General features: G+C 73.7%; 103 protein-coding genes and 2 tRNA genes (2 of these 105 running past the window's edge). 51 read left to right on the top strand and 54 right to left on the bottom strand.

Annotation, left to right across the window (positions count from 1 at the left end; genetic code table 11):
- The 3 genes from WCD41_RS10420 to WCD41_RS10410 all read right to left on the bottom strand — a co-directional run.
- Positions 1-1403: the 5' portion of a glycosyltransferase family 87 protein gene (locus WCD41_RS10420; protein WP_337713313.1), read on the bottom strand. The gene continues 229 nt to the left of window position 1, outside the view; only the first 1403 of its 1632 coding nucleotides appear in the window; it begins with the start codon at positions 1401-1403; the stop codon falls past the left edge of the window.
- Positions 1404-1439: 36 nt separating this feature from the next.
- Complete coding sequence (locus tag WCD41_RS10415; protein WP_337713312.1) at positions 1440-4070, bottom strand: transglycosylase domain-containing protein; 2631 nt, start codon at positions 4068-4070, stop codon at positions 1440-1442.
- Between the two features lie 352 nt (positions 4071-4422).
- The gene (locus tag WCD41_RS10410; protein ID WP_337713311.1) at positions 4423-4830 is read right to left on the bottom strand and encodes a DUF5318 family protein; all 408 of its coding nucleotides are present in this window, start codon (positions 4828-4830) and stop codon (positions 4423-4425) included.
- A gap of 199 nt (positions 4831-5029) precedes the next feature.
- Here WCD41_RS10410 and WCD41_RS10405 point away from each other — a divergent pair, with 199 nt between their 5' ends.
- Both WCD41_RS10405 and WCD41_RS10400 read left to right on the top strand, forming a co-directional pair.
- Positions 5030-5701: a PadR family transcriptional regulator gene (locus WCD41_RS10405; RefSeq protein WP_337713310.1), complete on the top strand. Its 672-nt coding sequence runs from the start codon at positions 5030-5032 to the stop codon at positions 5699-5701.
- A 58-nt stretch (positions 5702-5759) separates the two neighbouring features.
- A complete protein-coding gene (locus WCD41_RS10400) occupies positions 5760-6842 on the top strand; it encodes an inositol-3-phosphate synthase (RefSeq protein ID WP_337713309.1) in 1083 nt (360 codons plus the stop codon).
- Positions 6843-7003: 161 nt separating this feature from the next.
- On the opposite strand, the gene WCD41_RS10395 is transcribed toward WCD41_RS10400, so the two are convergent.
- Positions 7004-7948, bottom strand: a complete 945-nt coding sequence (locus WCD41_RS10395; protein WP_337713308.1) for a putative endonuclease domain-containing protein — start codon at positions 7946-7948, stop codon at positions 7004-7006.
- A gap of 268 nt (positions 7949-8216) precedes the next feature.
- Positions 8217-11132: a leucine--tRNA ligase gene (locus WCD41_RS10390; RefSeq protein ID WP_337713371.1), complete on the bottom strand. Its 2916-nt coding sequence runs from the start codon at positions 11130-11132 to the stop codon at positions 8217-8219.
- Positions 11133-11266: 134 nt separating this feature from the next.
- Between WCD41_RS10390 and WCD41_RS10385 the strand changes: the two genes are divergently transcribed.
- Entirely contained in the window at positions 11267-11743 is a 477-nt protein-coding gene (locus WCD41_RS10385; RefSeq protein WP_337713307.1) for an SdpI family protein, read from the top strand.
- Position 11744: 1 nt separating this feature from the next.
- Here the strand turns inward: WCD41_RS10385 and WCD41_RS10380 are convergent, their stop codons facing one another.
- Together WCD41_RS10380 and WCD41_RS10375 are read right to left on the bottom strand one after the other, a co-directional pair.
- Complete coding sequence (locus tag WCD41_RS10380; RefSeq protein WP_337713306.1) at positions 11745-12242, bottom strand: DUF427 domain-containing protein; 498 nt, start codon at positions 12240-12242, stop codon at positions 11745-11747.
- A 193-nt stretch (positions 12243-12435) separates the two neighbouring features.
- The gene (locus WCD41_RS10375) at positions 12436-13026 is read right to left on the bottom strand and encodes a YqgE/AlgH family protein (RefSeq protein WP_337713305.1); all 591 of its coding nucleotides are present in this window, start codon (positions 13024-13026) and stop codon (positions 12436-12438) included.
- 204 nt (positions 13027-13230) lie between these two features.
- On the opposite strand from WCD41_RS10375, the gene WCD41_RS10370 reads away from it, so the two are divergent.
- Positions 13231-14676 carry an MFS transporter gene (locus WCD41_RS10370; RefSeq protein ID WP_337713304.1) on the top strand — a complete coding sequence of 482 codons (1446 nt, stop codon included), beginning with the start codon at positions 13231-13233 and terminating at the stop codon, positions 14674-14676.
- A 525-nt stretch (positions 14677-15201) separates the two neighbouring features.
- Here the strand turns inward: WCD41_RS10370 and WCD41_RS10365 are convergent.
- Positions 15202-16701 (bottom strand): CCA tRNA nucleotidyltransferase, encoded by a 1500-nt coding sequence (locus WCD41_RS10365; protein ID WP_337713303.1) that lies wholly within the window; start codon positions 16699-16701, stop codon positions 15202-15204.
- 179 nt (positions 16702-16880) lie between these two features.
- Here WCD41_RS10365 and WCD41_RS10360 point away from each other — a divergent pair, with 179 nt between their 5' ends.
- The 9 genes from WCD41_RS10360 (at position 16881) to WCD41_RS10320 (ending at position 28522) form a co-directional block, all read left to right on the top strand.
- Positions 16881-17309, top strand: a complete 429-nt coding sequence (locus WCD41_RS10360; RefSeq protein WP_337713370.1) for an NUDIX hydrolase — start codon at positions 16881-16883, stop codon at positions 17307-17309.
- Complete coding sequence (locus WCD41_RS10355) at positions 17306-19684, top strand: DUF6049 family protein (protein WP_337713302.1); 2379 nt, start codon at positions 17306-17308, stop codon at positions 19682-19684. The genes WCD41_RS10360 and WCD41_RS10355 overlap by 4 nt, the downstream gene beginning before the upstream one ends.
- Before the next feature lie 494 nt (positions 19685-20178).
- Positions 20179-22143: a murein biosynthesis integral membrane protein MurJ gene (gene murJ, locus WCD41_RS10350; RefSeq protein WP_337713301.1), complete on the top strand. Its 1965-nt coding sequence runs from the start codon at positions 20179-20181 to the stop codon at positions 22141-22143.
- A gap of 124 nt (positions 22144-22267) precedes the next feature.
- The gene (locus WCD41_RS10345; protein ID WP_337713300.1) at positions 22268-24241 is read left to right on the top strand and encodes a protein kinase family protein; all 1974 of its coding nucleotides are present in this window, start codon (positions 22268-22270) and stop codon (positions 24239-24241) included.
- Between the two features lie 55 nt (positions 24242-24296).
- Positions 24297-24941, top strand: coding sequence for an RNA polymerase sigma factor SigM (gene sigM, locus WCD41_RS10340; protein ID WP_337713299.1), 645 nt, complete (start codon positions 24297-24299; stop codon positions 24939-24941).
- On the top strand, positions 24938-25591 hold the full coding sequence (locus WCD41_RS10335; protein WP_337713298.1) for an RsmA family anti-sigma factor: 654 nt from the start codon (positions 24938-24940) through the stop codon (positions 25589-25591). Before sigM ends, WCD41_RS10335 begins: the two co-directional genes overlap by 4 nt.
- 49 nt (positions 25592-25640) lie before the next feature.
- Entirely contained in the window at positions 25641-26747 is a 1107-nt protein-coding gene (gene trxB, locus WCD41_RS10330) for a thioredoxin-disulfide reductase (protein WP_337713297.1), read from the top strand.
- A 60-nt stretch (positions 26748-26807) separates the two neighbouring features.
- Complete coding sequence (gene trxA, locus WCD41_RS10325) at positions 26808-27134, top strand: thioredoxin (protein WP_274203755.1); 327 nt, start codon at positions 26808-26810, stop codon at positions 27132-27134.
- 230 nt (positions 27135-27364) lie between these two features.
- Positions 27365-28522 carry an N-acetylmuramoyl-L-alanine amidase gene (locus tag WCD41_RS10320; protein WP_337713296.1) on the top strand — a complete coding sequence of 386 codons (1158 nt, stop codon included), beginning with the start codon at positions 27365-27367 and terminating at the stop codon, positions 28520-28522.
- Positions 28523-28549: 27 nt separating this feature from the next.
- Here WCD41_RS10320 and WCD41_RS10315 read toward each other — a convergent pair whose 3' ends face one another.
- The 7 genes from WCD41_RS10315 to yidD form a co-directional block, all read right to left on the bottom strand.
- Positions 28550-29224 (bottom strand): GNAT family N-acetyltransferase, encoded by a 675-nt coding sequence (locus WCD41_RS10315; RefSeq protein ID WP_337713369.1) that lies wholly within the window; start codon positions 29222-29224, stop codon positions 28550-28552.
- Between the two features lie 245 nt (positions 29225-29469).
- Positions 29470-30582 (bottom strand): ParB/RepB/Spo0J family partition protein, encoded by a 1113-nt coding sequence (locus tag WCD41_RS10310; RefSeq protein ID WP_337713295.1) that lies wholly within the window; start codon positions 30580-30582, stop codon positions 29470-29472.
- Positions 30579-31490 carry a ParA family protein gene (locus WCD41_RS10305; protein WP_337713368.1) on the bottom strand — a complete coding sequence of 304 codons (912 nt, stop codon included), beginning with the start codon at positions 31488-31490 and terminating at the stop codon, positions 30579-30581. The genes WCD41_RS10310 and WCD41_RS10305 overlap by 4 nt, the downstream gene beginning before the upstream one ends.
- Positions 31491-31623: 133 nt before the next feature.
- Positions 31624-32319, bottom strand: a complete 696-nt coding sequence (rsmG, locus tag WCD41_RS10300) for a 16S rRNA (guanine(527)-N(7))-methyltransferase RsmG (protein ID WP_373695111.1) — start codon at positions 32317-32319, stop codon at positions 31624-31626.
- 112 nt (positions 32320-32431) lie between these two features.
- Positions 32432-32992 (bottom strand): Jag family protein, encoded by a 561-nt coding sequence (locus WCD41_RS10295; RefSeq protein WP_373695100.1) that lies wholly within the window; start codon positions 32990-32992, stop codon positions 32432-32434.
- Between the two features lie 179 nt (positions 32993-33171).
- Entirely contained in the window at positions 33172-34512 is a 1341-nt protein-coding gene (gene yidC, locus WCD41_RS10290) for a membrane protein insertase YidC (protein WP_337713294.1), read from the bottom strand.
- The gene (gene yidD / locus WCD41_RS10285) at positions 34506-34892 is read right to left on the bottom strand and encodes a membrane protein insertion efficiency factor YidD (protein ID WP_337713293.1); all 387 of its coding nucleotides are present in this window, start codon (positions 34890-34892) and stop codon (positions 34506-34508) included. The genes yidC and yidD overlap by 7 nt, the downstream gene beginning before the upstream one ends.
- Positions 34893-35060: 168 nt before the next feature.
- On the opposite strand from yidD, the gene WCD41_RS10280 reads away from it, so the two are divergent.
- The gene (locus tag WCD41_RS10280) at positions 35061-35846 is read left to right on the top strand and encodes an FkbM family methyltransferase (protein ID WP_337713292.1); all 786 of its coding nucleotides are present in this window, start codon (positions 35061-35063) and stop codon (positions 35844-35846) included.
- On the opposite strand, the gene rnpA is transcribed toward WCD41_RS10280, so the two are convergent.
- Together rnpA and rpmH are read right to left on the bottom strand one after the other, a co-directional pair.
- Entirely contained in the window at positions 35836-36192 is a 357-nt protein-coding gene (rnpA, locus tag WCD41_RS10275; RefSeq protein ID WP_337713365.1) for a ribonuclease P protein component, read from the bottom strand. The two genes, WCD41_RS10280 and rnpA, sit on opposite strands and share 11 nt — an antisense overlap.
- 122 nt (positions 36193-36314) lie before the next feature.
- Positions 36315-36458, bottom strand: coding sequence for a 50S ribosomal protein L34 (gene rpmH, locus WCD41_RS10270; protein WP_274283187.1), 144 nt, complete (start codon positions 36456-36458; stop codon positions 36315-36317).
- Positions 36459-36855: 397 nt separating this feature from the next.
- On the opposite strand from rpmH, the gene dnaA reads away from it, so the two are divergent.
- The 9 genes from dnaA (at position 36856) to WCD41_RS10225 (ending at position 51253) form a co-directional block, all read left to right on the top strand.
- Positions 36856-38538 (top strand): chromosomal replication initiator protein DnaA, encoded by a 1683-nt coding sequence (gene dnaA, locus WCD41_RS10265; protein WP_337713290.1) that lies wholly within the window; start codon positions 36856-36858, stop codon positions 38536-38538.
- 1013 nt (positions 38539-39551) lie between these two features.
- Positions 39552-40784, top strand: coding sequence for a DNA polymerase III subunit beta (gene dnaN, locus WCD41_RS10260; RefSeq protein WP_337713289.1), 1233 nt, complete (start codon positions 39552-39554; stop codon positions 40782-40784).
- Between the two features lie 110 nt (positions 40785-40894).
- Positions 40895-41806: a phosphogluconate dehydrogenase (NAD(+)-dependent, decarboxylating) gene (gnd, locus tag WCD41_RS10255; RefSeq protein ID WP_337713288.1), complete on the top strand. Its 912-nt coding sequence runs from the start codon at positions 40895-40897 to the stop codon at positions 41804-41806.
- A gap of 41 nt (positions 41807-41847) precedes the next feature.
- Positions 41848-43026 (top strand): DNA replication/repair protein RecF, encoded by a 1179-nt coding sequence (gene recF, locus WCD41_RS10250; protein ID WP_337713287.1) that lies wholly within the window; start codon positions 41848-41850, stop codon positions 43024-43026.
- Positions 43027-43054: 28 nt separating this feature from the next.
- Positions 43055-43750, top strand: a complete 696-nt coding sequence (locus tag WCD41_RS10245) for a DciA family protein (RefSeq protein WP_373695099.1) — start codon at positions 43055-43057, stop codon at positions 43748-43750.
- Positions 43751-43967: 217 nt separating this feature from the next.
- On the top strand, positions 43968-45992 hold the full coding sequence (gyrB, locus tag WCD41_RS10240; RefSeq protein WP_337713286.1) for a DNA topoisomerase (ATP-hydrolyzing) subunit B: 2025 nt from the start codon (positions 43968-43970) through the stop codon (positions 45990-45992).
- Between the two features lie 201 nt (positions 45993-46193).
- Complete coding sequence (gene gyrA, locus WCD41_RS10235) at positions 46194-49973, top strand: intein-containing DNA gyrase subunit A (RefSeq protein WP_337713285.1); 3780 nt, start codon at positions 46194-46196, stop codon at positions 49971-49973.
- A 54-nt stretch (positions 49974-50027) separates the two neighbouring features.
- Entirely contained in the window at positions 50028-51125 is a 1098-nt protein-coding gene (locus WCD41_RS31115) for a DUF3566 domain-containing protein (RefSeq protein ID WP_373695098.1), read from the top strand.
- Between the two features lie 54 nt (positions 51126-51179).
- Positions 51180-51253, top strand: a tRNA-Ile gene (locus WCD41_RS10225).
- A gap of 78 nt (positions 51254-51331) precedes the next feature.
- Here WCD41_RS10225 and WCD41_RS10220 read toward each other — a convergent pair.
- The 4 genes from WCD41_RS10220 to WCD41_RS10205 all read right to left on the bottom strand — a co-directional run bounded on the left by WCD41_RS10220 (position 51332) and on the right by WCD41_RS10205 (position 54361).
- A complete protein-coding gene (locus WCD41_RS10220) occupies positions 51332-51739 on the bottom strand; it encodes a histone-like nucleoid-structuring protein Lsr2 (protein ID WP_337713284.1) in 408 nt (135 codons plus the stop codon).
- 120 nt (positions 51740-51859) lie between these two features.
- A complete protein-coding gene (locus WCD41_RS10215) occupies positions 51860-52306 on the bottom strand; it encodes an SRPBCC family protein (protein ID WP_337713283.1) in 447 nt (148 codons plus the stop codon).
- A 25-nt stretch (positions 52307-52331) separates the two neighbouring features.
- Positions 52332-53171 carry a phosphoenolpyruvate hydrolase family protein gene (locus WCD41_RS10210; RefSeq protein ID WP_337713282.1) on the bottom strand — a complete coding sequence of 280 codons (840 nt, stop codon included), beginning with the start codon at positions 53169-53171 and terminating at the stop codon, positions 52332-52334.
- Positions 53168-54361 carry a Tm-1-like ATP-binding domain-containing protein gene (locus WCD41_RS10205; RefSeq protein WP_337713281.1) on the bottom strand — a complete coding sequence of 398 codons (1194 nt, stop codon included), beginning with the start codon at positions 54359-54361 and terminating at the stop codon, positions 53168-53170. Before WCD41_RS10205 ends, WCD41_RS10210 begins: the two co-directional genes overlap by 4 nt.
- Positions 54362-54645: 284 nt before the next feature.
- On the opposite strand from WCD41_RS10205, the gene WCD41_RS10200 reads away from it, so the two are divergent.
- Both WCD41_RS10200 and WCD41_RS10195 read left to right on the top strand, forming a co-directional pair.
- The gene (locus WCD41_RS10200; RefSeq protein ID WP_337713280.1) at positions 54646-54759 is read left to right on the top strand and encodes a DLW-39 family protein; all 114 of its coding nucleotides are present in this window, start codon (positions 54646-54648) and stop codon (positions 54757-54759) included.
- A gap of 4 nt (positions 54760-54763) precedes the next feature.
- Positions 54764-54836, top strand: a tRNA-Ala gene (locus WCD41_RS10195).
- Positions 54837-55041: 205 nt separating this feature from the next.
- Here WCD41_RS10195 and WCD41_RS10190 read toward each other — a convergent pair.
- Entirely contained in the window at positions 55042-55740 is a 699-nt protein-coding gene (locus WCD41_RS10190; RefSeq protein WP_337713363.1) for a FadR/GntR family transcriptional regulator, read from the bottom strand.
- A 127-nt stretch (positions 55741-55867) separates the two neighbouring features.
- On the opposite strand from WCD41_RS10190, the gene WCD41_RS10185 reads away from it, so the two are divergent.
- The 9 genes from WCD41_RS10185 (at position 55868) to WCD41_RS10145 (ending at position 68226) form a co-directional block, all read left to right on the top strand.
- Positions 55868-57673 carry an FAD-dependent monooxygenase gene (locus WCD41_RS10185; protein ID WP_337713279.1) on the top strand — a complete coding sequence of 602 codons (1806 nt, stop codon included), beginning with the start codon at positions 55868-55870 and terminating at the stop codon, positions 57671-57673.
- Between the two features lie 12 nt (positions 57674-57685).
- Positions 57686-58534, top strand: coding sequence for a fumarylacetoacetate hydrolase family protein (locus WCD41_RS10180; RefSeq protein ID WP_337713278.1), 849 nt, complete (start codon positions 57686-57688; stop codon positions 58532-58534).
- Positions 58535-58548: 14 nt separating this feature from the next.
- On the top strand, positions 58549-59520 hold the full coding sequence (locus WCD41_RS10175) for a VOC family protein (RefSeq protein WP_337713277.1): 972 nt from the start codon (positions 58549-58551) through the stop codon (positions 59518-59520).
- Positions 59513-61480, top strand: a complete 1968-nt coding sequence (locus WCD41_RS10170; protein ID WP_337713276.1) for an acetoacetate--CoA ligase — start codon at positions 59513-59515, stop codon at positions 61478-61480. The genes WCD41_RS10175 and WCD41_RS10170 overlap by 8 nt, the downstream gene beginning before the upstream one ends.
- A gap of 57 nt (positions 61481-61537) precedes the next feature.
- Complete coding sequence (locus tag WCD41_RS10165) at positions 61538-62500, top strand: amidohydrolase family protein (RefSeq protein WP_337713274.1); 963 nt, start codon at positions 61538-61540, stop codon at positions 62498-62500.
- Between the two features lie 591 nt (positions 62501-63091).
- The gene (locus tag WCD41_RS10160; protein WP_337713273.1) at positions 63092-63508 is read left to right on the top strand and encodes a PEP-utilizing enzyme; all 417 of its coding nucleotides are present in this window, start codon (positions 63092-63094) and stop codon (positions 63506-63508) included.
- Positions 63509-63581: 73 nt separating this feature from the next.
- A complete protein-coding gene (locus WCD41_RS10155; protein ID WP_337713272.1) occupies positions 63582-65015 on the top strand; it encodes a hypothetical protein in 1434 nt (477 codons plus the stop codon).
- A gap of 65 nt (positions 65016-65080) precedes the next feature.
- Positions 65081-65701: a hypothetical protein gene (locus tag WCD41_RS10150; protein ID WP_337713271.1), complete on the top strand. Its 621-nt coding sequence runs from the start codon at positions 65081-65083 to the stop codon at positions 65699-65701.
- Complete coding sequence (locus WCD41_RS10145) at positions 65698-68226, top strand: pyruvate, phosphate dikinase (RefSeq protein ID WP_337713270.1); 2529 nt, start codon at positions 65698-65700, stop codon at positions 68224-68226. The genes WCD41_RS10150 and WCD41_RS10145 overlap by 4 nt, the downstream gene beginning before the upstream one ends.
- Positions 68227-68245: 19 nt before the next feature.
- Here the strand turns inward: WCD41_RS10145 and WCD41_RS10140 are convergent, their stop codons facing one another.
- The 3 genes from WCD41_RS10140 to WCD41_RS10130 are packed head-to-tail and all read right to left on the bottom strand — an operon-like array spanning position 68246 to position 70903.
- The gene (locus WCD41_RS10140; protein WP_337713269.1) at positions 68246-68968 is read right to left on the bottom strand and encodes a tyrosine-protein phosphatase; all 723 of its coding nucleotides are present in this window, start codon (positions 68966-68968) and stop codon (positions 68246-68248) included.
- A complete protein-coding gene (locus WCD41_RS10135; RefSeq protein WP_337713268.1) occupies positions 68961-69914 on the bottom strand; it encodes an HAD family hydrolase in 954 nt (317 codons plus the stop codon). Before WCD41_RS10135 ends, WCD41_RS10140 begins: the two co-directional genes overlap by 8 nt.
- On the bottom strand, positions 69911-70903 hold the full coding sequence (locus tag WCD41_RS10130) for a DUF7064 domain-containing protein (protein WP_337713267.1): 993 nt from the start codon (positions 70901-70903) through the stop codon (positions 69911-69913). The genes WCD41_RS10135 and WCD41_RS10130 overlap by 4 nt, the downstream gene beginning before the upstream one ends.
- A 217-nt stretch (positions 70904-71120) precedes the next feature.
- On the opposite strand from WCD41_RS10130, the gene WCD41_RS10125 reads away from it, so the two are divergent.
- From WCD41_RS10125 to WCD41_RS10090, 8 genes are all read left to right on the top strand, one after another.
- Complete coding sequence (locus WCD41_RS10125) at positions 71121-71405, top strand: EutN/CcmL family microcompartment protein (RefSeq protein WP_337713266.1); 285 nt, start codon at positions 71121-71123, stop codon at positions 71403-71405.
- Positions 71406-71496: 91 nt separating this feature from the next.
- A complete protein-coding gene (locus WCD41_RS10120; RefSeq protein WP_337713362.1) occupies positions 71497-71784 on the top strand; it encodes a BMC domain-containing protein in 288 nt (95 codons plus the stop codon).
- Positions 71785-71815: 31 nt separating this feature from the next.
- Positions 71816-73204, top strand: coding sequence for an aldehyde dehydrogenase family protein (locus WCD41_RS10115; protein ID WP_337713265.1), 1389 nt, complete (start codon positions 71816-71818; stop codon positions 73202-73204).
- Between the two features lie 5 nt (positions 73205-73209).
- Complete coding sequence (gene eutJ, locus WCD41_RS10110) at positions 73210-74031, top strand: ethanolamine utilization protein EutJ (protein WP_337713264.1); 822 nt, start codon at positions 73210-73212, stop codon at positions 74029-74031.
- Positions 74028-74660, top strand: a complete 633-nt coding sequence (locus WCD41_RS10105; protein WP_337713263.1) for a BMC domain-containing protein — start codon at positions 74028-74030, stop codon at positions 74658-74660. Before eutJ ends, WCD41_RS10105 begins: the two co-directional genes overlap by 4 nt.
- Entirely contained in the window at positions 74657-76009 is a 1353-nt protein-coding gene (locus WCD41_RS10100; protein ID WP_337713262.1) for a malate dehydrogenase, read from the top strand. The genes WCD41_RS10105 and WCD41_RS10100 overlap by 4 nt, the downstream gene beginning before the upstream one ends.
- Positions 76006-77037, top strand: a complete 1032-nt coding sequence (locus WCD41_RS10095; protein WP_337713261.1) for an alcohol dehydrogenase catalytic domain-containing protein — start codon at positions 76006-76008, stop codon at positions 77035-77037. Before WCD41_RS10100 ends, WCD41_RS10095 begins: the two co-directional genes overlap by 4 nt.
- Before the next feature lie 24 nt (positions 77038-77061).
- Positions 77062-79155 (top strand): helix-turn-helix domain-containing protein, encoded by a 2094-nt coding sequence (locus tag WCD41_RS10090; protein WP_337713260.1) that lies wholly within the window; start codon positions 77062-77064, stop codon positions 79153-79155.
- A gap of 6 nt (positions 79156-79161) precedes the next feature.
- On the opposite strand, the gene WCD41_RS10085 is transcribed toward WCD41_RS10090, so the two are convergent.
- The 4 genes from WCD41_RS10085 to WCD41_RS10070 form a co-directional block, all read right to left on the bottom strand.
- Positions 79162-79464: a BMC domain-containing protein gene (locus tag WCD41_RS10085; RefSeq protein WP_337713259.1), complete on the bottom strand. Its 303-nt coding sequence runs from the start codon at positions 79462-79464 to the stop codon at positions 79162-79164.
- A gap of 114 nt (positions 79465-79578) precedes the next feature.
- A complete protein-coding gene (locus WCD41_RS10080; RefSeq protein ID WP_337713258.1) occupies positions 79579-80511 on the bottom strand; it encodes a 3-hydroxyacyl-CoA dehydrogenase NAD-binding domain-containing protein in 933 nt (310 codons plus the stop codon).
- The gene (locus tag WCD41_RS10075) at positions 80508-81392 is read right to left on the bottom strand and encodes a beta-keto acid cleavage family enzyme (protein WP_337713361.1); all 885 of its coding nucleotides are present in this window, start codon (positions 81390-81392) and stop codon (positions 80508-80510) included. The genes WCD41_RS10080 and WCD41_RS10075 overlap by 4 nt, the downstream gene beginning before the upstream one ends.
- The gene (locus WCD41_RS10070) at positions 81389-82264 is read right to left on the bottom strand and encodes a TetR/AcrR family transcriptional regulator (protein WP_337713257.1); all 876 of its coding nucleotides are present in this window, start codon (positions 82262-82264) and stop codon (positions 81389-81391) included. The genes WCD41_RS10075 and WCD41_RS10070 overlap by 4 nt, the downstream gene beginning before the upstream one ends.
- 209 nt (positions 82265-82473) lie before the next feature.
- On the opposite strand from WCD41_RS10070, the gene lysX reads away from it, so the two are divergent.
- Entirely contained in the window at positions 82474-85878 is a 3405-nt protein-coding gene (lysX, locus tag WCD41_RS10065) for a bifunctional lysylphosphatidylglycerol synthetase/lysine--tRNA ligase LysX (protein ID WP_337713256.1), read from the top strand.
- Between the two features lie 57 nt (positions 85879-85935).
- Here lysX and WCD41_RS10060 read toward each other — a convergent pair whose 3' ends face one another.
- From WCD41_RS10060 to WCD41_RS10050, 3 genes are all read right to left on the bottom strand, one after another.
- Positions 85936-86340: a nuclear transport factor 2 family protein gene (locus tag WCD41_RS10060; protein ID WP_337713255.1), complete on the bottom strand. Its 405-nt coding sequence runs from the start codon at positions 86338-86340 to the stop codon at positions 85936-85938.
- Positions 86341-86394: 54 nt separating this feature from the next.
- The gene (locus WCD41_RS10055; protein ID WP_337713254.1) at positions 86395-88605 is read right to left on the bottom strand and encodes a LuxR C-terminal-related transcriptional regulator; all 2211 of its coding nucleotides are present in this window, start codon (positions 88603-88605) and stop codon (positions 86395-86397) included.
- Positions 88606-88681: 76 nt separating this feature from the next.
- Positions 88682-89116 (bottom strand): MarR family winged helix-turn-helix transcriptional regulator, encoded by a 435-nt coding sequence (locus WCD41_RS10050; protein WP_337713253.1) that lies wholly within the window; start codon positions 89114-89116, stop codon positions 88682-88684.
- Between the two features lie 68 nt (positions 89117-89184).
- Between WCD41_RS10050 and WCD41_RS10045 the strand changes: the two genes are divergently transcribed.
- Positions 89185-89820 carry a maleylpyruvate isomerase family mycothiol-dependent enzyme gene (locus WCD41_RS10045; protein ID WP_337713252.1) on the top strand — a complete coding sequence of 212 codons (636 nt, stop codon included), beginning with the start codon at positions 89185-89187 and terminating at the stop codon, positions 89818-89820.
- A gap of 37 nt (positions 89821-89857) precedes the next feature.
- Here WCD41_RS10045 and serA read toward each other — a convergent pair whose 3' ends face one another.
- The 5 genes from serA to WCD41_RS10020 all read right to left on the bottom strand — a co-directional run bounded on the left by serA (position 89858) and on the right by WCD41_RS10020 (position 92971).
- Positions 89858-91057, bottom strand: a complete 1200-nt coding sequence (gene serA / locus WCD41_RS10040; RefSeq protein WP_337713251.1) for a phosphoglycerate dehydrogenase — start codon at positions 91055-91057, stop codon at positions 89858-89860.
- Positions 91058-91085: 28 nt separating this feature from the next.
- Positions 91086-91415, bottom strand: a complete 330-nt coding sequence (locus tag WCD41_RS10035) for a putative quinol monooxygenase (protein ID WP_337713250.1) — start codon at positions 91413-91415, stop codon at positions 91086-91088.
- Between the two features lie 56 nt (positions 91416-91471).
- Positions 91472-92113: a winged helix-turn-helix transcriptional regulator gene (locus WCD41_RS10030; protein WP_337713249.1), complete on the bottom strand. Its 642-nt coding sequence runs from the start codon at positions 92111-92113 to the stop codon at positions 91472-91474.
- Positions 92114-92118: 5 nt separating this feature from the next.
- Positions 92119-92553: a VOC family protein gene (locus WCD41_RS10025; RefSeq protein WP_337713248.1), complete on the bottom strand. Its 435-nt coding sequence runs from the start codon at positions 92551-92553 to the stop codon at positions 92119-92121.
- Between the two features lie 97 nt (positions 92554-92650).
- Positions 92651-92971 (bottom strand): hypothetical protein, encoded by a 321-nt coding sequence (locus tag WCD41_RS10020; protein ID WP_337713247.1) that lies wholly within the window; start codon positions 92969-92971, stop codon positions 92651-92653.
- A gap of 378 nt (positions 92972-93349) precedes the next feature.
- Between WCD41_RS10020 and WCD41_RS10015 the strand changes: the two genes are divergently transcribed.
- Complete coding sequence (locus WCD41_RS10015; protein ID WP_337713246.1) at positions 93350-93865, top strand: amphi-Trp domain-containing protein; 516 nt, start codon at positions 93350-93352, stop codon at positions 93863-93865.
- Positions 93866-93873: 8 nt separating this feature from the next.
- Here WCD41_RS10015 and WCD41_RS10010 read toward each other — a convergent pair whose 3' ends face one another.
- Positions 93874-94281, bottom strand: coding sequence for a VOC family protein (locus WCD41_RS10010; RefSeq protein ID WP_337713245.1), 408 nt, complete (start codon positions 94279-94281; stop codon positions 93874-93876).
- Positions 94282-94378: 97 nt separating this feature from the next.
- Entirely contained in the window at positions 94379-94837 is a 459-nt protein-coding gene (locus WCD41_RS10005) for a MarR family winged helix-turn-helix transcriptional regulator (protein WP_337713244.1), read from the bottom strand.
- 73 nt (positions 94838-94910) lie between these two features.
- Here WCD41_RS10005 and WCD41_RS10000 point away from each other — a divergent pair, with 73 nt between their 5' ends.
- The gene (locus WCD41_RS10000) at positions 94911-95288 is read left to right on the top strand and encodes a cupin domain-containing protein (RefSeq protein ID WP_337713243.1); all 378 of its coding nucleotides are present in this window, start codon (positions 94911-94913) and stop codon (positions 95286-95288) included.
- Positions 95289-95291: 3 nt separating this feature from the next.
- Here WCD41_RS10000 and WCD41_RS09995 read toward each other — a convergent pair whose 3' ends face one another.
- From WCD41_RS09995 to WCD41_RS09985, 3 genes are read right to left on the bottom strand one after another with little or no spacing between them, the layout of a single operon-like run.
- Complete coding sequence (locus tag WCD41_RS09995) at positions 95292-95480, bottom strand: hypothetical protein (protein ID WP_337713241.1); 189 nt, start codon at positions 95478-95480, stop codon at positions 95292-95294.
- Positions 95481-95484: 4 nt separating this feature from the next.
- Positions 95485-95874: a VOC family protein gene (locus WCD41_RS09990; protein ID WP_337713240.1), complete on the bottom strand. Its 390-nt coding sequence runs from the start codon at positions 95872-95874 to the stop codon at positions 95485-95487.
- Entirely contained in the window at positions 95871-96731 is an 861-nt protein-coding gene (locus WCD41_RS09985) for a helix-turn-helix domain-containing protein (RefSeq protein ID WP_337713239.1), read from the bottom strand. The genes WCD41_RS09990 and WCD41_RS09985 overlap by 4 nt, the downstream gene beginning before the upstream one ends.
- Before the next feature lie 46 nt (positions 96732-96777).
- On the opposite strand from WCD41_RS09985, the gene WCD41_RS09980 reads away from it, so the two are divergent.
- The gene (locus tag WCD41_RS09980) at positions 96778-98265 is read left to right on the top strand and encodes a flavin-containing monooxygenase (RefSeq protein ID WP_337713238.1); all 1488 of its coding nucleotides are present in this window, start codon (positions 96778-96780) and stop codon (positions 98263-98265) included.
- A gap of 85 nt (positions 98266-98350) precedes the next feature.
- A complete protein-coding gene (gene map / locus WCD41_RS09975) occupies positions 98351-99136 on the top strand; it encodes a type I methionyl aminopeptidase (RefSeq protein WP_337713237.1) in 786 nt (261 codons plus the stop codon).
- 21 nt (positions 99137-99157) lie between these two features.
- On the opposite strand, the gene WCD41_RS09970 is transcribed toward map, so the two are convergent.
- A complete protein-coding gene (locus WCD41_RS09970) occupies positions 99158-99796 on the bottom strand; it encodes a hypothetical protein (RefSeq protein WP_337713236.1) in 639 nt (212 codons plus the stop codon).
- Between the two features lie 83 nt (positions 99797-99879).
- Here WCD41_RS09970 and WCD41_RS09965 point away from each other — a divergent pair, with 83 nt between their 5' ends.
- Positions 99880-100389, top strand: a complete 510-nt coding sequence (locus WCD41_RS09965) for an ester cyclase (RefSeq protein WP_337713235.1) — start codon at positions 99880-99882, stop codon at positions 100387-100389.
- Here the strand turns inward: WCD41_RS09965 and WCD41_RS09960 are convergent.
- The 3 genes from WCD41_RS09960 to WCD41_RS09950 all read right to left on the bottom strand — a co-directional run bounded on the left by WCD41_RS09960 (position 100386) and on the right by WCD41_RS09950 (position 102311).
- Positions 100386-100628, bottom strand: coding sequence for a helix-turn-helix domain-containing protein (locus WCD41_RS09960; RefSeq protein ID WP_337713234.1), 243 nt, complete (start codon positions 100626-100628; stop codon positions 100386-100388). The genes WCD41_RS09965 and WCD41_RS09960 overlap by 4 nt on opposite strands.
- 151 nt (positions 100629-100779) lie before the next feature.
- Entirely contained in the window at positions 100780-101469 is a 690-nt protein-coding gene (locus tag WCD41_RS09955; RefSeq protein ID WP_337713233.1) for an MT-A70 family methyltransferase, read from the bottom strand.
- A gap of 92 nt (positions 101470-101561) precedes the next feature.
- The gene (locus WCD41_RS09950; RefSeq protein ID WP_337713232.1) at positions 101562-102311 is read right to left on the bottom strand and encodes a BglII/BstYI family type II restriction endonuclease; all 750 of its coding nucleotides are present in this window, start codon (positions 102309-102311) and stop codon (positions 101562-101564) included.
- Between the two features lie 177 nt (positions 102312-102488).
- Here WCD41_RS09950 and WCD41_RS09945 point away from each other — a divergent pair, with 177 nt between their 5' ends.
- Together WCD41_RS09945 and WCD41_RS09940 are read left to right on the top strand one after the other, a co-directional pair.
- On the top strand, positions 102489-104030 hold the full coding sequence (locus WCD41_RS09945) for a glycosyltransferase family 39 protein (protein ID WP_337713231.1): 1542 nt from the start codon (positions 102489-102491) through the stop codon (positions 104028-104030).
- Between the two features lie 15 nt (positions 104031-104045).
- Positions 104046-105509 carry an alpha/beta fold hydrolase gene (locus tag WCD41_RS09940; RefSeq protein ID WP_337713230.1) on the top strand — a complete coding sequence of 488 codons (1464 nt, stop codon included), beginning with the start codon at positions 104046-104048 and terminating at the stop codon, positions 105507-105509.
- A 70-nt stretch (positions 105510-105579) separates the two neighbouring features.
- Here the strand turns inward: WCD41_RS09940 and WCD41_RS09935 are convergent, their stop codons facing one another.
- From WCD41_RS09935 to WCD41_RS09900, 8 genes are all read right to left on the bottom strand, one after another.
- Positions 105580-105897 (bottom strand): DUF5313 family protein, encoded by a 318-nt coding sequence (locus WCD41_RS09935; protein ID WP_337713229.1) that lies wholly within the window; start codon positions 105895-105897, stop codon positions 105580-105582.
- Positions 105894-108833: an FAD-binding and (Fe-S)-binding domain-containing protein gene (locus WCD41_RS09930; protein WP_337713228.1), complete on the bottom strand. Its 2940-nt coding sequence runs from the start codon at positions 108831-108833 to the stop codon at positions 105894-105896. Before WCD41_RS09930 ends, WCD41_RS09935 begins: the two co-directional genes overlap by 4 nt.
- An 85-nt stretch (positions 108834-108918) precedes the next feature.
- Entirely contained in the window at positions 108919-110127 is a 1209-nt protein-coding gene (locus WCD41_RS09925) for an amidohydrolase family protein (RefSeq protein ID WP_337713227.1), read from the bottom strand.
- Positions 110100-110834, bottom strand: coding sequence for a dipeptidase PepE (gene pepE, locus WCD41_RS09920; protein WP_337713226.1), 735 nt, complete (start codon positions 110832-110834; stop codon positions 110100-110102). The genes WCD41_RS09925 and pepE overlap by 28 nt, the downstream gene beginning before the upstream one ends.
- Before the next feature lie 413 nt (positions 110835-111247).
- Complete coding sequence (locus WCD41_RS09915; RefSeq protein WP_337713225.1) at positions 111248-112960, bottom strand: GMC oxidoreductase; 1713 nt, start codon at positions 112958-112960, stop codon at positions 111248-111250.
- A gap of 48 nt (positions 112961-113008) precedes the next feature.
- Positions 113009-113989 carry an NADPH:quinone reductase gene (locus tag WCD41_RS09910; RefSeq protein WP_337713224.1) on the bottom strand — a complete coding sequence of 327 codons (981 nt, stop codon included), beginning with the start codon at positions 113987-113989 and terminating at the stop codon, positions 113009-113011.
- 29 nt (positions 113990-114018) lie between these two features.
- Entirely contained in the window at positions 114019-114567 is a 549-nt protein-coding gene (gene mug, locus WCD41_RS09905) for a G/U mismatch-specific DNA glycosylase (protein ID WP_337713223.1), read from the bottom strand.
- Positions 114568-114591: 24 nt separating this feature from the next.
- Positions 114592-115343, bottom strand: the 3' portion of a protein-coding gene (locus tag WCD41_RS09900) for an SMP-30/gluconolactonase/LRE family protein (protein ID WP_337713222.1). 103 nt of this gene lie beyond the right edge of the window; only the last 752 of its 855 coding nucleotides appear in the window; its start codon lies beyond the right edge, outside the window — the gene reads right to left on this strand; its stop codon occupies positions 114592-114594.

Raw genomic sequence — 115343 nt, 5'->3', positions numbered from 1 at the left:
ACGTCGCGGACCACGACCGCCCCGTAGAACCAGGGCGCGGGCAGGCCCTTGGCGTCGGTGCCCAGGTAGTAGTACATCCGCGGTGCCCACAGCAGCGCGTCGACCAGCATCCACGCGAGCAGCGGGCGCCAGCGCGGGTAGGCGAGGACGGCCAGCGGCACGAGCCACAGCGAGTACTGCGGGCTCCAGACCTTGTTGGTCAGCAGGAACGCGACGATGACGAGGAACGCGATCGCCGCGAAGCGGGGCCGGCGTGGCGCCCGCACCACGAGGACGCCGATGGCCAGGCAGCACACCACGAACAGCACGGCGCTCACCGCGTTGAGCACCGACGGCGGCTGGCCGGGGGCGAGCGGGCCGTCGAACCCGCTCCAGCCGGTGAAGCCGGCGACGACGTTGTAGAGCGAGTCCGGGTCGGCGCCGCGCTGGCCGTTGAGCCGGAAGAACTCCCACCACCCCGCGGGCGCCAGCAGCGCCACCGGGAGGTTGATCGCCGACCAGGTGAGCACCCCGGCCGCCGTCGCCTGCGCCCAGGGCCGCAGCCGCCCCGCCCGCAGGCACAGCAGCAGCAGCGGGAAGAGCAGGAACAGCGGGTAGAGCTTGGCGGCGGCGCCGACGCCGAGGACCACCCCGGCGAGCACCGGTCGTCGGCGCGCCCAGGCGAGCATCCCGAGCGTCGCCGCGGCCACGGCGAGGGTGTCGAAGTTGGTGAACGCGTGCACCGCGACCAGCGGCGACACGGCGGCGAGGGCGGCGTCCCAGGGACGCCCGGGTCGCAGGCGCACCAGCGCCCACACCGTGACGATCCACGCGAGCGCGAGCCAGAGCACCGACAGGTCGAAGTAGACGACCACCGCCAGCCCGCCCGGCAGCAGCCCCGCGTCCGCGCCGGCGAGCCACGCGTCGGCGAGGCGCGCGTTGGCCCACTGGAAGAACCCCGTGAGCACCGGGTACTCCATGTAGCGGACCTGCTCGCTGCCGTCGTCGCGGCGGTCCACCCACGACGTCACGTAGGGCACGCCGCCGACGTCGAGCCGTTCTGCGGTGTAGAGCGGAACCGTGTCGGAGTAGCACATCGCCACGTACTGGCGGCCGTCACGCCAGTCGAGCTCGAGCCCGTTCTCCCCCGGGTACTGCTGCAGGCACGGGGCCTTGGCGAACCACGCGAGCGAGAGCACGACGACCGCGAGGAGCAGCACGACCCGCAACGGCGTGAGGAACCGCGCGCGTCCGGCGACGGCGTGCTCGCCGAGCGGCCCGCCGACCACCGTCGACAGCGACGCGACGAACGGGTCCTCCTGGGTGGGACGCACCCGCTGGTCGGGCCCGAGCGACGACGGGTCGTGGGTGCGGGCCCGTCCGGACGACCCGGTGGAGTCCGTCCGGGTGGGCGCGCCGGTCACGCCGTCCCCCCGGCGTCGCGGCCGTCAGCCGGCCGGTCAACCACCGAAGAGACCGCCCCCACCGCCACCGCCGCCGTCTCCACCACCGCCGCCGTCTCCACCGCCGCCGCCACCGTCGCCGCCGCCACCACCGCCGTCTCCGCCGCCGCCCTGGTCGCCGCCGCCCTGGTCGCCACCGCCGCCGCCTTGGCCCTGGTCACCGCCACCCTGGCCCTGGTCGCCGCCACCGCCGCCGTACTGGCCCTGGTCGCCGCCGTACTGGCCCTGGTCGCCGCCGTACTGCCCTTGGTCGCCGCCCTGCTGCGGGTTCTCCGGCGGGCAGGGCTGCCCCTCGACGCAGTTCTGCGGGGCGTTCGGGGGCGCGGTCGGGGTGGTCTGGGGCGGGGTGCCGATCGGACGGAAGTCCGAGAACTGCTCGACGGGGTCGCCGCGCAGGGCGTCGTTCATGTAGCCCTGCCAGATCTGGCCGGGCACACCGCGGCCGTAGATCGGCCGGCCCTCGCGGTTCTTGATCGGCGTGTTGTCGTCGGTGCCCACCCAGACCGCCGTCGACATCGACGGGGTGAACCCGACCGTCCAGGCGTCGTTGTTCTGGCCCTCGACCGAGGACTGGACGGTGCCGGTCTTGGCCCCGACCGGGCGCCCGCCGGAGAGCGGGATGCCGGAGTGGTCGGCCACCTGCAGCATCGACTCGGTGACGTTGCGGGCCAGCTGCTGGGTCATCCGCGTCTCGCCGGCCGGTGCGCCCGCGTCGAACAGGACGCGCCCGTCGGCGGTGGTGACGCGGCTGACGAGGTGCGGCCGGTGGTAGACGCCGTCGGCCGCGAACGTCGCGTACGCCGCGGCCATGTCGCCGGGGCGGACCTCGCGGTCACCGAGCGAGATGCCGCCGCTGGGGTTCGGCAGGTCGGCCGAGATGCCCGCCTGGTGGGCGGCGTCGGCCACGCGCTGCGGACCGACCTGCACGCCGAGCTGGTAGAAGACGGTGTTGATCGACTGCGTCATCGCGGTGCGCAGGTCGCAGTTGGCGCAGTTCTCGCCCTCGTTGTTGGCCACCTCGGTGCCCGCGATGGTCTGCGGGCTGGAGCCGTCGAACGTCGTCCCGAGGCCGATCGGCGAGGGGTTGCGCTGCAGCCCCGCGAGGAGCACGAACGGCTTGAACGACGACCCGGGCTGGCGCTGGGCCTGGGCGTAGTCGAACCCGGAGCCGTCCTCGCCGCCGTAGTAGGCGAGGACCGAGCCGGTGCGGGGGTCGACCGACACCAGCGCGGTGCGCAGGTTCTGCGGCTGCCCCCGGAGCTGGCGTTCCACCGACTCGACCGCCTGGTCCTGCAGGTCCGGGTCGATCGTCGTGGTGACCTGGAGCCCCTCCTGGTTCACCTGTTGCTCGGTGATGCCGTACGAGTTCAGCTCGTTGCGGACCGCCGAGACGATGTGCCCGCGGTCGTTGTCCGGGATGCCGCTGCGCCGCGGCTGGGGCGGGATCGCGTTCGGGAACGCCTGCCCGGCGCGTTCGGCGGCGGGCAGCCAGTTCTGGCTCACCATGCCGTCGAGCACGAAGTTCCAGCGCTGCTCGGACATCCCGCGGTCGACCGCGGGGTCCCAGCGCGACGGCGACTGGATCAGCCCGGCGAGCATCGCGCCCTCGGAGACCGAGAGCTGCGAGACGTCCTTGCCGAAGTACGCCTGGGACGCGGCCTGGATGCCGTAGGCGCCGCGGCCGAAGTAGATGGTGTTGAGGTAGTTGCCGAGGATCTCCTCCTTGCTCTGCTCCTGGGAGATCTTCGCCGCGATCACCACCTCGCGGTACTTGCGCCAGATCGAGTACTCGTCGCCGACCAGCGTGTTCTTGACGTACTGCTGGGTGATCGTCGACCCGCCGCCGCTGCCGCCGGTGGCCTGGAGCCACACGGCCCGCAGGATGCCGACGGGGTCGAAACCGAGGTTGGAGTAGAAGGAGCGGTCCTCGGCCGAGAGCACGGACTGCTGGACGTGCAGCGGCACCTGGGTGATCGGCACCTTGATCCGGTTGCCCTGCTCGGGCACGAGCGAGGCCAGCGAGGAGCCGTTGGCGTAGGAGATGGTCGCGAGCTGGTTGTTCGTCGCGTCGTCGGGCGTCGGGACCCGGAAGAAGATCCAGCCGACGGCGAACGCGAGCACCGGGCCGAGGATCAGCACGCCGAGCAGGACGTAGACGATGCGCCGGACGCGGCGCCCGCGGCGCTTGCCCGGGTCCGGCCCGGGCCGCTTGGGGCCACGCCCGCGCGGCGGCTCGCCGCCGCCGCCGTCGTCCCCACGGCCGGGACGCGTGCGCGCCGGCGCGACGGCGGTGCCGGAGAGCCCGCCCGCCGCCATGGCCGAGCGGGAGGTGGCCGAGGTGGCCGAGGAGGCCGAGGTGGCCCCCATCGCCCGCGTCCCGGTGCGTCCCTCGCCGTCGACACGGGTCGGCCGGCCGCTGTCGTGGGTCAGCAGGCGGGGCTCGCGCGTCGTCTCCCGCCCCTCGGGCGGGGTGACGGTGCCGACGGCGCTGCGTCGTGCGGCGGGCGCGCCGACAGCGGCGCCGTTGGAGACGGTGGGCGCGTCGGCGGGACCCCGGTCGGGGCGGTGGTCGGCGTGGTGGTCCGGGTGGTGGTCCGGGTGGTGGGTCGGGTTCTGCGACGGCGGCACGGGCCGCCAGCCGGGCGGGAGGCCGCCGTGCGGGCCGGGTCCGCCGGGCGGGGGGCCCTGCGGCGGACGTCCCTGCGGGTGGGGAGGCGGGGGACCCTGGGGTGGGCGGCCCTGCGGCGGGGCACCGGGCCCCGGCGGCCGACCGTTCGGACCGGGGGGCGGGCCCCCGTTGCGGTCGCCGCGCGGGCCGGACCGGGCCGGCGGTGCGGGCGGGGTGCCGCGATCGGGCGCGGAGGGTCGTGCGCCTCCGCGCTCCGTGCGCCGCTCGTCGTCCACCGATCGCCTCCCGATGCCGGGTGGTTCCCTCTTCAGGCCCGTGGGCGTTCCCGTTCGGTACCGGGTCCGACCGGCGTCAGGGGGAGGCGGTCCGGCGTCGCCGGCGTCCCCCTCCCGACGCATCGTCGGTTCCCAAGACGTATGACTGTACGAGGTGGTTCCACCGGCACGATCGGCAGACCTCCACGACGTGCACGGTGAACTCGCTGATCGCATCCGCCAGACGGCTGATCTCGTCGGCGGAACGAGCGGATCCGGCCGCGGCGCCGAGCCGTTCCCCGAAGATCCACATGACCTCGACGAGCGGGTCGCGGTGGCACAGCGGGCAGGTCCGGGTGGTGGGCCGACCGTGGTACGAGGCGGCCTGGAGCAGGTAGGTGCCGGCGTCACAGGCGTCGGCGGTGGCCACACGGCCCGCCGCGACGTCCGCCAGCGCCGCGCGGCGCTGGAGCGCGTAGTCGACCACCTGACGGACACCCGGCACGGACTCCAGCCTAGCCAAGCCCGCCCTCGGCGTCCCCCGCTCGCGGCGGGTCCCGGGGGCCGTCGCGGTGTGACGTGATCGCGGACGGCCGACGCCTGATGTATCGGTCCGATATGGTCGGGCACAAGGTCGTCGTGATCGCCACGACGGGCCGGTGATCGGGACGGGCGGTCCGGACGACACAGCGGGGGAGGTGGCCGTGCTCGAGCTCGCGGTGCTCGGCCTGCTCCACGAGGCGCCGATGCACGGCTACCAGCTGCGCAAGCAGCTGCATGCCCGCCTCGGCACCTTCCGGGCCTTCTCCTGGGGGTCGCTCTACCCGACGTTGCGCAGGCTGCAGCGCGCCGGCCTCATCGCCGAGACCACCGACACCACGGCGGGCGAGGCCGACGACGAGGGCGCCGAGACCGCTGCGTCCTCCCGGTCGCGGTCGGCGTCGCGGAGCTCCTGGGGCTCGAAGTCCAAGACGCGGCGCGGGCGGCGGGTGTTCGAGCTAACGGCCGAGGGCAAGGACCGGTTCGACGAGCTCCTCGGCGAGGTCGGGCCCCAGGCCTGGGACGACGAGAGCTTCGGCATCCACCTGGCCTTCTTCTCGCGGACCCCGGTCGAGGTGCGGATGCGCATCCTCGAGGGACGACGCCGGCAGGTCGAGGAACGCCGCGAGGGCCTCCGATCGACGGTCTCCCGGGCGGGCGAGCAGATCGACCACTACACGCGCGAGCTGCACCGGATCGGTCTCGAGTCCACCGAGCGCGAGGTCCGCTGGCTCAACGAGCTGATCGCGGCCGAGCGCGGCGAGAGCCCCACCCCGTCCACCTCCCCCGACGACGAGCCGGGCGCCGACGCCCGCCCGTCCCCGCACGGCGCCTGAGCCCCAGGTCCGTCCGTCACCCGTCACCCCCGAGAAAGAGACAAAGAGGAGAACAGCCATGGGTTCGGTCCGAGTGGCGATCGTGGGCGTGGGCAACTGCGCCGCGTCGCTCGTGCAGGGCGTGCACTACTACGCCGACGCCGACCCCGCCCAGCGGGTGCCGGGTCTGATGCACGTCGACTTCGGCGGCTACCACGTCCGTGACCTCGAGTTCGTGGCCGCGTTCGACGTCGACGCCAAGAAGGTCGGCCAGGATCTCGCCGACGCCATCTCTGCGTCGGAGAACAACACGATCAAGTTCGCGGACGTCCCGCCGACCGGGGTGACCGTCCAGCGCGGCCACACCCTCGACGGCCTCGGCCGCTACTACCGCGAGATCATCACCGAGGCCGACAGCGAGCCGGTCGACATCGTCGCGGCGCTGCGCGAGGCCCGCGCCGACGTGCTCGTCTCCTACCTGCCGGTGGGCAGCGAGGACGCCGACAAGTTCTACGCGCAGTGCGCCATCGACGCCGGCGTGGCGTTCGTGAACGCGCTGCCGGTCTTCATCGCCTCCGACCCGGAGTGGGCGCAGAAGTTCACCGACGCGGGCGTCCCGATCGTCGGCGACGACATCAAGTCCCAGGTGGGCGCCACGATCACCCACCGCGTCCTCGCGAAGCTCTTCGAGGACCGCGGCGTCCACCTGGACCGCACGATGCAGCTCAACGTCGGCGGCAACATGGACTTCCAGAACATGCTCGAGCGCGAGCGCCTGGAGTCGAAGAAGACGTCGAAGACCAACTCGGTGACGTCGCAGATCGACCGCGACATGGGCAAGGGCAACGTCCACATCGGCCCGTCGGACCACGTCCCGTGGCTCGACGACCGGAAGTGGGCGTACGTGCGCCTCGAGGGCCGCGCGTTCGGCGACGTGCCCCTCTCGCTCGAGTACAAGCTCGAGGTGTGGGACTCCCCGAACTCCGCGGGGATCATCATCGACGCCGTCCGCGCCGCGAAGATCGCCGCCGACCGCGGCATCGGCGGCCCGCTGCTCGCGCCGTCGTCGTACTTCATGAAGTCGCCGCCGGAGCAGTACCGCGACTCCGTGGCCTACGACCGCGTCGAGGAGTTCATCCGCGGCGAGCGCGGCCCGGCCTGACGGTTCCGGGTTTCTGAGCGAAGGGCACCTTCGATCGGATAGACCGGCGAGGGGCGCCCTTCGCCGAAAACCTCGGTGCGAGCCGGTTGTGAGCGAAGGGCCCCTTCGGTCGGATAGATCGACCGAAGGGGCCCTTCGCTCATCACGGGGTCGGTGAGCGGTCACGCCGCGCGGGCGGTCAGGGCCCGGGCCTCCTCGAGGGCGGCCCGCAGCTTGCGCCGGACGCCGTCCGGGTCCTCCCGCAGCTCCCTCGGGGTGACGGGGACGACGATGTACCCGGCCGCACCGAGCTCGCCCTGTCGCCGCATGGTCGCGTCGAAGGTGTCGAGGTCGGCGTGGTGCTCGAACGAGTGGAGCTCGATCACCAGCGGGACGCCCTCGACCAGTCCGTCGACGCGGGCGAGCAGGGAGCCGTCCGGGCGGCGGAGATCGGCGTTCCAGCGGACGACGGGGAAGTCGTCCATACCGTTGACCAGGTCGCGCAGCCACGCCTCGGCCGCGGAGCGGATGCCGTCCTCGAGCTCGACGATGACGGTGCGCACCAGGGCGGCTCCACGGCACGAGCCCGCCTCGATCTCCTCGCGGAGGGCGGCGACGGTCACCATGTGCCGCTGCACCGCCTCGCACAGGAGGGCGCGCACCTCGTCGATCCGCATGAGACGGCGGGCGCCGTCGAGCAGGGCCCGGGGTAGCGCCGCGCAGCGGACGTCGTCGAGCACGCGGGACGTCGGCATCCGCTTCGTGCGTTCGGCGAGCAGGAAGTTCTCGGATCGGTGACGAACCTTGTGGCCGATCAGGACGTGGACGACCTCGTGGTCGGGCACGTTCCGCAGTCCGTGCAGCCGGCACGCGGCGAGCCCGGTGACGAGCGCGCTCTCCCCGGTGACGAGCAGGGCGGCGACGAGGCGCTGGTGGACGGTGAGCGTTCCCCTGGCCAGGGCCACGAGCCCGAGGAGCGGGCGCCACCAGGAGCCACCGACCTTGCGGCACCGGAAGGCGATCGTGCTCGACGGGACGCCGAGCGCGCGGAGATCACGGACAAGGATGAGGCCGTCGGGAGCGGCAGCGTTGACCGCGTCCCAGTCGACCCGTGCACGACGAGGCATACCGGGTTCGACGCAGCGGCGGCCCCGCCGGATCCCTTTCTGAACGAAGGGGCCTCTCGCTCAGAACCACGCTCGGCGCCGATGCGGGTCGGCGCTGGGCCGGCGTTCTGGCGAGGGGCGCCCCTCGCTCATCTATCCGATCGGAGGTGCCCTTCGCTCAGAACCGCGCTCGGTTCAGCCGCGGCCCGCGTTCCGGCGAGGGGCGCCCCTCGCCCATCTATTCGACCGAAGGTGCCCTTCGCTCAACGGGCCGCGCGCGCTCCCGGGCTCAGCGAACGATGTTCACCAGGCGCCCGGGCACCACGATGACCTTGCGCGGCTCGGCGCCCGCGAGGAGCTCGGCCACCTTGGCGTCGGCCAGGGCGGCGGCGCGGACGTCGGCCTCGACGGCGGCCGCGGGCACCGTGATCCGCGAGCGGACCTTTCCGTTGACCTGGATGGGGTACTCCACCGAGTCCTCGACCAGCAGCGCCGGGTCGGCCTCGGGGAACGGCTCGTAGGCCAGCGACCCCGGGTGGCCCAGACGCGACCACAGCTCCTCGCCCAGGTGCGGGCACAGCGGCGCGAGCAGCAGCACCAGCGGCTCGACCACCGACCGCGGCGTGCCGCCGTTCGGATAGGTCTTCGTCAGGTGGTTCGCCAGCTCGATGAGCTTGGCGACCGCCGTGTTGTAGTGCATCGCCGGGAGGTCGGTGCGCACGCCGTCGATCGCCCGGTGCAGGGCGGTCAGGGTCTCGCGGTCCGGCTCGGCGTCGGAGACCCGCAGCTCGCCGGTCTGCTCGTCGATCACCAGCCGCCACACGCGCTGCAGGAAGCGGTGCGAGCCGACGACGTCGCGCGTGGACCAGGGCCGCGAGGCCTCCATCGGGCCGGTCGACATCTCGTAGAGCCGGAAGGTGTCGGCGCCGTAGGCGTCGCACATCTCGTCGGGCGTCACCACGTTGCGCAGCGACTTGCCCATCTTCCCGTACTCCTGGCGGACCGGCTCACCGTTCCACGTGAATCCGGTGGCCGAGGAGGAGTCCTCGACGACCTCCTCCGCCGGCACGTAGACCCCACGCGCGTCGGTGTAGGCCCAGGCCTGCACGTAGCCCTGGTTGAACAGCTTGCGGAACGGCTCCGACGACGTCACGTGGCCGAGGTCGAAGAGGACCTTGTGCCAGAACCGCGAGTACAGCAGGTGCAGCACGGCGTGCTCGACGCCGCCGACGTACAGGTCGACGCCGCCCGGGTCGCCCGGCGAGCGCGGCCCGAGCCAGTAGCGCTCGACGTCGGGGTCGACGAAGCGCTGCGCGTTGTGCGGGTCGAGGTAGCGCAGGTAGTACCAGCACGAGCCGGCCCACTGGGGCATCGTGTTGGTCTCGCGCAGGTACTCGGCGAACGCCCGCTCCGGGTCCGAGGGCAGGTCCTCGTCGAAGTGGACCCACTCCGTGGCCCGCGCGAGGGGCGACTCCGGCGAGGAGTCGCGGTCGTCGGGCGCGAACGACTTCGGCGAGTAGTCCTCGACGTCGGGCAGCAGTACCGGCAGGTCCGCGTCCGGCAGCGCGCGCGGGATCGACGGGCCGCCGTCGGTCTCGCCGTCGGCCGCGTACGCCACCGGGAACGGCTCGCCCCAGTAGCGCTGACGGGAGAACAGCCAGTCGCGCAGCTTGTACTGCACCACCGACTCGCCGGCGCCCTTGCCGGCCAGCCAGGTGACGATCGCGGCCTTGGCCGGGTCGACCTCGAGGCCGTCGAGGCTGATCTCGTCGTTGGCGGAGTTGATCGCCGGGCCCGCGCCGACGTACGCCTCACCGGCGAAGTCGTCCGGCGGCTGGACCGTCCGGCGGATGGGCAGCCCGAACACCGTCGCGAAGTCCCAGTCGCGCTGGTCCTGGCCGGGCACCGCCATGATCGCGCCGGTGCCGTAGCCCATGAGGACGTAGTCGGCCACGAAGACCGGCAGCGGCTCGCCGTTGACGGGGTTGGTGGCCCAGGCGCCGGTGAAGACACCGGTCTTGTCGCGGGCCTCCTGGCGCTCGAGGTCCGAGCGCGAGGCGACGACGCGGCGGTAGCCCTCGATCGCCTCCGCAGGCGTCGTGGCGCCGCCGGTCCAGCGGCCGTCCAGCTCCTCGCCCGTCAGCGGTGACGGCCAGGCGTCGGGCGTGAGCGCGTCGACCAGCGGGTGCTCGGGCGCCAGCACCAGGTACGTCGCGCCGAACAGGGTGTCGGGACGGGTGGTGAACACCTCGATCGGGCCCGCGGCGGAGTCGAACCGGACCTGGGCGCCCTGCGAGCGTCCGATCCAGTTGCGCTGCATCGTCTTGACCGACTCGGGCCAGTCGACGCCGTCGAGGTCGTCGGCCAGGCGGTCCGCATACGCGGTGATCCGCATCATCCACTGGCGCAGGTTGCGCCGGAACACCGGGAAGTTGCCGCGCTCGGAACGCCCGTCGGCGGTGACCTCCTCGTTGGAGAGCACCGTGCCCAGCGCCGGGCACCAGTTCACCGGGGCATCGGCCAGGTAGGCCAGCCGGTGGGAGTCGAGGACGCGGTCCTGGTCGGGCCGCGAGAGCGTCGTCCAGTCCCGGCCGTCGGGCAGCGCGCGGATGCCGGCGGTGAGCTCGTCGGAGAGCTCACTGATCGGCCGGGCGCGGCCGGCCTCGGTGTCGTACCAGGAACCGTGGATCTGCAGGAAGATCCACTGCGTCCACCGGTAGAAGTCGGTGTCCGTGGTGGACACCGAGCGGTGCTGGTCGTGGGCCAGGCCGAGCTGACGGATCTGGGCGCGGTAGCGCGCGATGTTCGCCTCGGTCGTGGTCCGCGGGTGCGTCCCGGTCTGCACCGCGTACTGCTCGGCGGGCAGACCGAACGCGTCGAAGCCCATGGTGTGCAGCACGGTGCGCCCGCTCATGCGCAGGAAGCGCCCCAGGACGTCGGTGCCGATGAACCCCAGCGGGTGCCCGACGTGCAGCCCGGCGCCGGACGGGTAGGGGAACATGTCCATCAGGTAGAACTTCTCGCCCTCGGGCGGCGGGCCGTCCGGGGACGGGTTCGCCACCGCGAAGGTGTCCGCGGACTCCCAGTGGTCCTGCCAGCGCCGTTCGATCTCGTTCGCGAGCGCGGCGGTGTAGCGGTACGGCGGTGCGCCGTGGCCGCTGTTGCCGCTGCCGGCGCTCTCGACGCTGTCGGCGCGGCTCGCCACCTCGGGCTCGGCGGTCACGACTTCCTCCTGGGGCTCGACCTGGGGTCCTCCCGCGGGATCCCGCGGCGGGTCCGGCGCCGCACGACGGGGCACCGCGGATCCCTGCGAGGACGCATCGAGCCTACTCTGGGGGTGTGATCGTCCCGGCCCTGGTCCTGGCGGTGGCGGCCCTGGTGGTGGGCGGCGCCGGCGTCCTCGCGATGTTCCACCGCCTGCCCCGCAACCGCGTGCTCGGCGTGCGCACCGTGTGGACCATGGGCAGCGTCGACGCCTTCCGTCGCGCCAACCGCGCCGCCGCGCCGGCGTTCGTCGGCGCCGGCCTCGCCGGGCTCGTCGGGGCGGTCGCCGCGCCCCTGGCCGCCACCACCGCGGCCGCCGTGACGATGCTCGTGCTCGGGGCGCTCGCCCTGGTCGGCCTGCTCGGCGCCGGGGGCGTCATCGGCTCGCGGTTCGCCGACGCGGAGCACGCCGAGAACGACGCGCTCATGGCGCTGCCCGCGACGCCGTGCACGGCCGTCACCCCCGAGGAGAGGCCCGCCGACTGCGCGCCCGCCACCGGGATCTGCGGCGGGTCGTGCTCGATCTGCCCCCGCGCGCAGGCCGTGACCTGAGTCACCAGCCCCAGGTGCCCGGCGCGCCCTTGAACGGGCCGACGACGTCCGCGGTGATCCAGCCGCCGTAGAACCCGCCCGGCTGCGGCTCGACCCGCTCGCCGTCGAGGGTGATCTCGTCGAACGGGGCGGGGTAGAGCGCGACGCGGTCGGCGAGCTGGGGGTAGACGGCGCTCACGTCGTCCTCCGGGTACCACCAGCCGATGTCCTCCAGCGGCGCCGCGCCGGGGACCACGACGTCGACGTAGCGCGCGGTGCCCTTCCACTCGCAGACCGTGCGGCGCTGCGCCGGGCGCAGGACGCCGTCGGCGAACGCCGTGCGCGGCAGGTACCACGTCGGCGGGTGGCTCGTCTCGAGCACGCGGACGAGGTCGTCGGTGTCGACGACGACCGTGCCTGCGTGGGTCACCACCGCACGCCGGCGTACGGCCTCGGCCCGCGGGGGGCGGGGGTAGTCCCACACCGATTCCTGCCCGGGTCCGGGTTCGACGCGTCGCACGGAGCTGACGCTAGGTGGTTCGGCGGCGTGAGGCCCGGCGAGCGAACGGGGACTTCGGACGCATAGAAGCAGCGAACAGCGCGTTCGCTGCAACACCCGTGCGCGGACCTGCGACGGCGTGCGTCGCGAACGGGGACTTCGGACGCAGAGAAGCAGCGAACAGCGCGTTCGCTGCGGAAGGGGGCGGCGCGGCTCAGTTGCGGCGCGGCTCGCTGACGTGGGTCGCGAGGAGGGCGAGGGGGACGCCCTGGCGGCGCAGCACGCCGCCCCAGAGGTCGTAGCCGGCGGGCGCGAGGACGTCGTCGGGCAGCGCCGGCACGACGTACCAGTCGCCGCGGCCGATCTCGCCGTGGAGCTGGCCGCGGTCCCAGCCGGAGTAGCCGGCGAACACGCGCAGGCCGCGGACGCGGGGGGCGAGGTCGTCGGGGTCGCCGTCGAGGTCGACCAGCGCCACCGGCCCCCGCACGCCGACGACGCCGCCGGTGCTGGCCGGGTCCTCGCCGGTGCGCAGGGCCGCGAGGCACAGGGCGGTGCGCTGCTCGACCGGTCCGCCGACGAAGACCGCGTCCGGGCTGGTGGTGTGCGGTCCCCACGACGGCAGGACGTCGGCGACGGAGACCTCGCTGGGCCGGTTGAGCACGACGCCGAGGGTGCCGGCGGGGCGGTGGTCGATGATGAACACGACCGACCTCGCGAAGTTCGGGTCGGTCAGGGTCGGGGCGGCCACGAGGAGCGTCCCCGCCTCGACCTCGGCCTGCTGATGCTCACCCACACCACTGGCCACGCATCCATCGTCGCACCGGCACATCACGTCGCGGCAGGCACGTCGGCATGGTCACGCGGTGGTCACGAACGGCGCCGGGGTCGGTGGGCCGGGTGCCGGGGAGCGGGCGGTGGGACGGGGCACCGGGGTCCCCCGAACAGGTGCCGATATCGGACATCGGCTCCCGGGACCGCTCCCGCCCCCGACCGCGTAGCGTGGACGCCCGTGTCCGTCGCACCTGGCCCGACCGCTCCGGCGGCCGAGGGCGCGACCCTGTCCCGCGGGCCGGTCCGGCGGCTCCGTGAGCTCCTGTTGCACCCCGGTTTCGGCAAGCTGCTGACGGTGCGGCTGGCCGCCCAGTGGGGCGACGGCGTGTTCCAGGCGGCCCTCGGCGGCCTGGTGCTGTTCAGCCCGGAGCGCGAGGCCGACCCCGTCATGGTCGCGCTCGGTCTGGCCACCGTCCTGCTGCCGTATTCACTGATCGGCCCGTTCGCCGGCGCGCTGCTCGACCGGTGGGACCGGCGCCGGGTGATGGTCGTCGCGGGCGCCGTGCGCGGGGTGCTGACGCTGCTCACGGCGGGCGTGGTGCTCGCGGGGGTCACGGGCCCGGCGCTCTACCTGGGCGCGCTGGCCACCATCGGCGTGAGCCGCTTCATCCAGGCCGGCCTGTCCGCGGCGTTGCCGCACGTGGTCGCCCCCGAACACCTCATCGGCGCGAACTCGCTGGTCACGACGTCGGGCGCGGTCGCCGCCGCGATCGGCGCCGGCTGCGCGATCGGGGTCCGCGGGATCATCGGCCCCGAGGACGCCGACGCTGCGTGGACGACGTCCGTCGCCGCGGTCGGTTCGCTCGTGATCGTGCTCGTCGCCGCGACGATCGTCCGGGGCTCCCTCGGGCCCGACGAGCGCACCGAGGCCGCGCAGGCGCTGCGGGCCGTGGCGCATGGCCTCGCCGACGGGGCGCGGGCCGCCCGTGACGCCCCCGGGGTGCTGGCCGCGTTCGGTGCGGTCGCCGCCCACCGGCTGGCGTTCGGCGTCACGACGCTCGTGGTGATGCTGCTGATGCGCAACTCGCTGACCGACGTCGGCCCGTTCAAGGCCGGGATCGCCGGGCTGGGCGAGGTGGTGGCCGCCGTCGCCGCGGGTCTCGGGGTCGCCGCGGTGGTGACGCCGTGGCTCACCGGCAAGGTCGGGCGCGCCGGCACCGTGCGCGTGATGCTCGTGCTCGCTGCCGTCGCCCTGCTCGGGCTCGGGCTCCCGATGACGCTGCCGACGATCCTCGCGGGCTCGTTCGTGCTCGGGCTCGTGGGCCAGGCGATCAAGCTCTGCTCGGACGCCGCCGTGCAGCGCGAGGTGGGCGACGACGTCCGCGGGCGGGTGTTCTCGCTGTCGGACACCACCTTCAACGTCACCTACGTCGTCGCCGTCGCCGGTGCGGCCTTCCTCGCGCCGCCGAGCGGGCGCTCGCCGCTGCTCCTCGTGCTGGCCGCCGCGATCTACCTGCTCGGCCTGGTGGTGCACGAGCTCGCCCTGCGCTGGCAGCAGGACCGTCAGGGCGGCACCCAGCCGGCCGCACCCTCGGCGACCAGCGCGTCCACGGCACCGTCGCCGTCGGTGTCGACGAGCAGCACGTCCCAGCGCGCCGACGGCCCCGGCCCGGACGACAGGTAGGCGAGCTCCGCGCGCCCGTCGCCGTCCGCGTCGACGAGCAGCTGCTCGGCGCGCCCGTCGCCGTCGAGGTCGGACACCACCTCCGTGCCCGGCTCGTGGTCGGCGTCCACCGCGACGCCGTCGAGCACCCCGTCGCCGTCGGTGTCGAGCGCCGCCACCCCCTGTGCCGAGCGCCCGCGCACGTCGGACCAGGTCAGCGACGCACCCACCGCCGGCCCCGTGGTCGATCCCGCGTCGAACGCCGCCCGCGCATCCCACAGCCCCCGCCCGGACGGGTCGGTGTAGGCGTGGTCCGGACGGCCGTCGTCGTCGAGGTCGAGCACCGAGTGGTCGGCGACGCCGTCGCCGTCGGCGTCCCACAGCGCGTCGTCGACCCGCCCGTCGCCGTCGAAGTCGAGCGCCACCGCATCGGCGTCGCCGGCCGGGCCGAGGTCGAGGTCGGCGGCGGAGACGTGCCGGTGCACCGGACCCTCCCCGGTGCCGAACACGTAGGCCAGAGATGTCACACCCGGTTCGACGCAGGCGTCAGGCGTCCGGTTCCGTCCCGGTCTCGATCCCGGTCTCGATCCCGGTGCCGATCCCCTGGTCGGCGGCCCAGCGCAGCAGCTCCTCGCGGGCCTCGTCGTGGTCCAGCGGCCCGCGCTCGAGGCGGACGTCCTTGAGGTGGCGCCACGCCCTCCCCACCAGCGGTCCCGGCGGGATCCCCAGCAGCTCCATGATCGCGTTGCCGTCGAGGTCGGGGCGCACCCGCGCGAGGTCCTCCTCCTCGGCGATCCGGGTGATCCGCTCCTCGAGGTCGTCGTAGGAGCGCTGCAGGGCCGCGGCCCGCCGCTTGTTGCGGGTCGTCGAGTCCGAGCGCACCAGCTTGTGCAGGCGCTCGAGCAGGGGCCCGGCGTCGGTGACGTAACGGCGGACGGCCGAGTCGGTCCACTCGCCCTTGCCGTAACCGTGGAAGCGCAGGTGCAGGAACACGAGCTGCGCGACGTCCTCGATGACGTGCTTCGGGTACCGCAGCTCCCGCAGCCGCTTGCGGGTCATCTTCGCGCCCACGACCTCGTGGTGGTGGAAGCTCACGCGCCGACCCGGCTCGACCTTGCGCGTCGCGGGCTTGCCGATGTCGTGCAGCAGCGCGGCCAGGCGCAGCACGAGGTCGGGCCCGCCGTCGTCCGGGCTCTCCCGTCCGATCGCCTGCTCCAGCACCGTCAGCGAGTGCTCGTAGACGTCCTTGTGCTGGGCGTGCTCGTCGATCTCCAGGCGCATCGCCGGCACCTCGGGCAGCACGACGTCGGCCAGTCCCGTGTCGACCATCAGCTCGATGCCGCGGCGCGGGTAGGTGCCGAGCAGCAGCTTCGAGACCTCGGTCTGCACCCGCTCGGCGGTGATCCGGGCAAGCTGCGGGGCCATCGCCGTCATCGCCTCCCGCACCCGCGGCGCGACCTCGAAGCCGAGCTGCGAGACGAACCGCGCGGCGCGCAGCAGGCGCAGCGGGTCGTCGGTGAAGGAGGTGGTCGGGTCGGTCGGGGTGTCCAGCACGCCGCGGGCCAGGGCCGCGAGCCCGCCGTACGGGTCGACGAACGTCCGGTCGGGCAGCGAGAGCGCCATTGCGTTGGCGGTGAAGTCCCGCCGCACGAGGTCACCCTCGACGGTGTCGCCGAACGCGACGACCGGGTTGCGGGTCACGCCGTCGTAGGCGTCGGCACGGAAGGTGGTGATCTCGCAGGTCACGCCGTGACGGACCGCGCCGACCGTGCCGAAGGCGATGCCCGTGTCCCACACCGCGTCCGCCCACCCCGACACGAGCCGCTGGATCGCGTCGGGCCGCGCGTCGGTGGTGAAGTCCAGGTCGCTCGACGACCGACCGAGCAGCGCGTCACGCACGCTGCCGCCGACGAGGTAGAGGCGGTGGCCGGCGTCGGCGAACCGCCGGGCGAGCTCGTCGGCCACGGGGGCGTAGCTCAACATCTCGACCACCGCCGCATGATCGGCGCCGGTCGTGGACGAGGGGGCTGGCGCGGGTCCGGGCACGACGGGACAGCGTACCGCGAGCAGGAGGAGTCGCCGGGAAGGGCGGATCCCCGAGAACGACACCCGCGCGTCGACCGGCCGACAGATCCCCGTCACCGCAGGGGCGCCGTACGATCGCGGGCGTGTCCAGCCCGTCACGCCGGTCCGGCGACCGGCGACGACGGGGCTCCCGGCGGCGGATGCGCACGGTCGACGAGACCTCGGCGGGGGGCCTCGTCGTCGACGCCACGGGGGCCAGTGCCGCCCTCATCGGGCGCCTCGACCGCCGTGGACGCCTGCTGTGGTCCCTCCCGAAGGGGCACCTCGAGGAGGGCGAGACCGCCGAGCAGGCCGCCGTGCGCGAGGTCGAGGAGGAGACCGGCATCATCGCGTCCGTGCGGGCGTTCCTCGGCAGCATCGACTACTGGTTCGTGGCCGAGGACCGCCGGATCCACAAGACCGTGCACCACTACCTGCTCCGCGCCCACGGCGGGGAGCTCTCCGACGAGGACGTCGAGGTCACCGAGGTGGCGTGGGTCCCGCTCGGCGAGCTCGACTCGCGCCTGGCCTACGCCGACGAGCGCCGCCTGGTGCGCCGCGCCGCCCAGATCCTGGAGGAGTCGGCGTGAGCCCTCCCCGCCGCCCGCGGGGAGTTCGTCGTCTCCGTCCGCCGCGGACGACCCGGACGACCCGGACGACCCGGACCTCGGGGGCCGGCGTCGTGCTCGCCCTGGTGGTGGGACTCGTGGGGCTGCTGCTCCTGCTCGCCTCCCCGCTCGCGGTCGCCGCACCGGCCGCGCCGGCCGCGCCCCGGGCGGACCCGCCCCGGCCCGTCGAGGTCGTGCTCGACACGATGGCGCCGCGGGTGGTCACCGCGGACGGGCCCGGCGAGCTCGTCGTCAGCGGGCGGGTCGTGAACCGGTCGGCGGTCACCGCGCGCGACGTCGGTGTCCGCCTCGAGCGCGGCGCCGCCGTCTCCGGCGAGCGGGCGGCCCTCGCCGCGCTCGAGGGGCAGGGCTCCGGCGCGACGGTGCGCACGCCGACGGTCGAGGTGGCGCCCGAGATCGCCCCCGGCACCGAGGCACCGTTCGTGGTGCGGGTGCCGATGGGCGGGTCCGGGTCGGGATCGCTGGGGCTCGCCGCGCCCGGCGTCCACCCGCTGGTGGTGACCGTCGACGGCGCGCTCGGCAGCTCCGCCGCCGGCCGTCTCGGCGCCGTCCGCCTCCTCCTGCCGGTGGTGGGCGTTCCGGGCGCGGGGCCGCCCGCCGCGCCGCCGGTCGGACGCGCCGCGGCGGTCTCGCTGCTCTACCCCCTCGCCGACCGCCCACGGCGCGTCCCCGTGGTCCCCGGCGCCCCGACCCTGCTCACCGACGACGAGCTGGCCGCCTCCTTCGCGCCCGGGGGCCGGCTCGCGGGACTGGTCGACGCCCTCGGCCGGTCGGCACCGCTCGGCTCGGCGCCGGCCCGGTCGGTGTGCCTCGCGGTCGACGCCGACCTGCTCGAGACCGCGCAGGCCATGGCCGAGGGCTACCAGGTACGCACCCCCGGCGGCACCGTCCTCGGAGTCGGCGCCGTGGCCGCGGGCCGGTGGCTCGACGCGGTGCGCACCCAGGCCCGGGGACGGTGCGTGACCGCGCTGCCCTACGCCGGCACCGACCTGGTGGCGACGACCCGCGGCAACCGTCCCGACCTCACCGCCGCCGCGATCACCACGGCGACCCGCCGGGTGGGCGACATCCTCGGCGTCGAACCCGTGCCCGACACCGTGTGGCCCGCCGGTGGCCTCGCCGACGCGCGCAGCGTCGCCGACCTCGCCTCCGGCGGCACCCGGACTCTGCTCCTCGACGGCGACGTGCTCGCCGGCACCCCTCCGCCCGGGGCGCTCGCCCGGCTCGCGGAGCCGGCCGGCGAGGGTCCGACGGTCGTCGCCCTCGACCCGGTCGGGGCCGAGGCGCTCGGCCCGCGCGCCGGGGACGACGACGCGGGGGACTCCACCAGCCCCGCCGGGACCTCCGGCCCCCTCGCGGCCCAGGACGCCCTCGGGATCCTCGGGCTCCGCGCGCTGGACACCCCGGACGGGGACGCCCCCGCCGTCGACGTGCTCGCCCCGCCCGCCGACTGGGCCGCGGACGAGACCGAGGCGGGTGCGCTGCTCACCGGCATCGCCGACCTCGCCCGCCTCGGTCTCGCCCGCCCGGTCGACCTCGGCGCCCTGGTCGGCCCGGTCGTCGCCACGACGCCGCTGCCGCGGGCGACGACCGGGTCCCGCGAGGTCGCCGCGCTGCCCGAACCCCTGGTCGCCCGGGCCGGCGCGGTGGTCGACCGTCAGCGCGAGCTGCTGGCGGCCACCGAGCGCGACGGCGTCGGCGCCCCCTCCCCGTCGGATTTCGTCGAGCCGCTCACCGACGGGGTGCTGCGCAGCCTCTCCGCGTCCTGGCGCGGTGACCCGGCCGCCCAGGACACCCAGCTCGGCGCCGTCGAGCGCCAGGTCGACGAACTGCGCTCGCTGGTGCGGGTCGTCCAGCCGTCGGGCTCGTACTCGCTGGGCACCAACGACGCCCCGCTGCTGCTCACGGTGGAGAACCGGCTCCCGGTCGCCGTGCGCGTCCAGGTCGTGCTCGAGCCCACGAACGGTCTGCGGACCGCGCCACTGCCGGTCGTCACCGTCCCCGCGTTCGGGAGCCGGCAGGTGCAGGTCGAGGTCGAGGTGACCCGCGCCGGACAGTTCGCGGTGGACGCCCGGGCGCAGACACCGGGGGGTGAACCTCTCGGTCCCACGGCTCGTCTGCTGCTGCGATCGACGGCCTACGGCACGATCACGGTGTGGTTGACCGCGTCCGCAGCCGTCGTGCTGGTGATCCTGGCGAGCGTGCGGATCGCTCGCCGGGTGCTGGCGGCCCGACGCGACCGGAGGTCCCGCCGCAGACACCGCCGGGGCGACCCGCCGACCGGTGGGGGCACGGAGGGGACGGACCTCCCGACACGCGAGCTGCAGAAACGGTGACCGCCCGCGACCCGGGCCGCCGGCCGGACGACGCGCCCGCCGACGAGACCGGGCGCCGGCCCGACCCCGAGGCGGCTCCCGACGTCGTCCCGCCGCCGCCCCCCGGCGACGTCCCGCCCGAGCGCGCGGACGGCCTGGGGCGTGGACGGGCACCGGACGGACCCGACGCCCCGGGCGGACCGGACGCCCCGGGCACGCGACCCGCGTCACCTCCGGCCCCGCCGGGCCCGCCGGCCCCGCCTCCCGGGGCACCGCAGGCCGGCCCGCGCCACCCCGGGCCGCCGCCCCCGCCCGCGCCCCCACGTCCCCCGCCTGGCGCGCCCGCGGGCGCAGCACCGGGCCGCCCGCAGGGCCCCGGACGCCCACCCCACCCGTCGTCCGGCCGCCCGGGCCCACCGCCGGGACGGCCGCCGTCCGGCGGACCACCCCCCGGCGGTCCTCCACCCCGCGGCGGCCCGCCCCGCAGCGGCCCGCCCCACGGCGGCCCACCTCCCGTGCCTCCGCGCCCGCCGGGCTCGCCCCCGGGCGTCGCCGCCGGCGAGCCGTCCACCACCGGCCTCACCGCCCCCACCGCGGCGGTCGAGGCCGTCGACGTCACGGGCACCGCCGACCCGGCCGACGCGGGGGACCTGGACGCCACCGTGCCCGGTCGTCCGGCGGTCGACCCGCACCGCACCGAGGCCCTGCCCCGGGCCCCCCGCGACGAGCGGACCGTCCGCACGGCGCGCCCGGCCCCGCTCGCGTCCTGGAGCGTCGCCGGGTCGCTCGAGGAGACCGTGCTGCTCCCGCGGGCCCCGCTGGAGCAGGACGCCCCGGCCGTCCCCGCGCCGCGCTCGCCCGCCGACGAGGCCGGGCGCGACGACAAGGCGCTCGTGAAGGCCTCCGGCGGCATGGCCGTCGCGACCCTCGTGAGCCGTCTCACGGGCTTCCTGCGCACGCTCGGGCTGACGGCGATCGTGGGCCTGAACCTGGTCGGCAGCTCGTTCAACGTCGCGAACACCCTGCCGAACATCGTCTTCGAGCTCCTGCTCGGCGGCGTGCTGACCAGCGTCGTCATCCCGGTGCTCGTGCAGGCCGCGAAGGAGGACGGCGACCGCGGCGACGCGTTCGCCCAGAAGCTGCTCTCCGGCGCGAGCGTCGGCCTGCTGGTCGCCACCGCCCTGGCGACGGTGGCCGCGCCGCTGCTCATCCGCCCCTACCTCGATCCGAGCGTCGACGTCGAGCTCGCGGTGGACTTCGCGTACCTGCTCCTGCCGCAGATCTTCTTCTACGGCATGGGCGCCCTGTTCGGCGCGATCCTCAACTCGCGGGCCAACTTCGGGCCCGCCGCGTGGGCCCCGGTGCTCAACAACGTGGTCGCGCTCGTGTCGCTCGGGATCTACGCGGTGCTGCCCTCGCCGCCCGTGGGCATCTCGACCACCCAGCTGCTGGTCCTCGGCCTCGGCAGCACGCTGGGGATCGTCGTCCAGGCGGCCGTGATGGTGCCGGCGATGCGCCGCGTCGGCTTCCGGTGGAAGTGGCGGTTCGGGTGGGACCGCCGGCTCTCCGCGTTCGGGGGCCTCGCCGCCTGGGTCGTCGGGTACGTGCTGGTCAGCCAGGTCGGCCTCTCCGCGATCATGCGGGTCGCGTCCGGGGCGGACGACGGCGGACCGGCCATCTACAGCTACGCCTGGCTGCTGATCCAGGTGCCCTACGGGGTGCTCGGCGTCTCGCTGCTGACCGCCCTGATGCCCCGGATGAGCGCGGCCGCGGCGAACGGGCGCACCGACCAGGTCGTCGCCGACCTGTCCCTCGGCACACGGCTCTCGACGGTGACGCTGCTGCCGATGAGCGCGCTGCTCACGGTGTTCGGGTCCCAGCTCGGCGTGGCACTGTTCAGCGTCGGGCGCTCCGGTCCCGACGGTGCCGCGGCCCTCGGCGGCGCCATGGCGGCGTCGGCGTTCGGTCTGCTCCCGATGGCCGTCGTCATGCTCCAGATGCGCGTCTTCTACGCGATGAACGACGCCCGCACGCCGACCCTGATCATGGTCATCATCACCGCGATCAAGGTGCCGATGGCCTACCTCTGCCCGGTGCTGCTGCCCCCCGAGCAGGTCGTGCTCGGCCTGGCCGGGGTCAACGCGTTCGGCTTCGTCGTGGGTCTCGTCGTCGGCAACATCTGGCTGCGGGTGCGCCTGGGCCACCTGCACACCCGCCGGGTGCTGCGCACGTTCGTGCTCTCGCTGCTGGCCTCGATCGTCGCGGTGCTCGTCGCCGTGCTCTGCGTGACCCTGCTCGAGCGGGTGCTCGGGGGCAGCGGCTCGCTCGTGCTGCGGTCGTGGATCGTGCTCGTCACCGGCTCGACGATCTTCCTCGTCGTCGTCGCCGTCGCGATGCGGCTGCTGCGCGTCCCGGAGCTCGACCCGGTGGTCTCGCGGCTGCGCCGGCTCGTCGGGCGCGGGAAGGCACCCGCGAGCTGACCGGCGCGCCGATCGTGACGTGTCGACGCCCCCGGCCGGGCAACCTGCACGACGGGCCCGGCGTCCCCCGAGGCGGACCGTCGGTCCCGTAAGCTCGCACGGCGTCGAGGGGGAGGTGAGAGCGGTGGCCGGCGAACCGTCGGGGGAGCGCTCGCCCGCGAGCCCCTCGTCCGAGGACACCGAGGCCGCGGGCCGGGAGTCGACGGGGCGCGACACGCCCCCGCCGCAGGGTCCGCCCCGGCGTACCGGCGTCGGCATCGACGGGCCGACCATGCACGTCTCGCGCACCGAGGCCGCGTCGTCGAGCTCCTCGTCCGGCCCCTCGTCCGGGACGGCCACCGCGGACACCCCCGATCCGGCCGGCAACGGCGGCACCAACGGGTCCGGCGCCGGACGGTCCCCCCGCGGACCCGCCGCCCAGGGCCCCGGTCCCGCCGGGCCTCCCGGTCCGCCGTCGGGTCCCTTCCCGGCGCCACCCCGCCGGCCGGGGCGCGGCCAGGCCGGTCCCGCCGGGGCCCCGCGACGCCCCGGTCCTCCGTCCGGGCCCTTCCCCGCGGCCGGACAGCTCATGCCGGGCACCCTGCTCGCCGACCGCTACCGGCTGGTGGCGGAGGTGGGCCGCGACCGCAGCGCCGACGCGGCCCTGTGGAAGGCCCGCGACGTCATGCTCGAGCGCGACGTCGCCATCACGCTGCTCGTCGGCTCCTGGCAGGGCGACGCGCGGGCGTCCGCGGCGCTGTCCCGTGCCACCCGCTCGGCCCACTTCGAGCACCCGCACTCCGCCCGCATCCTGGACGTGGTGCGCCCGGGCGGCAGCCCGCTCCCGCCCGGCGTGCTCGGCGCCGCGGTCGCCGAGTGGACGCCGGGCCGCGACCTCGCCGAGCTCGTCGCCGACGGCCCCCTGCGCCCCAGCGCGGCGCTGCGCGTCATCGAGCCCCTCGCCGACGCGGTGGCCGCCGCGCACCGCAGCGGGCTCGTCCTCGGCCTCGACCACCCGCAGCGCGTGCGGGTCAGCGCCCGGGCGGCCACCCGCCTCGCGTTCCCCATGCCCCGCGGCGACGCCTCGAACGCCGACGACGTCCACGGCCTCGGCGCCCTGCTCTACCTGCTCCTCACCGCCCGCTGGCCCGGTGCCGAGGGCGCCCGCACCCCGGCGGGCCTGCGGCCCGCGCCGCACGGCCCGGACGGCGCCCCGGTCTCCGCCCGCCAGCTGCGGCCCGACATGCCGACGGAGCTCGCCGCGCTCGTCGACCGCACCCTCGACGAGGACGGCGGCATCCGCACCGCCGCCGCCGTGCACCGTCTCGTCACCCAGATGCGGGAGGGCCTCGAGGACGACGGCGTGCTGCTGCCGGTGCTCGAGAACGGCCAGACCATCGACGCCGACGACCCCACCGAGGTCTGGCACGACGACGCGGTCCCCGAGCCGGGGCCCGACCCGTCCCGCCGGCGCAAGCTCCGCCTCGGCGTCACGGCCCTCGTGCTGGCCACGCTCGCGATCCTCGGGTTCGTCACCTACCAGGTCGTCTCGGTCGTGGCCGGCGGCGGCTCGTCGGCGCCGCCGGTCGTGGTGATCCCGCCCGAGACCCCGGCGCCCGCCGCGGCCCCCGCCTCGCCCGGGGCTCCGGCGCCGGCCCCCGCGCCCGCCCCGGCCGGACCGGTACAGCTCTCCAGCGTCGCCGTCTACAGCCCGGCGGGCAGCCCGGACAACCCGACCCGCATCAACCGCGCGGCCGACAACAACCCGTCGACCACGTGGTCGACCTCGGAGTACCGCCAGCAGCTCCCGGCGCTCAAGCCCGGGATCGGCATGATGACCACCTTCACGGCCCCGTCCGCGGTGTCGGCGGTGACGGTGCGCTCGCCCAGCCCCGGCACCCGCATCGAGATCCGGTCGGCGCCCGCGGCGGACGTGCCCATCGCCGGGACCCAGCTCCTCGGCGCGGGCACCGTCGAGGGCGACGAGCTGCGGATCCCGCTGCAGGCCGCACCGCCCACCGGCAACCTGCTCGTCTGGATCACGGCGCTGGGGCAGGACGACGACGACCGCTACGTCACCGAGCTCGCCGACGTGACGATCGAGCGCGCCCAGCCCTGACCACCTTTCCCGAACGGCCACGGCCGCGGGCCGCCCGCGGCTAGCGTCCTGCTCCGTGCCCGACCGGTCCGACCCGCGCAGCGACCGCGAGCTGCTCGCGGCGCACGTGGCGGGCCAGGCAGGGGCGTTCGACGAGATCGTGCGCCGCTACGCCGAGCGGCTGTGGCTGCTCGCCTTCCGCACCCTCGACCACCGCGAGGACGCCGCCGACGCGGTGCAGGAGACGTTCGTGTCCGCCCTGCGCAGCGCACACCGCTACCGCGGCGAGTCGGAGGTCTCCACCTGGCTGCACCGGATCGCGGTCAACGCCTGCCTCGACCGCATCCGGCGCCGCCGCACCCGGGCCGTCGACCCCCTCGCGGGCCACGACCTCCCGACGCCCCGCGACGGCATCGACGACCACCTGACCCGGCTGACCGTCGCCGACGCCCTCGCCGCGCTGCCCGACGGTCAGCGGCTCGCCGTCGTGCTCGTCGACGTCCACGGCTTCTCCATCACCGAGACCGCCGAGATCCTCGGGGTGCGGGAGGGCACCATCAAGAGCCGGTGCGCCCGCGCACGCGGCCGTCTGGCCGGGCTGCTCGGCCATCTGCGCCCGCGGGACGCGACCGTGGTCCCGCTCGGGAACGCCGAGGGCGCCGGCGACGTCCAATCCACGAGTGGCCCGGGCGGACGGGACCGGAGAGGAGGGGCATCGTGAACGACGACCGAGACGAGGAGCCCGCCGACGACCGCCTCCCCGACGGTCCCGGCCCGGCCGACCCCGAGGTCGCGGCGGCGCTTGCCCGGACCCGGGCCGACCTCGCCGCGCACGGGGCGCGCACCCCCGCGATGCCGACGGGTCTCCTCGACGACATCGACCGGGCCCTGGCGGCCGAGCGCGCCGATCCCGGAGGGACCCGGACCGACGTCCCCGGCCCCGCGCGACCCCGCCGGCGGCTGCTCGCCGGGGTGGCGGTGGCGGTCGCCGCGGCCGCCGCGGTGGTGGCGGTGGTCGTCGCCTCCGCGGCTACGCCGTCGACCGACGCCCCGGCACCGACGGCGGCGCCGGTCCCCGGAACACCCCGGCTGAGCAGCGGCGACGGGGTGTCGGCGCTGCGTGCCGGCCTCGGTCGCGCGGACTACGGGCCGCTCGCCGCCCCGGCCCGTCTCGACGGCTGTCTCGCCGCGCACGGGGTGGCGGCCGGCACCCGGCCCGCCGGGGCCCGGCAGGTGGTCGTGGACGGCCGGCCCGGCGTGCTGCTCGTCCTGCCCACCGGCGTGGCCGCGCGCTTCCGCATCCTCGTCGTGGAGCCGGGATGCGGGCCCGGGACACCGCTCACCGTCTCCGACACGCTCGTCGGCCGGTGAGCGGGCCCGCGCGGGGAATCCTGAGGGGTCCCGGGACGTTGACGCCCACGTGAGCGACCAGACCATCCACGACGTAATCATCGTGGGCTCGGGACCGGCCGGGTACACGGCGGCGGTCTACGCCTCGCGGGCCCAGCTCGACGTGGTGGTGTTCGAGGGCAGCCAGTTCGGTGGCGCCCTCATGACCACCACCGGTGTCGAGAACTACCCCGGCTTCGCCGAGGAGATCCAGGGCCCCGAGCTGATGGACCAGATGCGCCGGCAGGCCGAGCGCTTCGGCGCGGTGCTGCGCCCCGAGGACGTCGACGCGCTCGACCTCACCGGGGACGTCAAGTCGGTGCGCGCGCACGGCACCGAGTACCAGGCCCGCGCCGTCATCCTCGCGATGGGCGCCCAGGCCCGCTACCTCGGCGTCCCCGGCGAGGAGAAGCTGCTGGGCCGCGGCGTCAGCGCCTGTGCCACCTGTGACGGCTTCTTCTTCCGCGACCACGACATCGTGGTGGTCGGCGGCGGCGACTCCGCGATGGAGGAGGCCACCTTCCTCACGCGGTTCGCCCGGTCGGTGGCGATCCTGCACCGGCGCAGCGAGTTCCGGGCATCCGGGATCATGCTGGACCGCGCCCGCAAGGACCCGAAGATCACCATCCGGACGGACACGGTGGTCGAGGAGGTCCTCGGCGACACCACCGTCGAGGGCGTGCGCGTCCGCAACACCGTGAGCGGCGAGGAGGAGACGCTGGAGGTCAGCGGCTTCTTCGTCGCCGTCGGCCACGACCCGCGCTCGGCGCTCGTGCGCGACGTCGTCGAGACCGACGACGAGGGCTACGTCCGCGTGGCCCTGCCCGGCACCGGCACCAACATCCCCGGCGTCTTCGCCTGCGGCGACCTCGTGGACCACACCTACCGCCAGGCGATCACCGCCGCCGGCAGCGGGTGCCAGGCCTCCATCGACGCCGAGCGCTGGCTCGCCGAGCAGCCGAGCAACACCCGCGACACCGCGCCGCCGCCCACCCCGGGGGTGGACGGGGCCGAGGTCGACGAGCTCGACTCGATCCACGCCCGCGACGGTGGACCGACGGCGCGTCGGGGCACCCACGGGTCGGTGGACGAGGGATCGTCCGAGCCCGCGGGCGACGCCGTGCCCGCCCCGTCCTGACCCGCCCCTGACCGCCCTGACCAGTACCGTCATCCGTCCCCTGGGAGAGGAAAGCCGCCGATGAGCGCGCCCGTGAACGTCACCGATGCCACCTTCGCCGACGAGGTCCTGGGCAGCGACAAGCCCGTCGTCGTCGACTTCTGGGCGACCTGGTGCGGCCCCTGCAAGATGGTCGCGCCGGTCCTCGAGGAGATCGCCGCCGAGCACGGCGACAAGCTGACCGTGGCCAAGCTCGACATCGACCAGAACCCGGCCACGGCGCGGGACTACCAGGTCATGTCGATCCCGACCCTGCTGGTCTTCCAGGGGGGCAAGCCGGTCAAGCAGATCGTCGGCGCCAAGCCGAAGTCCGTGCTGCTCGACGACCTCTCCGACGTGCTGGCCTGACTCCTGCCTGATCGACCGCTCGTCGCCCCGGCGCCGGGTGACCGTCCCCACGACGGCCGCCCGGCGCCGTCGCGTGTGCGCCCGCCGCGCCCGAACCGTGACCCGCGACCCCGGATCGACCGTGCCCCGCTGCACGGTGTGACGCCACGGACAGGGCACAATGAGACGCCAGTGAAGCGCGACCACACGTGGAGTCCGGAAGCGGACGAGGACGATCGGGAGCGAAGTGCATGCAGCTGCTGAGCCGCGGTGACGCCGGCCCGCCGGTCGCCGAGGTCCGCGCAGCACTCGAGGAGATGGGCATCCTCGAGCCCGCCGGGCCCGGTCCGGCCCTGTTCGACGATCTGCTCGAGCAGGCGGTGCGCATCTTCCAGCAGCACCGTGGGCTGATCACCGACGGCATCGTCGGCCCGGCGACCTACCGGGCGCTGCGCGACGCCCGCTGGGCGCTCGGCGACCGCATGCTGCTGCTCAACACCCAGCAACCGCTCACCGGCGACGACGTCTTCTCGCTGCAGGAACGCCTCCTCGAGCTCGGGTACGACTCCGGCCGCGCGGACGGCGTCTTCGGACGCCAGACCGAGCAGGCGCTGCGCAGCTTCCAGCGCGACTACGGCATGAGCCCCGACGGGATGTGCGGGCCGCGCACGCTGCGCCACCTCGGCTACCTCGGACGCAAGGTCACGGGCGGACGCCCCGGCCTGCTGCGCGAGCAGGAGCGGCTGCACAAGGCCGGCCCCCGCCTGTCGGGGAAGCGGATCGTCATCGATCCCGGGCACGGGGGCGCCGATCGCGGCGTGTCGGTCGGCCAGGGCGCCGACGCGGTCACCGAGGCCGGCCTCGTCGCCGACATCGCGCGGCGCCTCGAGGGCCGCATGGCGGCCGCCGGCATGGAGGCCCTGCTCTCCCACGGCCCGCAGGACTGCCCCACCGACGCCGAGCGCGCCGGGTTCGCCAACTCCGCGGGTGCCGACGTCGTGCTCTCGCTGCACGTCGACGCCAACGCCAGCCCGGCCGCCAACGGCCTCGCCGCGTTCCACTTCGGCACCGGCACGGGCGCCACCTCCACGGTCGGCGAGGCCCTCGCGGGCTTCATCCACCGCGAGCTGCTGGCGCGCACGCGCATGCTCGACTGCGGGGTGCACCCGCGCCCGTGGGAGCTGCTGCGGCTGACGCGGATGCCCGCGGTGCGCGTCGAGATCGGCTACCTCACCAACGACCGTGACCGCGCCGCCCTGCTCGACCCGGGGTTCCGCGACGTCGTCGCCGAGGGCATCCTCGTCGCGGTCAAGCGGCTCTACCTGCTCGGGCAGGACGACAAGCCCACGGGCACGTTCACCTGGGCCGAGGTCCTCCAGCGCGAGAGCAACCGGCCCGCCGGCGTCTGACTCACCGGCGGGCCGCGCGGGGCCGGGTCAGCCGCTCGCCCGTGCGGGCGCGGCGGCGGCCGGGGCCGTCGAGATCGTCACGGTGCCCAGCAGCTGGGCGATGGCGGCCTCGACGTCCTCCTTCCAGTTGAAGCCGGTGCGCAGCTCGTAGCGCATCCGCGGCCACCGGGGGTGCGGCGCGACGGTCTTGAACCCGACGGCTCGCAGGAACGCCGCCGGCAGGATGCACGTCGGTGTCCCCTGGTCGGTGCGCCCGTGGCCCTCGGAGCGCGGACGCTCACCGTCGTCGGCGAACGCCTCGACCGCCTTGACGCCGCGGCGCGTCAGGTCGCGCACCACGTCCTGCACGAGCAGGCGGCCGAGACCCTCGCCGGCGAAGTCCGGCAGGACGTGCACGCCGCACAGCAGCACGGCGTCGGGGGACACGGGCGCCGTCGGGAACGCGGCCGCCCGGGGCACGACCGTCGGCGGGGCGTAGAAGGCGAAGCCGGCCGGGACGCCGTCGACGTGGGCGATCCGCCCGCAGGAGCCCCACTCGAGCAGGACACCGGAGACCCAGGCCTCCTTCTCGAGCTCGAGCGTGCCGAACTCCTCGGCCTGATCGCTGAGGTGCGGGGGGATCTCCCAGTAGACACAGCGACGGCTCTGCTTCGGCAGCTCCTCGATGTTGTCGAGGGTGACCCCGACACAGGTCCGCGACACGCGTCCCGCCTTCCCCGACTCGATCTGCATCTGAGGCTCGTGCCGGGGGCGACTGTGCCTCGCGGCGACCTCCGACCGGATGTCCGACGCGAGGATACGGTCACGGCTCCCGGCTCCGCCCCGCCCGGGTCCCCCGGGTGGAGGAATGGCCGTTCCGATGTCACCCGGTGCGGTCGTCGACGCCGCCGGCCGTGGCTCTCCGTCGATCTCAGGCGCCCTGAGATCGACGCTGAGAGCCTCGACGATCAGTCCTGGGATGGTGGGCCCGAGGAGGGGTCTCGTCCCATCAGACGAGCGATGCGCTCCAGATCGTCCACCGAGCCGAACTCGACGACGATCCGGCCCTTCCGCTGACCCAGCTCGACCTTGACCCGGGTGTCGAAGGTGTCCGACAGCCGTTCGGCGAGGTCCTGCAGCCCCGGAGCGTGCATCGGCTTGCGGGCCGGTGCGCGCCTGGTCGCCGCCGGCCGGTCACCCCGGGCGAGCGTGACCGCCTCCTCGGCGGCGCGGACCGACAGGCCCTCGGCCACGATGCGGGCCGCGAGCTCCTCCTGGGTGGCCGCGTCGTCCAGGCCCAGGAGGGCGCGGGCGTGCCCGGCCGAGAGCACTCCGGCGGCGACCCGGCGCTGTACCGCGACCGGCAGGCGGAGCAGGCGGATCGTGTTGGTGATCGCCGGACGGCTCCGGCCGATGCGGTCGGCGAGCTGCTCGTGCGTCACGTCGAACTCGGTCAGCAGCTGCTGGTAGGCGGCCGCCTCCTCCAGCGGGTTGAGCTGGACGCGGTGGATGTTCTCGAGCAGCGCGTCGCGCAGCAGGGTGTCGTCCGGCGTCCGGCGGACGATGGCCGGGATGTGCTCGAGGCCGACCTTCTGGGCCGCCCGCCAGCGCCGCTCGCCCATGACGAGCTCGTGGGTCAGCGACGGCCCGCCGTCGAGCCCCGGCTCCGGCTCGGCCAGCTCGCGGACGACGATCGGCTGCAGCAGCCCGAACTCGCGGATGGAGTGCTCGAGCTCGGCGAGCGCCTCCTCGTCGAACACCGACCGGGGCTGGCGCGGGTTGGGGCGGATCCCGTCGAGACGCACCTCGCGGTAGACCGCGCCGGCGACCTCGCCGGAGGGCTCCGCCCCGGCGGTGGGCGCGGCGGTGGAGTCGTCCGCGGGGGTCGTGGTGACGCCGTTGGTGCGGCGCGCACCGAACACGACGTCGGCCGCCTGGTTGCCCAGCCCGTGCCGCGGCGGCGCGGCGTGCCCGGCGTTTCCCGCCGTCCCGTCCGTCTCCGGGGGGCCGGTGGGGATGAGGGCGGCGAGCCCGCGCCCCAGCCCGCCCCGCCGCTCGACCCTGTCCGTCCGCTCCGTCACCGTGCCCCCTCGCCCTCGGGCTGGCGTCGCACGAGCGTGCGCGCCGCGAACTCCCGGGCGGCGTCGAGGTAGCTCATCGCTCCCCGGGAACCCGGGTCGTAGGTGAGCACCGTCTGCCCGAACCCGGGTGCCTCGGACACCTTGACGCTGCGGGGGATCACCGTGCGGAGCACGACCTCGCCGAAGTGGTTGCGCACCTCGGAGGTCACCTGGTCGGCGAGCTTGGTGCGGCCGTCGTACATCGTCAGCAGGATCGTCGAGACGTGCAGCCCGGGGTTGAGGTGCGACTGCACGAGCGCGATGTTGTTGAGGAGCTGGCTCAGGCCCTCGAGCGCGTAGTACTCGCACTGGATCGGGATGAGCACCTCGGGCGCCGCGACCATCGCGTTCAGCGTGAGCAGGCCCAGCGAGGGCGGGCAGTCGATGAGCACGTAGTCCACGTCGAGCCGGTCGAGGGCGTCGGGCGTGAGGGCGTTCTTGAGCCGCGACTCGCGGTTGAGCATCGACACGAGCTCGATCTCCGAGCCGGCGAGGTCGATCGTCGCCGGCACGCACAGGAGGTCCGACGAGCGCTCGCACACGGCCGCAGCCTCGTCGATCGTCATCTCACCGAGGAGGACCTCGTAGATCGACGGCGTCCCGCTGCGGTGGTCGACCCCGAGCGCGGTGCTCGCGTTGCCCTGGGGGTCGAGGTCGATGACGAGCACCCGCGCCCCGTGCAGCGAGAGCGCCGCGGCGAGGTTGACCGCGCTGGTCGTCTTGCCGACGCCGCCCTTCTGGTTGGCGACGGTGATGATGCGGCGCTCGGACGGGCGGGGGAGCCGGTGGTCCTCGGGGTGCAGCACCCGCGCCGCGCGGGCCGCCTCCTCCGCGATCGGGGTGAGGCCCTCGTCCTGCGGGTAGAGCACCTCGCCGGCGCCGACCACGCCCGCGCCGACACTCGCCGCCGCGTCGCTGACGGCCTCGCGCACCTTCTCGGCAGAGGGTCGGTCGCCGCGCGTTTCACGTGGAACGGTGCGGCCGGACGGAGAGGTCGGTCGCTCAGTCACGGGCTCGATCCTTCCTGCCGCGGGCGCGGCCTCCGGAACCGGGGGAGGGGCGGCCGCGTCGCTCGCTCCGGCTTACCAGCACGACGGTGGTCGCCGCGTCTCCCACGCCGCAGTGCACCACCCGGGGGTCGTCACCACCCGCCGCGCGAATCTCCTTCAGGTCGCGCTCGATCTCGCTCGCCGCGCTCGCACCCTTCATCGCCGCCAGGATCCCACCCGGTCGCACGAGCGGGAGCGTCCAGGTCGCCAACCGCCCGATCGGCGCGACGGCCCGGCCGGTGACGACGTCGCTCTCGCCGCACCGGCGTCGCGTCTCGCGCTCCTCCGCGCGTCCGCGCACGACGGTGACCGAGAGCCCGAGCTCCCCGACCACCCGCTCCAGCCAGGTGACCCGACGGGCCATGGGCTCGAGGAGCGTGATGACGAGGTCGGGTCGCGCCAGGGCCAGCGGGATGCCGGGGAGACCGGCGCCGGACCCGACGTCCACGACGGTCGCGTCCGCCGGCAGGACCTCGCCGACGGCAGCACTGTTGAGGACGTGGCGGTCCCACAGCCGCGGGAGCTCCCGGGGCCCGATCACGCCCTGCTCGTGCCCCGGCCCGGCGAGCAGCGTGACATACCGTTCGGCCGCCGGGAGCCGCTCACCGAAGACGGCCGCAGCGACGTCCGGGGTCTCCGGCACGGCCACCGCCGCCGAGGGTGCGGACCCGTCGGTCTCCCCGCCGTGGGTCGTGCTCACCGTCGTGTTCCACGTGGAACACGACGCCCACGGAGCAGGGCTCGATCCGTCGCCACCTCGCTCAGCCCGCCGGGTGGACCACGACGCGACGGCGGGGCTCCTCGCCCTCGCTCTCGCTGCGCACCCCGCCGACCGCCGCGACCGCGTCGTGCACGATCTTGCGCTCGAACGGCGTCATCGGACGCAGGCGCTGCGCGCGGTTGGTGTCCTTGGCCTCCTGCGCCGCGGTGCGCCCGAGGTCGCTGAGCTCCGAGCGACGCTGCGAGCGCCAGCCGGCGACGTCGAGCATGAGGCGATTGCGGGAGCCGGTGGACTGCTGGACCGCGAGCCGCGTGAGCTCCTGCAGCGCCTCGAGGACGTCACCCCGCGCGCCGACGAGCTTCTCGAGGTCCTTGCCGCCGTCGACGCTCACCACCGCACGGCCGGCCTCGACGTCGAGGTCGATGTCCCCGTCGAAGTCGAGGATGTCGAGCAGCCGCTCGAGGTAGTCGCCCGCGATGTCGCCCTCGCGGACGAGCTGGTCCTCCGAGCTGCGCTCGGCGCGGGGGGCGTCGTCCCCGGGCTCCGTGGTCGCGGTCCCGGTCGACTCGTCCTGGTCCTGCGGCGTCACCGTCTCCGACACGCCGTCTCCTTCCGCCGGGCCCCGGAGGGCCTCTCCTGGCACGCGCCGCGTTGCTCTCGCGCGCGTGCGGGTCTGTGGTCCGGCTCGCGCGGTCCGCCGGAGCGGTGCCCGTGCGCGGTGGCCGGAGGACTTCGCGTCGGCGAGGGAGACGGCCGGGGCCGTCGCCGCTCGCCGCCGGGCTACTTCTTCTTCTTGCCGCGCTTGGAGCCCTGGTTGCCCGGGCCCGACGACGCGAGCTGCCCGCCCTTGCCGCCGCCCTTGCCCGACCCGTTCCCGGAGCCGGTGCCCGAGCCGTTGGAGCCCTTGGAGCCGTTCGAGCCGTTGGAGCCGTTCGAGCCGTTGGCCGCGCCGTTCGACCCGCCGGCACCGGCGGACCCGTTGGCGCGGGCGACCTTGCCGGGGGTCGCGTTGCCGGACCCCTGACGCGCACCGCCGCCGTCACGGGCCGGGCCGACCTTGCCGGGTGCGCGCCGCCCGGAGGACTTGCCGGCGTTCTTGCCGCCGTTCTTCCCGGCGCCGCCGTTGCCGCCGGCACGGGCGCCGCCGTTCTTGCCGCCCACGGTCGGCGTGGTCGCGGCCGGCGCGGCGTCCTCGCCGGCCGGGGCGTCGTCGTCCGTCACGGTGTCGAGGTCGGCGTCGGCGATCGACGCGGCGGGGCGCTGGCGCTGCGGCTTCTGGCCCGGCTTCGGAGCGAGGGCGTCGCGCTGCTCGCGCGCCTGCTCCTTCTTCTCCTCCTCCTCGCGGGCGATCTTGCGGTAGATGAGGAACTGCTGGCCCAGCGTCCAGGTGTTCTGGCTCAGGAAGTAGATGAGGATCGCGATCGGGAAGAAGGCACCGAAGACGAGCAGACCGGCCGGGAACAGCCACATCGTGATCTTGCCCATGATCGCGGCCTGGGGGTTCGCCGCGGCCGCCGGGCTCTGGTGCTGCTGGGAGACGCGCGCGGTGAAGTGGGTGGCGACCGCGGCGAGGATCATCAGCGGGAGGGCCACCGGCAGGACGTGCGCCTGGAACTCGCCGAAGTTGAAGCTGAAGGTGCCCAGCGACTGCATCCCGCCCGCGATCGCCTCGTTCAGCCTGACGCCGAAGATGTCGGCGTTGGTGAACGACTCGATGTCGGCGCGGTCGAAGACGTAGTTGTACGGGTAGTTCGGCTGGAAGCCGCGCAGCACGTGGAACAGGCCGATGAACACCGGCAGCTGGACCAGCAGGGGGAGACAGCCGCCGAGGGGGTTGACCCCGTGCTCCTTCTGGAGCTTCTGCATCTCCTCGGCGAGCTTCTGCCGGTCGTTCTTGTACTTCTCCTGCAGCTTCTTGATCTGCGGCTGGAACTCCTGCATCTTCCGCATCGAGCGGACCTGGCTGATGAACGGCTTGATCAGCAGCGCGCGCAGGGTGAAGACCAGGAAGATGACCGACAGCGCCCACGCGAAGCCGTTGGCGGGTCCGAGGACGAAGCCGAACACCTCGTGCCAGAACCACATGATCCCGGACACGGGGTAGTAGATGAAGTTCAGCACTGCTCTCGCTCCTCGGTGTTGGGGGTGTCCGCCCCCGTCTCGGCGGCGCGGCGGGGCCACCCGCACCACGTCCGGTGCTCGCGCGGTGGCACCGGGTCCAGGCCTCCAGGGTGCCAGGGTGCGCACTTGGCCACCCTGACCAGGGTCAAGCCCGTGCCGATCACGACCCCGTGGGTGCGCAGCGCGCCGATCGCGTAGGCGCTGCAGCTGGGGTGGAAGCGGCACGAGGGCGGGAACATCGGCGAGATCCACCGCTGGTAGAAGCCGAGGACGGCCACCAGGGCGCGGACCGCGGCCGACGGACGGCGCGCCTCCGCGTCGGGAGTCCCGGGGACGCCGGGGGCGCCGGGGACATCGGGGGCTCCGGCCGCCTCACCCACCGATGCCGTCCTCCTCGTCGGGACCCGAGCGCGGGTCGCATGCCGCGGACGTGCGGCGCGGTGCCCTGCCGTGCCCGGCGCCGGTCGTCCGTTCCATGGTGCCCGTCCGCGGGCCGGGAAGCGACCGCCCGGGCAGGGTCGACCACGCGCCGTGGGAGCATCCGCGCCGTGTCGATCGCCGGAGGCGCGCCCGCCGAACGCCCCACCGCACGTCGCCGAGCCGGAGGGACGCGCCGGTCGCGCGCGGTGCGCGGGGTGCTCTCGGCCGCCGCACGTCGCGGCGCCGTGGTCGAGAAGGAGATCCTCGGGCTGGCCGAGCTGGTGGGGCCCGGGGACGTCTGCCTCGACGTCGGCGCCGAGTTCGGGCTCTACACCCACGTGCTCGCCGACCTCGTCGGACCGCACGGCGCCGTCCACGCCTTCGAGCCTCAGCACGGGGCCCACCGGGCGCTGCGGCTCGGCGTCCGCGCCGCCGGGCTGTCCTGGGTGCACCTGCACCGGCTGGCCCTCGGCGCCGCGCCGACCACCGCCGAGCTCTCCGTCCCGCGCCGGCGCGGCCTGCCCGTCCACGGCCGGGCCTACGTGACCGCGGGGGCGCAGGACGCCGGCCCGAACCGGGAGTTCGCCGGGCACCGCCTGGAGTCGGTGGCCGTCGAGACACTCGACGCGGTCGTCGCCGACCTCGCCCCCGACGGGGTGTCCCTCGTCAAGGCCGATGTCGAGGGCGCCGAGGGCGCGCTGCTCGACGGCGCCGCCACGACGCTCACCGCTCACCGGCCCCACCTGCTGCTCGAGATCGAGGACCGGCACACGCAGAAGTACGGCGTCCGCGCCGCGGACCTCTTCGACCGGCTCACCGGTGAGCTGGGGTACCGGGCACACCTCTGGTCCGCGGGCTGGCGGCCCATCGCGGGGATCGTCGACACCGAGCGCAACTACCTCTTCAGTCCCTGAGCCGCAGCTTCGCGATCGCGGCGTCCAGGTCCTCGCCGAGCTCGGCCGAGGTGGCGTCGGCGGCGGCCGGCTGCGCGCGGATCACCAGGTCGGTGCCGGCGGGCAGGGCCTCGAGCCGCGCGCGCAGGAGGTGACGCAGCCGGCGGCTGACGCGGTGCCGGACGACCGCCGGTCCGACCCCGCGGCCGACGACCAGCCCGGCGCGCGCCGGCCGGTCAGGGGTCGGCGGTACGGCCGAGGGCGCGAGGGCGTGCACGACGAGGCGTCGGCGCCCGGCCCGCCGTCCCCGGCGCAGCACGAGGCGGAAGTCCTGGGGCCGGGTGATCCGGAGGGGGCGCGGCAGCACGGCGGGCGGGTCGTCGTGAGCGGCGTGCGGGACGGGGCCCGGCACACGACGACGGGACCGCGTCCAGGAAGGAGCGGTCCCGTCGTCGGAGGTCGTGCCGGCGGGCCGGGCCCGCGCGCCGATCAGGCGCTGAGGGTGTCGCGGCCCTTGCGGCGACGGGCGGCCAGCACCGCACGGCCGGCGCGCGTCCGCATGCGCAGCCGGAAGCCGTGCGTCTTCGACCGCCGACGGTTGTTCGGCTGGAACGTGCGCTTGCCCTTGGCCACTTTCGCGATCTCCCGCATCCAACGCGCCGCGTGGGCGCGACGCCACAATGGGTGCCGAGCGCCCCGTCGGGCGTCGGCTCCGGTCTCGTCCAGCGTAGCCGGTGGTCCCCGCGTGGGCGGCACCCCGGGTCCGCACGGCCGTCCGGGGGAGGTTGTGGGGGCCGCAGGAGGCTTGTTAGCGTCCACCACTCGCCGAGGATGCAGGTCTCGGCCGGGCTCGGCACACGTGCCGCCCGAGCGGGGGAGTGCAGGAACCGGGCGCTGGGGGGTGCCCGTCGCACCCGCTCGCCGCGCTCGACGAGCCGTCGTGCACAGTTGTGGACAAGGCTGTGGACGCGCACGCCCACGGGCTGGTTCGGCACGGTGCTCACGGCGGGTCAGGGGACGGAGGGGTGCGGTGTCGGACCAGCTCTTCGACCTCGACGAGACCTGGGGCCAGGTCGTCGCCGAACTCACCGCGGGCTCCGGCGGCGGCGCGATGCTCTCCCCGCAGCAGCGGGCCTGGGTGCGCGTGACGCGCCCGCTCGGGCTGCTCGACGACACCGCTCTGCTGGCCGCGCCGAGCGAGTTCGCCAAGGAGGCCATCGAGCGGGCCCTGCGCGACCCGATCGTCGCCGCGCTCTCCCGGCACATCGGCCGTCCCGTGTCGCTCGCCGTGCGCGTCGACCACAGCGCCCGGCCCGCCCCCGAGGTCGGACCCAGCACCTCCCCGCTCCCACGGGTGACGCTCCCGGCGTCCGGGAACGGCGCCCCCTCGACCGACGGCCACCACGCGAACGACACCGGCCCCGACACCGGCTACCTCGCGGCGACCTCCTCGCCGTCGGAGCCCACCTCGTCCCACCGGGCCGAGGCGATCGCCGCGGCCGCCGGCGTGGGTCGGGTCACCCACAACCCGGACCGCGCGCATCCCGAGGAAGAGGTCGACGAGGTCCGCGACGGGCTCGCCGCCGTCCACGAGATCTGGCCGCCCCGGGGTGTGGGCGAGCACGCGACCGAGCTCCGCGACACCGGCCCGGACCCTGCGCGCGGCGCCCCGCGCTCGCAGACGCGGCTCAACGAGAAGTACACGTTCGACACGTTCGTCATCGGGGCCTCGAACCGCTTCGCGCACGCCGCGGCCGTCGCCGTCTCCGAGGCGCCGGCCCGCGCGTACAACCCGCTGTTCGTCTGGGGCGACTCCGGGCTCGGCAAGACCCACCTGCTCCACGCCGTCGGCCACTACGCCCAGCGGCTGTTCTCCGGCATGCGGGTGCGGTACGTGTCGACCGAGGAGTTCACGAACGACTTCATCAACAGCCTCCGCGACGACCGCAAGATCGCCTTCCAGCGGCGGTACCGGGACGTGGACGTGCTGCTGGTGGACGACATCCAGTTCCTGGAGGGCAAGGAAGGGACCCAGGAGGAGTTCTTCCACACCTTCAACACCCTCCACAACGCGAACAAGCAGATCGTCGTGTCCTCGGACCGCCCGCCCAAGCGGCTGGAGACGCTCGAGGACCGCCTGCGCACGCGGTTCGAGTGGGGCCTGATCACCGACATCCAGCCCCCCGAGCTCGAGACCCGGATCGCGATCCTGCGCAAGAAGGCCGCCGGCGAGCGGATGGCCGCCCCGCCCGAGGTGCTCGAGTTCATCGCCGACCGCATCGAGCGCAACATCCGCGAGCTCGAGGGCGCCCTGATCCGCGTGACGGCGTTCGCGTCGCTCAACCGCCAGCCGATCGACCTGCAGCTCGCCGAGATCGTGCTGCGCGACCTCATCCCCGACTCCCGGCAGTCGGAGATCACGGCCCCGACGATCATGGCGGTGACCGCCGAGTTCTACGGCGTGTCCATCGACGACCTCTGCGGGCCGGGCAAGACCAAGGCCCTCGCCCTCGCCCGGCAGATCGCGATGTACCTCTGCCGCGAGCTCACCGACCTCTCCCTGCCCCGCATCGGGCAGACGTTCGGCAACCGTGACCACACGACGGTCATGCACGCGGACAAGAAGATCCGCAAGGAGATGGCCGAGCGGCGCCGGACCTACGAGCAGGTCCAGGAGCTCACCGCGCGCATCAAGCAGCGCGCCCGCGGCTGAGCGTTGTTCTTGCCCTCCTGAAGCAGCGAACGCGCTGTTCGCTGCTTCTATGCGTCCGAACTCCCCGTTCGTGCCCGCCGCCCCGGACTCGCGTCGACGATCACGAGCGCCTCACGCACCCGGCATGGCGCGACGAGGTGCGTAACGCGCCCCTGATCTCCCGCCGACGCCGCCCGCGCGCCCGCGGGAGGGAAGCGCCGGCGCCGGGCGCGCGAGCGCCCAGGGGAGCGAGGGACGCCCCGGACCCGTCCAAGGCACGAGGGACGCCCCCGACGCCTCGGAGGCAGCGAGGGCGTCCCTCGCGGTCGGCACGCCCGATGCGCCGGACCCCGGACATCACACGAACGCGCCGTTCGCTGCTACCCGGCCGCGCACCGCGCCTCCGCTTCACTGGGCGGGCACCCCAGCTCCCGGCGACGGCCCGATCCGCTCCACGCGGCCGAAATCTCACGCTCCGTCGACGTTCTGCGCCATGACGAGCGACCCAGCGTGACCACCGGAGGCATCGGCCGGCGCCGAGCCGACGGTCCGCGGCGCCGAACACCCACCCCGGTAGCACACCGCGATCGTTCGACTCCCGATTGACCCACAGCTGGGGACAACTCTGTGGACATCTGCCCCGGGCCGGTGGAAACGGGCGGGACGGGGAGGGACGGCCGCCGTCCGTCCACCGGACACGCCGTTCCGTCCCCGGATCCGGGCACCGACCGACCCGAGGTGTCCACACCGGATCCGGCCGCCCCACCAGCGCCGACGTCCTCGATCCACACCACGCACAGGACCTACTGGTACTGCTGTTCTTCTCTTCTCGGAGAACTGCAGAAGAACAGGTGGTGTGGACGCGTGGACGGAGCGGCACAAGGTCCTCGGGCGGGCTACCCGATCGGCTCGAATCGAGACCAGGCCCGGAGTGTCGGACCCCTCCTGCACGCTCTACCGTGATGCACCCGCGCCGGGGTGCTTCCCGCGTCCAGGGATCACCGCAGCAGGGCCGAGCAGGGGGAGGACCCGCGATGAAGTTCCGCGTCGAACGAGACGCCCTCGCCGACGCCGTCGCCTTCGTCGCCCGCAGCCTGCCGAGCCGCGCGCCGGTCCCGGTCCTCGGCGGCGTCCTGCTCGACACCGAGGGCGACGGCACGCTGACGGTCTCGGGGTTCGACTACGAGGTCTCGGCGCGTGTCGAGGTCCCGGCGATGATCGGCGACGCCGGTCGGGCGCTGGTCTCCGGACGCCTGCTCGCCGACATCACCCGCGCCCTCCCGCCGCACCCGGTCGACGTCACGGTCGACGGCCCCCGCGCAGCCATCGCCTGCGGCAACGCCCGGTTCAGCCTCCCGACGATGTCCGCCGAGGACTACCCGCAGCTGCCGGACATGCCCCCGGTCGCCGGCGCGCTCGCGCCCGAGGTGTTCGCCCAGGCGGTCTCGCAGGTCGCCGTGGCGGCCGGTCGTGACGACACGCTGCCGATGCTCACCGGCATCCGGGTCGAGATCGACGGCTCCACGCTGACGCTCGCGGCCACCGACCGGTTCCGCCTGGCCGTGCGCGAGTTCTCGTGGGAGCCCGGCGAGAGCGCCGGTGGCGGCGAGTCGGGCGAGGTCGCGCTGCTCGCGCCCGCCAAGACGCTCGCCGAGGCGGCCAAGACGCTGACGTCGTCGGGCTCGCGCGTCGAGCTCGCGCTGGCCCGCGGCGACGGTCTGCTGGGTCTGGCCGGCGGCGGCCGGCGGTCCACCACGCGGCTGCTCGACGCCGAGTTCCCCCGCTACCGCCAGCTGCTGCCCAAGGAGCACACGTCGGCGGCGGTCATCGAGATCGCGCCGCTCGTGGAGGCCATCAAGCGCGTCTCGCTGGTGGCCGAGCGCGGCACGCAGGTCCGGCTGGAGTTCGCCGACGACTCGCTGCGGCTCACCGCGGGCGGCGACGACGAGGGCAGCGCCGAGGAGGAGCTGGCCTGCCGGTTCGTGGGCGAGCCGCTGACCATCGCGTTCAACCCCGGCTACCTGCTCGACGGCCTGGGCGCGCTCGGCGCCGACCACGCGCACCTGTCGTTCACCACGCCGAGCCGTCCCGCCCTCCTGCGGCCCGCGAGCGCCCCCGGTGACGCCGGCGAGGGAGCGGGCGACGCCGAGCCGGCCGAGGGCGGCGCCACGGCCCCCGAGCCCGGACCGGGCGACCACGCGGACGATCTCCCGGATCCCCGCCCCGGGTACCTCTATCTTCTGATGCCGGTGCGGCTGCCGGGCTGAGTCCCGAGCCGGTCCCGGACCGACGGCCGAGCACCACGCGCACTCCATCAACCCGACCCGAGCGCAAGGACTCGCCCCGCGGTGGGGCGGGCGACGAGAGGAACTCAGACGTGCAGCTGGGGATGGTCGGACTCGGACGCATGGGCGGCAACATGGCCGAACGGCTGCGGGCCGCCGGCCACGAGGTCGTCGGGTACGCCAACGACGGGTCCGGCGACGCGGCGTCGCTGGACGAGCTCGTCAAGGCCCTCGCGGCGCCCCGCACGGTGTGGCTGATGGTCCCGGCGGGCGAGGCCACCAGTTCGACGGTCAACCGCCTCGCGGAGCTCCTCGAGGCGGGCGACCTGGTGGTCGACGGCGGCAACAGCAAGTTCACCGACGACACCGTGCACGCCGAGCTCCTCGACAGGACCGGCGTGCGCTACGTCGACTGCGGCGTCTCCGGTGGCGTGTGGGGCCGCACCGAGGGCTACGGCCTCATGGCGGGTGGCGACGCCGGCGACATCGAGCGCCTGCTGCCGGTGTTCGACGCGCTGCGCCCCGAGGGCCCGCGCGAGGAGGGCTTCGTCCACGCCGGCCCGGTCGGGGCGGGGCACTACGCGAAGATGGTCCACAACGGCGTCGAGTACGGCCTCATGCAGGCCTACGCCGAGGGCTACGAGCTGCTGAGCGCCGGCGGACCGGTCGACAACGTCGGCGCGGTGATGAAGGCGTGGAGCCGCGGCACCGTCGTGCGCAGCTGGCTGCTCGACCTCATGGTCCGGGCCCTCGAGGCCGACCCGCACCTCGACCGGATCACCGGCTACGCCGAGGACTCCGGTGAGGGCCGGTGGACCGTCGACGAGGCGATCGTGCACGCGGTGCCGGCGCCGGTGATCTCGGCCGCGCTCTTCGCGCGCTTCGCCTCCCGTCAGGTCGACTCCCCGGCGATGAAGGCGGTCGCGGCGCTGCGCGCGCAGTTCGGCGGCCACGCCACCCACAAGGCGGGCGACGCCGCCAACGAGCCGCCGACGGGGGGCTGAGCACCGGCGCCGGGTCGAGCGGGGAGTGACGGGAGGACTGCGTGTACGTCCGCGCGCTCTCGGTCACCGACTTCCGTTCCTGGGAGCAGGCCGACCTCACGTTCGAGCCCGGGGTCTCGGTGCTCGTCGGCGCGAACGGCCAGGGCAAGACCAACCTCGTCGAGGCCGTCGGCTACCTCGCGACCCTGTCCTCGCACCGGGTCGCCGGGGACGCCCCGCTCATCCGCCGGGGCGCGACCTCGGCCACGGTGCGGGCGGTCGCGGTCAACGAGGGCCGGGAGCTCACGGTCCAGGTCGAGATCGCGAGCGGCCGGGCGAACCGTGCGCGGGTCAACCGGTCGCCGGTCCGCAGCCCCCGCGAGGTGCTCGGGATCGTCCGCACGGTCGTGTTCGCCCCCGAGGACCTCGCCCTGGTGCGCGGGGACCCGGGCGAGCGCCGCGGCTTCCTCGACGAGCTGCTGGTGTCCCGGGCGCCGCGGTGGGCGGGTGTGCGCGCCGACTACGACAAGGTGCTGCGGCAGCGCTCGGCGCTGCTCAAGACCGCCCGTCACGCCCGGGGCGACACGAGCACGCTCGACGTGTGGGACGCCCACCTCGCGCGGGCCGGCGCCGCGCTCGTCACGGGCCGTCTCGAGCTCACGGCGGCGCTCGCGCCCCACGTGAGCGCCGCCTACGCGGAGGTGGCCCCCGAGTCGGAGCCGGTCGGGGCGCGCTACCGGTCCCGCGTGGAGACCGTCGACGCCCTCGGTGCCCCCGAGGCCGCCCTCCCGGCCACCGAGGACGTCGAGGCGATGCTGCTGGAGGAGATGGCGCGGCGGCGGCACCAGGAGATCGAGCGCGGTGTGTGCCTCGTCGGTCCCCACCGTGACGACCTCGAGCTCACCCTCGGCGCGGGGCCGGCCAAGGGGTACGCGAGCCACGGCGAGTCGTGGTCGCTCGCGCTGGCGTTGCGGCTGGGCGCCTTCGAGCTGCTGCGCGGGGAGGGCTCGGAGCCGGTCCTGGTGCTCGACGACGTCTTCGCCGAGCTCGACGTGCGCCGACGGCGGGCGCTCGCGCGCACCGCGGCCCGCGCGGAGCAGGTGCTCGTGACGGCGGCCGTGGACGACGATGTGCCGGACGACCTGCGGGGCGCACGCTACGTGGTCGATGCGGGCACGGTGAGTGAGATGACCGCGGTCAGTCGGACGACAGGGGGTGGATCTGGTGGCCCGGACGCGTGACATCGGTGGAGGTCCTGGGGACAGACCTGTGGATGCTGTGGACAACTCGAGCGACAGATCCGCGCCAGGGGGTGGTCCGGGGCCGGATCCGGGGCGGGAGCAGGGCGGCTCCGCCGAAGGCCCTGTCCACACCCCTGATCGTGACGAACCGGGCACGTCCGACGCGGCGTCGGCGAGCGGTGCGGGGACCCCGAAACGGGGCGCCGACCTGGCCCGCGACGCCCTCGCAGCCGCCCGCGCCGCGGCGGCCGAGCGCCGTGCTGCGACGGGCGGCGGCAAGGGCGCGGCCGGGATCCGCAAGCCCGTCCGGCGCTCCGGCGGTCTCGGACGCCCGCGGGGCCGGGGCTGGTCGGCGGCCCGTGCCGACGAGCGCGACCCCCAGACGTTCGGTCGTCTGGCCTCGCGTCTCTCGGGTGACCGGGGCTGGGCGCCGCGCCTGGCGTCCGGGTCGGTGTTCGGTCGCTGGGCGGAGCTGGTGGGCGAGGAGGTCGCCGAGCACGCCCGCCCCGAGTCGTTGCGCGACGGGGTGCTCACCGTGCAGGCCGACTCGACGGCGTGGGCGACCCAGCTGCGCCTGCTCCAGCGCCAACTGATCGCTCGTCTCGCGGCGGGCCTGGGCGACGGTGTCGTGACGAGCATGCGCATCCACGGACCGGCGGCCCCGAGCTGGCGTCGCGGTCCGCGCCACGTCTCGGGCCGGGGGCCACGCGACACGTACGGCTGAGCGCTCGCAGCGCGTCTCACGGCTTCCGGAGACGCGCGCGGAGGGCGTCGGGGGTGCCTCGCGGGCGGTCGGACCCTCCGACGCGTCTCCCAGGCTTGCTACGACGCGCTGAGGCGCCTGCTCGGGGCTTCTCTGCGGCCCGGGTAGAATGGGTACATACGTACCCCCCGCGCGAGACGTGCGGGAGCGTGTCCACGCGAGGGAGACACCAGAGCCCGTGGCAGCCGCACCGAACTCGGCCCAGAAGAAGAACAACGGGGACTACAGCGCCTCGTCCATCACCGTCCTCGAGGGCCTCGAGGCCGTTCGCAAGCGGCCCGGCATGTACATCGGCTCCACCGGTGAGCGCGGGCTCCACCACCTCATCTGGGAAGCCGTCGACAACTCGGTCGACGAGGCGATGGCGGGCTACGCGTCGTACGTCCACGTCACGCTGCTCGCCGACGGCGGCATCTCGGTGGTCGACGACGGTCGCGGCATCCCGGTCGACACGCACCCGGTCGAGAAGAAGCCGGCCGTCGAGATGGTGCTGACGATGCTCCACGCCGGCGGCAAGTTCGACGACAAGTCGTATGCGGTGTCGGGCGGTCTGCACGGCGTCGGCATCAGCGTCGTCAACGCGCTCTCCACCGCCCTCGACGTCGAGATCCACCGCGACGGGCAGGTGTGGACCCAGCACTACGACCGCTCGGTGCCCGGTGAGCTCGTCGCCGCCGGGAAGACGAAGAAGACCGGCACGTCGATCACGTTCTGGGCCGACCCGAGCATCTTCGAGACCACGACCTACAACCTGGAGACCGTCTCGCGACGCCTCCAGGAGATGGCGTTCCTGAACAAGGGCCTCACCATCACGGTGCGCGACGAGCGCAAGCCCGAGAGCGCCGCCGACGGCGAAGGCGGCGAGCTCGACGAGGCCCCGGACGCCGAGGGCTACGTGTCGAAGGTCAAGGAGCGGACCTTCCACTACCCCGGCGGCCTCGAGGACTTCGTCGCCCACATCAACCACGCCAAGGACCCGATCCACCGCAAGCCGGTCGGGTTCGAGGCGGAGGGCACCGGCCACCAGGTCGAGGTCGCGATGCAGTGGAACTCGGGCTACTCCGAGTCCGTCTACACGTTCTGCAACACGATCAACACCACCGAGGGCGGCACCCACGAGGAGGGCTTCCGCTCGGCGCTGACGGCCACGGTCAACCGCTACGCGCGCGACAAGAAGCTCATCAAGGACAAGGACCCGGCGCTCACCGGCGACGACATCCGCGAGGGCCTCGCCGCGATCGTCGCGGTGAAGGTGGCCGAGCCCCAGTTCGAGGGCCAGACGAAGACCAAGCTGGGCAACACCGAGGTCCGCTCGTTCGTCCAGAAGGTCTGCAACGAGTACCTCGCCGACTGGTTCGAGGCCAACCCGGCCGAGGCGAAGACCATCATCAACAAGGCGGTGGGCTCGGCGCAGGCCCGCCTCGCCGCGCGCAAGGCCCGTGAGCTGGTCCGCCGCAAGACCGCCGGCGACCTGGGCGGCCTGCCCGGCAAGCTCGCCGACTGCCGCAGCAACGACCCGGAGCGCAGCGAGGTCTACATCGTCGAGGGCGACTCGGCGGGCGGCTCGGCGAAGTCCGGTCGCGACTCGATGTTCCAGGCGATCCTCCCGATCCGCGGGAAGATCATCAACGTCGAGAAGGCCCGCATCGACCGCGTCCTCAAGAACAACGAGGTCCAGTCGATCATCACGGCGCTCGGCACCGGTATCCACGACGAGTTCGACCTGACCAAGCTCCGCTATCACAAGATCGTGCTGATGGCCGACGCCGACGTCGACGGGCAGCACATCCGCACGCTGCTGCTGACGCTGCTCTTCCGGTTCATGCGCCCGCTGGTCGAGAACGGTCACGTGTTCCTGGCGATGCCCCCGCTCTACAAGATCAAGTGGAGCGGCCGCGGAGCGGAGCCCGAGTTCGCCTACTCCGACCGCGAGCGCGACGGCCTGCTCGAGGCCGGCCGCGCGGCCGGCAAGAAGATCAACAAGGACGAGGGCATCCAGCGCTACAAGGGCCTCGGCGAGATGAACGCCAAGGAGCTCTGGGAGACCACGATGGACCCCGACACGCGCCAGATGATGCAGGTGACGCTGGACGACGCCGCCACCGCGGACGAGCTCTTCAGCGTGCTGATGGGCGAGGACGTCGAGTCCCGTCGATCGTTCATCACCCGCAACGCCAAGGACGTGCGGTTCCTCGACGTGTAGTCGAGGTCGAGGGACGGCACGCCGCGTTTCCCGTGGAACCAACGGGGACCCGGTGTTCCGTCCCGACCCGGACAGGCCCGTTGACCGGCGACAACACGCCGCGGCGGGTTCTCCGGGGGAGCCCGGGGAGCCACCCCGGCCCCGATAGGATCGACAGTGTCCGGCGCCTCGTGTGTGGGTCGCCAGGAGGGTGAGCACCGCGTGACCGAGACGACACTGCCTCCCGGTGGTGGTTCCGGCGACCGCATCGAGCCGGTCGACATCCAGCAGGAGATGCAGCGCTCCTACATCGACTACGCGATGTCGGTCATCGTGGGTCGCGCGCTGCCCCTCGTGGAGGACGGGCTCAAGCCGGTCCACCGCCGCGTCCTGTACTCGATGTACGACTCGGGCTTCCGGCCCGACCGCAGCTACGTCAAGTGCGCTCGCGTCGTCGGCGACGTCATGGGCAACTACCACCCCCACGGCGACTCGGCGATCTACGACGCGCTCGTGCGCCTGGCCCAGCCGTGGTCGATGCGCTACCCGCTGATCGACGGTCAGGGCAACTTCGGCTCGCCGGGCAACGACCCCGCCGCCGCGATGCGGTACTGCCTCGTCGCCGAGACCCGCGTCCGCCGCGCCGAGGGTGGCAGCCCGCGCATCGCCGACCTCGCGCCCGGCGCCGCGCCGCACTCCGACACCGCGATCGACGAGAAGCTCCTCGACCGCAACGGCGATCCGGTGCGCGCGGAGATGTTCTTCCACTCCGGGCAGCACCCGACCCTGACGATCACGACCCGCGAGGGCTACGAGCTCACCGGGACGCACAACCACCCCGTGCTCTGCCTCGTCGACGTCGTCGGTGTGCCGACGCTGCTGTGGAAGCTCGCCGAGGAGATCCGCCCCGGAGACCGCGTCGCGATCGCGCGCACCCCCGCGGACGACCCCGGCGCCCCGGAGTGGGGCGAGGCCGCCGCGGCGATCGCCCTCGGAGCCTTCGTCTCGGAGGGCTTCGTCTCGGCCGGCCGCGCCGGCGTCAACAACGTCGACGCCGACTTCTTCGGACTCGTGCTGCAGGCCTACGACACGGCCGTCGGCGGTCCGCGCTACGTCTCGTCGCGCACCATCGCCTCGGGCTCGACGCTGCACGAGCTCGACGTCCACGACCTCACCGCCCTGCGTCGCAGCGTGCTCGGCGAGCTCGCCGGGAAGCGCAGCGACGCCAAGGTCGTGCCGGAGTTCATCTGGTCCGGCGGCGCCGCCCGCAAGCGCTTCTTCCTGCAGGCGCTCTTCACCGGGGACGGCTCCTGCTCGTCGCTGCCGCGCACCACCGTGCAGGTGTCGTACTCGACGCGCAGCGAGCAGCTCGCCAAGGACGTCCAGAACCTGCTGCTCGAGTTCGGCATCGTCAGCAAGCGCTACTTCCACGCCGTCGGTGAGTGGAAGGTCGTGCTCACCAACCGTCGTGACGCGCGCCTGTTCGCGACGCGCATCGGCTTCGTCGGCGCCAAGCAGGAGAAGCTCGCCGGCAACCTGGGCCCCGAGGCGAGGGCCACCCGGGCGCTGGGGACCGACCACGTCCCCGGGCTCGGCGCGTTCCTCCGTGCCCACGGCACCACCGACGACCGCAAGCGCCAGTGGCTCGCGCGGCACAACGTCGATCGCATCGAGCGCTGGGAGCTCGGCGGCGAGGAGATCCTCGCCCACGTCGACGAGCCGGACGCGCGGACGATCGCCGAGGAGCTGACCGACGGGCGCTTCTACTACGCCGAGGTCGCCGACGTCGCGGACGCGGGGGTGCGGGACGTCTTCAGCGTCCGCGTCGACTCCACCGACCACGCCTTCCTCTCCGACGGCTTCGTCAGCCACAACACGGAGTGCCGGCTGACCCCCCTCGCGATGTCGATGCTCGCCGACATCGACGAGGAGACCGTCGACTTCGTCGACAACTACGACGGCCGCACCCAGGAGCCGGCCGTGCTCCCCAGCCGGGTGCCCAACCTGCTGATCAACGGCTCGTCCGGGATCGCGGTCGGCATGGCCACGAACATCCCGCCGCACAACCTGCGCGAGGTGGCCGACGGCGCGATGTGGGCGCTGGACAACCCCGAGGCCTCCGAGGAGGAGACCCTCGAGGCGCTCATGGCGCGCATCAAGGGGCCCGACTTCCCCACCGCCGGCCTGGTGGTCGGCACCGACGGCATCGAGTCGGCCTACCGCACGGGCCGCGGCTCGGTGCGCATGCGCGCGGTGGTGGAGGCCGAGGAGGACGCCAAGGGGCGCACGATCCTCGTCGTCACCGAGCTGCCCTACCAGGTCAACCCGGACTCGCTGATCGAGTCGATCGCGACGCTGGTGCGCGACGGGCGCATCCAGGGCATCTCCGAGATCAACGACGAGTCGTCGGACCGCGTGGGCCGCCGCATCGTCATCACGCTGCGCCGCGACGCCGTCGCGAAGGTCGTGCTGAACAACCTCTACAAGCACACGCAGCTGCAGTACAGCTTCGGCGTCAACATGCTCTCGATCGTCGACGGCGTGCCGCGCACCCTGCGGCTCGACCAGATGATCCGGCACTGGATCCGCCACCAGATCGACGTCATCGTGCGGCGCACGCGCTACCGCCTGCGCAAGGCCGAGGAGCGGGCCCACATCCTGCGCGGCCTGGTCAAGGCGCTGGACGCCCTCGACGAGGTCATCGCCCTGATCCGCTCGTCGGAGACCGTCGACGTCGCCCGCGCCGGCCTGATCGACCTCCTCGACATCGACGAGATCCAGGCCCAGGCGATCCTGGACATGCAGCTGCGGCGCCTCGCCGCCCTCGAGCGTCAGAAGATCATCGACGAGCTCGCCGAGATCGAGGAGACGATCCGCGACCTCGAGGACATCCTCGCCCGCCCGGACCGGCAGCGGCAGATCGTCCGCGACGAGCTCGGCGAGATCGTGGAGAAGCACGGCGACGACCGCCTGACGCGGCTGGTCGGCTACGACGGCGAGGTCGCCGACGCCGACCTGATCGCCGTCGAGGACGTCGTCGTCACGATCACGCGGACCGGCTACGCGAAGCGCACCAAGACCGACCTCTACCGCGCGCAGAAGCGTGGCGGCCGGGGCGTGCAGGGCGCGACGCTCAAGCAGGACGACCTCGTGGCGCACTTCTTCGTCTGCTCCACGCACGACTGGCTGCTGTTCTTCACCAACAAGGGCCGCGTGTACCGGGCGAAGGCCTACGAGCTGCCCGAGGCCAACCGCAACGCGCGCGGCCAGCACGTGGCGAACCTCCTCGCGTTCCAGCCCGAGGAGCAGATCGCCCAGGTCATGCACATCAAGGACTACGACGCGGCGCCGTACCTGGTGCTCGCGACGAAGGCCGGGCTGGTCAAGAAGTCGCGCCTGACCGACTTCGACTCCAACCGCTCCGGTGGCCTTATCGGCATCAACCTGCGCGAGAACGACGAGCTGGTCGGCGCGGTGCTGTGCTCCGGCGAGGACGACCTCCTGCTCGTGTCGGCCGAGGGCCAGTCGATCCGGTTCACGGCCACCGACGACGCGCTGCGCCCGATGGGGCGGGCGACGTCGGGCGTCACCGGCATGCGGTTCAACTCCGGCGACGAGCTGCTCTCGCTCGGCGTGGTCCGTGAGGGGACGTTCCTGCTGGTCGCGACCGGTGGCGGCTACGCGAAGCGCACGCCGATCGACGAGTACCCGGTGCAGGGTCGGGGCGGCAAGGGTGTCCTGACGCTGCAGTACGACCGTCGCCGCGGGACCCTCGTCGGCGCGCTCATCGTCGAGCTGGACGACGAGCTCTACGCGATCACGACGAGTGGCGGGGTGATCCGGACGACGGCCAAGGAGGTCCGCAAGGCGGGTCGCCAGACGAAGGGCGTGCGCCTGATGAACCTCGGGGAGAACGGCACCCTGCTCGCGATCGCGCGCAACGCCGAGGAGGCGGCCGACCCCGACGCCGGCGGCTCGGCGTCCTCCCAGCCCCAGCCCTGATCGACGCGTGATCCCTCCAGACCGCCGTCACCGACCGACGAGACGAGTCCTTCCGTGAGCACACCGAGCAAGCCGGACGACCCGGACCCCGCGACGTCGTCGGAGTCGTCGGCGACGTCCGGCGGGGGCGGGACGCGGACGAGCACGCAGGAGTCCGCTCCCGGCGCGGACGTCGAGCGGAACGGGGAGGCGGAGTCGACCACCCGCGTCGACGCCGTCGACGAGGGCTCCGGCGCCGAGCCCGCCGGGAACGGTGAGTCCGGTTCCGGGTCCGGGTCGGGCGCGTCCGCCGACGCCGGCGACACGGCGTCGGGCGGTGGGCCGGCCGGCCCACCGCCGCCGTGGCAGCGCGGTGGCGCGGCGACCGGCCCGCCCTCGGGCCCGATCCCGACGGGGCGGCCTCCCGGGCCGCCCACCCCCGCGGCGGGCCAGCCGCGTCCCGGCCCCGGTGGTCCCGGTGGTCAGCACCCGCCGTCCGGACCGTTCCCGCGGGCCGGCAGTCCGGGGGGTCCGGGCGCCCCCGGAGGTCCGGGACCCCAGGGCGGCCCCGGCTACGGCCGCCCGCCCGGGGACGGCACCGGCACGCCGTCGGGCGGCATCCCGATCGCGGCGCGCACGGCGCCCGCGGGGGGCACGTCCCGCCCGGGGGGCACGAACGCGTCCGGGATCGACGCGCCGACCAACCAGCTCTCCCCGGAGCAGCTGGGCCTGCGCAACCGTGAGGACGACGAGCCCCGTCGCGAGCCCGACGACGTCGCCGAGCTCTCGGCCGGCCGGCCCCGCAGCGGGAAGGCGCCGCGGCGGGCGAGCCTGCAGGTCCGCCGGTTCGACCCGTGGTCGGTGCTGAAGCTCGCGCTCGTGCTGGGCGTCGCGCTGTTCTTCGTGTGGATGTTCGCGGTCGGCGTGCTCTACGCGGTGCTCGACGGCATGGGTGTCTGGGCGCAGCTCAACGGCACCTACCAGGACCTCACCTCCGACTCCGGCGGCGGCGGCGAGCTGATCTCCGCGGGCGGGGTGTTCGGCGTCGCGGCGGTCATCGGGGTCGTGAACATCATCCTGTTCACGGCGCTCGCGAGCGTCTCGGCGTTCATCTACAACATCTCCGCCGACGTCGCCGGCGGCATCGAGGTCACGCTCTCCGAGCGCGACTAGCCCGGTGCGGGACGCACGGTGACCGTCGGGTACCGTGGCGTCCGCACCTCGCTAGGGCCCATAGCTCAGTTGGTTAGAGCGCGTCGCTGATAACGACGAGGTCGCTGGTTCAAATCCAGCTGGGCCCACCCTCACGGTGCACCCCCACCGACACGAACGGCCCCGGAGCTCCGCGCTCCGGGGCCGTCGTCGTCCGGGTGCTCGTCTCAGCCCGAGAAGGTCGCCGCGTGGTCGGCGCCCTTGCGCTGGGCCTCCCACGCCTCGACGACGTTGTTGGGCACGCGCCCACGGTCGGACACCTCGAAGCCCTGGGCCTTGGCCCATTCGCGGATCTGCTTGGAGGTCTCTCGGTCGTAGCCGCCGGGGGACGTCGCCCGCGGGGTGCCCGTGCCGGCGCCGGATCGACGCCGGCCGCCCCCGCTCGCGCGGCGACCGCCGGTGCGGCGCGCGGCCGAGACGTACTCGGCGAGTGCGTCGCGCAGTCGCGCGCTGTTCTTGTCGTCGAGGTCGATCTCGTAGGTCACGCCGTCGAGTGCGAACTCAACGGTCGTGATGTCCTCGGCCTCCTCGCCGGTCAGGTCGTCGACAAGGGTGACGATGGTCTTCTGTGCCATGGCTGGCGTGACTCCTCACTACTTCATCGAACCGATGAGGTGCCCCCTATTCGGTGTGCCCGCGAGATTAGCAAAGAAAGGACGGGACGTTCACACGGGAGGAGTTCCGTGCAGCGGACGTCACGCGTCGGTGGATGACAAATGGGAGACCAGACCGCTCAGTCCGGTTCCGAAGACATCCCGTGCGAAGAACGCGCTGAGCCGTTCGGCCTCATCGAGGTCGGAGTCGAAGAGGACCGTCCAGACGACGAAGGATTCGTCCGTCGAGGTCACCGGCTGGACGTGGATCGTCGATCGGTAGTCCCGGACCGGGAAGGGGCATTCGAGGATCGCGTAGGTCAGGCGGCGTTCGCGGTCGTCGAGAGCGACGAGGCTTTCGCGCACGGTCGAGCCGTCGCCGAGCGTGAGGCGGCGGATCGCGCCGGCCTGATCGGCGATCGCCCCGCCCTCGAGCTCGCTCGTCGTGATCGCAGGGTGCCAGGTGGGGAGTCCGTCGAAATCGCGGATCACGCGCCACACGGTGTCCGCGTCGGCCGGGACGACGGTGCTGCTGATGGCGTGGGGCATGTCGGTCCTCCTGGACGGCTGGTGGTCAGGGCCGGTCGGTGGTGCCGGGGCGCAGGTCGACGAACGCGCGCGTCGTGGCGGTCAGGGCCTGCTCGGTGGGGAGTCGTTCCATGCTGCTGGCGCCGTAGAAGCCGTGGCAGGCGCGCGTCCGGGACAGCACGTACGCGGCGTCGTCGGGTGAGGAGACCGGCCCGCCGTGCACGAGGACGAGGACGTCGTCGCGGACCGATCGCGCGGCGTCGGCCCATTCGTCGACGAGGGCGACGCAGTCGTCCAGCGATTTCGCCGTCTGTGCACCGATCGTCCCGCCGGTGGTCAGTCCCATGTGGCACACGACGATGTCGGCGCCGGCCGCGGTCATCGCGCGGGCGTCGTCGGTGGAGAACACGTACGGGGTGGTGAGCAGATCGGCGTCGTGCGCTGCGGCGATGAGTTCGACCTCGCGGTCGAAGCCCATCCCCGTCTCCTCCAGATTCACCCGGAAGGTGCCGTCGATGAGGCCGACGGTCGGAAAGTTCTGGACGCCGGCGAACCCGAGCTCGCGGAGCTCGCGCAGGAAGCGGGGGCGGATGAGGAACGGATCGGTGCCGTTCACGCCGGCGAGGACCGGTGTGTGGTGCACCACCGGGATGACCTCGCGCGCCATCTCGACCACGATGTCGTTGGCGTTGCCGTAGGCGAGCAATCCTGCCAGTGAACCGCGCCCGGCCATGCGGTATCGGCCGGAATTGTAGATGACGATGAGGTCGATCCCGCCCTCCTCCTCGCAGCGCGCGGACAGGCCGGTGCCGGCGCCGCCGCCGACGATCGGCTCGCCGCGATCGACCTTGGCGCGCAGTCGCTCCAGGATCTCGGCGCGGGTCACGGGCGTCCTCCGGTGATCTCCTCGAGCGCGGCGACGAGCGTCGCGGCGAACTCGGGGTCGTTGACGTGGTGCGGGCTCTCGATGATCCGGTGGGTGTCGTCGGTGCGGACGTGCTCGCGCAGGGTGTCGAACAGCGCGGCGTCGGCGTCGGGGTCGGCGAAGGGCAGGCCGGGCGCGTCGAGCGCCGAGACCCCGCCGGTGGGCAGCACGAGGCGCACCGGACCGGGGCAGGCGTTGAGCCGGTCGGCGAGGAACTCCCCGGCCGCGCGGTTCTCCTCGGCCGTGGTGCGCATGAGCGTGACCTGGGCGTTGTGCTCGTAGAGCGTGCGGCCCCGGAACCGCTCGGGGACGGTGTCCGGCGCGCCGAAGTTGACCATGTCCAGCGCGCCCACCGAGCCGACCCACGGCACGCCGGTGCGCGCGATCGCGCCGAGGCGGTCCTCGGTGGCGGCCATGATCCCGCCGACGACCAGGTCGGCGATCTCGGTCGTGCTCACGTCGACCACGGCCTCGACGAGCCGGTCGTCGACGAGCTTCTCCATGGCGCGCCCGCCGGTGCCGGTGGCGTGGAAGACGAGGCAGTCCCAGCGGTCGTCGAGCGCCTCGGTCACGGCGGTGACGCAGGGCGTCGTGACCCCGAACATCGTCAGCCCGAGGGCCGGCTTGTCCTGTGCCGCCGGCGGCTCCGCGGCGATCATCCCGCCGAGCGCGTGCGCGGCGTTGCCCAGCACGCGCCGGCTGATCCGGTTGAGCCCGGCGACGTCGGTGACCGAGTACATGAGCGTCAGGTCGACCGCGCCGACGTAGGGCGCGACGTTGCCCGACGCCACCGTCGACACCACGATCTTGGGGACGCCGACCGGCAGCCGCTGCAGCGCGGGGGTCACGAGCGCGGTGCCGCCCGACCCGCCGAGGGCGAGCACCCCGGCGAGGTCGTCGCGCCCCGGCAGCCAGCGCTCGAGCGCGGCGCTCATCGCCGACACCGAGCTACCGCGGTCGCCGGTGAACGCCTCGGCGCCGGCGATGTCCCGGGGCCCGACGTCGGCCGTGCTCGCGTCGGGGTCGGTGGTGCCGACGTCCACCGTCGTCACCGCGTGTCCCGCGTCCCGCAGGAGCCCCGCGACGTACCGCAGCTCCTCGCCCTTCGTGTCGAACGTGCCCACCACGTAGGCCCGACCCGTCCCGGCCATGCGCGCTCCCGTCCACGACGCCCTCGTCCGGGGTGAGTCCTACCGCTCGGAGCAGGCGCGGCGCGAGGGCGCGGGACGATCACCGCCGGTTCTGACCGAAGGGCACCTTCGCTCGCATAGACGGGCGGTGGGCGCCCTTCGCCGGAATCGGTCGCCGGGCGAGCGGCACGTCCGGCAGGTCTGCGGGCCTCTCGATCATGCGCAAGGTGCCGCTCGCGTGCGGCGGACGGGCTCGACGAGGTGCTGCGGTACCGTGGACCGGGTCGTCATGGGGAAGGGGTGCGATGAAGGCGCTCGTGACTCTCGCCCTGGCCGCCGGGGCCGTGGTGCTCCTGCGCCGTCAGCGCGAGCAGCGACCCACGAAGGACGTCTGGCGCGAGGCGACCGCCTCGGCCTGACCCGGGGGACGTAGCTCAATTGGCAGAGCACCGCCTTTGCAAGGCGGGGGTTGAGGGTTCGATTCCCTTCGTCTCCACCGCTGTGACCTGCGATAACGCCAACTCGGGCGATCTTCCTGTCCGGACGTGACACGAGATCGAGGCGGTGCTCGGCGTCGACTCCAGTCGACTCCAGCCTCATCATGCGACGGCGGTATCGAGCACTTCGTCCGCTCTCCCCGCGGGCTTAGCGGGGAGGACGGACGTCACTCGCCATACAGCCGCGTTTCCGGGCTCCGGCGGTCAGTCGTGCTTGACGCTGTGCTGGCGGATCAGGTCGTCGAGAAGCTCGTTGTCGCGGTCCGCGATGGCGTCGACGAGCCCCGCGTGGATGCGGTAGCGATCAGACATGACCTCGGTGATCGGTTGGTCGTCGGCCGGTAGGACAGCGACCGTGTGGCCTTTGATCATCTCGATGAGGCCCATGTAGATCGGTCGCAGCACCGTGCTCGGGTTGACCTCGGCGAACAGCTCGTGGAGTCGCCAGTTGGCCCGCATGAAGGCGTCCGGGTCGACGGCGTCGACCGCTTCGGACATGGCGGCGATCTGCTTGCGGTAGCCGGCGATGTCGGCCGGCGAGGAGTGCCACGCGGCGTCGGCGATGAGCAGCGGATCGAGGGCATCGCGGATGCGGACGGCCTCGGCCACCGACGAGGCGTCGGCGTCGATGGCCAGCACGGAGTTGCCGAGCCGGACCATCGGGGACTGCTCGGCGGCGAACAACCCGCCACCGGGGCCGGGCCGGACCACGACGAGCCCGCGCGCCTGGACGACTCGCAGGGCCTCGTTGAAGGTGCCGACCGAGACCCCGCAGAGCTCGCGTAGCTCGCCCTTCGTGCCCAGCCGGGCGCCCGGCTCCCTGTCATGGACCAGCTCGGCGATGCGCTGAGCTGCCCGTTCGGTCCGCGACGTCGCCCCATCGCTCATCAGATCGCTGGCCATGCCCACCTCCCTCTCTAAAAACCATGATGATTATGCCGCATGCCTTGACAGATCGCGAGCATCGTTCCGATACTCACTAACCATATTCATCATGCTGGATTGAGGTCGGGCCGTCGAGGAGGACGTGATGCGTGAGACCTACACCCCTGTGTTGATCGTCGGTGGCGGCGGAGGTGGTCTGACCGCCTCGATGCTGCTGTCGCATCTCGGGGTTCCGTCGCTGCTGATTTCCCGCCACGCGGGGACCTCGATCCTGCCCAAGGCGCACGTGCTCAACCAGCGCACGATGGAGATCTTCACCGAGCTCGGGGTGGCTCCCGAGATCTTCCGGCGGAGCACGCCCGCGGAGAACATGAAGGCCACCGGCTGGTACGCCGGCGTCAGCGGCTCCCACGACGGGTACGGGCGCCGGCTCGGTGGGCTCGAGGTCTGGGGTGGGGGATACACCGACCCGGACTTCATCGCCGCGAGCCCGTGCCGCACGGCGAACCTGCCTCAGATCCGTCTCGAGCCGATCCTCAAGGCGCACGCCGAGTCGTACGCGGCCGCCAGCATCTGCTTCCACCACGAGCTGCTCGAGCTGACCGAGGACGCCGACGGCGTCACCGCGGTCGTGCTCGACCGCGACAGCGACGAGCGATACACCGTGCGCAGCCAATACGTGATCGGCGCCGACGGCGGACGGACCGTCGGCGAACTGATCGGTGTGGGCATGAGCGGTCAGACCAACCTCATGCGGATGGTGTCGACCCACCTCTCGGCCGACCTCTCCGCGCACCTGTCCGACCCCGATGTGCTGATCCGCTGGCTGGTCAACCCCGACTTCGGTGGCTCGTGGGCCTCGGGAATCCTCGTGGCGATGGGCCCGGACCACTGGGGCACCGAGTCCGAGGAGTGGGTCTTCCACCTTTCGTTCGCCGTCGACGACCCGGACGCCGACGACCCGGCCAAGATTCTTGAGCGCATTCGCGCGGCGCTGGGCATCCCCGACTTCGACCCGACCATCCACCACATCAGCCCCTGGATCATGGAAGGTGTCCTCGCGGACTCCTTCCGGCGCGACCGGGTGTTCCTGCTCGGCGACGCCGCGCACCGTCACCCGCCGACGGGCGGGCTGGGACTCAACAGCGCGGTCCACGACGCCTACAACCTGACCTGGAAGCTCGCCGCCGTCCTGAACGGACAGGCAGGAGAAGCCCTGCTCGACACCTACGAGGCGGAGCGGCGCCCGGTCGACGGGGCCAACGTCGAGGCCGCGGTCAAGGCCGCGATGAACCACTTCACCATCGACGCGGCGCTCGAGCTCTCACCGGAGAAGACCCCCGAACAGAACTGGGACGAGGTCCGGCCGCTGTGGGAGGACCTGCCCCGCTCGCAGGAGAAACGCCACGCCCTCAACTGCGCGATCGGGTCGCAGACCATCGAGTTCCGCCACCACAACGTGGAGTTCGGCTACACCTACGACGCGGCGGCCTCCACCGCCGTCGTCGACGACGGCTCCGCCCCGTACGTCCCGCTCGACCCGGTGCGGCTCTACGAGCCCTCCACCAAGCCCGGGCACCCGCTCCCGCACGCCTGGGTCGAACGCGGCGGTGAGCGACTCGCGCTCGGCACGCTGGTCGACGGCGGTCACTTCGTGCTGCTGGCCGGGGAGAACGGCCAGGCCTGGGTCGAGGCGGCCGACAAGCTCGCCGCCGAGTCCGGCCTGGCCCTGCGGGCCGGCCGGGTCGGGATGCTCGACGCCGAGCACCCCGACATCGACTTCGTGGACGTGCGCTGCGCGTGGCTGAAGAACCGCGGCATCGCCGCCGACGGCGCGGTCCTGGTGCGCCCGGACCGCTACGTCGGGTTCCGATCCGCCGGGTCCGTCGACGACCCGCTCGGCGTCCTGACCGCGGCCGTGACCCAGATTCTTTCCACCTCCACCGCCTGAGGAGACGACACCATGCGCATCGCCAATCTGAACGAACGTCTCGTCCTGGTCGTCGACGACAACGCCGGCACGGCCCTCGACGTGGAGTCGGCCAGCAACGGCCTGTTCTCCGCCGACCCCCAGGCGATCTACCCCCGGTGGCAGGAGTTCCTCGCCTGGGCGCCCTCGGCGGACACGAGCCAGGCGCGGGCCTTCGACCCCCGCGAGCTCGGCGCCCCGGCGCCCCGCCCCGCCCAGGTCTTCGCGATCGGCCTCAACTACCGCGACCACGCCGCCGAGGCGGGACTCGCGCTCCCGGACACCCCCACCGTGTTCACCAAGTTCGTCGGCAGCTTCACCGGCCCCTACGACGACGTCGTCCTCGCCGGCCCGACCGTCGACTGGGAGGTCGAGCTCGTCGCGGTCATCGGCACGCGGGCTCGGCGGGTGCCGGCCGAGCGCGGCTGGGACCACGTCGCCGGGCTCACCGCCGGACAGGACCTCTCCGAGCGCACCGTCCAGGGCGCCGGACCCGCACCACAGTTCAGCCTCGGCAAGTCCTTCCCCGGCTTCGGCCCGACCGGGCCGTGGCTGGTCACCCCCGACGAGCTCGGCGATCGCGACGACATCGCCCTGGGATGCGCGGTCAACGGCGAATCCGTCCAGAAGGGCCGCACCAGCGACCTCGTGTTCACCGTGCCGCAGCTCATCGCAGAGCTCTCGGCCGTGCTCGAACTCCAGCCCGGTGACGTCATCTTCACCGGCACCCCCGCCGGGGTCGGCGCAGGCCGCACCCCGAAGCGTTTCCTCGCCGCCGGCGACGAACTCGTCACCAGCATCGAGGGCATCGGCACCATGCGTCATCAGCTCGTGAGCGCTTGAGAGGACCAGCGACGATGAGCTTGCACCGCCTCACCGACATCGTCATCGGCGTCCCGAACGTCGCCGAGACCGCCGGCTACTACACCGAGTTCGGACTCGTCCCCGAGCACGTCGCCTCCGTCTACGGCGAGACGACCCCGACCCCCGACCCGGACGCCGTCCACCGCTTCGCCACCGTCGACGGCGGCCGGCAACTCGAAGTGCGCCACAGCTCACGGCGGCGCCTGATGTCGCTGGGTGTCGGGGTCGATGACCCGGACGACCTGGACCGCATCGCGGCGTCACTGGCCCGCCTCGAGATCACCGCACACCGCGAGGGCGACAGCGTGCGCGCGGTCGACCCGGCCACCGGACTGCAGGTGGTCGTCTCGGTCGCGCCCCGCATCCAGCAGGCCACCACTCCGACCCCGCCCTACAACGCCCCGGGCGATGCCCAGCGCCCCGGCGTGCGCGCCCCGGGCATCCTGCGGCCCGACCCGGTCCGCCCCCGCAAGCTGGGGCACGTCGTGTTCGGGTCGGTCGACCAGAACGCCACCCAGCGCTTCTTCACCCAGGGACTGGGTTTCAAGGTCAGCGACGAAGCCCCCGGCCTGGCCTCGTTCATGCGGTGCTCCACCGATCACCACAACGTGCTGGTCCAGCAGGCCCCGGTCAGCTTCCTGCACCACAGCTCATGGGAGGTCGACGACGTCGACGAGGTCGGACGCGGCGCCACGACGATGCTGGAGAACCACCCCGAACGACACACCTGGGGGCTGGGTCGCCACTACATCGGCTCGAACTTCTTCTGGTACCTGCGCGACCCGGCCGGGAACTTCTCCGAGTACTACTCCGACATCGACTGCATCCCCGACGACCAGATCTGGGAGCCCGGTGTCGTGGCCGGCGAGAAGAGCCTCTACTCCTGGGGTCCCCCGCCGCCGCCCTCGTTCCTGCAGCCCGACGACCTGGCCGACCTCATGGCCGGCGCCCACGACGATGCCTGAGCCCGACCCGGCGGAGAACCATCCGGGCCCGGTCCTGCGCCGCCCGGCCGACGACGTGCTCGACACCACCGGCATCGGCCACTACGTGCGGTGGCTGGCCACCGAGCGCGGCCTGGACTTCGCCGACTACCAGCAGCTGTGGGCGTGGTCGGTCAACGACCTGGAGGGTTTCTGGTCCTCGATCTGGGACCACTTCGGTGTCCGCGGCCGCTACGACACGGTCCTGGGTAGCCGGGACATGCCCGGTGCCCGGTGGTTCCCCGGCGCTCGACTGAACTACGCCGAACACATGCTCGGCGGCCCGGACGACACCGACCGGACCGCGGTGATCGCCCACTCCCAGACCCGCGACCCGGTGCAGCTCTCCTTCGGCGAGCTCGCCGAGCAGGTCGCTCGCGCCCGCGCCGGGCTACAACGCTGCGGGGTGACCCGCGGGGACCGGGTCGTCGCCTACCTGCCCAACATCCCCGAAACCCTCGTCGCGTTCCTCGCCTGCGCCTCCCTCGGCGCCGTCTGGGCCACCTGTGCGCCCGAGTTCGGCGCCCGCAGCGTGATCGACCGCTTCGCCCAGCTCGAACCCACGGTCCTGCTCACCGTCGGCGGCTACCGCTACGGCGACAAGATGATCGACAAGGCCGCCGACGTGGCGGCCATTCGCGCCGGGCTGCCCACCGTCGAGCACGTCGTGGGCGTCCCGTACGGCCCCTTCGCCACAGGGGACGCGATTCCCTGGGACGAGCTCACCGCCGACGCCGGCCCGCTCACCTTCGACGCCGTCCCGTTCGACCACCCGCTCTACGTGCTGTTCTCCTCAGGCACCACCGGACTGCCGAAGGCGATCGTGCACGGTCACGGTGGCATCCTGCTCGAGCACCTCAAGAGCCACGCCCTGAGCATGGACACCCGGCCCGACGACCGTTTCCTCTGGTTCACCACGACCGCGTGGATGATGTGGAACCTCCTCGTCTCGGCCCTGCTCCGCCGAGCCGCGGTCGTGCTCGTCGACGGCAACCCGACCTTCCCGGACCTGCTGGAGCAGTGGCGGATCGCCGCCGCCACCCGAGCAACGCTGATCGGCACCAGTCCCGGCTACCTCATGGCCTGCCGCAGGTCGGGCGTCGAACCGACCCGCGACCTCGACCTGTCCTCCCTGCGCACCCTGGGCGTCACCGGCGCTCCGCTGCCCGAGGCCGGGTTCGACTGGGTCCAGGAGCAGTTCGGACCGGACCTGCTGGTCAACTCCGTCAGCGGCGGCACCGACGTCTGCTCGGGTTTCGTCGGCGGCTCCCCGTGGCTGCCGGTCTACCGCGGTGAGCTCTCCGGACCCTGCCTCGGGGTGGATGCCACCGCCTTCGACCCTGACGGCCGGGAAGTCGTGGGCAGCCTCGGCGAACTGGTCATCCGCAAGCCGATGCCCTCGATGCCGGTGCGCTTCTGGAACGACCCCGACGATCGGCGCTACCGCTCGACCTACTTCGAGACCTACCCCGGCGTTTGGCACCACGGCGACTGGGTCACCGTCTCCGCGCACCGGAGCTTCGTGATCAGCGGACGCTCCGATGCCACCCTCAACCGCGGTGGCGTGCGGCTCGGCACCGCCGAGTTCTACGCCGTGGTCGAGGAGCTCCCCGAGATCGCCGACAGCCTCGTCGTCCATCTCGAGGATTCCGAGGGCGGCCCGGGCCGACTCCTGTTGTTCCTCGCCCTCACACCCGGCGCCGAGCTCGACGACGGACTCCGGGACCGGGTCCGCCGCGCGCTGCGCCGACAGCTCTCCCCCCGCCACGTCCCGGACATCATCGACGCCGTTCCCGCCGTGCCCCGCACCCTGACCGGGAAGAAGCTCGAGGCGCCCATCAAGAAGATCCTTCGCGGCCACCCGGTCGCCGACGTGATCAGCCCGGACTCGGTCCACGACTACGCCTCGATCGGCGCCTTCACCGACCGGGCCGAACCCTGACCACGCCGGCCCGCACGGCGCTCGGATGATTGATCACAACAGGACGAGGAGAACGCCATGAGCATTCCCCACGCGACCCCCGGTCGCATCGACGTCCACCAGCACCTGCTCCCGCCCGACTTCCTCGCGGCCCTGCGGCGTCACGGCATCGCCGAAGCCGGCGGGCGGGCACTGCCCTCGTGGAGTCCTGAATCCGCGGTCGCGATGATGGACGAGCACCGCATCGCCACCGGCGTCCTCTCGCTGTCCACCCCGGGAACCCACCTCGGCGATCCCGTCGAGGCTCGCGAGCTCACCGCCCGGCTCAACGACGCCCACGCCGAACTGGTGAAAGACCGGCCCGACCGGTTCGGGATGTTCGCCTCGGTGCCCCTGCCCGACGTCGACGCCGCCCTCGACGCGATCGCCCACGCCGACGACGAACTGCATGCCGACGGCGTGGTGCTCCTGGCCAACCACCGGGGCACCTACCTCGGTGAGCCGGCCTTCGACCCGGTCATGGCCGAGCTCGACCGCCGCAACCTCGTGGTCTTCATCCACCCCGCCGAGCTGCCCGCCGCGCCGGTCGAGGGCATCCCGCCCTTCGCCGCGGACTTCCTGCTCGACACGTCCCGTGCGGCCTACCTCCTGGTCCGCAACGGCGTCGTCGCCCGCCACCCCGACCTACGGATGATCCTCTCCCACGCCGGCGGGCTCGTGCCCTACGCCGCGCACCGCATGGCCACCGGCATGGCCCTCGACGTCGGTCGCGACATCGGCGACGTCCTCGAGGACTTCCGCAGGTTCTACTACGACACCGCCCTGTCCGGCAGCCCGTCGGCGCTGCCCTCGCTGCTCGCCTTCGCACGCCCGGACCACATCCTCTACGGCAGCGACTGGCCCTTCGCCCCCGACAACGTCGTCACCTACTTCACCGACGGGCTCGACGAGTACCTCACGCACACCGCGTCCCTGCCGTCGATCCACTCAGCGATCGACCGCGACAACGCCGCCGCGCTGTTCCCACGCCTCGACCGCTGACGGTCCCGCCATGCACTCGCGGTCTGCATGACACGTCCTGTGACGCGAAACGGCGGTAGCCGGTGGTGATGATGTGCACGGGGTCGCGGACCTGGAGAACGTTGTTGCTGGTAGAGGCCCTTGTGAACGTGGTCGGCCATCTTTGCAAGGCGGGGGTTGAGGGTTCGATTCCCTTCGTCTCCACCCACGGTGACCTGGACAAGCGCCCTGACGGCGACGTCGCCTAAGGGTCACTTCGGCTGTGGCGTGACGCGAGACGGAGCGCTACTCGGTGGCACGGCCAGCCCGTGCGAGCGAGTTCCGGTCGCCCGACCACCACCTTCTCGATGCGCGACCGCTCGTGGAGCACGCCGGGGGTGTGCTCGGCCGTCTCGGGTTCGGTGGTCTCACCCGCGGCCGGCAGGTCGGGACGAGACGTCGCCGTCATGACGCGCTCCTATCCGACCCAGACAACCCCGCGAACGTCTTTTGTCCGCGCTCTCCATCGGCTCGCAAGGTGATCCAGGGCACTGTGACCTGGGCAACGCGGAGAGGAACAGTCGACCGAGCTGGCCTCCGCCCGCACACCTCAGTGGTTCGAGGAGGAACTCCATGGCCGACGTCCTCGCCGAGGGCTACAACGTCTTCGACACGTCCAAGTCCCCGTCGGGGACGGTGAAGTACCTGTCGTCGCCGTCCGACGTGATCCAGCTGATCCAGTCCGGGAAGCTCAAGGAGCACATCCTGCTGGTACGCGGCGGGACGACGACGTTCCTGGCGCCGGCGCTGAGCATGGGTGCCATCGGGGTGATCACGATGTCGGGGGCGCCCGAGTCGCACCTCGGCATCCTCTCGCGCGAGTTCCAGACCCCGTGCGTCATGACGGCCCACCTCACGAGCAGCGACTCCCGCTACGTCGTCGGCTCCACCGACGAGTCGCACTTCGAGGAGATCGCGCGCGAGCTCGACGGCAAGCAGGTCCGGCTCGACTGCACCGACAACGAGACCGGCCGGGTGGTGGCGGAGTAAGCGGCGGCCGACGAGCACCGCGAGCAGCCGACCTCCCCGCTGACCACCGACCACGCCAGGAGCTGACAGCACAGTGACCACGACCGAGGGCAAGCGCGCGACCTTCCGCCAGCGCTACGACGAGGGCGATGACGGCCTCCGTTTCCAGGACCTCACCTACACCGGCAACTTCGTCGGCATGGAGCCCGTCACCGACGGGATCAAGGGCGACAAGATGATGAGGGAGCGCGCTCAGTCCGGCGTGCTGGAGAAGGTCTCGAAGGAGGACGTCCTCCGCGACCACTTCACCATTCCCGAGCTCAACGACCTCAACAACTACCTGGCCTGGAACATCTGGGACGTGCTCGTCATGCGGGCCACCGAGGGCGTCTCGGGCATGATCCCCCGCCAGGAGTACGAGATCCTGGCCTTCATGCACGAGTTCTACCGGTGGCCGGAGCTCATGGCGATGACCACCGAGGCCGTCGGCGGCGCGCAGGGGATCATGGACATCGGGGCCTCGGCGCGGCGCGAGATCGGCACGAAGGTCAACGCGGTGCATGACTGGTGCATCGGTGCCGTCGGTTTCGGCATGGGCCGCTGCGGCCTGCTGGCGCTCGAGGCGATCAAGCCCGACGAGTACGTCGAGGAGTCCAACGAGATCCTCAAGTTCATGCAGCGCGTGCTGTGGGGCAAGCGCCAGGACGGCTACATCCTCAACTCGCAGGACCGCTACCGCTGCCGCATCCACGAGCAGGACTTCCTCGACTCGATCGTCAACCAGGTCGAGGAGCTCGAGCCCGACAGCCCGCAGCACCACGCCTTCACGCAGTTCAACGCGGCGGCCGAACTGCTCGCCTTCCTGGACCACTACGACTGCCGGCTCGGTCTCGGGGACACCGGCCCGTACGAGCTGCCCGACGGCAAGCTGCTGATCCTGCGCGACCTCTTCGTCAACGAGGAGGTCTTCCACTGGAGCGACGTCTGCGAGGACGCCGGCCTGCCGCACGTCTACACGCTCGCCCTGATCATCGACCCGGAGATCATGAGCCTGGAGGAGATCCGGGTGAACGACATCTCCACCACCTTCACGCGGCCGAAGAACTACCTGCAGGCCGTGGTGGGCGGCGCGGTGTTCGCCCGCGAGAAGTGGGACACCCCGATGGGCGAGGTCTACAACATCCCGATCAGCCAGCTCGGTGACCACCTCGGCCGCATCCAGACCGCGACGCTGAAGCTCTACACGAAGACGTCGAAGATGTGCCGCCGCGACCTGATCTGGAACGGCCAGTACGTCTACTACATCGACATGATCCTCCCGCACATGCGCAAGGCCGGCACGTACGAGAAGGCCTGCCGCGACTACGACCTGTGGGAGATCGACCAGCGCGTCGCGAACTACTACTACGACATCACCAAGCGGGGATTCGCGCAGGAGACGGTGCCCAGCAAGATCTTCTCGGGCGCCGGCTACCTGCCCTTCCCGGACGGCATCAGCCCGACCCGGTCGAAGTACCGCTGGCTCTAGCCATGTGAGCACTTTCCGGGCCCAGGGGCCCGGAAAGTGCTCACATGCCGACCGGAGGGAGGCACATGACCGTCACGACCCTGGCCAAGCCCGACTACGACGTGCTCAACGTCCTGGCCCTCAAGAAGATGGCCGACGCCACGGCGATCGCCGCGGTCACCGGGATGCCGGCCGGCGACGTCGAGGGACGCCTGGAGAGCCTGTCCGGCGGTGGGTTCGCGGTGGTCGCGGGGGGCGCCGCCCTGCCCACCGACGAGGCCGAGCCCGCCCTCGCGGCGACCGCGGCCGAGGTCTACGCGCCGGTCCGCGCCGACGGCGACGTCCTCGCCCTCGTGGAGAGGTTCGAGACCACCAACGCCCAGTTCCTCACGGCCATGTCGTCCTGGCAGCAGGTCGAGGTCGGCGGACGCAAGGTCACCAACGACCATGCCGACGCGGCCTACGACGAGAAGGTCATCACCAGGATCGAGCGCCTGGTCGGGCGCCTCGAGCCGCTGATCGGTGCCCTGGCCGGGCACGACGCCCGCTTCTCGCTCTACTCCACCCGCTTCGCGACCGCCCTCGAGGCCATCGACACCGGCGACCACGACCTCGTCTCGGCGCCGACCCGCGACTCGGTCCACAACATCTGGTTCGAGTTCCACGAGGACCTGCTGCGCACCCTGGGTCGGGAGCGCGCGGAGTGACGGGAGACGAAGCGGAGCGGAGCTCGACCGTCGTGCACCACACCCGCGCGTTCACCGACGACGGGCCGGTCGACGTCGACGAGCTCGGCGGCAAGGGCTCGGGACTGGTGCGCATGACCCGGGACGGCCTCCGGGTGCCGCCTGGCTACGTCGTCACCACCGCCGCCTGCCACGTCTACCTCGACCGCCGGGCGTTCCCCGACGGGCTCGAGGACGAGCTCCGCGCCCGGCTCGGCGCGCTGGAGACGGCGACGGGCAAGTCGTTCGGCAGGGGACCGGAGCCGCTGCTGCTGTCGGTGCGTTCGGGGGCGCCGGTCTCGATGCCGGGGATGATGGACACCGTCCTCAATCTCGGTCTCTCCCGCGACGCGGCTGTCGCCCTGGCCGAGCGGTCCTCCGACACACGCTTCATGGCCGACCTCGTCGCCCGCTTCCACGCGATGTACTCCGAGATCGTCCTCGGCGCGCTCGACGACCGGCCGGCGGTCGACGCCCTCGTCGCGCAGGCCGCCCCCGGCGACGATCCGGCCGACGTCTACGACCGCGTCTGGGCGGCGGCCGAGGCGGCGCTCGACGACGAGCTCTCCGAGAGCGTGCCGTCCACACCGTGGGACCAGCTCGTCCACGCGGTCGAGGCCGTCTTCCGGTCGTGGAACACCCGCCGCGCGCGGACCTACCGCGACCACCACGGCATCGCGCACGACATGGGCACCGCGGTCGTCGTGCAGTCCATGGTGTTCGGCAACCTCGACGACACCTCCGGGTCCGGCGTGGCCTTCACCCGCGACCCCGTCACCGGCGAGCCGGGCCTCTACGGCGAGTACCTCGCCCACAGCCAGGGCGAGGACGTCGTCGCCGGCGTCCGCACCCCCGACCGCGTGCAGGACGCCCTGCCGCCCGACCTCCTCGCCGAGCTCGAGCGCACCGGCGCCGAGCTGGAGGCCCGTCACGGCGACGTCCTCGACATCGAGTTCACCGTCGAGCACGGCGTCCTCTACTTCCTGCAGATCCGCAGCGCCAAGCGCACGCCCGAGGCCGCGGTGCGGATCGCGGCCGACCTCCTCGGCGACGGCACGGCGAGCGCCGCCCGGGCGCTCGGGCTGGTGACCGCCGACCAGCTGCGGCAGGCGCAGCGGCCCGGATTCGACCCGGACGCCCTCGCCGCCGCCCGCGACGACGGCCAGGTGCTGCTCACCGGCATCGGCGCGTGCCCCGGGCAGGTCTCCGGCGAGCTGGTGCTCGACCCCGACCGCGCCCGCAACCGCGCCGACGCCGGGGCGTCGGTGATCCTCGGCCGCTCGGTGACCAGCCCCGCCGACCTCCACGGGATGATCGCCGCCGCCGGCATCGTCACCGCCACCGGCGGCTCCACGAGCCACGCCGCGGTCGTGGCCCGCGCGCTCGGCACGGCCTGCGTCGTCGGTGCCGCGGCCCTCGAGATCGACGACGCCGCCCGCACCGTCCGCATCGGCGACCGCACGCTGTCCGAGGGCGAGGAGGTCTCGCTCGACGGGGGGTCGGGGGAGCTGTTCGCCCTCGCGCTGCCGGCGACGACGCCGGCGGCCGCGAACGAGGCGATGGACACCCTGCTCGCCGCGGCCGCCGAGTCCGCCGGCAGCGAGGTGCTGGCGCGGGTGACGCTGCCGGTCGACGTCGACACCGCCCGCGCCGCGGGCGCGACCGGTGTGGTCACCGCGATCGACGACGTGCTCGCCGCGTCCGGCGATCTCAACCGGCTGGTCGAGACGCTGTTGGAGAAGGGGCTGAACGGCGTCGGCGCGCTCTCGGAGGTGCGCGACGCGATCGCCGGGCAGCTGGCGCCGCTCCTCGTGGCGGCCCGGGAGCAGGGGGTGCGCGATGTCGACGTGCGCGCGATCGACCTCCTCGCCGACGAGTCCCGCGAGCTCCTCCAGCAGACCGCGGTGACGACACGCCACCCCGAGCTCGCGCTGCCGCTCGGCGTGCCCGACCTGATCCGCGCCCAGCGCGAGGGCCTCGTCCGCGCCGCGAGCTCGGCCGGCTACACGGGCCGGCTGCGCCTCGCCGTCCGCCACGTCTCCGATCCGTCCGAGGCCCGAGCACTGGCCGGCCTCGACAACGGTGCCGACGGTGCCGACGGTGCCGACGGTGCCGACGCGCCGGGCGTCGGGACCTACCTGACGAGTCCCCGGGCCGTGCTGGCCGCCACGGAGCTGGCCGCGCTCAGCGACGTGGTCTGGCTGGAGGTCCGCGCGCTCCAGGCCGCCATGTTCGGTATCCCGGCCCGACAGTTCCTCACCGCCGAGCCGCTGGACTCCTACATCGCGCGGGGGCTGCTCGCCGTCGACCCGCGCCACGAGCTCGACCCGGTCGTCGTGCACCTCCTGCGGGACGTGCCGACCGGAACGGGTGTGCGGCTCAGCGGCTCGGTCTCCGACACCGTCGCCGCCACGCTGCACGGGCTCGGCTTCCGCCGCTACGCGGTCGACCTCCCCGAGGTCCGCCCCCTGCTGCTGGGGCTGGGGCGGGCGGCGCTGGCCGGGTGAGGCGCCGGCTGGGTGAGGCCTACCCGGGCTCGGTGAGGAGCTCCGGGAACCGGTCGAGCAGCGCGGCGTCGATCCCGCGAGCCGTCGCCCAGCGGCGCACGCCACCGAAGCGTTCGTCGAGCGCGTCGAGGACACCCCGGACGGTCGGCTCGTGGGCCATGTACAGCTCCGGGGCCACGCTCGCCATGTGCGCGCGGTAGCGGGGCCACGTCGCGAAGCGCGCCACCACCGCGTCCATGTTCGGGCCGCTGGCCAGGTAGTCCGCGACGATCGCCTCCGTCTCGACGCCCGCGAGGGCGAGCAGGAGGGTGACGACGAGGCCGGTGCGGTCCTTGCCGGCGGCGCAGTGCACCACGGTCGGGCGGCCGGCGAACGCGGCCGCCGCCCGGACGACGGAGCCCAGCACCGAGGTCGGCGCCTCGAGGTGCTGCAGGGAGAACAGGAGAGCCTGGCGCGCCGGCGGCTCGTCGTTCGGCTCGGCCTCGCGCAGCGGAGCGTTGAGGTAGGTGACGTCGCGGGTCACCAGCGGCCCCCGACCCTGCTCGACGGCCTCGGGTCCGACCCGCAGGTCGATTACCGCCTCGAGGCCGAGGCGCTCGACGAGCATGCCGACGTCGGCGTCGGTGAGGGCCTGAAGCGTATCGCTCCGGAAGAGCACGCCGTGGCGGGTCCGACGGCCCGTTCCCGCGGGGAGCCCACCGAGGTCGCGGAAGTTCAGCGTGCCGGCGGGCGAGTCAGCCACGACAGATCCGGCGCATCGCCTCGAGGACGTCGTCGGATGCGGCGGGGCGGTGGCCGTTGGTGCGGGGGTCCTCGTCAGGAGGCACGGCCGGCACCGTCGTGACGGCTTCCCGTCGCCGGCGGCGCCGTCTCTCCCCGGGTCGTTCCTCGACGCTGCCGGCGCCGGTGCACCCGCACCCGCAGTCCGTCGCGGTGCCCGGCGCCGGCGCCGCGGCGCCGGGGACGGCACAGGCACCGGTCGGTTCGCGCGCGGCGTCGTCGCCGAGCAGGTGGGACAGCACCTCCTGCGGCCACAGCGCGACGAACTCCGCGCCGGCCTCGGTGAGCTCCCGGGCCGAGTGCATCCCCCAGGTCACGCCGACCACGCGGACACCGACCTCGCGCGCGTCACGCACGTCCCCGGCGGTGTCGGTGACCAGCACCGTGGTCGACGGGTCGGGCCGCTCCGCCTCGCCCGCCTCGTCGTAGTCGGCCGAGCAGCGCCGGCCGTAGCCGCTGCCGGCGTCGGCCAGGAAGGCGCGCAGTGCGGCGCGCTTGTCCGGGGCCACGTCGCCGCCGAAGACGTGGGCGAAGCAGTACGCCAGCTCGTTGTCGACGAGGACCCGGCGCAGGACCTCCATGGCGTTCGACGACATCACCGCGAGCGTGCACTCCGAGGCCAGGCGCCGGACCACGGCGTGCATGCCGGGCACGAGGGGAGGGGCGTAGTCCGCGCGCAGCGCGGCGAGGAAGTCCGCGGTGGCGGCCCGGGCCTGCTCGTCGTCGGAGCACAGCCCGCGGATCGAGGTGAAGACGTTGCCACGGAAGAGCTCGAAGTACTGCGCGGGCGTGTCGACCCCGAGCCCGTGGCGCCGGCTGATCGGTGCGAAGACCTCCCACGACGCGACCCGGGTCTGGACGAGTGTCCCGTCCAGATCGAAGACGACCGCCCGCACGGGTCCTCTCATCGGCTGTGGATCTCCCCGAGCTCGCCGAGGCCGATGAAGTCCATGCACTCGCCGAACCCGACCCGGTCGTCGCGGTCGTTCGTCCAGCGCAGCAGCACGTTGTGCCCGACGACGCCCGGCTGGGACAACCATGGGAACGTCGTGAGCGCGTCCCCGGCGACCGCGATCCTCCGGTCGCCGGCGCTGACCTCGATCTCGATGCGGTCGGGGTAGAGCCCGCGCCGCCGGGTCACGCCGGAGCCGCCCGAGAGCCCGTACATCTCGCCGCCCTCCACCAGGTAGCCGTGGGTCAGGCGCAGCGGTGACTCGCCGTCCGGTCCGTTCCTCGTGTCGAAGTCGAACAGGCCGTGGACGACGAGGTCCTCGCCGAAGTGGGCGTGCATCCACGACAGGCGCGAGGTCTGGCGCTCGGCGCGGACCCCCCAGCTGTGGTCCATCGTCGCGACGCAGTCGATCGGCAGGGTCCGTCCCCGCACCGACACCTCGCCCTCGTAGCGCCCGGACTGGTCGAAGTGCCCGGCGTAGGCGTGGCCCCACGTCTTGGCCATGTCCCGGTCGGCGGCGAGCGGGTCCTGGTCGGGGTCGTTGATGTCGTAGGCCGGCATGATCGCCGTGTAGCGGAAGTGGATCTCCACGCCGGCCGCCGGGTCGGAGTAGTCCACGTCCCAGACCTGGTTCGGCTTGGTGCACACCACCCTGAGCCCGTTCAGCAGCTCGTAGTCGAGCAGGCTGTCGGGCGCGGGGAGGTTCTGGGAGTCCCAGTACTCCGCGGCCCAGGGCTCGCGGACCCGCCGGGAGTTGATCGACACCGTGGTCCCGACCATGCCGATCGTCTTGCGGTGCAGGGCGTAGAGCCCGATGTTCACCGGCTGCTCGGTGTCCTGCCCCGCGTACAGGCCGAAGTAGTTGGTCTCCGCCCACAGGCGCGGATCCTGGGCGGGGTCGTCGCTGGTCGGCGGGTGGAACTGGGCGTCCTCGTCGCGGATCACCGATGACCTCCAGGGCGCGGCACGGTGGTGTCGTGGATCACGAGAAGCGTCCGCCCTCACGACGGCGCGAACCAGGGTGACCCGGGACAGCGGAGCCCGCCGACGTTGTCCGGGCGGGACAATGCTCGCGACCCGCTCCCCGGCCTAGCGTCCGGGCCACGGTACGAGACCTGGCTCACAGGCTCGTGGGGACGACGCGGTCACAGGAGGCGCCGAGATGCTGCTCGGACGCGTGGTGGGCCAGGTCGTGGCCACGGTGCGCGCACCCGGCTTCGACAACGTCTCGCTCCTGCTCGTCCAGGACACGACCGAGGAGGGCCGGGTCGGTCCGACGTGCGTCGCGGTCGACCTCATCGGCGCCGGTGAGGGCGACGTCGTCCTGATGACGACCGGCAGCGCCGCGCGGGTGGCCGCCGGATCCCGGTCGCCGACCGACCGGGCCGTCGTCGCCATCGCCGACTCGGTCATCCGCAACGGCACCGCCAGCTCCCGTTCGGCCTGACGCCGGCCGGGCCCAGCAGAGACACACGGAGGACCACATGGCAACCACGGCGACGACCCCGGCCGGGTCGAGCACGAACGGCGCCGTCGCGATGCGCGGCGCACTCGGCCTCATCGAGACGAAGGGCCTCGTCGGGGCGATCGAGGCGGCCGACGCGATGGTGAAGGCGGCGAACGTGCAGGTCCTCGGCCACCGCGAGATCGGCGGCGGCCTCGTGACCGTCATGGTCCGCGGGGACGTCGGCGCGGTGAAGGCCGCCACCGACGCCGGCGCGGTCGCCGCCGGCAAGGCCGGCGAGGTGGTCTCGGTGCACGTCATCCCGCGCCCGCACGACGAGACGGAAAGCATCCTCACCGTGCTCGCGCGCCCGAAGGGCTGATCCGTCCCACCACTGACCCAGGAGGTGAGACATGACCGCCACGTGGGATGCCGACCTCGCCGGTCTCGCGGACGTCCGCCGCAAGGCGAGGGCGGCGCACGAGGCCGTCCGCCGGCTCGAGGGCGTCGACCAGGAGACCCTGGACGGCTATGTGCGGGCGATGGCGCGTGCCGGGACGAAGGCCGCCGAGGAGCTGGCGCGGCTGGCCGTCGACGAGACGGGCTACGGCGTCTACGAACACAAGATCCACAAGAACCGGTACAACACCGGTTTCGTCGCCCGCTGGATGCTCGAGCGCCGTGCCGTCGGCGTGCTCTGGACCGACGAGGTCTCCCGCGTCACCGCCATCGGCAGCCCCATGGGCGTGATCGCCGGGATCATCCCCGTCACCAACCCCACCTCGACAGCACTGTTCAAGAGCCTCGCCGCGGTGAAGTCGGGCAACGCCGTCGTCCACGCCCCGCACCCGCGGGCGGCCCGGTGCACCCTGCGGGCGGCCGAGATCATGGCCAATGCCGCGGTCGAGGCGGGCGCCCCGGACGGCATCGTGTCCTGCCTGGAGTCGCCGACGCTCGCGGCCACCGCCGAGCTCATGCGGCGGGACGAGATCGCCCTGGTCCTCGCCACCGGCGGGCCGGGCATGGTGCGCGCCGCCTACTCCAGCGGCAAGCCGACGATCGCGGTCGGCGCGGGCAACGTGCCGGCCTACGTGGGCGCCAGCGTGCCGGACGCCGCCGAGGCAGCCGAAATGATCATCACGTCGAAGTCCTTCGACAACGGCACGGCCTGCGTCGCCGAGCAGTCGGTCGTCGTCGTGGACGCGGTGGCCGGCGACTTCCTGCGCGCGTTCACCGACCGCGGCGCCCACTGGATGGACGCCGCCGAGCAGGCCGCGCTGGTCGACGTGCTCTTCGACGACCGCGGCGCCCTGCGCCCGGCGAGCGTCGGCCAGAGCGCGCGCCGCCTCGCGCAGCTCGCCGGGTTCGCGGTGCCCGAGGCCACGCGGGTCCTCGCCTGCGAGCTCGACACCGTCGCCGAGACGACACCGCTCTCGCGGGAGATCCTCGGCCCGGTCCTGTCGGTCTACCGGGCCCGTGACCCGCAGGCCGGCCTCGCGCGGTGCCGGGAGATCCTCGCGCTGGGCGGGGAGGGGCACACCACCGCGGTGCACGCCGCCGATCCCGCGGAGCTCGCGCCGTTCGCGGCGCTGCCGGCGGGGCGCATCGTCGTCAACACCCCCGCCCTGTTCGGCGGGATGGGCTACTCGACCGACGTCGACCCCTCCTTCCAGCTCGGTACCGGGACCTGGAGCGGCTCGATCTGCTCGGACAACGTCACGCCCCTGCACCTGATCAACATCAAGCGAGTCGCCCACGAGGTCCGGCCATGGCGCAGCGTCTACGACAGCGTCGAGGTCTGAGCCCCGTGGCGGGCGGCGATCCCCACGCCCTGCTCGCCGCCGCGGCGGACCAGATGGGGAAGCCGCCGGAGGGCACCCCGCGGCGGCCACGGGTCGGCGTCGACCTCGGCACGGCCAGCTGCGTGCTCGTCGTCCTCGACAGCTCCGACGAGGGGGACTGCCCCGTGTGGGTCGAGTCCGCGGGCTCCGGAGCGCTCCAGGACGGTGTCGTCGTCGACTTCGCTCGGGCCGTCGCCACGGTGCGCGCGCTGCGTGACCGCGCCGTGGACGCCCTCGGCACGGAGCTGTCGACCGCCGCCACCGCCTACCCGCCCTGCATCCCGGTCGCCGACGCGCGGGCCTGCACCTACGTCTGCGAGACGGCCGGCTTCGAGGACGTCACGCTCGTCGACGAGGTCACCGCCGCGCAGCGCACGCTCGAGATCACCGACGGCGTGGTGGTCGACGTCGGTGGTGGCTCCACCGGCGTCGGGGTCTTCCGCGACGGCCGGCTCGAGCGCCTCGACGACCGTCCGGGCGGCGGGCACCACCTCGACCTGGTCCTGGCCGGCGCGCTGGGCGTCGAGACGGGCGAGGCCGAGCGGTTCAAACGGGAGCGACCCACCGACGCCCTCCCGATCCTCACCCCGGGCCTGCACCGCATCGCAGAGTCGATCCGCGCCATGACCCGCGGCACCGACGCCGACCTCCCCCTCCACCTGGCGGGCGGCGCCCTCATGATCCCCCGCGCCGGCGACGTGCTGGCGCAGTACCTGCAGAGGACCGTCGTGACCCACCCGCACGCCCTGCTCATCACCCCTCTCGGGATCGCGAGGTCGGCACCATGACGTCCGCGAGCGGCCCGTCCCTGCGCACCTACGCCTTCGTCGACCGCATGCAGCCGCAGTGCGCCGCCCACATCGCGGCGACCAGCCCCGGCGACGTGCCGATCGCCGGCATGGCCGAGCTCTACATCGAGATGGCGCCGGGCAACGAGGTCTTCCGCGCCGCCGACATCGCCCTCAAGGCCGCCGGCGTCCGCCCCGCCCTGCAGATCATCGAGCGGGAGTTCGGCCTGCTGGAGATCCACTCCGAGCAGCAGGCCGAGGTGCTCGCCTCCGGTCAGGCCGTCCTGGACGAGTACGGCCTCGTCGAGACCGACCGCATCCGGCCCACGATCGCCTCGACGCAGTTCATCACCAACGTGCACCCCTACCAGGCGCAGCTGCTGAACAAGTGGCGCAAGGGCAGCATGCTCATGCCGGGGCAGAGCCTGTTCATCATGGAGGTCGCGCCGGCCGCCTACATCTCCGTCGCCGCGAACGAGGCCGAGAAGGCCGCCTCGATCACCGTCATCGAGCTGCGCGCCGTCGGCCGCTTCGGCCGGATGTTCCTGTCCGGCACCGAGAGCGAGGTCCAGTCGGCCCGCGACGCCGCGGTCGCGGCACTCGAGGAGATGAAAGGTCAGGAGAAGTGAGTGCCGTCTGGGGCACCACGGACGTCGAGGCGGCCGCGGCGCGCGGCGTCGCGCTCCGGGTCGCCCCGGGCGATGTGGTGACCCCGCTGGCCCGCGACCGCGCGCACGAGCTCGGCGTCGCCGTCACATCCGCCGATGCGCTCGACCGCCCGCCGGCCACCGCCGCGACGGTGTCGTCGGGGACGACGGATCGCCCACCCGGCACGGCGAGCTCGTCGACCACGGCCGGGCAGCGACGCCACGGCTCGGACTCACCGGCTCCCTCACCGGCTCCCTCCCCGGCGACGCCCCTGCCCCCGACCTCGGTCGGGTCGCCCGGGACCGGCGGGCCGGTGCGGACGATGCGCCCCCCGTCGCCCGCGCTCTTCCGGCGGGGTGCGCCCCTGCCCGCCGGGCTCGACGGCGGCGCGCGGCGGACCGGGCGCGCCGTGGTGATCGGGGCCGGTCACGTCGGGATGATCACCGGGATGCGCCTGGCCGACGCCGACGTCTTCGACGAGGTCGTGCTGGTCGACATCGACGAGGGGCGAGCCGCCGGCATCGCGCTGGACCTCCAGCACACGGCGCCGCTCTCGGACTTCGCCACCCGCGTCCGGGGCGTGGGCAGGGTGGAGGAGGCCGGCCCGGCGGAGTACGTCGTCATCACCGCCGGCCGGGCACGGCAGCCGGGCATGACGCGGGCCGACCTCGTCAGCACCAACGCCGGGATCGTCGGCGACCTCGCCCGCCGCGTGGCCGCCACCTCACCGCAGGCCGTGATCGTCGTCGTCACCAACCCGCTCGACGAGATGACCCAGCACGCCTGGACGTCCTCGGGCTTCCCGTCGTCGCGGGTGCTGGGGATGGCCGGGGTCCTCGACACCGCCCGGTTCCAGGCCTTGGTCGGCGTGGAGGGCTCCCTGCGACCACGGTCGGTCGACGCGATCGCCCTGGGCAGCCACGGCGAGGAGATGGTCATCCCGCTCTCGCGGGCCTCGCACGACGGTTCCTCCCTCGGGCAGATCGTGCCCCCGGCGCAGCTCGACGCCGTGGTGGACCGGGCCCGCGGTTCCGGGGCCGAGGTGGTCGGGCTGCTCCGGACCGGCAGCGCGTTCCTGGCCCCGGGCACGTCGGCGGCGCGGATGGTGCTCGCGATGGTCCGCGACAGCGACGAGGTGATGTCGGCGGCCGTGCTCGCCGACGGTTCCTACGGCATCCGTGACGTCTACGTCGGCCTGCCCGTCCGGCTCGGCCGGGGCGGGCTCCGCGAGATCGTGACGATCCCGTTGGCGCCCGCGGAGCTCGCCGCACTCCGCGAGGCCGGGGAGCGCATCCGGGCGCGGCTCGGGGCGATGGCCGTCGCGTCATGAAGGCCGTCGTGCACGCCGGTCACGGCCAGGTCCGCGTCGAGGACGTGCCCGACCCGCGACTGTGCGCGCCCACCGACGCGATCGTGCGGGTGCGACGGGCCGCGGTGTGCGGGACCGACCTGCACGTGCTGGCGCACCCCGATCAGGTCCCACGGGGCTTCGTCCTCGGGCACGAGTTCGTCGGCGAGGTCGTCGAGCGTGGCGACCAGGTGCGCGAGCACGCGCTCGGCGACCTGGTGGTGGGCGCCGACTACACCGCCTGCGGACGGTGCTGGTGGTGCCGGCGTGGCGATCACTGGCAGTGCTCCGACCGCCGCTTCTTCGGCACCGGCACCGTCTTCGGGCCGCCGCTGGCCGGGGCGCAGGCCGAGCTCGTCCGCGTGCCGCACGCCGACACGGTCCTCGTCCCGCTCCCGGCGGGCATCGACCTCGACGCCGCCGTCTTCCTCGGCGACACCGCGGCGACCGGATACGCGGCGCTGCGGCGCGCCGGGACCGGGCCGGGTGACACGGTCGCCGTCCTCGGCGGGGGACCGGTCGGCCAGGTCGCCAGCCTCGTGGCGCAGGCGATCGGCGCCGGTGTCGTCGTGGTGGTGGAACCGGTGGCCGACCGCCGGCACGTCGCCGCGCGCGAGGGCGCCCTCGCGGCGGGTCCCGACCAGGCGCGCAAGGTCGTCGACGCGGCCACGGACGGCCGCGGCGCGGACGTGGTGGTGGACGCCGTCGGCGGTGAGCGCGGCCTGGGCCTCGCTCTCGAGCTCGTGCGCCGGCGCGGGCACGTGGCTTCGGTCGGGGTCCCGGCCGGGACCGTCGAGGTGCCCGCCGCCCGGGCCTTCACCGACGAGCTCGCCTTCTCGTTCGCGATCGGCGACGTCATGCGCGACGCCGAGCCCCTCCTGGGGCTCGTGCGCGCCGGGGTGCTGGACCCGAGCGTGGTCGCCACGGACCGGGTCGGTCTCGACGGGGCCGTCGAGGCGTACCGGCGGACCGCCGAACGACTTACGCTCAAGACGCTGATCCGCCCGTAGCGGTCGGCCCCGGAGGTGTGTCCGATGAAGCCGGTCGACGCGGGTCGGGCTGCGGCGGCGGACGACGGCGCGCAGCTGCTCCGGGCCCTGCTCACGACCCTGCCGGCCGGCGCCGAGGACGCGCTCGACGACCTTCGCCGCGCGGTCGTCGAGGTGCTCGGCAGCGAGGTGACCGTCGACGTCGACGCGGGCTCGCCCCCTCCGGCGGGCCGCGGCGTCCAGGTCGGGAGGGTCGCGGTGCGGTGGGCCCGGGAGTGCCCGCGGGTCCCCGAGGACGTCGGTGCGCTGATCGGCCAGGGCTGCGCGTGGGCGACGCTGGTCCTCGAGCGGGCCGACGCCCTGCGCACCGTCGACGACGCGGCCGGGGAGACGGTCATCGTCACCGAGGTGGTCGAGCGGCTGCTCTCCGTCCACGACGTCGACCAGCTCCTGCTGAGCATCGCGACCCGGACCCTCGGACTCCTGGACGCCGACATCTGCGGGGTGCTGCTGCGCGAGGGCGACGAGGTGGCCATGCGGTCGTGCGTCGGCCACCGCGTCATCGACACCGCGCGACTGCGGATGCGGCGGGGGATGGGGGTGGCCGGCCTCGTGTTCGAGACCGGGCAGCCGGCCAAGGTCGACCGCTACGTCGAGGACCGGACCATCAGCCGTGACTTCGTCGGACTCGCCGAACGCGAGCAGACGGAGTCGGCGCTCGCCGTGCCGTTGCAGCTCCCGGGGGAGTTCCTCGGCGTGCTGGAGGTCTGGCGCCGGCGGCCCTCGGTGTTCACCGAGCAGGACGTGCGTCGGATGGTCACGCTCGCCAACTTCGCGACGATCGCCCTGCGCAGTGCCCGTCTGCACGACGAACAGGTCCGAGCCAACGCCGATCTCGCGAAGGCGCACGCCGCACTCAAGCACCAGGTCGGCGTGCTCGGACAGACCGCCGAGCTGCAGCACGCCCTGCTCACGACGGTGCTCGACGGGGGCGGCCTCTCGGCGCTCGCCCGGCGCGTGGCGTCGCAGCTCCACTGCCGGGTCGGCATCTACGACGCCGGCGGGGGCCTGCTGGCGGGGCACGGGGATCCGCTGCCCGACTGCCTCCCCGCACGCTACGGGCGGGGACGGGCGCTGCGACGGGCCGCGGGTCTACCGCCCACCGCCCGCCTCCAGCCGGTGTACGCCGATGGCGACGAGGTCGGCTGCGTGTGCCTGCTGCCGTGCGACGACGAGCCCGCGGGGGAGGAGATGCTCGACGCCGTCGTCGGCCAGGTCGCGATGGCGTGCTCGTTGTCGCTGCTGCGCGAGCGGGCCGCGAGCCGCGCCCGCCACGAGGCGTTGAGCGAGGTCCTCTGGGATCTCGTGCAGGGACCACCCGAGCACCGTGTGGCCGCGCGGGCGCGGGCCCAGCAGATGGGGGTGTCCCTGGGCCCGGGGATGCGCGTGCTGCACGGGCACCTCGAGAACGTCGAGGAGCTCGCGACCGAGCACGGGTGGGACACATCGCGGACCGGGCGGCTGCGGCGCGACGTCGTGCGGGCCCTGCGCGACCGTGACGAGGGGCCCCGACTCGCCCTGGCGGGCCTCCGCGGTGACCTCGTCGTCGCGGTCGCCGACGGGCTGGACTCCACCACGGCCAAACAGGTGGTCCAGCAGATCGCCGACTCCGCGCGGCGCGAGGCCCCGGACCTGCGGTCGTCGTGGGGGGTGAGCCGCCCGCACGACGACGTCGAGGCGCTGCCCGCGGCGTTCAACGAGGCGAGGACCGCGCTCTCCGCGTCCCACCGCCTCGGGGGCAGCACCATCTCGCTGTACGAGGAGCTCGGCGTCGTGCGCCTGCTCCTCGGCTCCGGGTCCGATCCCGACCTGCAGACGTTCATCGACGACGTCACCGGACCCCTCGTGGCCTACGACCGCGAGAACGACGGCGCGCTGGTGCGCACCCTGCGCGCGTTCTTCGACGCGGACTGCTCCCAGCGCGTGGCGGCCGAGAAGCTGTTCGTCCACCACAAGACGCTGCGCTACCGGCTCGAGCGGATCAAGCAGCTGACCGGCCTCGACCTCTCCCGCCACGACGACCGCATGCGCGCGGACATGGCCCTGCGCCTCCTGCAGCTCAACACCGACGGGAGCTGACCGGGCTCAGCGGATGTGGGAGATCGCCGCGTCGACGATGCCCTCGGTGTCCCCGGCGGGACGCGGGATGATGTGCGAGGCGTACAGCTCGCCCACCGAGGCGGCCGCGACCTTGCCGGCGTCGACCGCGGCGGTCACCGCGCCGACGTCCCCGCGCACGAGGACGGAGACCTGGCCGTTGCGCAGGGTCCGGTAGCCCTCCACCGCGACGTTGGCCGCCTTGACCATGGCGTCGGCGGCCTCGATGGCGCCGACGAGTCCGCGCGTCTCGATCATGCCGAGCGCACCGGCGTGTCCGGGCTGGGTCACGGGGTCCTCCCACGTCGTCGCGGTCCGGCGTCCAGCCTCCGCCGGCGCCGGGTCCGTGCGCCATCGCCGGCGCGGACAGCGGGGGGCCGATGTCTTGTCCCGGGGGATAGTCGCTCAGCGAGCCCCCTGGGCCCGCGCCGTCCCGACGGCCCGGCGGGTGGCGATGACCGCCCGATCGCGTTCGGCGACGAGGTCGGCGAACGACCGCGCCCCGGCTTCCTCGGCGGTGCCCTCCACCATCGCGTCGCGGAGCTCGTCGGTGAGCTCGGGCGCCTCCAGCCGGGTCCACGGCGCGAGCAGCGAGGGGCCGAAGTGGTCGAGCATGTGCGCCATGCCGCCCTCGCCGCCGGCGAGGTGGAACGTCAGGCACGGTCCGTGGATCGGCCAGCGCAGCCCGGGACCCTCGGTGATGGACGCGTCGATCTGCTCGACGGTGGCGTCGCCGTTCGCGACCATGTGCAGTGCCTCGCGCCAGAGCGCCTCCTGCAGCCGATTGGCGACGAAGCCGGGGACCTCGCGGTCCATCGCGATCACCGACTTGCCGATCGACCGGTAGAAGTCCGCGGCGCGGGTCACGACGTCGGGGGCGGTCGCCGCGCCGCCGACCACCTCGACCAGCGGGATCAGGTACGGCGGGTTGAAGGGGTGCCCGACGACGAGGCGGCTCGGGTCCCGCGCCTCGGTGGCCATGTCCGACATCGGGAACCCCGAGGTGGAGGACGCGACCACCACGTCGTCCGCGGTGGCGTCGACGAGGTCGGCGAGCAGGCGGCGCTTGAGGTCGAGGTCCTCGGGCGCGCTCTCCTGGACGTACACCGCCCCTGCGCAGGCCTCGGCCAACGATCCCGCGACCCGCAGCCGTGACCGGTCGGCGCCCTCGTCGAGCCCCAGCTCGGTCAGCGCGGGCCAGGCGGCGTCGACGACCCGACGCAGGCGGGCCTCGGCGTCGGGGGCGGGGTCCCAGGTGACGACGTCGAAGCCGCGGGCGAGGAAGTACGCGGCCCAGCCGCCGCCGATGACGCCGGCGCCGATGCACGCGACCCTCACCGGGTGACCAGCCCGAAGATCTCGCGGGCTTGGTCGGGCGTCGCGACCTCGGCGCCCAGGGACTCGACGATCGTGACCGCGCGGTCGACGAGCTGGGCGTTCGTCGCCTTGACCCCGCGGGCGAGGTACAGGTTGTCCTCGAGCCCGACGCGGGCGTGCCCGCCGAGCAGCACCGACTGCGCCACCCACGGCAGCTGGTCGCGGCCGAGGGCGAACGACGTGAACTGCGCGTCGGCGGGCAGCAGGTTGACCATCGCCTGCAGGATCCCGACGTCGGCGGGCGCGCCGTAGGGGACCCCCATGCACAGCTGGACCAGCGCGGGGTCGTCGATGAGCCCTTCGGCGTGCATCACCTTCGCGAACCACAGCTGGCCGGTGTCGAACACCTCCAGCTCGGGCTTCACGCCGAGCTCCTGGAACCGCTTCGCGCCCTCGCGCAGCATCGCGGTGGTGGAGACGTAGAGGGCCTGGCCGTCGCCGAAGTTGTAGGAGCCGCAGTCGAGCGTGGCGATGTCGGGCCGGAGCTCCTCGACGTGCGGCATCCGGTCGTGCTGGCTGACCAGGTCGGTGCCGTCGACGGGCTTGAGGGGGTCCTCGTCGTCGACGACGAGGTCGCCGCCCATCCCGGCGGTGAGGTTGAGGACCACGTCGACGTCGCTGGCCCGGATGAGCCCCGCGGCCTCCCGGTAGAGGGCGACGTCGCGGGACCGGATCCCGGTCTCGGGATGGCGGACGTGCACGTGCACGACCGCTGCGCCGGCCCGCGCGGCGGCGATCACGTCGTCGGCGATCTGCTGGGGCGTGACGGGCACGTGCGGGCTCTTGCCGACGCTGTCGGCGGCGCCGGTCAGGGCCGCGGTGATCACGACGCGGCGGTTCATGGGTCGCACGGGAGGTCCTTCCTGGGGCTGCGGTCGACGAGGTTGTGGTCGACGAGGCTGTGGTGGACGAACTCGTGGAGGGCGGCGCGCATGTCCGCGGTGGTGGACGCGCCGGTCATCACGCCGACCCCGAGGCCGTCCACGAGCGCGGTGAGCTGGCGCGCCCGCAGCGCCTGGTCGCCGGTACGGAACACCCCGGTCCCGGCGCCGGCCTCCAGGGTCATGAGCACGGTGCGGAACCAGCGGTCCTGGCCGCGGGCGTAGAGGTCGCGGCGGGCCGGGTCGACCACGGCCTCGCTCCACACCTGCATCCAGATGGACCACTCGGGCTCGAGTACCGGGCCCTCGGGCATCTGCAGCTCGAGCAGCCGCAGCAACCGCCGGTGGGGATCGGCGATGGCGGCCAGCGTCCTCGCCTGGCGGTCGTGGGCCAGCTCGACGTTGTGGCGCAGGGCCTGGTCGAGCAGGGCGTCCTTGTCGTCGAAGTGGTAGTGGACGGCCGCGCTGCTGGTGCCGGCGGCCTCGGCCACGTCGGCGATCCGCACGCGGTGGTACCCGCGGGTCGCGATCAGCGTCCAGGCGGCGTCGAGGATGCGCTTGCGGGCGTCGTCGGGCTCGGGGCGCGGGGCCTCGATGAGGTCGGTCGCCGCGGTGACCGGCGCGTCTCCCTCGCCGCGCAGCAGCCACGCCAGCTCGACGCCCGCGAGCTCGGCGACCGCGACCAGCTCGTCGGTGGTGAAGCGCCGTCGTCCGGCGAGCGACTTCGACAGCTTGGTCTCGTCGATCCCGATCGCGGCCGCCACCCCACGGCGGGTGCGGCCCGACGCGTCGACCGCGCGACGCACCCGGTCACGCACCTCGTCCTCGGCCACGACGGGACCGTAGGCGCGACCATGCCCTGATCGCAAGACTGACTGTCGGATCAGCCAAGTTCGCCTCGATCTTGCGATGGCGGAGTTGCCGCTCGGCGAGCCCGGTCGACGAGGTGCGTGAGCTCGCCACGCGAATCGCTGTATCCGGTCACCGAATTGATCGTCATGCTGACGTCAGAAGCCCGGCGACACCCTCGGGGAGAGACGACATGGCGCAGCTGACGGCCGACGAGCCGCCCCAGGCCCCAGGGACCGGATCCCGCGCGCCGACGCCGCCACCGACCGCGGCGCGCCGCGACGAAGCGACGGTCGCCGGGCGGTCGGCGATGGCACGTTTCGCCGACCGGGTGCCGGACCTCCTCGCCGGCTACCTCGCGTTCGTCGCGACCTTCTGCGCCCTCACGGCGATCGTGCCGCCGCTGCGCGCCCCGCTGGAGTGGCTGCGGATCGCGATCGAGGTCGTGTCGGTCGACGCGCCGCCGAGCCTCGCCATCGCGACCTTCCTGGGCATCCTCGCCTCCGCCGTGCGCCGGCGGATGCGCGTGGCGTGGTGGTTCGCCGTGGTCTACGTCGTGCTGGGCCGCGTGCTGGGCGGTGTCCAGTTCACGATCGACACCGACGCGCCCGACCCGGTCACCCTCGTCGTCGGGGGCACGGGGACGTGGCTGCGGCTGGTGTTCGGCGTCGCGGCGCTCGCGATCCTGCTCGTCGCCCGTCGGCGGTTCACCGCGCGGACGCAGCACCACAGCGGGTGGCGCGCGCTGGGCACCTACCTCGCCGTCGTCGTCGTCGGCACACTGCTCGGCTGGGGCCTGCTGGCGCTGTTCCCGGGCACGCTGAGCAGCACCGCCGACCGGCTCGGGTGGGCCGTCACCTACGTGCTCGGCGGTCTCGGCGACCCCGGGGCGGTGGGCGTCGACGGCGCCGGACCGCGGGCGGTCACGTTCCTGTGCGGGCTGTTCGGCGCCCTCGCGGTGCTGGCCGCGGCGTACGTGCTGTTCCGGCCCCGGCCCGACCGCCGCCATCTCGACCCCACGGACGAGCAGCGGCTGCGGGTGCTGCTCGACCAGTACGGCGACGACGACTCGCTGGGCTACTTCGCCACCCGCCGCGACAAGGCCGCCGTGTTCTCGAGGACGGGCAAGTCCGCGGTGACCTTCCGCGTCGTCTCCGGCGTCAGCCTCGCCAGTGGCGACCCGATCGGCGATCCGGAGGCGTGGCCGGGGGCGATCGAGGCCTGGCTCGACGAGGCGCGCCGGTACGGCTGGCTGCCGGCGGCGATGGGCGCGAGCGAGCGCGGTGCCCGCGCCTACGCGGCCGCGGGGCTGAACGTCGTCGAGCTGGGGGACGAGGCGGTCCTCGACGTCCGGGAGTTCTCGATGGAGGGCCGGTCGATGCGGGTGGTCCGCCAGGCCGTCAGCCGGGTGGAGCGGACGGGCCACACCGCGCGGGTCCGGCGGCACGCCGACCTCTCCCCGGACGAGATGAAGGAGGTCGTCGAGCGCGCCGACGCCTGGCGCGACACCGACGCCGAGCGCGGCTTCTCGATGGCGCTGTCCCGCCTGGGCGATCCCGCCGACGGGCAGTGCGTGCTGGTCGAGTGCTTCGACGGTGCCGGGGAGCTGCGCGCGCTGCTGTCGTTCGTGCCGTGGGGCCGTCACGGCCTGTCCCTGGACCTCATGCGCCGCGACCGCACCGCCGAGAACGGCCTGACCGAGTTCATGGTCGCCTCCCTCGTCGAGCAGGCGCGCACCCTCGGGGTGGACCGCCTGTCGCTCAACTTCGCGATGTTCCGCGCCGCGTTCGAGCAGGGCGAGCGGATCGGGGCCGGCCCGATCGTGCGGCTGTGGCGACGCCTGCTCGTGGTGGGGTCGCGCTGGTGGCAGCTCGAGTCGCTGTACCGTGCGAACGCCAAGTACCAGCCGATCTGGACGCCGCGCTACCTGTGCTACCGCGCCGCCCGCGACCTCCCGCGGCTCGGTCTGGCCGCCGCGGCCGCGGAGGGCTTCCTCACCACCCCGAGCCTGCGGACCCTGCAACGCCGTGGCCTCGCCGCGGAGGGCGGCCCGGCCGTCGTCCTTACCCCACCGTCGCCGGTCGAGGCGGAGGATCCCGTCGCGGCGACGCTCGCGGCCCGCCGAGCCCGCCTGCCCGAGCAGGTCCGCGTGCGGCACGCGAAGTACGACCGGATGCTGGCCGACGGCGTCGACCCCTACCCCGTGGGCCACCCGCGCACCGCGAGCCTCGCGGACGTCCGGGCCCGGTCCGGGCACCTCGCGGCGGACGCGGCGACCGGCGAGCGCGTGTCGGTGACCGGCCGGGTCGTGCGCGTCCGCGACTTCGGCGGGCTGTGCTTCGCCGTGCTGCAGGAGGGCGACACGCAGCTGCAGGTGATGCTCACGGCCGCCCACCTCGGCCGCGAGGGCGTGCGCGACTGGGCGCGGCAGGTCGACCTCGGCGACCACGTGGGCGTCACCGGCGAGGTCGGGACGTCCCGCCGTGGGGAGCTGTCCGTGCTGGCCACCGCCTGGTCGATCACCGCGAAGTGCCTGCGCCCCCTGCCCGACAAGCGCCGCGGCCTGGCCGACCCCGAGGCCCGGGTCCGGCAGCGCTACCTCGACCTGGTGGTCAACAGCGGGGCCCGGCGCATGCTGCGGCAACGGTCGGACGCCGTGCACGCGGTCCGGGAGTCCCTCACGGCCCGGGGCTACCTCGAGGTCGAGACCCCGATGCTGCAGCCCGTGCACGGCGGAGCCAACGCGCGGCCGTTCACCACCCACATCAACGCCTACGACATGCGCCTCTACCTGCGCATCGCCCCCGAGCTGTACCTCAAACGACTGATGGTCGGGGGCGCGGAGAAGGTGTTCGAGCTCAACCGCAACTTCCGCAACGAGGGCGCGGACGCCACCCACAACCCCGAGTTCACCATGCTCGAGGCGTACGAGGCCTACGGCGACTACGACACCATGCAGACGATGGTGCAGGACATGATCCAGCAGGCCGCCCGCGCCGCGCTGGGCGGCACCGTCGTCGTCCACCAGGGCCGCGAGTACGACCTCGGCGGCACCTGGCGCGCGACGACCGTCAACGCGGCCATCTCGGACGCCCTCGGCGAGGAGATCACCGCCGACACCACCATCGAGGAGCTGCGCCGCCACTGCGACCGCGTCGACGTCCCCTACGACCCGAACTGGGGCCGCGGGGCCGTCGTCCTGGAGCTCTACGAGCACCTCGTCGAGGACCACACCCTCGAGCCGACCTTCTACCGCGACTTCCCGACCGACGTGTCCCCCCTGACCCGGCAGCACCGCGACGACCCGCGGCTGGCCGAGCGTTGGGACCTGGTCTGCTTCGGCGCCGAGATCGGGACCGCCTACTCCGAGCTGGTCGACCCCGTCGAGCAGCGCAAGCGGCTCACCGAGCAGTCGCTCCTGGCGGCCGGCGGGGATGCCGAGGCGATGGAGCTCGACGAGGACTTCCTGCTCGCCCTCGAGTACGCCATGCCGCCGTCCGGCGGGCTGGGAATGGGCGTCGACCGCATGGTCATGATGCTGACCGGCAGCACGATCCGCGAGAGCCTGCTGTTCCCGATCGTCCGGCCCGGGCGCTGAACGGCGGCGCTCACACACCACCGCAGAGGGTGAGGTCGCCGCGCACGGCCAGCGGCGTCAGGCCATCGCCTGCCGGACCTCGTGGGTGTCGTTGATCGATTCGAAGGCCACGACCCGGCCGGCGGTCAGACGGAAGACGTGCGCGAAGCGCGAGGTCATCGACCGGGACGTGGTCCGGTGAACGCCGTCGAACCGGCCGAGCACGATCACGGCCGAACCCGCGTCGAAGATCTCGCTCGGTGTCGGGAGGAACGTCTGCCAGTCCTCGCCGAGGCGAACGAACACGTTCATGAGCACGGCGTCGGGCCCGACGTGGGTGCCGGCGTAGGCGCTGCCCGCGGCCTCGGTCCACGCGACCTGCGGATCGAGGACCGCGAGGACGGAGGGGATGTCGCCGCGGGCGAACGCGCGGTAGGCGTCCTGGACGATCGCGACATCGCTGCTCTGCTGGGTGGGATTCATGGCGGGTTCCGCCTCTCGTGCGCGGTCGTGAACGCGTCCGCGTTCCGGTGCCGCTCAGTGCAGCGGGAGACGGGGACGGGCGACATGCGGGATGTCCGCCACCGCAGTCCCGTCGGTCGTGGGTACCGCGGACACCCAGACGGCGATCTGCTCGCGGGTCCCGACGCCGAGCTTGGAGCGCAGGTTCTCGCCGTGTCGCTCGGCGGTCCGCTCGCTGATCCCCAGGCGTCGGCCGATCTGCCGGTTGGTGAGCCCGGTGGCGATGAGGCGCGCCACCTCGAGCTCGCGGGGCGTGACGCCGACGGGCGGCACGTCGTCGGCGAGCGCGGCCCGCGCCGAGACCTCGGCGCTTGCGCAGTGGGCGCGCAGGTAGGCGTTGCGGCGCGACCCGGCGCGCTCCCGCGATGCGTCGGCGGTCGCGAGCAGCTCCAGCGCCTCGCCACCCGCACCCCGGGAGGCGGCGACGCACGCCGCTCCGTCGAGGCAGTCCGGCAGCGAACGGTGGTCGTCGATCGCGGTGAACGTCTCGGCACCCGCGCGGAAGCGGCGGTCGGCCTCGTCGAGGTCTCCGTCGAGGAACGCGAACCACCCCAGGAAGTAGCCCGCCTTGGCCACACCCCACGGAGTCGGCCGTGCCAGGGTCGCGTTCTCCTCGAGCAGGGCCCGCGCCTCGCCCGATCGGCCCTGCGCCCACCGGACCAGCCCGAGCCCGCAGGTCGCACGGAGCAGCGGCATCCAGGCGCCCACCTCACGCGCCACCTCCAGCCCGCGCTCGACGAGCGCCGCCACCTCGTCGACGTTCCCCGCGGCGAAGTGCGCGATGCCCAGGCTCCCCGCGCACCACGCCCACGCGCCGCCGTCACCGAGCTGGTCGGCGAGGGTCGCGGCGTCGTGCAGGGTGGTCCGCGCGCCGTCGAGGTCGTCCTGCCAGAGCAATAGCAGGCCGAGCGACTGCAGCGCCATCAGCCGCGCGGCGGGCTCGTCCCTGGCCTCCGCACGGGCGAGGAGCCGCTCGAGTCGGTCGCGGCCCTCGCCGAGGAAACCCCTCATGTCCCAGACGTAGTAGAGGTCGGCCGCCAGGTGCAGCCCGCTCGCGGTGTCGTCGGGCGGACAGCGGTCGAGCACGAGCCGGAGGTCGTCGAGCGCCGCTTCGCCGGCGTCGATCCGGGCCGTCTCGTCCGGACCCGCGCACGTCCCGACGGCCGCGGCCACGGTCCGGCACCAGTCGGCGTGCCGCCGCCGCACGGCCTCGTCGCCGGCTCGCCGCGGCATCGCGGCCGAGTACCGCCGCAAGGTCTCGAGCAGTCGGTAGCGCACGGTCGGGCCGGCCGGGAGGACGTCGAGCAGGGAGTGCTCGACGAGCGTGACGAGTGCAGGCCCGACGTCGCGGTCGGCCTCCCCGCAGACCTGCTGCGCCGCCGGCGCCGTCCACGTCCCGGCGAACACCGACAGCCGCCGGAACACGGTCGCCGACCACTCGTCGAGCAGGGCGACACTCCACGCCACGGCGGTGTCGAGGCTGTCGTGGCGCGGCGGGGAGCCTCGCCGTGGCGGGCCAGGGCTCCGGACGCTCGCGGCCGTCCGGACGAGCACCTCGGCGAGGCCGAGCGCCGGCACCTGGGCGGCCGCCAGCTCGAGGGCCAGCGGCAACCCGTCGAGCGCTCTACAGATCGCCGCCACCAGGCGGTCGTCCGCAGGCGAGAACGTCACCTCGGGCTGTGCCGCGCGGAGCCGCGCGACGAACAAGGCGGTGCTCGGGTGCGCGGCGATGTCGTCCGGTCCGGGGTCGTCCGGTGGCACCGGCAGCGGACGCAGGGGAAGCAGCGACTCGCCGGGGAGGCGGAGCGGGCACCGGCTCGTCGCGAGCACCCGCAGCCGCGCGCACCGGGCGAGCAGCTCCCCGACCGCGTCCACCGCATCGAGCACGTGCTCGACGTTGTCGAGCACGACGAACTCGTCGCGGTCGCGCAGGTGGACGTCCAGCGTGGCGAGCAGCGGTCGGGCCCCGGCCTCCCGCAGCCCGAGTGCCCGGGCCACCGTCGGGAGCACCAGTGCGGCGTCCGAGACCGGAGCGAGATCCACGAACACCGCGTCGTCGACGGCGGAGGCGACCTCGACGGCGAGCCGCGTCTTGCCGCAGCCACCCGGGCCCACGACCGTGAGCAGTCGCGTCCCCTCCACGACGGCGCGCGCGCCGGCCATCTCGCGCTCGCGTCCGAGCAAGGGAGTCAGCGGCGACGGCACCGGCGCCCTGCCCGTGTGCATCTCCGCACCGTAGCCACGGTCCGACATCACGGACAGCGCCTCGGGGCGGTGCCGAGGTACGGACCGGAGCCCGGTCCTACCGCCACGGGTCGGTGATCTCGCGCAGGTCGGCGAGGATGCGACGAAGCTGTGCCATCCGGCGGGCCCCGAGGTGGGCCTCCCACTCCGCCTCCACCCGGGCGACCACCGCGCGCGACGCCTCCACCCCGCGGTGGCCGCGCTCCGCGATGCGGATGAGCCGCGCCCGCCCGTCGTCCGGGTCCGGCGCGCGGTACACGTAGCCCAGTCGCTCCAGCTGGTCGACCAGGAAGCCTGCGCTCTGCTTGGTGATCCCGGCCTGCCGGGCGAGGTCGCCGAGCCGGCTCCCGGTCGACGCGATGCGCTGGAACACGCGCGCCTGGGACGGCGTGATGTCCTCGAAGCCGGCCGCGGCCAGCTCCTCGAACACCCGTGCCTCCATCGCCCGGTACGGCAGGAACAGCAACAGGCCGGTGTTGAGCTCCTCGGTCACGTTGACGAGCCTAGGGCATTGGTCAGACAATCTGACTTTGTTGGTCAGTCTATCTGACGAGGTCACCCATGGACGTCGACGAGAAGTGGCGCACGATCGCCGAGCAGCGGACCGCTCTGGCCGAGGTCCTGGCGGGTCTGTCGCCCGGCGACCTCGATCGGCCCTCGCTGTGCGCGCACTGGAGAGTGCGCGACGTGGCCGCGCACGTCGCGCTGACGCCCTGCTCGCCCGGCCTGCCCGGCATCCTCGCTGCGGCCGTGCGCGCCCGCGGGGACTTCGACGAGGTCAACCGTGCGATGGCGGTGGCCCACGCGGAGCGGCTCGGGGCGGGCCTGGCCGATGAGCTCCGGGCGGTCGCGCTCAGCCGGCGTCGGCCGGTGATCACCACGGTGGACAACCTGCTGTTCGACACCATCGTGCACCTCCAGGACGTCGCCGTGCCCCTCGGTCTGGAGGTCGAGGCGCCGCGCGACGGCGCCCGCGAGGGCGCCGACCGCGTGTGGCGGATGGGCTGGCCGTTCTGGGCCCGGCGCCGGATGCGCGGACTGCGGCTCGTCGCCACCGACACCGACTGGGTGCGGGGAGCAGGCGAGCCGGTGCACGGCTCGATCCGCGACCTGCTGCTGCTGCTCACCGGGCGCACCGACGTCGCACTGCCGCGTCTGCACGGTGCGGGCGTGCGGCGCCTGACCTCACCGGGGTAGGTGGCAACCGGGGCAGGGGCGAGGGGCGCCCCGCCGCTCAGGACCCCCAGGTCCGCAGCCACACGGTGTGGGGCGAGCGGCGCAGCTCGGCGAGCGCCTCCTCGGGGATCGGGGCCTCGGTGTCGGTGAGGACGTAGCCGCGCTCGCCGCGTGTCGACAGCGCCTGGCTGACGACGTTCACCCCGCTGTCGAGCAGGAGCTGGTTGATGCCGGCGAGCACGCCCGGAGAGTTCGTGTGGAGGTAGCCCATGCGGAAGGTGGTCGGCGCCGCGGGCAGGGCCACCTCCGGGAGGTTGACCGACAGCGCCGTGACACCGGTGCCCACGTACTGCAGCAGCTTCGTGGAGACGAAGCCCCCGATCTCCTCCTGCGCCTCCTGGGTGGAGCCACCGACATGCGGGGTCAGGATCACGTTGTCGAGCCCGCGCAGCGGCGACTCGAACGTGTCGCCCTGCGCCTTGGGCTCGATCGGGAAGACGTCGATGGCGGCGCCGGCGAGGTGGCCGGACAGGATGTTCTCCCGCAGCGACTCGTCGTCGATCACCATGCCGCGCGAGGCGTTGATGAAGATCGAGCGCGGCTTCATCAAGGCGAACTGCTCCGCGCCGAAGAGCCCGGCGTTCCCGGGACGGCCGTCGACGTGCAGGCTCACGACGTCGGCCTCGGCCAGCAGCTGCTCGAGCGTCTCGACCTTGCGGGCGTTGCCGTGCGCCAGGCGGTCGGCGGTGTCGTAGAAGATCACGCGCAGGCCGACGGCCTCGGCGATGTTGGACAGCTGGGTGCCGATGTTGCCGTAGCCGACGATGCCGAGGGTCCGTCCGCGGAACTCGTGGCTGCCGCGGGCCGACTTGTCCCAGATGCCCTCGTGCATCCGCTGCGTCTTCTCCGGCAGCCGCCGGACCAGCGCGATGATCTCGCCGAGCACCAGCTCGACGACACTGCGGGTGTTCGAGAACGGCGCGTTGAACACCGCGACCCCGCGTTCGGCCGCGGCGGCGAGGTCGACCTGGTTGGTGCCGATGCAGAAGCACCCCACCGCGAGGAGGTCCTTGCCGGCCTCGAGCACCTCGGGCGTGATCGTGGTGTTCGACCGGATCCCCAGCAGGGAGACCCCCGCGAGCGCGTCGGCGAGCTCGGGCCCGCTCATCGAGGCCGAACGCGCGTCCACCTCGAGGCCCTCGGCACGGAGCGCCTCGGCGGCCACCGGATGGATGTTCTCCAGGAGCAGGGCTTTCACGCCGGGCAGCGTAGGCGCTCGGCGGCGTCTACATGTGGGCGGCGACCTCGCCCATCTCCGACCAACCGACGCCGGCGGGCAGTTCCTGGTACACGATCGTCGGGACGCGCGAGACGACCGAGGGCAACCACCCGAAGAACCACTGCGCGTGCGCCGAGCCGACATGCGCCTCGCCCGCGGCCTGGTCGGCGTAGTTCGCCAGGACGACGAACTCGTTCTGCGCCTCGACGCTCTCGTAGCACGTGAAGTGCAGGTTCCCGGGCTCCTCACGGACCTGCGCGCTGTAGCGCGTGACGCCCTCGAGGAAGTCGTCGCGCTTGTCCGCACGGACGTCGATGCTGATCACGATGAAGATCACGGCGCAGCCTCCCGTCGGGATCGGCCGAGCGTAGCGCCGCCGCCCCCGACACCGGGTCAGGCAGCCAGGTGGAACGTGCTCGCGAACCGGTCGAGGAGGTCACCGCGCCCGCGCAGCACCTCGACCACGCCCGTGGCGATCGCACGGTCCGGGGCCAGCTCACCGGAGATGAGCCGGTGGATGCCCGGGCCGGTGGCGAAGGCGAGATCGGCGGGCCCGCTCTCCCGCGCCACGTCGAGGGTCGGGCCGGCCACCCGGATGAGCAGCTCGTCGGGGCCGAGGCGCGCCCCGTAGACGGTCGAGGGCAGCTCCGCGGCCACCTGCGGCCGGAAGGCTGTGCGCAGCGACATCGTGATCGAGTCCGGGGTGACGATCTGCTCGTCGCGCGGATCATCCAGGGCCTTGAACCCCCACGCCCCGAGCGCGAGCACGACCGGCTCGAGCTCGTGGCCGTAGGGGGTCAGCTCGTAGACGATGACGCGCGAGCGCGGCGCCCGGCGCAGGATGCCGGCTTCCTGCAGCTCCTTGAGCCGCGCGGCCAGGACGTTGGTCGGGATGCGGGGCAGACCGGCGGCGAGCTCGCCGTAGCGGCGCGGTCCGACGAGCAGGTCGCGGACGATGAGCAGCGCCCAGCGTTCGCCCACGAGCTCCAGCGCGCGGGTGATGCCGCAGTACTGCCCGTACTCGCGGGGCGCCACGGGCCTCAGCCCTGCTGGCTCGCGACGGCCTCCGGACCCTGCTCCGCGGCCGACGGGTCCATCCAGCCGAACTCGAGGACGTTGCCGTCGGGGTCGGTGAGCTGTCGCTGGTACATGAAGCCGTGGTCGGCGGCGGGGCGGGCCTCGGATCCGCCCGTGGCGAGGCCGTTCGCGACGGTCGTGTCGACCGCCTCCCGGCTGTCGAGGAAGATCGCGGTCGCCGCCGACGGGTTCACCGCCGGGTCGCCGATCGGCAGGTCGGTGAAGGTCTGGAAGAACTCGCGCGTCAGCAGCATCACGGCGCTGTGGTCCTGCTCGACGACGACGCAGGCCGCGTTGTGGTCGGTGAACAGCGGATTGATGGTGAATCCGAGCGCGGAGTAGAAGGTCTTCGCGCGCTCCAGGTCGGTCACCGGCAGGTTCACGAACATCGCGGTCATGGTGGGTCGCCTCTCGTCGGTCCGATGCGGCGCTCACACTTGTGAAAAACAAGTGCGCCGTCAAGGGCCCGGGTCGAGGCGGAGGCCCACCCGGGCGTCACCGGGCGTTCGACGCGCCCTCGAGAGCTCCGTAGACCCCCGCCCCGGCTGCACACGGCAGAGCGACCGGCGTGGCCCCGCTCGCGGCGCAGGCCGCGAGCTCGGGGCCGACGAGGTCGACGGGCCCGGCCTCGCCCGGGTCGGCGGGCATGGAGGTGCCCTGGGACTCGACGTTCGGTCCGGAGCAGGGCGCGGAGGACTGGGGGTCGCACGGGTCGGCCGAGGCCACGCCGGCGCTGAGCGGCAGCGCGGACAGACCGAGAGCCGTCACCCCCAGCAGGAAGCGTGCGGCGAGACGCGTGCGGTGTGTCGTGGTCATGGGGCTCCTCGCGTCGGCGCCGCGTCAGGAGATCCGCGGCGGGGCGGCGAACCCTGACAGACCGGGTGCTGCGAGGGAAATGCGGCGATCCCGGGGGGCCACGCTGCGTACACGCACCTCAAGGGGCGTGTGACCTGCGGGAACGGTCGCCTCCCTGGCCGACGGCACGGCCGACGAGCGACTGGGGACACGACACCGGCGACGAATCCGACCCCTCGCAGCCACGGCGCAACCCGAAGGAGCGACACCGAGGGGTGCCGCGGGGAGCGCGCCGCGCGATTCTGTTCCCCCTCGCTGACGTCCGGATCATCCTTTCCCTGGAACGCTGTAGCCCGACCGGCGCGGTGACGTCGCGCCCCCGAGGGAAAGGACTCCGCGATGGCCGAGGTCAAGGTCGAGCACGAGGTGACGCTGTCGCGCGAGGAGGTCGCGGACTGGCTCGCGGACCTCGCCGACGCCATCCGCGAGGGTGGGTCGGCCGAGCTGTCGCTCTCGGGGCCGGTGCTCACCCTCCCGCTGGCCGACGACATCGACGTCGAGATCGAGGTGGAGGTCGACGGCGACGAGGTCGAGCTGGAGCTGGAGCTGTCCTGGTCGACCCGTCGCGCGGGGAAGAAGGACGAGGACAAGGACGAGGACAAGGACGACGACGAGGACGAGGACGACGCCGCCGGGGAGGAGGACGACGAGCCCGCCGCGGCCACCACGCCGACCTCATCCGCCGCCGGCACCGAGGGCGCGGGCGCCGAGGTGACGGCGCCGGCCAAGGCGGCCGCACCCGCGAAGGCCAGGACGACGAAGGCCGCCCCGAAGACCCCGGGCAAGGCGCCCGCGAGGAGCGGGAAGCCGGCGGCTCCGGCGTCCCCCGCCTCTCCCGCGTCCGACGGCGGCTGAGCCGGGCGTCAGGCCGATGGGGTGATGTTCACGAGCCAGTGGACGCCGTAGCGGTCGGTGCAGGCGCCGAACACGTCGCCCCACATCTGCTTCTCGAGCGGGGTCTCGACGGTGCCGTCCGCGGAGAGCTTGTCCCAGTAGGCGCGCAGCGTCGGGTCGTCGTCGCCGGACAGCGAGATCGTCACGTCGTTGCCGCGGCGGCGGCTCTCCCCGGGCGGCATGTCCGAGACCATGAGGGTGATGCCGTGGTCGGTCTCGAGCTGGCCGTGCATGACCTTGTTCGCGTCCGGGCCCTCCATGCCCATCTGGGCGAAGGTCATGACCTGGGTGGTGCCGCCGAGCACGTCGGCGTAGAAGGCGATGGCGTCGGACGCCTCGCCGTCGAAGTGCAGGTAAGGGTTGAGGGTGACGCCCATGAGGTGCTCCGGAGGTTCGACGCGGGCCCCGACGGGCGTGAAACCTAGACCCGGCCGGGGCCCCGGGGAACCGCCTGACGGGCGCTTCCCCCTCAGGTCACGACGAGACGAACCAGCCGGCTGCCGCGAACGGTCCGCCGCCGCCGTCAGTGAGGGCCCGCAGCCCGTCCTCGAACGCCGCGAAGCGCTCCGGGCCGACCGCCGTGGCCCCCTCCGACCGGAGCCGCTCGAGGATCTCGCCGGAGAGCGCGAGCAGCTCCCGCCCGCGCGGGGTGAGCACGACGAGGCGGCGACGCGCGTCGGCGGGGTCGTCGGCGCGCTCGACGTAGCCGCGCCCGGCGAGGACGTCCACGGTCCGGCCCGCGGCCTGCTTGGTGACGCCGAGCCGCGCCGCGAGCTCGGAGCCCGTCACCGGTCCGGGCGCGATCGCCTGCAGCGCGAAGCCGTGCCCGGGCCGGACGTCCGGATGCCCGCGTCGTGCGAGCTCCGCGTGCATCGCGTCGACCAGGTCGCGGAACGCGCCCAGCAGGCGCAGCGCGAGCTCGCCTCCGGACATGGGGCTGGACGATCCCGTCAACAATGTTTACCTTTTTGGTCAATCATGTTGACGAGTCTAGAGGGAGGACCCCGTGGACACGGTGATCCGGCGGGCCGACGCCCGGCGCACGACCACGCCGAACGCGACCATGACGACCTTCGCGTCGCCGACGCAGGGGGCGAGCCGCCAGGCGTTGTGGCGGGTGGAGATGGCGCCCGGTGCGGCCGGCCCCGACCACGTGATGGCGGGCGAGCAGATTTGGACGGTCGTCGGCGGCGCCGCGCGGGTCGAGGTGGCGGGCGAGGTCGTGGCGCTCGCCGCGGGGGACACGCTCGTGCTCCCGGCCGGCCTCCCGCGGCGCGTCCACGCGGACGCCGAGCGCGGACTCGAGGCCGTGGTGACCGGGCCGGGCGACGACACGGCCTCCGGGCCCGGCCGCGACCCGGTGGTGCCGCCCTGGATCGCCTGACGGCTACGAGCGCCCGCCCCACGGGCGTCGGCGACCCGGCCGGTCGGACGGCGCGGGCGGGAGATCGCGATCGGCGCGCAGCCGGGGGTCGTGCTCGGCGGACCTGCGACACCGCTCGACCACCGTCAGTGCGACGGAGAGGATCGTCAGAACGAGCAGGATGCCCAGCAGGACGAGGATCAGGGTGCCCACACCGTCAGGGTGCCTGGCTGCCCGCCGTCGTGTCGGGGCGGTGGGTCCCGAAGCTCCAGACGTTGTCCTCGCCGTCGACGGCGGCGTACTCGCGCGAGCCGTAGTCCTGGTCGGTCAGACCCATGATGACCTCCGCGCCGGCGGCGACGGCGCGGTCGTGGTGGGCGTCGACCTCGTCCACGGCCACGTAGATCACCGCCCGCCCGGTGGCGAAGCGGTCGCCCTCGCGGCGCGGACCGATCATGACGGCGCCGCCGCCCTGCACGAGCTCGGCGTGCTGGACGGCGCCGGCGTCGTCGCGGTGGGCCGCGGCGACGGTGAAGCCGAACGCGTCGCGCAGCAGGGCGATCGCTGCCTCGGGATCCTGGTAGCGCAGGGTGGGGTAGACGCTCATGACGGAGACGGTAGGACCGCGGCGCCCGCCCGGTCTTGGACGTCCGGGAACCCGTGACGCCATTCCTCGACGTAGCGGGTCGGCGTGACGCCCGCGAGGTCGCGGAACTCGCGGACGAGGTGCGAGTGGTCGGCGAACCCGCAGGCCGCGGCGACGTCGGCGACGCGGGCGGCCGACGGCTCCGTCGCGCCGTGCGCTCCGGGGACGAGCAGTCGCGCCGCCTCCCGGAACCGCAGCACGCGCCCGGCGGTCGTGGGGGCGAGCCCGACCTGGTCGCGGAAGCGGGTGAGCAGGTGCCGCCGGCTCCAGCCGGTCTCGTCGGCGAGGGTCGAGACGGCCACGCGCCCGCGCGCCCGGCACAGCCGGGTCCAGGCGTGGGTCACCTCGGGGTCGGGACGGGCGGGCGAGTCGGCGACGAGGCCGGCGAGCGCGTCGTCGACGAGCGCGAGCCGGTCGGCCCAGGACGGCGCGTGCGCCAGCCGGTCCGGCAGGGCGGCGAGGGTCGGCGCGTCGAGGGCGTCGAGCGGCACGATCCGGTTCGTCAGCGCGGACGTCGGTCGTCCGAGCAGGCGCAGCACACCGAGCGGGGTCAGGTCGACCTGGATGCCCTGCTGGTGGCCGGCGAACGCGGTGACGACGGCACCGTCGTGCATCCCCGCCAGGAACGCGGCGTGCCGGGAGTCGCCGCCGGGGCCGGTCATCTCGAGGGGATCCGCCCAGGCGAGGATCAGCGTGCAGGCGCCGTGCGGCGCTTCCCGCCGCCGCAGCGGCGCGGGCGCCGCGACCTCGTCGTAGGGCTCGTAGCGCCGGACGACGTCCGCGAGCACCCGATGTGGGCGCGGCGCCGTGACGGTCACGTTGGCAGCCTGCCAAAAGCGGCGCGGAACGGATACCGTCCGGCCCGTGACGGTGGGCAACGGGACGGGTACGGGGCGCGGCACCCGCGTGGTGGTCGTGGGCGCGGGCTTCGGCGGCATCGCGGCCGCGATCGAGCTGCGCGAGCGCGGGGTCGCCGAGGTGGTGATCCTCGACAGCGCGCCCGAGGTCGGCGGCACCTGGTACTACAACAGCTACCCGGGCGCGGCCTGCGACGTCCCGAGCCACCTGTACTCGTTCTCGTTCGCCCAGCGCAGCGACTGGTCGCGGCTGTGCTCCCCGCAGCCGGAGATCCTCGAGTACCTGCAGGGCGTCGCCAAGGAGTACGGCCTCGACGAGGTGTTCGTGCCCTCGGTCCGCGTCGCGACCGTCCGGCTCGACGAGCCCACCATGACCTGGACCGTCGAGGCCGAGGACGGCCGTCGCTGGGAGGCCGACGCGGTCGTGCTCGCGACCGGCCAGCTGAACACCCCGGCGATCCCGGCGATCCCCGGTGCCGACGACTTCGCGGGCCCGCAGATGCACTCGGCGCGCTGGGACCACGACGTCGACCTCCACGGCAAGCGCGTCGCCGTCGTCGGTACGGGGGCGAGTGCGGTGCAGTTCGTCCCGGCCATCGCCCCCGAGGTCGGGAAGATGACCGTCTTCCAGCGCAGCGGCAACTGGTTCTTCCCGCGCAAGAACCGGTACTACCCGCCGGCGCTGCGGGAGGTCTTCCGCCGCGTGCCGGGGGTGATGCGCACCCGGCGCTTCTTCCTCAAGGGCTACCTCGAGTCGCTGACACTGATGATCCGGCACCCGAAGACGGTCGGGCGGCTCGGGCGCGTGTACTCGACGCTGTTCATGCGCCGTCAGCTGCGCGACCCGGAGGTCCGCCGCAAGGCGTGGCCGGACTACACCTTCGGCTGCAAGCGCATCCTGTTCAGCTCCCACTACCTGCCGGCGCTGGAGCGCGACAACGTCGAGCTCGTCACCGACCGGGTCACCGGCATCGAGGCCGACGGCGTGCGGACCGAGGACGGACGCCACCACCCCGCCGACGTCCTGATCTGGGGTACGGGCTTCAGGACCACCGAGTTCATGTTCCCGATGGACGTCGTGGGCCGCGACGGGCGGACGCTGCAGGAGGAGTGGGGCGACGGCGCGCACGCCCACCTGGGGATGACCGTGCCGGGCTTCCCGTCGCTGTTCGTGCTCTACGGACCCAACACGAACACCTCGGGGGGCTCGATCATCGTGTTCCTGGAGGCCCAGGTCGCCTACGTGCGCCAGGCCCTCGAGGAGACGGCGCGGCGCCGGGCCGCGGCGCTGGAGGTGCGCCGCGACGTCGAGCAGGCCTCCGACCGCGAGCTCCAGGAGGCGTTCGAGGGCACCGCGTGGACGCAGTGCGACTCCTGGTACCGCGACGAGTCCGGCCGCATCGTCGCGAACTGGCCGCGCTACATGGAGCAGTACGTCCGCGCGGTGTCGCGCCTCGATCCCACCGAGTACGACTTCCTCACCGCGCAGCGGTAGTTGTCCACAGGTTCTGTCCACACTGGGGACGAACTACACTGGTGTCATTCCCGGTGCTCACGGGCCCGGTGTCTAGGGTCGGGGCATGTTGCGCCGTGCCGAGATCGAGCTCAAGACCCCCGGCGAGGTGGACGCCATGCGCGAGGCGGGGCGCGTGGTCGCCCGCTGCCTCGACGCCGTGCGCACCGCCGCCGCGCCGGGTGTCTCGCTCAAGGAGCTCGACGGCGTCGCCCACGACGTGATGATCTCCGCGGGCGCCGTGCCCGCGTTCCTCGACTACCACCCCCAGTTCGCGCCGACCCCGTTCCCGGGCGTCATCTGCGCGAGCGTCAACGACGCCGTCGTGCACGCGATCCCCGGGCCCTACCGGCTCGCCGAGGGTGACCTGCTGAGCATCGACTGCGGCGCGTTCCTCGACGGGTGGTGCGGGGACGCGGCGTTCAGCGCCGTCGTCGGCGCCGACCCCGACCCGGCGGACCTCGAGCTGATCGCCACCACCGAGCGCTCGCTGGAGGCGGGCATCGCCGCCGCGGGGCCCGGCGCACGGCTCGGCGACCTCGGGGCCGCGATCGGCGCCGTGGCCCGCGGGGCCCGCTACGGGATGCTCGCCGACCACGGTGGCCACGGCATCGGACGCGCGATGCACGAGGCGCCGCACGTCCCGAACGAGGGCAAGGCCGGCAAGGGCCTGAAGCTGCGGGCCGGCATGGTCATCGCGATCGAGCCGATGCTGCACGCCGGCGGTGGCGACGACTACGTCCACGACGGCGACGGGTGGACCCTGCGCACCGCCGACGGCAGCCGGGCGGCGCACGCCGAGCACACCGTCGCGATCACCGACGTCGGACCGCGGATCCTGACGCTGCTCTGAGCGCGGGCAGGGCTCCGACCCCTAGCTCTGGCTGCTGGCGCGTTCCTTGCTGTCGTCCTGCGACGCCGAGCCCTGCGACGTGCCCTCCTGCGGCGCGTCGGCGCGCTCGCGGTGCGCCTTCTCCCACTCGGTGTCGTCGCGGGCGGCGTCCTGCCCGCCGTCCCGGCCGGACGAGGACGGCTTGCGCCGGGCCCGGCGGCGATCGAGGCGGTGGAGCTGCCCGTTGCCGTCACGGCCCCAGTGGGTGCCGTGCGAGTCGGTGAAGCGCATCTCCGGCACCGCGGGGGCCGAGTACAGCTCCTCGCGGCTGACCTCGTCGGCGCCGAAGGGCAGCGAGTGGGTCTGGTCGCTGGCGGGCGGCAGCAGGGCCATCGAGACGCTGTGCTGCTCCTCGCTGGACGGCAGGCTGAACAGGCACCGGACCTGGAAGACCGGCGAGTCGCCGCCGTTGTGGACGCACAGCACGTAGTCCTCGTCGCGGCCGTGCCGCGCGCCCTCGTCGAGCCACGCCGTGACGCCCTGGGCCTGCTGTTCCTGCCGGACCTCGACCTGGTCCTTGCGGTTCAGCAGCATGATCCACACGTAGGCGGCGAAGCCGAGCAGGGAGCCGGCGCTGCCGACCGCCGACACCCACTGGGCGGCGAGTTGGGAAGTGCTCATCGGTGCGGGTCACCTCGGGGGACGATCTGGGGAGTTCCGGACGAGGAGGTGCCCGGAGCGGGCGCCGTCTACGCTCCCGCCTCGTGAGCGCCCCGCCCCGCCCGACACCGCCCGCCGACGCCTCCCCCGGGGCGATCATCCGCTGGACGATCGACGTGCTCAACGCCCACGACGCGGAGCCGCTGCGGCAGGTGTTCGCCCCGGACATCCGGGCCCGGTACCCCACGCGCACCGCGCACGGGCGCGACGAGGTGGTCGGGTTCTTCTCCGGCCTGTTCGCCGCCGTGCCGGACGTCGCGTTCACCATCCAGGGCATGGCCGCGCAGGAGGGTGACGTCTTCCTGCGGTGGCGCATCACCGGGACGCACTCGGGGGCGGACTGGGAGGGCATCGCCGCCACCGGGGCGCGGGTCGACCTCGACGGGATCGATCACTTCGTGGTCGAGGACGGGCGGATCGCGAGCAACTTCGTCGTCTTCGACCAGATGCAGTTCGCCCGCCAGATCGGGCTCCTGCCCGCCGACGGGTCGCGCGTCGACGTCGTGCTCAAGCGCGGCTTCAACGCGCTGGCGCGGCGACGCGCGGGACGCTAGCCCGCGCTGGGCTTGGCGCCGTCCTTGCGGCTGCGGCCCTGGGTGCCGCCCCGGCCGCGGAACTCGACGCCCGCGTCGACGAGCAGGCGGCGCACGCGTCCGATGCTGTAGCCGGTCTCGGCGCAGATTTCCCGGATACTGGCGCCCTTCTGGTACCGCTTGAGCAGCTCGCTGCCCAACTTGGAGCGCTCCGCCCCCGTCACCCGCTGGTTGCGCGCCAGCTCCGGTGTCTTCGCCATGCGGGGCAGTATCACAGCGCGTGGCCGAATGCCGCCACTATCGGGGATTACTCCTGAGTCAAGCGGTCGGACGCGTACTGCGAACGAGATCAAGGTACGTCCGACGCCGTAGTGCGGTGACGCGGCGTGAGAATATCTGTCCGGCCGTGTACTACCTGTAGGCGCGGAACTGGCGTCCGCGCGGCGTGACGTCCTCCGCCGACTCGGCGCCCCAGCTGGCCCAGCCGGACCGCGGATAGCGGGCGAACATCTCCAGGTACGGGCCGGGGGAGCACGCCTCGATGAGGTCGTAGGCCTCCTCGGGCTTGCGCGAGTGCTCCCGCTTGCGCGTCTCGAGCATGTTGACCTGGCGCCGCCCGGGCTCGAGCGTGCGCAGCGACCCCCGCACGCCGAAGAGGATCAGCTCGGTGACGTTGCGGAAGTAGAACCCGACGCCCCGCCCGTCCGGCCCGCCGTCCTTGCGGCGCTTGGCCCACACGAGGTTGCTGACGTAGCGGAAGCCCCAGCCCTGCATCACGGCGAGACCCTCGGGGAGCAGGGCGTTCGGCACCCACAGGTAGAGGTGGGCGTTGGCCGACACGACGTCCGCCACGGGCAGCGCGGCGATCTCGGCGGACGTCATCGTGTCGTAGCGGTCGAGCCGCCGGTGCTCGGGCGCGACCTTGCCGGTGCGGTTGGTGAACCGCCACGGGGGGTCGGCGTACACGCAGGACCAGCCGCCCGCGGTGCGCGGGAGCGCGACCTGCTCCAGGGGCGCCGCGTCCACGCGCAGCGGCGTGGCGCGCTCGCGCCGGGGACCGGGGTCAGCGGTGTCGGGACCGGCGTCCGCCGCCAGGGTCATCGTCTCGGGCCTCCTCGCCGGGATCGGGGTGAGCGGGACGCTAGTGCCGCCCCCCGACAGCCCCTCGGGACCGCTCGGGTCGCTCCGGTCCGTCACGGCGCGAACTCGTCGGTGAGCATCAGCGGCGCGGGCCGCGCCGGCCGGTCGCGCTCGCCGTCGGCGGGGACCCAGCAGCGGCGGGAGATCGCCACGGCCAGCAGGGGGCAGCCGCCCGCGTCCCCCCGCGTCATGCGCGACTCGAGCTTGCCCAGGTGGGTGGTGGTCGACGTCGAGAGCCGGCTGCGGACCTCGTCGTCGCTGCGCCCGGCCGCGCGGGCCAGCTCGCGGGCGAGGTCGCGCAGGTCGTCGTGGGTGCGGGTGAGCAGGACCGCCCCGTCGATGAGGCCGGCGTCGTAGAGGGCGCGGTAGGCGCCGATGTCGCGGTCGAGGTTGCCGTCCTTGGCGTTCCACTCGACGTCGAGGGCGACCCGGCCCTTCACGTTGTCGACCTTGTAGCCCTCGTTGACGACCTCGCTCTCGCGGACCGTCACGCCGGCCTCCCCGGCCGGCGCCCAGGGCTGCACCTGCAGCCGGGAGGTCACGACCGTGTCGACGCGGCCCTCCCGCCACCCCCGCGACCGGAACGCGGCGTTGAGGCGCGCGGCGAGCCGGGACTCGTTGCCGCCCGCCTCGACCAGGTCCGCGGTGGTGAGGGCGAACTCGGCGAGGACCGCGCAGACCTCGCCGAACTCCACCGCGCTCGTGGCCGCCAGCACCGCGGCGGCGTTGCGCGTCTCGCGGAGCTCGTAGCGCTCCGCGATCCCCGGCGGCAGGACCGTCGACCACCCCTGCGTGAGCTCCATCGCCGCACAGTCTCGCACCACGCCGGCCGGGGGACGGCCGTCGGCGCCGCCGACCGGCGGTGGTCCCGACGGCCCGACCCCGGGTCGCCGTGTGACCCCGGGCACGGCGACGCAGCGTGTCGTCCCTAGGGTCGCTCGAATGGGTCACCACCTCGCGACGGCCGGAGGTCGGCCGCGGTGACCGCCACGGCACCCCAGCCGGTTGTGCGGCCGGAGGTCGGGCCGGAGGTCCGTCCCGGGGCCGGCCCGGCGGTGCGGGCCGCGGCGCGCGTGGCCTGGCGCCCGGTGCTCCTGCTGGCGGGGGTGGTCGCGCTCGTCCACCTGGTCAGCTCCGCCTGGTACGGGGCGTTCGGCGACGAGCTGTACTTCGTCAGCGCGGGCCGCCACCTGGCCTGGGGGTACGCCGACCAGCCGCCGCTGGTGCCGTGGCTCGCCGCCGCGCTCGACGCGATCGCGCCGGGGAACCTCGTCGTCCTGCGCCTGCCGGCCACGCTGACGAGCGCGGCGCACGTCGTGGTCACCGCGCTGATCGCGGCCGAGATGGGCGGGCGGCGCCGCGCGCAGCTGCTCGCCGGCGCCGCCACCGCCATCTCGCCGTTCCTCCTCGCGACCGGCCACCTGCTCGCGACCTCGACCATCGACCCGTTCGGGTGGGCGGTCCTGCTCTGGCTCGTCGTGCGGTGGATGCGCACCCGGCAGGACCGCGTCCTGCTCGCCGCCGGGCCGGTCCTCGCGGTGGCCCTGTCGGTCAAGTTCCTCGTCCCCGTGCTCGTCGCCGGGCTGGCGGTCGGCGTGCTCGTCGCCGGTCCCCGCCGGCTGCTCGGTCGGCCGGCGCTCTGGCTCGCGCTGGTCGTGGCGGCGGCGTCGACCGTGCCGACGCTGCTCTGGCAGGCGACGCACGGCTGGCCGCAGCTGCAGATGGGGTCGGTGGTGGCGGGCGAGGGCGGCCTGACCGGCAACCGGTGGTCGTTCCTCCCGTTCGCCGCGTGGGACGTCGGGCTCGTGCCGGGCGCGGTCCTCGCGGCGCTGGGGCTGTGGGGACTCCTGCGCCTCGAGGTCCTCCGGCCCTGGCGCGCGGTGGGGATCGCCGTGCTCGTCACGACCGCCGCGATGATCGTCGCCGGCGGGCGGCCGTACTACGTGATGGGTCTGGCGGCGGTCCTCCTCGCCGCCGGCGCCGTCGTGCTGCAGGACCGGCGCCCGGCACGGTGGTGGGGCTGGTCGACCTCCGTCCCGGCCTACGTCGCGTCCGCGCTGGTCGTCGCCGTGCTCGGGCTGCCGCTCGGCCCGGTGGCCTGGCGCGTCGAGTGGGGCGACTTCCTCGCCGCGGGCCAGGTCGGCTGGCAGAGCCTCGCCGCCGACACCGGCGCCGCGTACCGGTCGCTGCCGCCCGACCAGCAGGCGCACACCACCGTGCTCGCCTTCTCCTACTGGTACGCCGCGGCGCTCGACGTCCACGGCCCCGCCGCCGGGCTGCCGCCGGTGTACAGCCCGCACCGCGGGTTCGCGTTCTTCGGCCCGCCCCCGGACACCGCCACCGCGGCGATCCTCGTCGGCGACGTCGAGGGCGCCGAGGAGCTCTGCCGCACGATCGCCCCCCTGCCCCGCCACGTCGACCCGGCGGCGAACGCGGTCATCAACGGCGACGTCCCGCTCTCCCTGTGCACGCTGCGGGTCCCGTGGTCGGCGGCGTGGCCGTCGATCACGCACATGCGCTAGCCCCATCATGGATGCGTGAGATCCCGCGCGCTGCTCGCCGTCCTCCTGCTGGCGGCGGTGGTGGGGTGCGCCGGGCACGCCGCTCCGAGGGCTACGGGGGGTCCAGGGGGTCCGGCGCCGGGGGCGCCGTCGATGGGCACCAACGGCGCCGCGGTCCCGGCGCTCGACTGGCGCTCGTGCGGCGCCCACCAGTGCGCCGACGTCGTCGTGCCGCTCGACTACCGGCGCCCGTCCGGCCCGACGATCACGCTGGCGGCGCTGCGGATGCCCGCGACCGATCCCGCGGCGCGCATCGGCACGCTGATCGTCAACTACGGCGGCCCGGGCTCACCGGGGACGTCGAGCCTGCGGCGTCTCGCGGGCCGGTTCGACGCCCTGCGCGCCCGCTTCGACCTGGTGACCGTCGATCCCCGCGGCACCGGGGGCTCGGCTCCGGTGGAGTGCGCCCCGTTCGGGGGCGACCGGGTGCCCGCGCCCGTCGGCCCGGCCCGGACACCGGCGTTCTGGGCGTCGGCCGCCGAGCCGGGACGGGCGTGCCTGGCCGGCACCGGGGAGCGTCTCGGCCACCTCTCGACGGCCAACGCCGCGCGCGACGTCGACCTCGTCCGCCAGGCCCTCGGCGAGGAGACCGTCAGCCTCTACGGCTACTCCTACGGGACGTACTCCGCGGCCACCTACGCCAACCTCTTCCCCTCCCACACCCGCGCGATGGTGCTCGACGGCAGCCTCGACCTCGTCGCCAACGCGGCCGGCGCGCCGGGCACCGAGCGGGTCCCGGTGGACGTCCGGGCCGCGGTGAGCGAGGCGTGGGAGGAGGCCTTCGGCGTCGCGCTCGACCGGTGCGCCGCGGCACCCACGTGCCCGCTCGGCCCCGAACCGCGGGCCCGGGCCACCGACGTCGTCGCCGCGGCCGGTGCCTCGTCCGCCGAGGTGGTGGCCCGCATCGACCGCGCCCTGCAGACCGAGGGACGCCTTCCCGGGCTGATGCGGTCGCTCGCCGCGCTCCCCGCGCCGCCGTCGGGCGGTCGCATCCCCCTGCCGGCGACGCCATGGGCTCCCGAGCACTCGCCGTCCTACCTCGCGATCCAGTGCACCGACAGCGTCACCCCGTCGGCCGCCGACATGGACGCGGCGGTCGTCGCCGAGCAGGCCGCGCACCCGATCGTCGGGGCGTCGACGGCGCTCAACCACGCGATGTGCGTCGACTGGCCGGCCATCGACCCGGACCGCTACCTCGGCCCGTGGAACGCCCCGCTCGCGGCGCCCGCACTGTTGGTCAACTCGCGCTGGGACCCGACCACCCCGCTCGCCGACGCGCGTGCGACGGCCGCCCAGCTCGCGGCGGCGAACGTCCTCGTCGTCGACGCCATCGGCCACACCACCCTCGACGCGCCCAGCCGCTGCGCCGCCGAGGCCTATACGGCGTACCTGCTCGACCCGCGGGTCACGCCGCCCGAGCGGTGCCCCGCCGGGCTGTGAGGGTGCCTCCGGCATGTGAGCACTTTCGCGTGCTCCAGCACGCGAAAGTGCTCACATGGCCGAAGGCCACCTACTCGTCGTCCCGCAGGACGACCTCCGGCAGGTATCCGTGCTGGTAGAGCCGCTTCTCGCGCACCATCGGCGAGAACAGCGTGGCCATGAACAGCGTCGAGAACAGCACGAACAGGGGCAGGGCGACCTTCAGCCACACCGGGCCGGGCAGCAGCGCCAGCAGTGCCGCCGGCGTGGCCTGCACCGCGGAGCGGGCGAGGTGGCGCAGGAACCACGTGCGGCAGGTCAGGTCGTGCAGTACCCACGGCGCGTACCGCACCGGAAGCCGCGCCCCGAACGCGTAGGCGATCCAGCGCAGGGCGCCGGGACGGGTCACGGCGTCCCGACGGTCGCGCGCTCCCGGGTCCGGAGTCCCAGCGCCGTCGCCGCGACGTGGGCGAGGTGCACCGGCTCGTGGCCGGCGTTCTCGAGCTGGCGGATCTGGGTGCGGCACGAGAAGCCGTCGGCGAGCACCGCGGTGTCCGGGTCCGCGGCGCGCACGGCGGGCATGAGCCCCCGCTCCGCGCACGCCGTCGATACCTCGTAGTGCCCGTCCTCGAACCCGAAGTTGCCCGCGAGCCCGCAACAGCCCTCGTCGAGCACCCGGACGTCGACGCCGAGCGCGTCGAGCACCGAGCGGTCGGCGTCGAAGCCCATCGCCGCGTACTGGTGGCAGTGGATCTGCGCGACGGCTTTCGTCGTCGTCGTGACCTGCGCCCGCAGCTCGTCGGTGTGCTTCGCCAGGACCTCGGCGAGCGTCCGCGTCGACTTCTCCAGCCGGACGGCGTCCTCGTCGTCGGGGCCGAGGAGCTCGACGACGTCCTGGCGCAGCGCGGCGGTGCACGACGGCTCGAGGCCGACCACCGGGACGCCGTCGTCCAGCCACGGCTTGACGACGTCGAGGCTGCGCCGCGCCACCGCGCGGGCCGTGTCGAGCTGGCCGGTGGTGTGCCAGGTCAGCCCGCAGCACACCTGGCCGTCCGGGAGCTCGACCCGGTAGCCGAGGTGCTCGAGCACGGCGATCGCGTCGAGGGCGAGCTCGGGATCGAACGCCGCGGTGAACGTGTCGGGCCAGAGCAGCACGCGGGGCTTCGTGCTGTCGGCGTGCGCGCGCCGGGCGCCGACGAGGCGGCGCAGCGGCTTCGGGGCCAGCGGCGGGATGTCGCGCTGCGGGGCGATGCCACCGAGGCGCTTGGCGATCGAGGCCAGCGCGGGGCGGCGGACGAGGGCGTTCGCGACGCGCGGGAGGCCGGGGACGGCGTCGGCGAGACGCAGCCAGCGCGGCAGGTGACCCATCGACCAGTGGCTGCGGGGGCGCTTCGTCGCGCGGCCCTGGTAGTGCTGGGCGAGGAACTCGGCCTTGTAGGTCGCCATGTCCACGCCCACCGGGCAGTCGCGCTGGCAGGCCTTGCAGCTCAGGCACAGGTCGAGGGCGTCGCGGACCTCGGTGGAGCGCCAGCCGTCCGGCACCAGCTGCCCGGAGGCCATCTCGAAGAGCATCCGCGCGCGGCCCCGCGTCGAGTGGGACTCCTCGCCGGTGACCCGGTAGCTCGGGCACATGTAGCCGCCCGAGTCCGAGATGCACTTGGCGACGCCGATGCAGCGCCGGCTGGCGCGGGTGAAGCTGCCGCGGTCGTCGGTGTAGGCGAGCTCGGTCGTCGGGCCGATCGTGGGGACGCCGACGAAGACCTTGAGGTCCTCATCCATCGGCGCCGGGTCGACCACGCGGCGCGGGTTCATCCGTCCCTCGGGGTCCCAGGCGTTCTTGAACGCTCCGAACGCCTCGAGCAGCTCCGGGCTGTAGGTACGGGCGAGCAGCTCGGCGCGCGCCTGCCCGTCGCCGTGCTCGCCGGACACCGACCCGCCGTGGGCGGCCACGAGGTCGGCGGCGTCGGTGAGGAACGCGCGGAAGTTCGCCAGGCCGGGGCGGGTGAGCAGGTCGAAGTCGATGCGCACGTGCAGGCAGCCGTCGCCGAAGTGCCCGTAGTAGGCGCCCCGACGGCCGTGCCTGGCCAGCAGCGCGTCGAACTCGCGCAGGTAGGAGCCCATCTGCGCCGGCGGCACCGCGGCGTCCTCCCAGCCCGGCCAGGCCTCGCCGCCGTCGGGGGAGCGGGTGACGATCCCCGACCCGTCCTCGCGGATCTTCCACAGCGCACGCTGCGCCGTCGGCTCCGCCACGACCTTGACGCTCGCGCCGTAACGGGCCATCTCGCGCCCGATCGCCTCGGCCTTCGCCGTGGCCTCCGCGCGGTCGGCGCCGCCGGTCTCGACGTAGAGCCAGCCCTTGCCCTCGGGCAGCTGCTCGTGCGTGCGGTCGTCGGGGCGGCTCGCGCGCAGGGCCCCGATGACGCCGGTGTCCATGCCCTCGATCGTCAGCGGGTGGTGCTCGCGGATCGGCATGACGTGGTCGGCGGCGACGTAGGCGTCGGGGAACCCGAGCACGCACAGCGCCCGCGCGGGCGGCGACTCGACGAGGTCGACGGTCGCCTCGAGGATCGTCGCGCACGTGCCCTCGGTGCCGACCAGCGCGCGGGCGAGGTCGAAGCCGTGGTCGTCGAGCAGCTCGTCGAGGTTGTAGCCGCTGACCCGCCGGGTCATCCCGTGGCCGAGCAGCTCGTCGCGTACGAGGCCTTCGTAGCGGTCGCGCAGCGCGGCCAGCTCGCGGTAGATCGCGCCCTCGCGGCCGGGGCGCGCCATCGCGGCCGGTAGGTCGGGCGTGCGGCCGACGCCCATCCGCGTGCCGTCGGCGAGCAGGACCTCGAGCGCGCGGACGTTGTCGACGGTCTTGCCCCACGCCACCGAGTGCGACCCGCAGGCGTTGTTGGCGATCATCCCGCCGAGCGTGCAGCGGTTGTGCGTCGACGGGTCGGGGCCGAACGTCAGCCCGTCCGGGCGGGCGGCCTCGCGCAGGTCGTCGAGGACGACGCCGGGCTGGACCCGCGCCGTCCGGGCGTCCGGGTCGATGTCGAGCACCCGGGTCATGTGGCGCGAGAAGTCGACGATGACCGCCTCGTTGACGGCCTGGCCGCCGATGCTCGTCGACGCCCCGCGCGGCAGCAGCGGGACGCCGTGACGGCGCGTGACGTCCACGACGGCCTCGACGTCGTCGACGTCGACGGGCTGCACGACGCCGATCGGCACGTGGCGGTAGTTCGAGGCGTCCGCCGACCACATCGCCTTGCTCGCGGTGTCGAAACGGACCCGCCCGCGCACCGCCGAGCGCAGGTCCTCGGCGAGCAGGGAGTCGGCGGACGATCGACGCATCGTGGTCATCGCGGATCAGTCTGCGCCGGTCCGGGTGCCTTCGCCGTCCGGGGTCGGCGTGCGTGTGTCGCAACGAACGTGGCGTTCGCGGCTTCTAGGCGCGCGAAGTCCCCGTTCGCTCGGCGGGCGGGTCGGCGACGGGCGTCCGGCGCGCGCGGTCGAGGAGACCGGTGCGGGCGTCCGGGGCGTCGAGGAGGACCAGATCCGCCCGGGCGCCGGGGACGACGTCGTGGTGCTCGTCGCCCAGCAGCGCCGCGGCGTCGACGGTGACGGCGTCGAGGAGCGTGTCGAGGTCGACGCCCTGCATGTGCCCGAGCAGCAGGGCGGTGTCGACGGGGTCGACGGTGCCGAACGGGGTGAAGGCGTTGCGGACGTTGTTCGACGAGCAGGCGACGCGCACCCCGGCGTCGCGCAGCTCGCGGACCGGGGCGGAGGCGCCGACGAGGTAGAGGTCGGTCGGCGGGAGGACGACGACGCCGACCCCCGCCGCGGCCAGCGCGTCGGCGGTGCGCCGGCGCCGGTCGGGGTCGAGGCCGGCGAGGGTCGTCACGTGGCCGAGGACGACGCGGCCCTGCATCCCCGCCGCGCTCGTCATCGTCGCGATGTCGGCGGCGAGGTCGTGGCGCGGGTCGGTGGCACCCCCACCCGCCCCGGCGGCGAAGTCGGCGTGGACGTCGACGGGGACGCCGTGGTGCTGGGCGAGGTCGAGGACGTCGCGGACGTGCTCGCGGCAGGCGTCGACGTCGTCCTCGGCGTAGCTGCACGCCCCGAGGACGTCGGCGCCGCGGCGCAGCGCCTCGACGAGGAGGTCGCGGGTGCCGGGCCGGGCCGCGATGCCCTCCTGCGGGAACGGGACGACCTGGAGCTCGATGCGTCCGGCCCACTCCTCCCGGAGGGCCAGCAGGACGTCGAGGCTGGTCAGACCGACGGTGGGGTCGACGTCGACGGGGGTGCGGACGCGGGTGGTCCCGGCCGCGTGGGCCCGGCGCAGGACGTCGGTGGCGCGGGCGCGGACGTCGTCCGGGGTGAAGGCCTTCTTGCGCTCCGCGGTCCGCGCCACGGCCGCGTCGAGCCCGGCGTCGGGGTCCGGGCCGGGGTCGAGCATCGCCTTGTCGAGGTGCAGGTGCGGTTCGACGAGGCCGGGCAGGACGGTGCGTCCCCCGCCGTCGAGGACGGTCCGTCCCCCGCGGTCGAGGTCCGCGCCGACCGCGGCGATCCGGCCGCCGTCGACGGCGACGTCCACGGGCCCCGCGTGGTGGCGGGTGCGGACGTCGGTCAGGAGGTAGGTGTCGCGAGCAGCCACGTGAGGTCGGTACCCGCCGCGAGCTCCTCGGGCTCGTGCCCGCGGCGGAAGAGGCGCGCGGTGTGGCCGTCGAGGGTCAGCGTGCCGGCCGTGGCGTGGAGCCAGGCCCCTTCCCGCAGGCCGACCACCGCGACGGCGTTCTCCTGGTGGAACTCGTGGATGCGCTCCTCGCGGGTCTCGCCGCGGTGGGTGGAGTGCGGGTCCGCGTCGAGGTAGTGCGGGTTGATCTGTACGGGGATGCGGCCGACGGCGTCGTAGCCGCCCGGGTCGACGATGGGCATGTCGTTGGTGGTCATGATCGTCGGGCAGGCGAGGTTGGAGCCGGCGCTGGCGCCCGCGTAGCGGAGGTCGGTCCGCGCCCGCAGGGCGTCCAGGACCCCGTTGTCGCCGGTGCGCCGCCGCAGGCGGAACGTGTTGCCGCCGCCGACGAAGACGGTCTCGCGGTCGGGGTCGGCGTCGCGGAGGGTCGCCGCCGGGTCGGGCTCGCGGTGCAGGCCGCGGACGTCGAGGGGACCGAGGACGTTCTCCAGCGCGTCGGCGACGAACCCGGTGTAGGCGTCGAGGTCGTCCCCGGCCCACGGCGCGAACCAGAGCGTCCGGCCGCCGAGGTGCTCCCGGAGCGCGTCGGCGGCGTGCGCGAACGGCACCGCGGCCCCGGGCGGGCGGGAGTTGGAGAACAGCAGCGCGTCGGCGGGCAGGTCGGGCACGCGGCGATCCTCGCCGTCCGGTCACGGTGGCCGACGCACGGGGTGGTGTCAGCCTGGCGGCCACCCGCGGCACGCAGCGCAGCGGAGCTGCCGCGCCGGAGGCCGGACACAGACGTTGAACGTCAGTATTTCCGCAGGCTCGATCCGGGCGGGATGTCGCGTCGGAGTCAGGAGCGCCATCCGCCTCACACCGCCATCCGGGGTGCACAACGCTCTCCTGATCACCACCGGTGGCGAGGCGTCAGCGCGAGCTGGGGGCTTTCCTGACCCTATCGGCGTGCTGTGTTGGATTGTCAGCGTGGCCGCGAGGCTGAAACACCTCGCGAGCCCCATCGCGGGTTCTCGGCGTGTCGCGTCGGCGAGCGTGTGGCGATCCTGGCGTGACACGCCAGGAAAGCCGCATTCCTCGCACGTCAGACCGGGGTGCGCGGGGGGACGGCGGGGGTGCCGAGGCCGACGAGGCGCAGGGCGCCGGGGGCGTCGGCGGGCACCACCGGCGTGCGGGGCGCGACCGGCTCCACCCGCCGGTACGGCGACCCCAGCGCCGGGCGGGGGTCGGGCTCGCCCTTGTTCGGCCACAGCGCCATCGCCCGCTCGGCCTGGGCGGTGATCGTCAGCGACGGGTTCACACCCAGGTTCGCCGAGAGCGCCGAGCCGTCGACGACGTGCAGGCCGGGGTGCCCGTAGAGGCGCTGGTAACCGTCGATCACGCCGTGCTCGGCGTCGGCGCCGATCGGGCAGCCGCCGATGAAGTGCGCGGTCATCGGCATGTTCACCGCCTCCCCCCAGGTGCCGCCCGGGTCGCCGTCGATCATCTCGGCCAGGCGACGCGTGGTCTCGTTGGCCGCCGGGATCCACGTCGGGTTCGGCGTGCCGTGGCCCTGGCGGGAGACGAGCCGTCCGAACCGCCGGCGCACGGTGATCGAGTTGTCCAGCGACTGCATGACCAGCGCGATGACCGTGCGCTCCGACCAGTGCCGCTTGTCCAGGGAGCGCGCGAACGTGCGCGGGTGGCGCACCATCCCGCCCAGCAGCTTGAGCAGGCGCGGCACCCGCCCGCCGCCGTCGGTCATGAGCGTCGTCAGCAGGCCCATGGCGTTCGAGCCGCGCCCGTAGCGGCAGGGCTCGATGTGGGTGTCGTCGTCCGGGTGCCACGACGAGGTGATCGCCACGCCGCGGGTGAAGTCGCGCGGCCCGCCCGGCTCCGGGGCGCGGCGCGCCATCGCCCCGACCAGCGCCTCGGAGTTGGTCCGCGTCAGCTCGCCGAGCCGTCGCGACACCCGCGGCAGCACCCCGGTGTCGCGCAGCCGGTGCAGCAGCGACTGCGTGCCCCACGTGCCCGCGGAGAGCACGACCTGGTCGGCGGTGAACGTCGTCCGCCCCCGCCCCCGCGTCGCGCGGGTCTCGACGGTGTAGCCGGACGACGACGGCCGGACCGTGCGGACCGTCGTCTCCGGGTGCACGACGGCTCTGGCCCGCTCGGCCAGCGCGAGGTAGTTGGTCTCGAGGGTGTTCTTGGCGCCGTGCCGGCAGCCGGTCATGCACTCGCCGCACTCGAGGCACCCGGTGCGCTCCGGTCCCGCGCCCCCGAAGAACGGGTCCGGGGACGTCACGCCCGGTCCGTCGCCGAAGTACACGCCGACCTGCGTCGGGCTCACCGTGTGCCCGCGGCCCCGCTCCTCGGCGACCTCCCGCATGACGACGTCCGAGGGCGTCACCGACGGCTGGGTGACGACGCCGAGCATCCGCGTCGCCTGCTCGTAGAACGGGTCCAGCTCGTCGCGCCAGTCGGTCATCGACGCCCACTGCGGGTCGCGGTAGAACGCGTCGCTCTTCGGCCGGTAGAGCGTGTTCGCGTAGTTCAGCGAGCCCCCGCCGACGCCCGCGCCCGCGAGCACCACGACGTCGCGCAGCACGTGGATGCGCTGGATGCCGTAGCAGCCGAGCTTCGGTGCCCAGAGGAAGTTCCGCACGTCCCACGACGTCGCCGGCAGGGTCTCCGGCGTGAACCGCCGGCCCGCCTCGAGGACCCCGACCCGGTAGCCCTTCTCCGCGAGCCGCAGCGCCGTGACGCTGCCCCCGAACCCGGATCCGACGACGAGCACGTCGTAGTGGTGTGGTGGCACCGCAGGAAGGTAACCCGTGGGTAGCTGTAACACCAGGTCACAGGTACATCAAGGTGTCACGATCACCTTGCCCACCGCGCCCTGCTCCACCGCCTCGTGCGCGGCCACGACGTCGTCGAGGCCGTAGCGGGTCACCGGCAGCGGCGAGAGCGCGCCGGCCGCCGCCGCGTCGCCCGTCCACGACACCGCCGCGGCCAGCTCGTCGGACGGCACGCCGTAGAGCAGCACGTAGCTGATCGAGGTGTTGGCGACCATGAGGCGGCGGGTCGGGATCACCGGGTCGTCCGGCTCGTTGGCGTAGACCGCGATCACCGTGCCCGCCCCGGCGACGGCCAGGTCCAGCTCGAGGTTCGTGCCGAGCGCGACCTCGATGACGCGGTCCACACGCTCGGCGAAGCCCTGGACCCGCTCGATCAGCCCGGGCTCGCGGTAGTTGACCACGAGGTCGGCGCCCGCGGCCCGCGCCAGCTCGGCCTTCTCCTCGGAGCTCACGGTGGTGACGACCCGCGCGCCCGCGTGCTTGGCCAGCTCGATCGCGTAGTGCCCGACCGCGCCGGCGCCGCCGGCCACGAGGACCGTCCGGTCGCGCAGGGCCTCCCGCCCCTCGCCGCGGACGAGCAGGCAGTGCGCCGCGGTCACGGCCGGCACCCCGAGGCAGGCCCCGAGCTCGTCGGGCGCGTCGCCCGGCAGCGGCACCGCCCGCTCGACCGGCACGACGGCGTACTCCGCCGCGGTGCCCCAGCGGTTGCGGAACGCGGCGAGGTGCAGCCACACCCGCTGCCCCTCGAGGGACGGGTCGACCCCCCGGCCGACCGCGTCGACCACCCCGACGCCGTCCTGGTGGGGGATCTGGAACGTCTCCGGGTCCTGGCCGGTGAGGCCGGCGCGGGTCTTCCAGTCGGTCGGGTTGACCCCGGACCCGGTGATGCGGACACGGACCTCGCCCGCCCCGGGCTCGGGCGTCTCGACGTCCTCGACGGAGAGCACCTCGGCGGCCGGTCCGGTCCGGCGGTAGATCGCTGCCTTCATGCCGGGCAGGTGCCCCGGGAGCGCGCAACTTATCCGGCGTTCGTGTGCAGCTCCTGGAACGCCGCGGCGAGCGTCGCCGGGGTCTGGTGGGCGTTGAGCCCGCTGGGGTTCGGCAGCACCCACAGACCCGTCGGGCCGAGCATCCGTTCCTGGCGCCCCGCCGCCGCGCGACGCTCGCCGAACGCGATGCGGTACGCGCCGATCCCGACCACCGCCAGCCACCGCGGTCGGACCTCGGCGACGAGCGCGCGCAACCGCTCGCCGCCGGCCACCAGCTCGGCGTCGTCGAGCTCGTCGGCCCGCGCGGTGGCCCGGGGCGCGACGTTCGTGATCCCGAGCCCGAGGCCGGGCAGCAGGCCCTGCTCGGCCGGCGCGAACAGCCGCGGGGTGAAGCCCGAGGCGTGCAGCGCCGGCCAGAACCGGTTGCCCGGGCGCGCGAAGTGGTGGCCGGTGAGCGCCGACACCAGCCCGGGGTTGATCCCGCAGAACAGCACCCGCGGCGGCGGGTCGCCGGGACCGGGCAGGACGTCGGGCAGCAGCCGGGACCGGGCGGCCTCGAGCTCCTCGCGGGTCGGCACCACCGGAGTATCCAGGCGGGAGTATCAGGGCAGCTCGGTCACGAGGACGCGCGCGGACCGGCGGGCCTGCACCTCGACCATCCGCCCGACACCGACGAACTCGTTGCACAGCAGGAACAGGTGCCGGCCCTCGGGCCCGCCGAGGACGCACGAGAAGCACGGCAGCGGCGTCTCCACACGGTGGGTGACCTCGCCGCCGTCGAGCACGCGGACACACGCCCCGGGTGTCGCGTCGGGGTCGCCGGTGTGCGCGGCGGTGTCGGCGGTCTGGGTCCAGATCCCGCCCGCGGCGTCGACGGCGATGCCGTCGGGCCCGAGACCGTCCGCCCAGGTCCGACGCCCGTGCAGCCCGCCGTCGGCGGTGATGGTGAACGCGGTGAGGCGCCCGGCGACCGACTCCGCGACGACGAGTGTCGTGCCGTCGGGGGTGATCACCATGCCGTTCGGGAAGTCGATGTCCTCGGCGACGCGGCGGGAGGTCCCGTCGGGCACGAGCAGGTCGATCCAGCCCGGGTCGGGCATGCCGCCGGACGGCCCGCCGAAGGTCCCGTCGAAGCCGTCGACCCAGAGGTGGCCGTGCGCGTCGGAGACGATCTCGTTGGCGCTCCGTGCGTGCAGGACCGTGGTCGTGCCGTCCGGCTCGTGCCGGGTGACCGCGTCGCCCGTGGTGACCAGGCGGCCGTCGGGCAGCCAGTCGATCGACCAGCCCATGCGCGCCGGACCCGGGGCCATCACCTCGGCGCGGCCGTCGAGGTCGACCGCGACGACCTCGCCGA

Origin of the sequence: Actinomycetospora aeridis, from assembly GCF_037400275.1 — a bacterium.
GTDB classification, from domain to species: domain Bacteria; phylum Actinomycetota; class Actinomycetes; order Mycobacteriales; family Pseudonocardiaceae; genus Actinomycetospora; species Actinomycetospora aeridis.
This window is presented reverse-complemented; position numbering and strand designations above follow the sequence as displayed.

Bases quoted from the DNA above. Each gene is read 5' to 3' on its own strand.
- WCD41_RS10400 (WP_337713309.1), top strand. From the start codon at position 5,760: ATGGGTTCGGTCCGAGTGGCGATCGTGGGCGTGGGCAACTGCGCCGCG.
- WCD41_RS10395 (WP_337713308.1), bottom strand. From the start codon at position 7,948: ATGCCTCGTCGTGCACGGGTCGACTGGGACGCGGTCAACGCTGCCGCT.
- WCD41_RS10360 (WP_337713370.1), top strand. From the start codon at position 16,881: ATGCGCACGGTCGACGAGACCTCGGCGGGGGGCCTCGTCGTCGACGCC.
- trxA (WP_274203755.1), top strand. From the start codon at position 26,808: ATGAGCGCGCCCGTGAACGTCACCGATGCCACCTTCGCCGACGAGGTC.
- WCD41_RS10320 (WP_337713296.1), top strand. From the start codon at position 27,365: ATGCAGCTGCTGAGCCGCGGTGACGCCGGCCCGCCGGTCGCCGAGGTC.
- dnaN (WP_337713289.1), top strand. From the start codon at position 39,552: ATGAAGTTCCGCGTCGAACGAGACGCCCTCGCCGACGCCGTCGCCTTC.
- WCD41_RS10220 (WP_337713284.1), bottom strand. From the start codon at position 51,739: ATGGCACAGAAGACCATCGTCACCCTTGTCGACGACCTGACCGGCGAG.
- WCD41_RS10215 (WP_337713283.1), bottom strand. From the start codon at position 52,306: ATGCCCCACGCCATCAGCAGCACCGTCGTCCCGGCCGACGCGGACACC.
- WCD41_RS10205 (WP_337713281.1), bottom strand. From the start codon at position 54,361: ATGGCCGGGACGGGTCGGGCCTACGTGGTGGGCACGTTCGACACGAAG.
- WCD41_RS10200 (WP_337713280.1), top strand. From the start codon at position 54,646: ATGAAGGCGCTCGTGACTCTCGCCCTGGCCGCCGGGGCCGTGGTGCTC.
- WCD41_RS10190 (WP_337713363.1), bottom strand. From the start codon at position 55,740: ATGGCCAGCGATCTGATGAGCGATGGGGCGACGTCGCGGACCGAACGG.
- WCD41_RS10185 (WP_337713279.1), top strand. From the start codon at position 55,868: ATGCGTGAGACCTACACCCCTGTGTTGATCGTCGGTGGCGGCGGAGGT.
- WCD41_RS10180 (WP_337713278.1), top strand. From the start codon at position 57,686: ATGCGCATCGCCAATCTGAACGAACGTCTCGTCCTGGTCGTCGACGAC.
- WCD41_RS10175 (WP_337713277.1), top strand. From the start codon at position 58,549: ATGAGCTTGCACCGCCTCACCGACATCGTCATCGGCGTCCCGAACGTC.
- WCD41_RS10170 (WP_337713276.1), top strand. From the start codon at position 59,513: ATGCCTGAGCCCGACCCGGCGGAGAACCATCCGGGCCCGGTCCTGCGC.
- WCD41_RS10165 (WP_337713274.1), top strand. From the start codon at position 61,538: ATGAGCATTCCCCACGCGACCCCCGGTCGCATCGACGTCCACCAGCAC.
- WCD41_RS10160 (WP_337713273.1), top strand. From the start codon at position 63,092: ATGGCCGACGTCCTCGCCGAGGGCTACAACGTCTTCGACACGTCCAAG.
- WCD41_RS10150 (WP_337713271.1), top strand. From the start codon at position 65,081: ATGACCGTCACGACCCTGGCCAAGCCCGACTACGACGTGCTCAACGTC.
- WCD41_RS10135 (WP_337713268.1), bottom strand. From the start codon at position 69,914: ATGAGAGGACCCGTGCGGGCGGTCGTCTTCGATCTGGACGGGACACTC.
- WCD41_RS10125 (WP_337713266.1), top strand. From the start codon at position 71,121: ATGCTGCTCGGACGCGTGGTGGGCCAGGTCGTGGCCACGGTGCGCGCA.
- WCD41_RS10120 (WP_337713362.1), top strand. From the start codon at position 71,497: ATGCGCGGCGCACTCGGCCTCATCGAGACGAAGGGCCTCGTCGGGGCG.
- WCD41_RS10115 (WP_337713265.1), top strand. From the start codon at position 71,816: ATGACCGCCACGTGGGATGCCGACCTCGCCGGTCTCGCGGACGTCCGC.
- WCD41_RS10105 (WP_337713263.1), top strand. From the start codon at position 74,028: ATGACGTCCGCGAGCGGCCCGTCCCTGCGCACCTACGCCTTCGTCGAC.
- WCD41_RS10095 (WP_337713261.1), top strand. From the start codon at position 76,006: ATGAAGGCCGTCGTGCACGCCGGTCACGGCCAGGTCCGCGTCGAGGAC.
- WCD41_RS10090 (WP_337713260.1), top strand. From the start codon at position 77,062: ATGAAGCCGGTCGACGCGGGTCGGGCTGCGGCGGCGGACGACGGCGCG.
- WCD41_RS10075 (WP_337713361.1), bottom strand. From the start codon at position 81,392: ATGAACCGCCGCGTCGTGATCACCGCGGCCCTGACCGGCGCCGCCGAC.
- lysX (WP_337713256.1), top strand. From the start codon at position 82,474: ATGGCGCAGCTGACGGCCGACGAGCCGCCCCAGGCCCCAGGGACCGGA.
- WCD41_RS10060 (WP_337713255.1), bottom strand. From the start codon at position 86,340: ATGAATCCCACCCAGCAGAGCAGCGATGTCGCGATCGTCCAGGACGCC.
- WCD41_RS10055 (WP_337713254.1), bottom strand. From the start codon at position 88,605: ATGCACACGGGCAGGGCGCCGGTGCCGTCGCCGCTGACTCCCTTGCTC.
- WCD41_RS10045 (WP_337713252.1), top strand. From the start codon at position 89,185: ATGGACGTCGACGAGAAGTGGCGCACGATCGCCGAGCAGCGGACCGCT.
- WCD41_RS10025 (WP_337713248.1), bottom strand. From the start codon at position 92,553: ATGACCGCGATGTTCGTGAACCTGCCGGTGACCGACCTGGAGCGCGCG.
- WCD41_RS10020 (WP_337713247.1), bottom strand. From the start codon at position 92,971: ATGACCACGACACACCGCACGCGTCTCGCCGCACGCTTCCTGCTGGGG.
- WCD41_RS10015 (WP_337713246.1), top strand. From the start codon at position 93,350: ATGGCCGAGGTCAAGGTCGAGCACGAGGTGACGCTGTCGCGCGAGGAG.
- WCD41_RS10010 (WP_337713245.1), bottom strand. From the start codon at position 94,281: ATGGGCGTCACCCTCAACCCTTACCTGCACTTCGACGGCGAGGCGTCC.
- WCD41_RS10005 (WP_337713244.1), bottom strand. From the start codon at position 94,837: ATGTCCGGAGGCGAGCTCGCGCTGCGCCTGCTGGGCGCGTTCCGCGAC.
- WCD41_RS09990 (WP_337713240.1), bottom strand. From the start codon at position 95,874: ATGAGCGTCTACCCCACCCTGCGCTACCAGGATCCCGAGGCAGCGATC.
- map (WP_337713237.1), top strand. From the start codon at position 98,351: ATGTTGCGCCGTGCCGAGATCGAGCTCAAGACCCCCGGCGAGGTGGAC.
- WCD41_RS09970 (WP_337713236.1), bottom strand. From the start codon at position 99,796: ATGAGCACTTCCCAACTCGCCGCCCAGTGGGTGTCGGCGGTCGGCAGC.
- WCD41_RS09960 (WP_337713234.1), bottom strand. From the start codon at position 100,628: ATGGCGAAGACACCGGAGCTGGCGCGCAACCAGCGGGTGACGGGGGCG.
- WCD41_RS09955 (WP_337713233.1), bottom strand. From the start codon at position 101,469: ATGACCCTGGCGGCGGACGCCGGTCCCGACACCGCTGACCCCGGTCCC.
- WCD41_RS09950 (WP_337713232.1), bottom strand. From the start codon at position 102,311: ATGGAGCTCACGCAGGGGTGGTCGACGGTCCTGCCGCCGGGGATCGCG.
- WCD41_RS09930 (WP_337713228.1), bottom strand. From the start codon at position 108,833: ATGACCACGATGCGTCGATCGTCCGCCGACTCCCTGCTCGCCGAGGAC.
- WCD41_RS09910 (WP_337713224.1), bottom strand. From the start codon at position 113,989: ATGAAGGCAGCGATCTACCGCCGGACCGGACCGGCCGCCGAGGTGCTC.